This is a genomic window from Porphyromonas sp. COT-108 OH2963, from assembly GCF_000768895.1.
Lineage (GTDB): Bacteria > Bacteroidota > Bacteroidia > Bacteroidales > Porphyromonadaceae > Porphyromonas_A > Porphyromonas_A canoris.
The window spans coordinates 1-115,343 of the sequence record NZ_JRAP01000015.1 but is presented as its reverse complement, the minus strand read 5'-3'; the positions used below and the strand labels follow the sequence as shown (position 1 = coordinate 115,343).

The window sequence follows — 115,343 nt, the reverse complement described above, 5'->3', positions numbered from 1 at the left end:
TCTACCAGCTTTACCATAGCGCTAGTTTCGTTGCCCGCTACCCCCGAAACGTGCGATCTGGATATACATTGCTCTGCCTGTTTCGTTGTTTCCGAAAGCACCCAACTGTTGTATGCCACCATCTCCACTCCGGGTAGATCTTCGTACAATACCTTTGCAAGATCAAGAGATATACCCGTATTGATATCCGATCTCGGTTCTTTCTTATATGTTCTACCTGCATCTGAGAAAAGCATACGACTTCTATTGTTCTCTATCCCTATATCTCCCGTGCTGAAGAAATAGATCATGTAAACCACCATAGAGAAGGCTATCGAAATAGAAAAACTCGCTATGAGTATGCCGTAAAGCACTCTGTTCTGTTTGATGTTTCTTATCAGCTGCTTCATCTTCTTACTGTTTTAGAGAGAGTGAACTCCTGTTTTCGTACTGCTTCATATCGCTCACCACCACTTTGTCTCCCGGTTGAAGCCCGGAAACAACCTCTACATGACTGAAGTTGCTCTCTCCAAGCTTGACCTCCCGACGTACAAGAGTATTCTTGCCATCCAGCACGAAAAGATTGTATATACCTGCTCCGGCGTAGTAAGTACCGTTGGCGATGCGTACCACATCCTCTTTCTCGGAAGTGAGTACATGTACATCCGCTCTGAGACCGGAGCGCAAAACGGAGTGAGCATCCTCGTCCAGCTGAACCATGAAAGAGATTACACCGTTCTTGGACATCGGGGTAACACTGCCCACGATACCGGTCAGCGATGTCTTGCCGACACGTACTATCACTTTGGATCCCGTGCGTACTCTGTCGCTGTAAGCGTCTGCAATCTCGCACTCGACCTTGAAATGAGAAAGATCCGATATGATTGCCACCTGTGTTCCGGCAGGTACCTGTGTTCCCACTTGAGTGTTGATGAACGTGAGCACAGCCTTACGAGGCGAACGGATCTGGGCATCATCCAAGACGCGCTTCATCTCTGCCACGCTCTTCTGAAAGATTCGCAGCTCCAACATCTTCACTTTAAGCTCTGCTTCGGCTACGGTTCGGCTGTTGGCAAGTTGCTTTTGGAGCTGTTCCTGTTCGAGGGTAGAGACATTGTAGCTTAGCTCTATCTCTCTCACTCTATCCTGTGTGCCGGCTCCGATGCTGTCCAGATATTTTTCGTTCCGCATCTCTACCTGTTTGCGACGAGTCTGCATCTCTCCCACCTTTACACGCATCTCCAAGTCGCTCAGACTGCTGTGAGAGCGAGCCTTGAGCTGCTCGATCTCATACTTCTTCATCTCAAGCTGATCCAACATCTTGTTGTACTCCGTTTCCGTACTGGCAAGATCCAGTTTCAAGATAGGAGTACCCACATCCAGAGAATCTCCTCCTCGCTTGTAGACTTCCAATATCCGGCTCGAAATGGGAGTAACGATCACCTCCTCTATGGATGGCACCACTCTGCCCGAACCATTTACGGAGACCTCTATATTGCCTTTGTCTGCCGTAGCCATAAGGATATCTTTCATATCCACGGAGGGTTTCATCCAAATGCCCAGCAGCACAATGACCACAACCACAGGCACTGCAATGATGCCGTACTTCAACCACTTTTTTCTCTGCACCTTTTGGCGCTCTGTCTTTGATATTACACGATCCATATTCTGTTCGTTGTTTCTGTTTGTTTCACTTTGCCAAAATAGGAGCAATGGGTATGCCAAAACAGCTAACCAACTGATATACAAAACAAACAACAAATAGGGAGTGTCCATTATCGGACACTTTGCTCCGAAAACGGACACTCCGAACGGACAGTTGTCCGCTTGTGCTCCCGGTTTTGCCTCTCTTCTTTCGCTAAAAACAGGAAGCTGGAGAGCCAAAAATTTCTTGCGAAACAGCCCCTTCTCCGACACTCATTTTTATATATTCCATACCGAAAAATGCTCACTTTTTTAGCCTCTCTCTATTTGCTCCGGAGGGGTCGTTTTCAGAGCGCGACCAAACTGTTAAATCCACCCTGTCTTATTAACACAAATTCCGATACCTATTCATCCAAAACGCCAAAGCAGTATATTTGGTCGGCTTAAAGTATTAAGCGAAATCAATAAACGTATTTACCGATTTCATTTAATACGTTTACCGGATTCGATTAAAGTATTTAGCCAAAACAGCTTATATGCTGACTACCAACACTTTCCGAAAATATGCTGCTTTTTAAGGCATTTCAGCGGCAATTTAACATTAAGAAAACTTCACTCCCAACCTCCTTATTTTTCAACTTTATTAACGCGAAAACAGCCCCTAAAACCGACCGAGAGGAGAAAAAATCGCAAACTCACGATTTTGCATATTCATTTGACGCCCAAATCATTGAGCCATATTTTCGAGCCGAACGACAAAAAAGAGAAAGAAAAACCGCTCCTCCCTCAGCCCTTTTTTGTCCCTCCATTTTTATATAAAACCTCCAGACAACAGCTCGATCATTTTGAGGGAAAAATGGGGCAACAAAGAGGGAAAAAATCATTCCTTTTTATGATGTCCGAATGACCGTGAAAAACAAAAAATTTCCGTAACGGGCAGTCCGAAGAAATAGCCGTACAGACTCTTTTTTCTTTCCTCCCGAAAAAGGAGAAAACGCTCTCTACTCCGGAGAGAGTGGATCGTAAGAGAGAGGCGTTGGCTAATAGCGCGATTTTGACTAACTTTGGTTGTTCTCAACAAGAGTGCTCCCTCTCTATCCGAAACAAGAACGAGAGAGGGTCGGACTATAACACACAGATATGATCTATAAGCTCACATCATCATATATCACTACACTGCTCTTCGGGTTGCTCTGTTTCTTCGGAGCGGTCTCTCATTCTGCGGCACAAAGCGGTGCAATAATCACGGCGGAGGAGGCGGATAGCAGAATCTTTGCAAACCGTGCGGCTCTCCTGCTGAACGAGGAAGACCTTGGAGCTAAAATCAATCACCTGCACTGGGCAATAGAGCTGGACAGCACCAATCTTGCGGCATACGTGGAGCTTGGAAACATTGCACTCCGCACCAACAACATCAATCTTGCATCGGAATACCTGCTTAAAAGCTACGACTTGAGCAATAAAGATCCTTTCTTGGGACAGACACTCCTGAGGATTGCCATGGCTATGCAGAACGAGAAGCTGGTCTTGAAGGTGGGCGAAGAGCTGCTGCAAAATTCGCCGGAAGACTTGGAGGTGTTGGACTCAATGGCTCGGCTCTACGAACAGAAAAGGATGCCGGAAAAGAGTATCTTCTATCTCCGGAAGATGAACGGCATTCTGTCGGATGAGATAACCATTACCTTCCGCATCGCTCAAAACTTTGCCTTAAACAAGCAAGAAGATAAGGGACTCAAAGAGATAAGCCGGTACATTTCGGACCACCCTATGGAGCTGAGAGGTTATCTCTCCATGATGGCGTATCTGAACATGATAGGACGGGAGGAAGAGGCTGTAAAGTACATCGGACAGATCCCGAAAGAGCTGAAAAAGAGTCCGGAAATAATCCTCACAAGAGCGAGACTTGCGCTGAAAGATGGCAACTATAAGGAGGCAAAGAAAGAGTTCGGAGCACTGCTCAGAACGGATGGCATAGATCCTCAAGCCATTGACGAGCTTATCTCTATGCTCGCCCCTTATGTATCGAAAGAGAATGTCTCTTTTCTGCAGGAGTTTGTTCCGTTTTTTGAAGAGATAAAGCAGGAATACGAGCAGACCTCCTCCATCGCGCTCTTCCTTGCCGACATGTACATCGCTCAGGATAAGACGGAAAAGGCAGAGGCGATATATTCCGAACTCATCGAGCGCGGAGCATCTGACATGAAGCCTTACAGCTACATGATTCAGAAAGCAATGACCGCCTCGAATGCGGCGGAAATGATACGCATAGCGGAAAAGGGAAGAGCCGCACACCCTACAAGACCGGACTTCTACATCTACAACGTACTGGCTCTTGGCGAACAGGAGAAGCCGGATGAGGCTTTGGCAGTAGCCAACAAAGGGCTGGAAGTGGCAGACAAAGGCTCTTTCCTCTACGGGCATCTACTCTTTGTCTCCGCCGATCTGCTCAATGAGAAAGGCGAAACGGATGAAGCTCTGAAACGATACGAGCAGGCATTGGGCTATCTGCCCAAAGATGCATTGCTGCTGAACAACTATGCTTATGCGCTTGCCACATCCAACAGAAACATCGAACGGGCAGAGGCTCTCGCAAGTGAAGCTATACGGATAGACTCATCCAATGCCTCTTTCTTGGATACATACGCCTGGATACTCTACTTACGCGAAAATTATGGCTTGGCGAAGTACTACATCGAGAGTGCCATAAGGAACAGCAAGGAGGGAGTAAGCAGTGTGTTGCTGGATCATTACGGGGATATTTTATGGAAACTCAACGACAAGGGGAATGCCGTAAAAGCTTGGCAGGATGCGTTGAAAGCCGGGGCGGAAGATGGTGAGAAGATCAAGAAAAAGATAGAACAGGCTGCATTGTAATATTCTTAATAATAACATGAAGCAAAATAGCATAATACGCTGGAGCAGCGTACTGTTAGCAGTAACTCTTCTAAGCAGTTGCGGTATATTCCGGAAGTTGTCCGGAGATAAACCACTCACCTCTCCGTTCATCACGGACAGGCAGATGGCAATAGACGCAATCAATAATCAGCCCAAGATTGAAAAGCTGGAAGGGAGGGGCGGAATAGCCATCAAGACCGACAAAAACAATGTATCCTCTCGCTGTGTACTGCACGTCTCCAAAGATGAATATGCTTCCCTGTCGGTGAGACCTCTTGGACTGATTGAGGTGGGAAGGCTCACCATCACACCGAAAAAGCTTCTGGTGGTGGACAGATTCAATAAACAGGCATTCCGAACAAGTGTGGGAGTGGCTACCAATATCTTTTCCCAGATTTTTGCAGGTTGGGATCTTGCGGCTTTGCAGTGTATGCTCCTCGCCCAACCGTTTACGCCAAGCAAGCAGGGTGCGGAAGCAATAAACGGCATGGAGTATGTCCCAAACTCTTCAGGCTTTACCCTGACAAAGAAAGAGGGCAAGATCGTTGTCCGTTTGGACTATTCTCCTCTGCCGGCACCGAGATTGCGTGAAGCGCACATCTACTATGGCTCAAAAGTGGAACGGGTACTCTCCTGCTTCTATGAGCGTTACCAACCGGTGGGACAAAGCGATATCTTCTTCCCTAAAATCATCACACTGAAAACCTATCCGGATAGAGACACCAAAGAACAAACCCTGGTAACACTCACTTTAGACAAAACTTTGGAAAAACTTCCGTCTGAAGCTCCAAGCACGGATATTCCTAAAGGGTACAGAAGTGTGAGTTGGGCAGAAGTGATTTCCATGATAAAAGAACTCCAAAAATAGACCAGAGTATGTTTCGAGGGCTTTTCAAACTCTTTTTAGCTCTATTCATTGTGCTGTCTCCTATCGGTATGTCGGCACAAAATCAGAGGAAATCGGCTACGGTGCGAAAGTTGGAATCGCAGCGTAAGAAGATGCAGGAAGAGATCAATACACTAAATAAGGAGCTGAAGAAAGCATCGAAAGATACAAAGAGCAGTCAGAATCGTTTGGCTTTACTCAATCGGCAGATAGAGACAAGGAAACAAATGATAGAGACACTAACGCAAGAGATAGACGAAGCAGATAAAAACCTGATCCTCCTGACCGGTCAGATAGACACGCTGACCACCCAACACTCGCACAGGCAGCAGGCTTACGTCAAGAGTCTTCAGGCTATGAGCCGTCGGAGAGGGGCTAAAGACCAGCTGCTCTACCTGCTGTCTGCAAAGGATATAAGGCAGTCGTTCAGACGATTGAGATACTTGGCAACCTATGCCAACTGGCAGAAAGAGGAGGCAGAAAAGCTGAAATCCATACAGCTTTCGGTACAAAAGAAAAAAGAAGAGCTGGACACCCAACGGGCAGAAAAGGCTTCGTTGCTCTCCACACGCGAACAAGAAAAAGAACGTCTGCTTGCCAACCAGGAGGAGAGCAAGAAAGAGGTAAGTCGTCTCCAAAAGAAACAGAAAGATATTCAGGCTAATCTGAAAAAGAAGAAGCAGCAGGCTCAGACTTTAGACCGCCAGATTCAAAATCAGATAGCAAAAGAAGTTGCCGCTGCACAAGAAAAAGCGAGAAAAGCAGCAGAAGCAAAAAAGAGACAACAACAGTCTCCCAAGAAAGGGACTACCGCTACCGCTCCTGTGACAGAGGAACGCAAGGCAGAAGTATCGGGAGGATACGCGATGACAAAAGATGAACGTCTGCTCTCCAACTCCTTTGCCGGCAATAAAGGAAAACTACCGATGCCGGTTACAGGGCAGTATAAGATAGTGGGTCAGTTCGGTCAGCAAAATCACAGTGAACTCAAATCCATACAGATAAACAGCAACGGTATAGACATAGAATCGCCTCAAGGCGCAGAAGCTCGTGCTGTATTCAATGGAACGGTCTCTAAAGTTTTTGTGGTCGATGGCTATAACAACACCATCATAATACGGCATGGGAACTATCTCACTGTTTATAGTAACATCAAGAATGTCTATGTAAAAGCAGGAGATCATGTGACCACGGGACAGAAAATAGGTTCGGTATATTCTGATCCTGAGTTAGGAGGAGCCTGCCAACTCCATTTCCAGCTTTGGAAAGAGCGCAGCAAACAAAATCCTCTACACTGGTTGTCCAGATAGTTATTAGGAATGAAACAGATCAAAAATACAATAATAGCACAAAGCATAGAAGAACTATCGCAATGCTTGAAGGGAGCAAAAAGCGTTGCGACAGTGGGTTTCTTTGATGGTGTCCACTTAGGACATCAGGATCTTCTCCAAAGAGTTCGCACGGAAGCCGGAAAAATGGGAGCAAAGAGTGTGGTGATAACTTTTGCGGAGCATCCTCTCACGGTGGTCGGAGGCGCTTCCAGGAAAAAGCCGTTACTGTTATGCGACAGGAGAGATAAGGAAATGCTCCTCTCCCAACAAGGGATGGACTTTATTCTGATGCTCCATTTCACGCCCGAACTTGCAGCTATAACGGGTAAAGATTTCGCACAAACACTCCATGACAAATGCAATACGACAGCTTTGGTAATGGGTTATGACAATCATTTTGGCTCTAAACGTTTCAGCACTCAAGAGGAGACACAGGCTTATATAGACAGCTGGGCAATTCCGGTTATCCGGCATGAAGCTCTCTACAAAGACGATATAAAGGTATCTTCATCGGTGATTCGCTCTGCCGTTCAGTCGGGAGACTTTGCAAAAGCATGGAGTCTCTTGGGAAGACCATACAGCGTCAAAGGGATTGTACAACATGGCAGCAAGATAGGACGAAGCTTAGAATATCCCACCGCAAATATCGAAATAGATCCGGAGCATGAGCTTGTGCCGGCTCAAGGTATCTTTGTCTCCGAAGTGATTGTAGAGGGTACGAGATATGGCGGAATGTCTTACTACGGACAGCGACCCACGTTGGGGCACGACGAGAAAGCCCGTATGGAGGTTTTTCTATTCGACTTCTCCGGAAATCTTTACGGCAAAGAGGTAGAGATTTTATTCTATCACTACCTCAGAGCAGACATCAAATTTTACTCTTTGGACGCATTGGCGGAGCAGCTACGTAAAGATGAGATCGACTCTCGTGCATTTCTGAAAAATCTTCATGCCGAATAAATCCCATCATGAAGACGCCCCGAATAGAGATCAAAGACATAATAAGGAGTAAGTATAAAGGCTGGATCCCCAAATCGCTTATCTCTTTTCTCCGGAGGCTCATACACCAACAGGAGATCAATGAAATGCTCCAACTCCAAGGCCATATCGGGGGCGTGGAGTATGCCAACAGGCTCTTGAAAGCATTCGATATATCTCTCAACATTTCGGGAGAAGAGCAGATAACGGCACTTAAAGGGAGACAGCTGCTCTTTGTATCCAATCATCCGCTTGGCGGACTGGATGGAATCGCTCTGACTGCCTGGTTGGGCAAGCTGCTTGAAGGTAGATTATTCGTTCCGGTAAACGACCTTCTGATGTCCATTCCTCAGTTTGGAGACATCTTCCTTCCCGTAAACAAACATGGTGTTCAGAACAGAAAACTTGGAGAGATGATAGCTCAAGCTCTCGAAGAGAAAAGGCATGGGCTCACTTTTCCTGCCGGTTTCTGTTCGAGACAAAATGATAAAGGAGAGATTCGAGATACGGAATGGAAAAGCTCTTTCCTACGATTGGCGCAGCAGCACAACCTTACCATTGTTCCGCTATTCTTCGATGCCACCAACTCTCCACGCTTTTACAGGTATGCCCGATGGCGTCAAGGGCTGGGCATTAAGCTGAATATCGAAATGGTGTTGCTTCCCGATGAGATGTTCAAAGGGCGACACAAGACATTCAATATCTATGTAGCTCCTCCGATATTCCCCGAACAGATCCCTTCCGAAAAGAGCAAACATCAAGCCTTTTCGGAGCAGATCAAAGAGAGTATCTACCGCTTACCTTCTATCTCTAAATAAAGATGCAAACGATCATTCCCCCTATCGAAAAGTCCGTTCTCCGTTCGGAACTGAAGCCGGAGATGTTGCTCAGAAAGACCAACAGGGCAGACAACGAGATCTATATCTTTCAAGCTCACGAAGCTCCCAATCTGATGCGAGAAGTGGGCAGGTTAAGAGAGGAGGCTTTCCGGTATTACGGCGGAGGGAGCGGACTGGAAACGGATACAGACAGATTCGATTACGAAGGGGGATATAAGCAGATCATCGTCTGGGATCCGGAAGAAGAGAAGATACTCGGCGGGTACAGATTCATCTGTGGAGAGCATGTTCCGACAAACGATGGTGTTCCGGATCTTGCCAGTGCGCACATGTTCTCTTTCTCACAAGAGTTCATCACGGACTATCTGCCCTATACCATAGAGCTGGGACGCTCTTTCGTCTCCCTCTCATGCCAGAGCACTCTTCCCGACAGCTCTGTTTCCTCCTCAAAAGGAATATTTGCGTTGGACAACCTGTGGGACGGTGTGGGTGCTCTTCCACTGCTTTACCCCGAATACCGATACTTCTTCGGCAAGGTTACCATGTACAAAGGGTACAACAGATATTGCCGTGACATCATCATCTTCCTCCTGTCCAAATACTACTCCGATCCCAAACAGCTTGTCCGCCCGATAGAAGAAGTTCCTTACACGACACCGGTAGAGGCGTTGTCCGAGATACTTCACTACGACACTTTTGAAGAAAACTACAAAGCCGTGAACCGTCTCGTTCGAGAATATGGCATAAACATCCCTCCGCTCATCAACTCTTACGTACAGATTGCAAAGCAGCTGGTGTTTTACGGCACGGCTATCAACAGACACTTTTCAGATGTCGAAGAGAGTGCCATACTGCTCCCCTTCGCCGGCATAAATGAAGAAAAGCTCAGACGACACGTAGAAAGCTTCATCCGCGACTGCGCTTTACGCTACAAGAAGAGACTTCACCGCTCGGAGTCGGACGGGAATCTCTCCTAAATCAAAATATCTTCCCTTTTCATGGAAACCGCTCACCTACTCGTTGTGGACGATGACAGCGCCATTCGATCCTCTCTATCCCTGCTTCTCAAGCGAGCCGGCTACAATGTATCTGTGGCAGAGTCTCCACGTGCAGCTCTCTCTTGCATAGAAGAACAGCCTCCTCACCTTATCTTGATGGATATGAACTTCTCTCTCTCCACAACCGGAGACGAGGGGCTATTCCTTTTGAGTCAGGTCAAAAAGAGATGGGAAGAGATACCGGTCATACTGATGACCGCATGGGGATCCATAGAACTGGCAGTGAAAGGGATGCAAGCAGGAGCGTTCGACTTTGTAACGAAACCGTGGGACAACTATAAGCTCTTGGAGTCTGTACGTAACGCTTTGGAGCTGAACAGACCGGAAACGGGAGAGAAAGAGATTTCCTCCAGACAGCAGCTCGACAAAAACCACAGCTTCGACCATATCATCGGACACTCGCCTGCTATCATCGAACTGCTTCAGACCGTTGCACGCATAGCTCCTACCACTGCTTCTGTCCTCATAACGGGAGAAAGCGGCACGGGGAAAGAGCTGATAGCCGAAGCTATACACCTCAACAGCAAGCGACGCTCCGAATCTTTTGTCAAGGTAAACCTTGGCGGGATCTCGGCATCGCTCTTCGAGAGCGAAATGTTCGGACACAAGAAAGGCGCTTTTACGGATGCCGTGGCAAGCCGTACCGGCAGGTTTGCTCTTGCAGACAAGGGAACTATTTTTCTGGACGAGATCGGAGAGCTGGACTTAGCTTCTCAAGTGAAACTGCTGAGAGTGTTGCAAGACCAGACTTTTGAGGTTTTGGGCGAAAGCTCACCCACCAAAGTGGACATACGTGTAGTGAGTGCCACGAATGCCGATCTTGCTTCGATGGTTGCCGCCGGCACATTCAGAGAAGATCTCTACTACCGTATCAACCTCATCGTACTCCGTGTACCGCCTTTGAGAGAACGCAGAGAGGACATCCCTCTTCTGGCAAAACATTTTGCGCAGAAGCTATGCAAAGCCAATGGTCTGCCGGCTGTATCTTTTACTCCGGAAGCAGAAAGCTTTCTCTCCTCCCTGCACTACTCCGGCAATGTTCGGGAGTTGAAAAACCTCATCGAACGCTCCATCCTCATCTCCGGCAAGTCCGTTCTGGACAAAGGAGACATTCAGCACAGAGAAGAGCAGTATATGCCGGACACCCCACCGCTTTCCGAGCAGACACTCGAAGAGATAGAAGCCGAAACCATAAGACAGAAAATTACGGAATACAACGGCAATCTCTCCCGTGTGGCAAAGGCTCTCGGCATAAGCAGAGGCGCACTATACAGAAGGCTCGACCGCTACGGTATCAAGTACTAACCGAATCTTACCCTCTCCTTTCCTTATGAGTTACAGACTCTCTTACTATCTGTTGGTTCTGTTGGCAATGGGCACCATTCTCTTTACAGCCCTCTATGCCGAGACCCGAACACCATGGTCGCTCATTGCTCTCGGTATCAACGGTCTGCTCTTGCTGGTTCTGCTCATCTTCTTTTTCAGACGCATCGTGATGCCTCTGCACATTCTGGACAGCGGGATGAACCTTCTGCGCTCGCAAGACTTCTCCTCAAGACTTGCCACGGTGGGGCAAAACGATGCCGATAACCTTGTTGCGATATTCAATGAAATGATAGAGCAGCTGCGCAAAGAGCGGTTGCAAGTAAGAGAAGCCAATTCACTGCTCGATCTGCTCATCAACGCCTCTCCCATGGGGGTGATCATACTGGATCTGGATCACAATATCAAGAGTGTAAATCCGGCTTCGCTCTCCCTGCTCGGCATAGATCCCGAAACGGAGATACTGGGCAAGAAGCTGCAAGAAGCCGAACGGCTCTTCACGCTGACCCTGTCCGACATTCCGCAGGGATCTTCCATTACGGCACAGCCATCCGGCTCTGCCATCCTGCGATGCTCTCATCTTACCTTTCAGAATCAGGGATTCAAGCAGCCTTTCTTCCTCATAGAGAGTCTCACGGACGAGGTGAGAAAAGCGGAAAAAGAGGCTTACTCCAAAGTGATACGCATGATAGCCCATGAGGTAAACAATACCACTGCCGGACTCACATCCACTCTCCAAAGCCTGCATGACATTTTGCAGGAAGAGCCGAACAAGGCAGATCTCGTGGAGGTACTCGACAGCTGCAATCACCGCTCAAGGCAGATGAGCCGTTTCATCACGCAGTTTGCCGATGTTGTCCGCATTCCGCAACCACAGTTTGCCACTTCGGACATCAATCTTCTGCTGAAACGGTGTGCTCTATTCATGGAGCATCAGTTCAGCGAGAACCGCATTGCCCTCCATCTGGAGCTATCCCCCGAACCGCTCAACACCTCTTTCGACGACGGACTCATAGAGCAGGTCATCCTCAATATCCTCAAAAACAGCATGGAGAGCATAGGCACCGATGGCAATATCACGCTATCCTCCTCGCTCTCTCCTGCTCCGGAGATTGTCATTACCGACGATGGGCCGGGCATATCAAAGGAGCTTTCGGACAAGATATTCAACCCCTTCTTCTCCACCAAACCCAATGGGCAGGGCATCGGACTGCTCTTCATCATGGAGGTGTTGGACAGACACCACTTCACCTATTCGCTTCGGACGGAAGAGGATGGCAAGACACGCTTCCGAATCAGAATAAAAACGGTATAAATCGTCTCCGAAAACTGCTCCGAAACGACCCGAAAAAAGGGGCTTTTTGCCGGTATTTTTATATAAAAACGGAGTGCTCACATTCTGCTCCAAAACTACTCCGCTCCCTCTCTTTGGGGAGTGGAGATTTTTATTTATAGCCGTAAGAGATTGAAATAGAGCAGAATATAAATCAGCGCGAATTTGAAAAAAATTTTTCTTCAGTCCGTTTGATGGGGCTTTTTCGCGTTAATTAGTATAAATTTTAACACCCTTCTCTGTAAACGTTTCCTAATAGAGAAATTTGCCTTTTCAGGGGTATTTTAGGGCGAAAATACGTAGTCGGTTGATTGTTAGCACTTTAATGATTTTGGCTAAACACGTTAATCGAATCCGGTAAACGTGTTTAATGAAATCAGTAAACGTGTTCATTGAAAAATTAAACACGTTAAGCCGACAAAATATGCTCGTTTACCATTTTAGCTTAACAGCTATCGAAATTTGTGTTAATAAAACGGGCTGATTTAACAAATTCGGCACCCCTCTGAAAATGACCCCTCCGATCAAAATAGAGAGACCGAAAAAAGCGACCATTTTTCGGGATGGAATATATAAAAACAACCTCTCCCACTTTCCCCTTTTTCAAGAGTAAAATAGAAGCAAACAGGCTACTCCGGAAACCTTTCCGAAGTAGCCTGTTCTCTATTATCGGGCAAAAGGGATGTGCTTTATCAGAGCGGTATCTCCACTTTGCTCGGATATATTCTCTTGGGATCCCCGAAGAGAGCCATCGTTTCAGCCATAACGCCTCTTGAAGGTTTGAGCTTGGTCTCTTTGACCAATGCTCCATTCAGATAGACTTGCACCGGTAAGGCAAAGTTTATATCGTCTACATAGATGGAGAGTGTGCCCGTAACCTTTCCGGCAATCTCTTTGGTTTTCAGCTCTATCTTGTTTCCCTCTTTCACGAGATCGAATAGAATCCGGTCGGTATCGGACGAACGCTTGAGCGAACGAAAGTCCAAGTTGTAAACGGCATTGGCATAACCTCCCGTGCCGACCTTACCTCCGGGGAATATGTTGTAGTATTCGTAGGTAACGTGGCGAGGATTACTCCGGCGTCTCTGCTTGATAAACCAAGGAGCCATATCGAAATAGCGTGTACCCAGATGGTCTCTGCTGGGTTGGATGATCACCATCCCCTCATAGTCCGCAGGGTTTTCTTTCTGAAGCTCCTCGTGCCTGTCTTTCCACTTGTATGCGTAGAGGTTTCTGCTGAAACCGAAATCGTTGGCGCCCACTTCCATACGGAACGGGAGATTTCTAAGGTTTACAGCTTCCGTAGAGGGCTTCTCCGCTGCGGCAAGAACACCTGCGGCTGCGAAGTAGTCGGGCATGAACAGAGCCAGACGAAGCGTTCCGTATCCACCCTCAGAGATACCCGTCAGATAGACTCTATCGGGATCGGCTATTCCGCTCAACACTGCCAGCTGATAAGCTCTTAGGAATGCAGCTCTCTGCGGTTGGTAGTACCAGCGACCTTTACGGTCGTCCGACATACGAGGTACAAAGTAGAAAGATGGCGCATCGTCGTACTGACGGCTCAGCGAGAGTGCCGCATTCCACTCGTTTTCATTGATGGTAGAGCCCCACTCCGAAAGTGTTTGGGGATAAGAGCCACCGCCATGAAGATTGATGACCATAGGGTATCCTCCGCCGGGCATATCCCCTTTCGGGAAGCACTTGATCTTCATGCGCTCCTGCTGAGGGATACTCCAGATGATCTCTTTACTTGGAAGCTCGACCGCCAGACCGGACTTTTCGAGTCGCTCTTTATTGGCTTCTTTCCAAAGCATCCATATCTGATCTCTTTCGGATTTTAGTTCGTCCGGTGTGATGTACTCTCTGTACATCGCCACAGGAGCCAATGCAATATCCTCCTTATCGAGCTGCTGCTTGAGGAAAGATACAATGCGATCGTTGGAGATAAACTCCTCTCGTTTCGCTCCTTCGTCCTCTGCCTCCGGCTTGTCCGCCCTACAACCGGGAGATAAGAGCAGTGCTCCGAACAGCAGAAGAGCGAAACCGGCTTTTGACACACTGTTACTTCTCATCTTCTTGGAAGAAAACGATAAGCTCATCCTTCTTGAAGCCATTGAACGACTTAAGATAAGCTTGAGCCGATCCTTTAGGCACATAAAAACGGAAATACTGCTTGCCATCTTTTACAAATGGAACACCTTCAAAGGGGAAGCCTTCGTACGCAGGAGGAGTAGAAGTGAGAAATCTTATGGAACGAAGACTGGAACATCCGGAGAACGCATCGTACCCGATGGTTCTAATCTTACCGAGGAAAGTTACACTCTTCAAGTTTCTACAAGAAAGAAACATTCCCTCCGGTATTAGTTCCACTCCCGCAGGAATAATGATATGCTCCAATGCCATATCTGCCCAGAAAGCATTATTTTCGATACTCTCCACAGATGATGGAAGCTTAATATTCTTTAGTTTTTGAGAAGCACAGAAGGCTCCATCCCCTATTCGTTTGAGAGAAGTACCGGGGAAGACGATAGTCTCAAGATTGCAATAGCCAAACCAGCCCCTGCCGACACTCTCAAGATTGCGTGGAGCAATGAACTTCTTTACGGTCTTATTGTCTTTCAAAACAGAGTCGTCATAGTCCAAATCAAATGTTGCATCTGCCATGTCTATCTCTTCCAATGTTTTCATTTTATTCTTTATGAAAGAGAAGTCGACCTGCCTTATTGCCATATTCTTTACGACAAGATACTTTATCGTACCGGCTTCTTGCTCTGAAATCTTCTCAGAAAGACGACCCTCTCCGGTAACAACCTTCTCATTTTCACGTGGTACTATTTTCAGCTTGCTATTGTCTCCTTTATCTTTGATGAAGTCGTATCTGAAACGAACACTTTCTACTGCACCATCTTTACCCTTTGCCTCTATGAGCTGTAGCTTAACGTAGCGATTTTCTTTCGCTATACGAATAATGAATACTCGGTCAGACACTTTCAAAGCAGCACTTTCGGCATCCTTGGTGTACCATCCACCTTGGGCAAGAAGAGGATTGGTAGAGAGAACCACAGAGGGTGCCAGCTCGCGACGGATGTCTTCTTCCCAAAGACCCGGCTCTTTCAAAAACGGCTCTGCACTCTCTATTCCGTCAAAGTCATTCGTATTGGTCTTATAAACAGAGCCCTTTCCTTTTCCGCTCTCTCCGCTATTTGTACGACCCTCCAAACCGAGAAATGCAATATCCCATTCACTGCTCGATGCAACATCGGCAGCCTTTACCTCTACTGTTTTATTATTCACAAACGAGAAGTAAACGAACTCGCCTACGGTTCCTTCTTGCAAAGAGCTATTAGGAGTCTTTATCTCTACATTGAATGGACCTGTTTCCGGTCCATCCGGACCTTTTCCTTTTTTGTCGCAAGACTGCAAGCTCACAAGAGCAAGCAGCATGAAAATAAATTTGAGATTGTTTTTCATAAAGATTATGTTTTAGTGTACTGTTTACGGAATGCAAACTTAAAGATTTCGAATACATGCCGAACTCCCGAATTTTAGGTATTTGGGGCGGAAGAGATCGTACCTAATTGTTGGGAAATTGCAGCATCAGCACAAAAAAAGACCGGTATCTCAAAACAGATACCGGTCTTTATCTTTATCTCTTCTCGCTTACACGAGAGCAAATCATACCAATGCTTGAACGTCTTTTGCGATCATGAGCTCTTCGTCCGTAGGCACTACCATGATGGTTGCCTTTGATCCATCTTTGGAGATAACCATCTCCTTACCTCTCATGTTGGTATTGAGTTCTTTGTCTATCTCCAATCCGAGGAAGCCAAGACCCTCGCATACGGTTTCACGGGTAGTCCATTGATTCTCTCCCACACCGCCTGTAAAGATGAGAAGATCCACACCTCCCATTGCGGCAGCATAGGCTCCGATGTACTTCTTGATGCGATAGTCGTACATTTCCATAGCCAATATCGCTTTCTTATCACCTCTTTCGATACCGGCTTCTACCTCTCTCATGTCGGAAGAGATCTGCGTAACACCGAGAACACCGGACTTTTTGTTGATAAGGTTGCTAAGGCCTTCACCATCCAAGCCAAGCTTTTCGACCAAGAACGCAAGCGCACCCGGATCAACATCTCCACAGCGTGTTCCCATGATAAGACCCTCGGTAGGAGTAAGTCCCATAGAGGTATCCATCACTTTACCATCCTTTATGGCCGCGATAGAAGCTCCGTTACCAATGTGTGCGGTAATAATCTTTGTCTTGTTGATATCCAGCCCAAGCACCTCGCAAGCACGTTGGCTCACATATCTGTGGCTTGTCCCATGGAATCCGTAACGGCGAATACCGTACTTCTCATACAGTTCGTATGGCAGAGCATACATATATGCAAACGGCTCCATAGTCTGATGGAATGCTGTGTCGAACACACCTACCTGAGGAACTTTAGGCAGAAGAGCCTTTATTGCATCCACTCCTTTGATGTTGGGTGGATTATGAAGAGGAGCAAGCTCTATGCACTCTTCAACTTGCTTGATCACTTCGTCCGTTATGAGGACACTCTTGGAGAATTTCTCTCCTCCGTGAACAAGACGGTGTCCCACAGCTTCTATCTCATCATAGGAGGAGATACAACCGTGCTCCTTATCTTTAAGTACAGACAAAATAAACTCCACCGCGGCAGTATGCTCAGGGAGATCTTTTTCCAGAATTACCTTTTTGCCGTCTTTCCCAACGAACTTAAGGAATGATCCCGGCAGGCCGAGTTTTTCTACTCCACCCTCTGCCAATACCTCCTTAGAGGTCATGTTGAACAACTTGTACTTTACAGACGAGCTGCCACAATTTAATACGAGGATTTTCATATCGCTATTATTGTAATGTATTTCTTCTATTGCGAAACTGCTTACTTGGCACTCTTTAGGCCGATAGACTGCAATGCCGTAATAGCCACCATGTAATAGATGTCATCCACAGAGCATCCACGGCTCAGGTCGTTCACCGGTGCAGCGATACCTTGAAGTACCGGACCCACGGCCTCTGCGCCTGCAAGACGTTGAACCAACTTGTATGCAATATTTCCCACTTCAAGAGAAGGGAATACAAGAACATTGGCATGTCCTGCTATCTTGCTGTTTGGAGCTTTCATTTCACCCACTTTAGGCACAAGAGCAGCATCTGCCTGCAACTCTCCGTCAATATTCAACTGAGGAGCTATCTCGTTTGCAATGCGTGTTGCATCTATCACCTTGTCCACAAGTTCGTTCTTAGCACTTCCTTTGGTAGAAAAACTCAAGATAGCCACCTTGGCTTCCATGTCCAAAAGATCCTTTGCGGTGTGAGCAGAAGATACCGCAATCTGAGCCAACTGCTGTGCATCCGGATTTGGAGTTACGGCACAATCGGCAAAGAGGAGTACGCCTTCCTTACCATACTCTTTGGCTGGAGTGATCATGATGAATGCGCCCGATACGGTGTTTACACCCGGAACGGTCTTGATGATCTGCAGTGCAGGACGAAGCACATCGCCTGTAAAGTTTTTCGCTCCGGCTACTTCTCCATCGGCATCTCCGGCTTTGATCATCAAACAAGATAGATATAGCGGATCTTTAGCCTTCTTTTGAGCCTCTTCGATAGTCATTCCCTTGCTCTTTCTAAGCTCGAATAAGAGGTTGGTGTACTTCTCCATCTCTGCGTGAGTATCAGGATTAACGATTTCTGCTTGAGCAATATGGCTCAGAGACAGCTCCGCTGCTTTCGCAGCAATCTCCTTTTCATCTCCGATAAGAATAATATTTGCTACACCATCTTTTATTAGTCGGTCCGCTGCTTTTAGCGTTCTCTCTTCTGTTCCTTCAGGTAGCACTATACGTTGCTTATTACCGCTCGCACGCTGTACAAATGATTGTAAAAGTTCCATGATATGGTTTGTTTTCTTTAGTATTTACTGCAAATGTACAAAACCTTTCGGACTCTGCCTATATAATCTATGGCTTTGTGCCTTAATTCGTTCACTCATTCCGTGAAGGGAAAAGGCATAGCGAGAGCGTTGTGAAAAGCTCTGAAAAGCGTGCCGAATATTCCCCTTTTCGGAGGAAAAGGCTTTTATTCACCTCGTCATCTACCTGAAATGTTACCAAAATCCCTATTCTTAGCGATTGTAACTGCCCTATTATTGGGGTACATTTGTTCATATCGAACGACACTGACAGGCCTTTCCATGAAAATACTCATCTACGGACCGGGAGTTGTAGGTAGCACGTACGGCTGGCAACTCCATTTACAAGGGCACGACATCTCGGTCCTTGTTCGCAAAGAGAAGCATAAGCTCTACTCCAAACAGGGCATACACATCATCTGTGAAGACTTCAGACGAAGAGAGAAAAAGATTTCAGATGTCATCTTCAAGCCTCATGTGATAGACGAACTCTCTCCGGACAACGACTTTGATTACATCATCGTAGCCACCAACAAGCTACAAATCTCCAAAGTACTTCCCATACTGAAAGAGCGTTCGGGGAGAGCCAACATCGTCTTCTTTCTAAACCTGTGGGACTCTTTCGATGAGATTGCCTCCTATCTGCGTCCGGAGCAGTATTTCTTCAGCTTCCCGTTCATGGTCGGAGGAGGACGCAACAAAAATGAAATACGGACAACGATCTCCGGAATGACTTTCTCACACACACCGATAGGGGAAGCAGATGGCACGATAAGCGGTAGGGTCAGGCTCTTTGCAGAGATCCTCGAAAGAGCAAACCTGAAACCTCGCATCTACAAATGTATATCAGATTGGCTGATTTCCCATTATGCAGTAGCTGCCGGACTCTCTGCCGGTGTACTTTGTGCAGGAAGTGCAGAAAGGTTTGTACGGGACAGAGAGATCTTGAAAAAGACAATATTCTGCATTCGAGAAGGTTTTGAGATTTGTGTGAAAAGGGGCGTGGATCTTGGTGTGGAGCCTACTAACAGACTCCAAAAGCTACCTCTGCTTCTTCTCATCCCTCTTGCGCAGAAAGTTTATTCCGGCAAAGCTTTGCAGTCTATATTTGACGGACACATCAATCACTCTCCTGACGAAATTCAGCAAATGCTGGAAGATGTGATAGCAAGCGGAAAAAAGTATGGTGTCAAGATGCCTAATTTCATGGAGCTAAGAGCATTCATTCACAGCAAAGAACGGCAAAGAGGTTATCACGAACAGATATAATAACTCTCTTGACAGTGGACAATTCTTTTTTCCAACGGCATCAAAAAACCTTTACATCTCTACATATCAAAAGATTACCACATTAAAATTGACTGATATTTAGAAAAACGGAATGAGAAGAACGGACAAGTATAGAGATTTCACCTTTTCATGAGGTAAATCAAGGGAATGGAGAGAGCCATTTTAGACTGCTACGGACAGGATGTTTCCCCTCCGGACCATCCAAATGAATGTGGAGGATGTAAATGCCGGACGGCAGATGGTGTTTGTTTTCACCCTGCTTTATCTGTTCGACAAAAAGGAGCAATGCCTCCTTCCGGATATTCAAAACCGGTACGCCTCTAAGGCTGAAAACAGTGCCGGAAGCATTCTGCGGATAGGCTTGAACCAGACGCAAAATGTCTTCAAAAGGGATCACGTCCTCCTTGGGCCACGCTTGCTCCTTTCCGTCATCGGAATCGGCCGGCAGTCCCAATACGGAGTTCGGAAGACCCGGAGTGGCTTTCCCGGCAGAAAGAAGGGCAGCACGCCACGATGTCGGCTCCATTCCGGATGCATCCGGACTTGTTCTCTCCAAAGATGTTCCGGCTTGAGGCTTGGGCGAGACACCAAGGTACTGACGTCTGTAGAGCATCTCGTCTATGACTTGACCCGTTGCTTGAGAACGCAGATGCAGAGAGAAGATGGTATTGGGCAGTACAGGGAGATGTATCTTCTCGTACAATGTTTTCGGATCTGTCTGCGGATAGAAAGATGAAACAGACTTTTTATATCGGGTAAGGACAATGAAGCCGGAAGCCGGAAGGATATAAGAGGTATCGGAAAGCGCAAAGCTCTTGATGTTCTTAAGCTCTGTTCCGGTGCGTATCTCAAGTGCCAAATCTTTCAAATCTATCTCTTTATCGGAACGGTTGTGTAGCTCTATAAACTCATCCCCTCCCGACACGGGATGTGCCAATACTTCGTTAATTACAATGTCGGAAACGGCAATCTCTTCAAAAGGTTGCTGTACGGGAGGCATACCGGGTGTTCCTCCGGAAGGAGAGAGTGTCGGTCTCCACTGTGCCGATGTCTTGTGTGGACTGAGAATATCCAACCGCTCAACGCTCTGCCCATCTTTCCCGGCAATATGGTCTCCATAAACCACTCTATCCACTTCTTCCTCCAAGAATAAAGAGAGGGAGAAACGTGTGTTGGCGAGTGTCGGGAACCGCTTGAGAGAGATTGCTTCGTGTACAGGAGCAGGTAATCCCTCTCTATAAAGTACGACAAAGCTGCGAGCAGGCACTTTTACATCCGGCAGTTCATAGGCTGTGTTATTATAGTATAACGTGTAAGAGGAGAGAGGAAGCTCGGAATGAGAGCTATTAAAAAGCTCTATATACTCCGCCTTGCCGGGTAAAGGTTTTGTGAGAAACTCTGAAAGGAGAAGAGATGAAACGGCCTCCGTATCTTCCAAAGAGAATGTGAAACTGACATTAAAAACCTTTGAACTTTTTATTGTTCGAAGATTTTCGATACTTAAAGTATAGGTATGGCTAAGAAGTAGTGCTGGAGAAAAATGAAGCAGCAGCTCTTCCGGCTTTGCCCCTTCACGTAGAGATACGGCAACAGACTCATCGGAAATCTTTGCCATGGCGGAAGAGTGATCGACAGATTCGGTAAAAGTGAGTCTTGCGACACTCTCCTCCGGATCGTAACCCATATCCACGATTTTAGGATCTGCATCCAATACTTCGTCTCCTCCCGCTTCGATATTATCCCAAACAAGCATGGAGCGTTTTATCTTCGTATAAAAGGCTTCGAGTGTCATGGTAGAGACGATCTCCCAATCGGACACATCGGGTATTTCGACATCTTTCTGCTCGGCGACATTACCGCCGGAAAGGGAAAGGTTGAGGCGAGAGTCGGAATAGCGCACCACAATCTTCAGTTCCTGCCAAGCCATCTGTGCCGGCGAGAGAGATACTCGTAGCAGGCTTCGGACAGAGACATCGTTTTGATCCTCTTTTGACAGCGACCGACTCCTCTCTTGTAACAACAAAACAGATCCGTTCTCTTCCGGTGTGATGAGATAGGACAGCATCTTCCGGTTACTCTTCAAAGCAAACAGCGTCCAGCGAAAACCGTTTCTGCCGGTAGGCACACCTGTAAAAGCAGTCTGCATTACCCAGGTGGTTTCATTCCCTCTCCATGCGTAGTCGTGAGATATTGACGCCCGGCTCAAAGGCGTTTCGGGACTTATCGAAAGCCGTCCGCCCTGCCATAAAAATGCTTCGACATCTCCGCTCCATTGAGACTGCGGAGGAGTAGCTCCGTGAACTCTTTCACAAAAGAAAGGGAGCAACAGTATCAGAATAAATATGTGGTTTTTCATCTATTCTCTCATAGTTCGTCTAAACGGCAGGAAGACTCATTCCGGTCAATGTCCTGTAAAGATCCAGTGCATATATATCGGTCATACCGGAAATATAATCCAGAGCTGTCTGGATCTTGCCATAAAGTGTGGCGTGTTTGAGGTTGTACTGTTCAGGGACACGACCAAACCAAAGCTGAGAATAGGCTCTTTGAGGATATTTCTGAGCAATGATAAGCCGTTCGAGGAGGTCTGCAAAAATGGTAAAACCTGCCATCTCTATATCCTTAACCTCTCTGGCGCAGTAGACTTTTGTTTTTGCCGTTTCGGCACAATGCTTAAAGGCAGCCTGTACCTGGGTCGAAAGGTTGTCGGTAAGTGCTCCCTTGAATGTACCGCCAAGGATAGCTTCTTCATTTTCCGCAAATACGCGAGTACACTCCTCTACCAAAGTGCCTATCACAACCGATCTGATGTAAGCAATCTGCTCGTTCTTGTCCGTCACCCGGTCCATTGTTTTTTGCACGTTATCGGTTTTCTCCGGGCTGAGGAAGCGGGACATAATATCTTTGACCTCCTTTTCGTCTATCAGCTTCAGCTTAAAAGCATCCTCCATATCCATGATCTGGTAGCATATATCATCGGCAGCTTCCACCAGATAAACAAGAGGGTATCGGGCATGAAGCAGGATGCCGTTATCTTCCTCCACTATTGGGATGCCGAGCCGGTCGGCTATATTGGCATAAGTCTGCTCTTCTGTCTGAAAGTATCCGTACTTCTTCTTTCTCAACGCAAGGGCACAGTGCGAAGGGTAAGGATACTTGACGATGGATGCAAGTGTACTATACGTGAGAGCAAAACCGCCACTGCGACGCCCTTTGAAGCTGTGAGTGAGCAGGCGGAAAGCGTTGGCATTGCCTTCAAAATGTCCAAAGTCCGACCATCTGCCGCCTTCACTGATCACCTCCTCCTTGTACTTTGCCCCGTTACCCTCGTTGAAATAGGCGGATATAGCCCTCTCCCCGGAGTGTCCAAAGGGAGGATTTCCCATATCATGCGCCAGACAGGCAGCGGCGACAATGCTTCCGATCTCCTCGAATGTAGCTTCGCTTTGAGGATATTTCTCCCTCAGAATACGCCCGACATTGTTTCCCAGCGAACGTCCGACGCAAGCAACTTCAAGGCTGTGCGTAAGCCTGTTGTGAACAAACACTTTTCCCGGTAGAGGGAATACCTGTGTCTTGTTCTGCAAACGGCGAAAAGGAGCGGAAAAGATCAGTCTGTCATAGTCTCTCTGAAAGTCTGTCCGTCCTACAGACTTGACATGATAGTCCTCCATACCCAGACGTGTGTCTTGCAGGAGCTGTTCCCATCTCATCATATTACGAATGTTGTTTTAGTTGTTCCAGTTTGGCGGTTAGGAGTTGCATACCTTCACTGCTTCCGCAACGGAAATGAGTAAACTCCAATCCACTCATCGCAACCTCCTTAGGGTCTATCAGAAAGATAGGTGTATCCGGTTTGGCATAGTGTATAAGCCCTGCGGCAGGATAGACATTCAGGCTTGTTCCGACGATGACAAATATATCCGCTTCCGAAACATGACGAATACCCTCATCCAACATAGGCACAGATTCTCCAAAGAATACCACAAAAGGTCTGAGAGGAAGACCACGGGCATCCACATCATCGGCAGTGAGCGCAAGCCTTCCTTCCGGTAATGGAAGAGGAGTATGCGGATCGGAGAGAGAAGCGCACTTCATTGCTTCGCCATGCAAATGTACTATCTGCGTGGAGCCGGCACGTTCATGCAGGTCGTCTATATTCTGAGTAACCACCACAACATCGTACTCTTCTTCCAACGCAGCTATGGCAAGATGACCTCCGTTAGGTTTTACTTTCGCGATCTCTTCCCTTCTCATGTTATAAAACTCACGAACAAGATCGGGATTTCGGCGCAGTGCTTCCGGAGTACATACATCTTCTATTCTATACTTTGCCCAGAGTCCGTCGGCATCTCGAAATGTTTCAAGACCGCTCTCTACGCTCATTCCGGCTCCGGTTAAGAACACAATCTTCTTCTTTTTCATACAGCAGCTCTGTTTTTATGGTTGTTTAGACATCTTTTTCATCCTGATTTGGAATCCTCCTTGCAGGAATAGCATTTCATCTTTCTCCGGTTCAAAGATAACTCTTATTGCAGCCGGGACAAAGACAAATACCCCTTTGCCGGCACCTTTTAAAGGGAAAGAGGACTGTCCGAGTGCTTGTGCCATGAGCTTACCCTCTTGTACACCAATGAATATGGGCAGAGGGAAGTCGGACGAAACATATATCCCCTCGTAGCGATAGTAGGTAGAAGGATCGTCAGGCTGCGGCTTTTGCCACGGCATATCGTATATGGCACTCACCAGACCGGCAACAACGACCGAAAGATCCTCTTGCACGCCGTTGAATGTATAGGCATACGAATAGCCGGAGTCCGGGAAATAGAAGAGCGCAGAGGCATAACCATCTATCCCGCCCGTATGTCCGTAAGCCACTTTATCGTTAAAATAGAGCGGTAATATCCCCATGCCGTATTTCTCTTTCAGCTCCAACATCTTTACCAAAGAGGCTGAAGATAGAAGCTTGCCGCTCATCAAGGCAGAAATGAACTTGTTCAGCTCCGTTGGCGTGGAGATCACATCTCCGGCACCAAGCAGAATGGAGCTGTCGGTATAGCCGGCAAAGCTCCACTCCGAACTTCTACGGTAAGAGAGCGCTTCATTCTCTTTCGGCTCTATGTTTCCCTCTGCACGAGTAGCGGAAAGCCCCAGCGGATCAGTGATATACTCTCGCACCAGTGCGGAATAGCTCTTTCCGGAGACCTGCTCGGCTATCATCGCCAAAAGGGCATAGTTGCTGTTGGAATACTCCGCTTTTGAATCGGGAGTATCGAACGACAAGCCGGCAGTCTCAATACGGATCAGCAGCTGTTCTCTCGTGTGCACCTGCTGCTTCCAGTGGATATAGTCGGGCGTTTCAAGGAAATTTTTCAGACCGCTTCTGTGCCTCATCATCTGCTCTATGGAGATATTTTCGGAGCCTTGAACAGAAGGAAAGAAACGGCTCAGCCTGTCTTGCAGAGAGAGTTTGCCCTCTTCCACAAGGCGCAGTATCACCACCGCACAGAAGGTTTTGCTTACAGAGCCGACACGATAACGTGTTTCCAAATCTGCCCTTACCCCATGCTCCACATCTCTGAACCCCATTGCCTTGGAGCAGATCTCCTTTCCGGAATGGAAGACAGAAATATTTCCCATCACCATTTCCTCCTGCTCCACCATCTCCAAAAACCTGTTCAGGCGGAGGATAGTAGTATCCTGCGCCTGAACAGTAATGGAATAAAATGTGGCTGCGACAGCCACAACCATCATGATATATCTCATGCTTGTACCTTGCTATCCTTCTCTTTTCATCTCCAAAGTCTGTCCCATCTGTCTCAAAACGAGCTTCTTCTCTTTCGGGAAGAACTCTATCTCAAGCCCTAAAGCGGCATTCACGAACAGACGTTCGCTCTTACAGTCGAGAGCCACCGTGGGTTGCGATGTCACTTGAGCCGTAAGGTCGTTGCCGGTACGCTTTATCGTAATCTTTGCAGGGAAGTTCGGCGAACCATATACCCCTACATAAGTGTCGAGCACTTCGGGTTTCACCACCACCTTTGTAGCAGAACCGGCAGCGGATCGGGTCATTTCTATGCGCATACCACTCTGTTCCATGATGAGCTTATTCTCCTTTGTAACAAACTCTATCACGATCCCGGCCTGCCTGTTCTCGTATCGGGCAGGAGAGATATAGGTCAGCTCGAAAGAGGGTTGCCCCGTACCTTGAGCGGTGAGCTGCTCTCCTCGTACGGAGATATGGAGCTGTATCGGAATCTGAGGGGAAGAGTAGACCCCTTCATAGCTCTTCATCACTTCCATACTCTCTTGCGCAGACAAGCCTGCAACGGCAAGCAGAACGACCAATGCGGTCAAAAACAGCTTTTTCATAGTTTCTCTTTTTCTCTGTAAGGTTATACATACTCTTTTCCTTTCGACATCGCCGCCAAGTGAAGCTGCTTCAACTTCTGCTCTTCGCCTCGTTTGCAGATGAGCAGAACCTCATCTTTCTCCACGATGAACAGATCTTCCACACCTTGCATCACCACGAGACGACCCGGAGTATCGCTTACCACGAGATTGCGACGGCTCTCATTTTCCAGCACGGAAGCATGCAGCGTCATATTTTCCCGTGCATCCTTCTCCCCTATCTCGTAGACAGAACCCCATGTACCCAGGTCTGCCCATCCGAAGTCTGCCACCAAGACGTGTACGTTTTCCGCTTTCTCCAACACCGTATAGTCTATGGAGACATTGGGGCAGTAGGGATAGGTCTCTGCCACATGGGCATCTTCATCGGGAGTTCCATAAGGCGCCAGACTCTCTTTGTCCGGTCCTTCCAAACGCTCCATCAGTTCGGGCGCATACTCTCTAAGGGATTGGAGGAGGACTGTTCCGGTTGCGAAGAGCATCCCGGAGTTCCAGAAAAACTCCCCACTCTCGATAAAGATTCTCGCTATCTCTGCCTTGGGCTTCTCGGTAAATGTCTTTGCCTTGAAGACATGACCCAGTGGATCTTCCGGCATTCCCTTACCATCCACTTGGATATAGCCGTATCCGACATCCGGACGAGAGGGTGCAATGCCTATCGTAAGTAGTGCATTATCGTTTTCGTGAATGTATGCAGATGCCTGCCTCATCGTCTTTATGAACAGGTCGTGATCCAATACCAAGTGGTCCGATGGAGCAAAGCAGACCTTCGCATCTCTATCTCTACTCAACAGATGAAGAGTTGCCAGCGCACACGTGGCTGTGGTATTTCTGCGGCACGGCTCTACGATGATATTTTCGAGAGGCAGTTCGGGGAGCTGCTCCTGCACGATCTGCACATAGTTGATATTGGTAGAAACCAAAATCCGTTCCGTTGAAAAAGATTTTGAAACGCGACGATAAGTCATCTGAAGAAGTGTCTCACCCAAACCAAAGAAGTCCAAAAACTGTTTGGGCATACTCTTGCGACTATAAGGCCAGAATCGGTTTCCCTCTCCTCCCGCAAGTATGACGCAATAAGTTTGTTTATTATGCATAGCCATCAATATTAGAACGCAGGGTAACCCATCCCTGCGAAGGTCTACGCAAATTTAACAATAACGAAAGAAAGAAACAAGCCTGCCGGATGATTGTTTAGGGGCAGATTTTGCCCATTTCTATCTTCCAAAACAGACACTAAACAATTATAAATTAAAAGGTTACAAAAATATGCACAATATCGGACTTCTTTTGCTTCTGCCAAGTCCGACTAAAACTTAAACCCATTCACAAAATCGGTTTATCACTCTAAAAAATTGTCTTAAACCCGTATAATCTTGAAAACCAAGATCCGATTGCCAAAAACCGAACCTTGAACGGCACAATTCAAGTCTTGATTTGCAAATCCTAAAGCTTGATTTCCACAAATCAAACCCTGACTTTAACCTCTTAACCTGTTCGGATGAAACAATATAAGCGTTCAGTCTGCTTTTTTTACCTATTCATTTCATCCTTCTCTTACACTCTCCGAGTGGATAATAAGCAGAGACACTCCGGAGCAATGGGAATAAAAAAGAGCGGATATCGAAATATATATGCCCCATACATATCCGATCCCCGCTCCGATCCATTCCGAGAATGGTCTAAATCTCTATGCCTCCCTTACTGCTTGAATCTTACACTGAGAGAGAGGTAGTAAGTCCGTCCCGGAGTAATGGTCGCATAAGGAGACATCGTTGTGGCTCCTTTGCCTTTATCGTTAAGATAATGACGATAACCGGGACGATTGTCCACATAGTTGAAGATATTCTCTATACCTACCGTTGGCATCAGTATCAGCTTACCTAGTTCAAAAGTATGGGTTGTATTGATATTCCAAAGCGAATAACCCGGTGCATCCCCTATCCTTGGAGAATAAATAGAAGAGAAACGAGGTCCTCTCAACTCTCCCGTAAGGTTTACGTTCAGATGGTATCCACCCCAAGAGTGCGTCCATTGTGCGGAGACATTTCCGGCATGACGGATTGTTTTGTCCAGCCTGTCGTCTTCACCCTCTTTCGCAGACAGATTCTTGCCATCGACAAGAGAGTAGTCGCCTTGCAACATAAATCCGGCTCCGAGGTATGCTTTTGCTCCAACCTTGAGCCCCATAACCCTTGCACGGTCTATGTTACTGCGCTTTCGCACCACGTTTTGAGTAACTTCCGGTCCATACTTGGCTTGATATTGTGCCAACTCTTCCGGCGTTACTTCAAAAGCCACAAGCTCTATTTTATCTCTGAGATAGTTGGCATACGCTCCGAGAGATAGAGCAAGACGATTAGTTGCGTACTCCATCGAGGCAGAGAAAAACTGACTGCGTTCCGGGCGTAAAGACTCATCACCAATGGTCAGAGTACCATCCTTATTGACGTTAAAGGTATAGATTGCATTCAGAGAAGGTGTCTTATATCCGGATGCATACGATCCTCTGAACTTCAAATCCCCTAATGTGTACATCACTGCGGCATTCGGAGTAACATAGCTTCCGAGTACTTCATGGCGTGTAATCCTTGCTCCGACAATCGCTTGGAGGGCTCTTGAAAAACGCATTTCGTCTTGAGCGTAGAAGGAAAACGCTCCGGTACTTACGGGTTCTCTCAGTTTGTCCGAAGTGGAGAAGTAGTTGTCCAGCGCATCGAGGGTGTACTCCATGCCGGAGGATAGTTTGTGTTGGCGATTGAGATTGTATATCCCTTTTAAGGAAGTCTTGTGCCAACGAGTCTCTACACGCAGTTGACTGTCTCCCGGACGGATTGTTTTGCCCACAGGAAGGAAGTAGTTGTAAGAGCTGGTGTAGTGATCTCTGTAATAATCGGCAAAGAGAGAGAGTTTTGGAGATACTGCGTATCGTCCGCCAAAGGCATAAGAGTCGTTTTTATGCTCTAAATCGTAGTTGTATGACGTTTTAGTTCCGTTGATCATCTCCGGTCTGTTCTGGAGAAAATGAGAAATGGAGCCTTCGGCATACAGGGACATTCCTCTCATGAAATCATACGTAAAACGCTGAGAAAGCGTGTGAGTTGTGGATGCCATAACCACCATTCGGGTCGTGGGAACAAGCTTGCCCTCTTTGTCTTCTTCCATTGGATTAAGAATCCAACCATCTGTAAGCTGTTTATTGTAAGAAGTATAGCTTCCGAATTTTCCCTCTTTTGCATCCAAATTAACCGAATAGGTCTGACGTCCGTGATCTTTTAGCGAAGAGCTAAGAGCCAACTCCACTCCGGACTGAATATCGTTCGTGATAATGTTTACTACTCCTGCTATGGCATCCGATCCGTGAATCATCGAACCGGCTCCATCCAATACTTCTATCCGTTTAACGTTGGAAAGATTGACTCTGCTAAGGTCCGGAGCAGAAGATCCACTGCCTAAGAGTCTCTGCCCATTCACTAAGAAAAGGATGTATTTATCGTCCAAACCATTCAATGTCATGACGGATCCCATGCTTCCCAGAGGTGTTTCCGTCACGGATGGAATAAGTTTGAGCAAAGCTTCTTTCAGGTTGGTGATGTTTTGTCTCTTCAGATCTTTTTCGGTAAAGACAGTAACCGGGATGGGAACATCCTTGTTTCGTCTGTGTGTTCCGGTGCCTGTAACGGTTACTTGTTCTATATTCACCATGGAAGATGTTAGGGCTACGGTTTGATCTTTGGATAGCTTTGCCGCCGAGATTGTACGTGCCAGATAGCTGACATGACTAAACTTCAATACCGCATCCGAAGGGACTCGCTGTATCTCAAAATAGCCTTTGCTGTTGCTTGTTGCCCTGGCAAGTGTTCCGCTTACACGTATGACAACGCCTTCGACAGGCCTTTTCGTATCGGCATCTATTACGTATCCTTTTGCTGTGGTATCCTGTGCCAAAGCAGTGGCGGTACAGGAAAGAATAATGATTAGTGCTGTAATAATTTGTTTGAACATCATATTTGGTATTTCATGACAAAGCGGTAGCAGTGAGAGGTAACCCTCTTCACTGCGGCCGCTTTGCCTGTAAGTAATTTATATTACCGGTTGTGAGAAAAAGACCTTATTGCTCTTCTTCTGCGTCTTTGATGGCATCTTTAAGATGACCTATCCAGATAGCGTTGATGGATGGATAGTCTCCAAGTCCTTTTGTAACGGTCTTCACGGTCCAGCCAAGCTTCTTTTCTATCTGAACTTTCCAGCTCTGTTCGTCTTCCGGAGCATCTTTATCGTACTCGCCTTGCATATCATTGTTGGCATGATCACCGGCAATAGACATAAGAGGATGCAGGTAAACGGTCTTTGTTTTACAGCTCGACTCTTTCAGACCATCCATAACATAGTCCACAAGCATAGCCGGATAGTCCACCGTTCCAACGAAAACATTTTCATTGTTATAGGTCTTCTTGGCATACTCTTTCATCTTCTTTTCGATCTTGACATAAGAAGCATTGGCATGGTCATAGTCGGATACCGGATTACCGTGTCCCATGAAAGCCACCGCATGACCGGCTTTCAGCTCTTCGGCAAAAGCGTCTACAAGGATCTTTCCAACACTTTCAATATCTTCGTCCGATACCAGAAGAGCTTTACCGCAAACGGCAGGTTTTCTTTCCGGTTTAAGGTCTTGTACGATGAAGTTATAGTGGCTCTTCACATATCCATCCCTGAGAAGCATGTACTCTTCTCCCGGTATGACGTGAAGACTTTGCACGTAAACATTTTCGTAGTTCTTGTCAATGAAAGACTTCAAATAGAGATCCGGTGTGATGAACTGCTCTTTCTTTTCGGCATACCAACGGTTGATACAAGTCTTTGAAGTGAAAGAGAAGAAAATGTCTGTATTGGGAAACTCCTTCTTGAACTGGTTGATCTGAGCCTTGTAAGTTGTATGAGGATCGTCCCAAGTAGAGCCAAATGTTACAAGAAGAATGGCTGTGTTGTGCTTCTTCTCATACTTAACAGGAGATTGAGGCACATCGGGAGCATCTTGTTTACAGGAAAACAAGAGGGCTGTAGATAGCAAAAGCATCACTGCCCAAAGATTACGTAATGGTTTCATAACGATCTGTGTAAAAGTTAAATGTTAGTATTCCTATTTATTCTCGGTATAAAGTAATTGTGTTACTCTTCTTCCATCATACTGTTCAGGTTTCTCATCTTGCGTTGAGCCTTGCCCCATCTTATGGTCAGCCCGGCATAAAATGTTCGTCCGGGCGATGTAGTACCATAGTTATAGCCGTAAGGATGACGCTCGTAATGGTTCAATACATTATCTACACCTACGGATGCCTCGAAGAGCAGCCCTGTTCGGTCGTTTTTCCATGTATGCGTCGTGTTGAGCCTCCAAAGCATATAGCCGGGAGCATTGCCGTACTCACGATAGAAGCGTTCCGATTGTATTCTGCCATACAGACCCACTCCGAGAGCATAGTCTTCCCATTTCTTATCCCATGTGGCACGGATATTTGCACGATGCGTTGCCGTTCCATCTATTGTTCTATGCTCCAATACGGGTTTGCCTGCTTTCTCACTCTCTTCGTTGTTGATGAGATGCGCCCGTGCACTAAGCAGGTTATATCCTGCTCCTATGGCAAGTGAGCGGATGGGACGTACAGTGAAAGAGAGATCAAGATCCGTAATCACGGCACTCTCCATATTGATATACTGCATCGCGCCATCGTAGTCGGAGCCTTCATCGCTACTGTATTGAGGAGGAATCGGAACCCTTACAAGCGCGATCATATCCTTGACCCGATTATGACTAAGCGTTGCTCCTGCCGTGATTTTAGGTGTTCTGTACTCCAGCCCACCGGAGAAAAAGTGAGAGCGTTGAGGCTTCAACTCCTGATTTCCAAGATATACACGCAGCTTGCCCATCATGGCTCTCTCATAGAAGTAATAGAGCTCTTTCGGAGTGGGAGCCTTAAATCCGTTGGAATATGTCGCTCTAAGATTGACATTGCCAATCTTATACATGGTCGAAATCTTGGGTGTTACCGTCATCCCGAAAGCCTGATGCCCCACGAGCCGAACACCTGCGGTTACATTCAGATCCGGCATTGCATTCCACTCGTCTTGCGCATAAGCAGAGAGCGTATAGGTCCAAACCCGGTCCGTGATAAGTCTTCGGGGAGCTATCAGATGCTCTCCGATGTACTCCGCACCGGCAGAAAGTTTATGTTTGGAAGAGAGATCGAATACCCCCTTAAGGTGTGCAAGCCAACGGCGTTGATCGCTCTCGCGACTCTCCTGACCGGGATAGTAAAAGATGTGATGCGGTACATGCACCTCTTTGCCATCTATCATCTCTTTACGGAAATACTCATCTATCGTCCGCTCGTAGTAAGAATAGAAGTAGGCATGGCGGTTAAAAGAGGCATCCAAAGAGAGCATACTCTTGTCGTTCAACCTATACTGCGCTCCTGCCATTACCGCCATATCCCGATAGAATGGGTGGAACGTCCGCCAGCGTGGTGCGCCCGGTTTATGAAGCAGTTTCTTATAATAGTACATCCCGGAAGCATAGAGCAGAAGATCTTTCCCGGGTTGATACTCGAAATCCTGCTGGATGCGGTGATTGGAATACTCGCTTACCGTCTGCGTCGTAGAGCCTTCATAGAGTTTGTTACGGTAAAGCTCTTGAGAGCTGTTCTGCCATCCGTCGGTGTGTTGATAGGCATAGCGTGTGGCAGAAGTAAGGGCACCCACCTTGAAAGACAACATATTGCTCTGCCGTATATCGGCATAAGAGCCTGCTCTGGTGCTGTTTTCAAGCACCAGCGGAGCTGTTCGATAGTTCTTTTTGGTTATGATATTGATAACGCCTGCCATGGCATCAGAGCCATAGAGAGAAGAGCTTGCACCTTTGACCAACTCTATACGCTCTATGTCCGAAACAGAGATCATCGAAAGGTCGTTCTGCCCTCCGGTATCTCCGTGAATGCGTTTCCCGTCTATGAGGATCAGGATGTAAGCGTTGCCCAAACCGCCGAGAGAGATCCCCGAACCCATATCCGACGAAGAGAAGTCGAACGAAGCACTCAACCCCGAAAGCAAATCACTCAAACTCCTACCGGCGTATGCTTTCAGCATTCGAGAGGTCATTACCTCCGTCTGAACCGGTGCATTCTTGAGTCTGTGCTCTGTCCCTGTTCCGGTTACTACCACTTCCTCTATTTCGATATCCAGAGGTTCGAGAATGAAATCCTGTGTTACGGCGGACTCTCCGGAGATATTAACCAAACGTGTTTCCGGCTTGAACCCCACATAAGAGACCACAAAGGTGTAACGACCGACAGGGAGATCCATCTCGTACACCCCGTTGCCGTCGGTCATGGTTCGCAAAGAAGACCCCTTAATCACGAGTAAAGCTCTCTTGAGCGGAGCTTTTGTTCCTTCGCCACTTAATACCCTTCCCGTCACTTTTATGGCGAGAGCCGGCATGGAGATCGTGATTGTAAAGATTATAAAAAGCAGAAGTTTGGGAAGTGTATGCCCCAGCCTCATTCTCTTCCTACTTCCATAGTTTTTGTTCATACCAAATCTAAAAGCAGCACCCCTGTTAGTGTCTCTCCGTAAGGTGCTTCCCGAAGCAGGATTTTCTTCTATCCTCCTCCAAGAGATTATGGTACAAAGTTAATAATAGTTTTTTGATTCTCTGTTGGATAGCTCTTCTTTAAGAAGATCTTACACATCTGCGATACGGTTCCATCCGGTTCGGGCTATATCCGACCGGCACAAGGACAACTCCGCGACAATCTTTCTCTAATCTTCCTCCTCTATCCGCTCGCCCTCTTCATAGATATACTCCTCGAAAGATCCGTCTTTATTGTAAATACGGGATATGCCGTGACGCACACCATTTCTGAACTCAACCTCTTCCGAGAGCGTACCATCCTCTTCGTACCAACGTGCTGTGCCGTTCCTTTCACCATTATTGTAATAGCAGCTGTACTCTATCTGTCCGTGAGGCTGAGTACCGGACGGATCTTGATAGTAATAGATCAACTCTCCCTCCAACAGCCCGTTGAGATAGTATCCATCCATTTCCAGCTGTCCGTCCAGATAGAATCGTCTCACTTTTCCATGCCGCTCTCCATCTTTGAAGCTGCCTTCAAAAACCGGCACAAAACCCTCATCGGTATTGCAGTATATCCGAATATTGCCATTCAACATTCCATTTACCACAGCCCCTTTATAGTGCCTTGGGAAGAACATACCGGTCTCGACGACAGGCACCATATCCATCTCTCCGGAGAAAGGGTCATTGCTTCCTATCCGGCGTATCAAACCGATAGAATCTTTGTAAAGCTTATACGCTTTGGACTTTTTGGGCACACCTTTCTGGGAATAGCTCCGAACATCATCCGGCTCGCCATTCTCTCTGTAATAGTGCCACTTCCCTACTTCTATATGATCCCAATAGGTCCCTTTATCCACCGGTATTTTGTCCCCCTCTGCCCACAGCTGCCCATTGGGATGATAGTAACGACACATTCCATCCACCGTACCTTCTCTGTACGTTTCCACAGCTTCCAAAGAGCCGTCCGGTCTATACTGCTTTATCTTTCCGATTCTTTCGCCATAAAGACCTCTCTTCCTGCCCTCTTCTTTCAGGATACCGCTCTCATAATACTCCACATAAGGGGTACCCCGACTCTTTATAACCTCTCGAACAGTACCGACAAGCCAATAAATCAGAAGAATAATAAGCGGCGCGATGAAAGCGGGGACATAGCTGTCCAACCAGCGTTTGGAAAGCAGCAGACTCACGACAAACAGAACAAGAGAGAAGAGTATCGACAAGGATATTTGCAGAAAACCGCGCAACATACCCGCACTTGCGGTATCTGCACCCTGATCACGAGCCAACGAAGCTAAGAGATAAGCCAGTCCTCCTGCGAGTACGGGATAGAGAATGGCGGTAACGAGAGTGAATATCAACTTGGATTTCATGGGAAACAGTCTTGTAATGGTGGTGTGTATAAAGGCATCGGAAAGCACTTTTCCACTCTCTGCCCTAACATGGTGGCAAGATAAGAAAAAAAGGTAAAAGCAGGAGACTGTTTTTGGAAACAGAGTGGAGAAAAAATCCTCCCGTTTTATGCCGGCGGAAGAAAGTGATTTTTTATATATTCCATACCGAAAAATGCTCGCTTTTTTCTCGCTCTCTATTTTGATCGGAGGGGTCGTTTTCAGAGCACGACCGAACTGTTAAATCAGAGCCATTTTATTAACACGATTTTCGATACCTGTTAAGCAAAAACAGTAAACGAGCATATTGTTTCGGCTTAACGTGTTTAATTTTTCAACGAACACGTTTACCGATTTCATTAAACACGTTTACCGGATTCGATTAANTAAACGAGCATATTGTTTCGGCTTAACGTGTTTAATTTTTCAACGAACACGTTTACCGATTTCATTAAACACGTTTACCGGATTCGATTAACGTGTTTAGCCAAAACCATTAAAGCGCTAACAATCAACCAACTACGTATTTTCGACCTAAAATACCCCTGAAAAGGCAAATTTCTTTATTAGGAAACGTTTACAGAAAAGGGTGTTAAAATTCACACCAATTAACGCGAAAAAGCCCCATCAAACGGACTGAGAAAAAATTTTTTCCAAATTCGCGATTTTTCTTACTCGGCTGATATATAGCGTTTTGGACGAATAAAGAAATTTTCCCAATCTTAAATCGGTTCGGAGAAGAGGATTTCGGAATCGTTTTCAAGCTATCCGTTTTTATATAAAAGCTCTCACCAAAAAGGCTTTTTATTCATCCCCAAAAGAGCAAAAGAAAAGAGATTGTCCGGAGTATATTTCGGACAATCTCTTCCACTATTTAATCCTTATTTTCTTGCTTACCTCAGCATATCTACCGCACGCTTAAGAGCATGGACAAAAACATTTATCTCCTCTTTTGTGTTGTAGAATGAGAAGCTGGCTCGCATCGTTCCCTCTATGCCGAGATGGTGCATCAGAGGTTGTGCGCAATGGTGTCCGGTGCGGATGGCAATGCCTTGTCTGTCGAGAAGAGTCCCCACATCGAACGGGTGAAGATCCCCTATAAGGAATGAGAGTACCGCCTCTTTTTGAGGAGCTGTACCTATGAGACGAACATCGGAAATCTCGCTTATGAGTTGTGCCGTTGCATAGTCCAACAGCTCTTTTTCGTATGCTGCTATCTCCGCAAAACCTATCTCCTCGACATACCTGACCGCTTCGCTGAGAGCAACGCTGGAGATAAAGTCGGGCGTTCCGGCTTCATACTTGAAAGGGAGGTCGTTGTAAGTGGTGCCGTGATCCAGGGAGACGGTACGGATCATCTCGCCTCCTCCCTGATACGGAGGCATACTCTCCAATAAATCCGACCTGCCCCAAAGGACGCCGATACCGGTAGGAGCGTAAATCTTATGTCCGCTAAAGGCATAGAAGTCTGCACCTAAATCCTGTACATTAACTGCAGTATGCGCCACGGCTTGTGCGCCATCCACAACGAGAATAGCACCTGTGGCATGAACCATTTCCGCTATTCGGGAGATGGGGTTAATAGTACCCAGCACATTGGAAGCATGGCAAAGGGAGACCACTTTGGTGCGTTCGCAGAGAAGAGAAGCAAGGTGTTCCAAATCGAGTAAACCCTCCGGCGTAACGTTCACAGCCTTGACAACCGCTCCCGTTTTCTCCGCTGCCATCTGCCACGGAACGATATTGGAGTGATGCTCCATACGGGAAACGAGAATCTCATCACCCGGTTTACAAAACTTTTCGCAGTAGCAAGAGGCAACAAGGTTGATGCTTTCAGTCGTACCACGAGTAAAGAGCACTTCATCTTTTGAAGGTGCTGAGAGAAACGAAGCTATATGGGTACGAGCCGCCTCGTGCGCTTCTGTGGCATCCTGACTCAAGCGATGCACTCCCCGATGAATGTTGGCATTCCGGTGGGTATAAGAGTCCGTCAAGGCATCCAACACGCTCTTCGGTTTGTGTGTAGTGGCTGCATTGTCGAGATAGACAAGCGGCTTGTTGTAAATGGTTGTGTTAAGAGCAGGAAAGTCTGCTCTTATCTTTTCTATGTTCAGTTTCATGGTCTGTTGTTTCATCTGTTTAGTCGGGATCTTTCCAGTCTCCACAATCTTTAATGAGCTGTACAAGTCTTTCCACAGCCTCGTCTTGAGGGATGCCTTTAGCCACGCAGTTTTTCTCCTTATAGAGGTCTATCTTTCCGGGACCGGCTCCAACGTAGCCGTAATCGGCATCCGCCATCTCTCCGGGTCCGTTCACTATACAGCCCATCACCCCTATCTTCAGCCCTTTGAGGTGTTCGGTGGCAGCTTTTACACGCGCAACGGTGGACTGCAACGCAAACAGTGTCCGTCCGCACCCCGGACAGGAGATGTACTCGGTCTTTGTAATGCGGCGACGACTCGCTTGAAGAAGAGAGAAAGAGAGGTGCGTATGATCTTCTCCGGCTATATCCATCATCAAGCCGGCACCGTTACGCGAGAGCAACCAACCGCCAAGATAGAAGCCTGCTTCCGTATAGAGTTTGCCCCGATCCTGCTTAGGCATCACAAGACGAGCGATGAGAGGAGTGTTCGGAGCCAGTTCTTTCAGACGCGACTCTACTGCTTTAAGTGCTCTGACAACTGTCGGAGGATAGAAAGAAACGAGAAGTATATCCTTTGAAGAGAGTCGGGAGAGGGCTTCATCCGGCATATTCAAGAGTTCGTCCCAGTTCATCGCCCGGTATCCATCCTTATGGTTCAGGATTTTATCCTGCCAATCGGCAGGCACATCTGCCATGTCTTCTTCGGTTAAAATATAGTCGGGCTGCTCCGAAGCCGAAAGCGTCAAAAGAGAAGGGTGCCAACGGCTCACGACAACAGGATGTACCTTGCCTTGCAACAACGCTATGCGAGGGGAACTCATTGCATCCTCTCCATAGATATATATGGGTGTGCTATCCTCTTTCATCGCTTTGGCGCAAGCGACAAGCGTTTCCGCCACGGGGATTTCCTCTTCCGGCTCTTCGCTCAAAGATACCCGGATCGTATCGCCAATACCATCGGCAAGAAGAGAGCCTATACCTACGGCACTCTTTACCCTGCCATCTTCTCCGTCTCCGGCCTCTGTAACGCCAAGATGTAACGGGTAGTGCATATCTTCCGCATCCATTCTTTTTACCAGGAGACGCACTGTGGTGGTCATTTCTGCCGTATTGGACGACTTGATGGAGATAACCACGTCATGAAACGACTTCTTTCGACAGACACGAAGATACTCCATACAGCTCTCCACCATCCCTGCCGGTGTGTTTCCGAAGCGGGTCATGATACGGTCCGAAAGTGATCCGTGATTGACTCCCAAGCGGATAGCCGTTCCGTTGGCAATGCAGATGTCGAGAAATTTACCGAATACCTCTTCTATCTTAGCCAACTCCTGCGCATACTCTTCCTCGCTGTACTCGACGGAGATAAACTTTCGGGCAGGATCGACAAAGTTTCCGGGATTGATCCGAACCTTTTGAACCGTGGTGGCAGCAGCATAAGCGGCAGCCGGATTAAAGTGTATATCCGCCACCAAAGGCAGATCGTAACCACTCTCATGCAGTCTGTTACGGATGGCTTTCAGATTATTGGCTTCACGTACACCTTGTGCCGTAAAACGGACAAGCTGTCCGCCGGCATCCGCTATACGTTCGGCTTGTGCGACAGATGCCTCCGTGTCCATGGTGTCTACGCTTGCCATGGATTGGACAACAATATCGGCATCTCCGCCTATAATAATATCTCCCACTCTTACGGGAGATGAGACTCTTCTTTGATAGGTCAGTAATGTTTTACTCATAGTTTTGAATAAGATCGGGGTTAGAGTTTAACCTTAATCTTCAACCCTTTACCCTCGATGTGCATACGGGATACCGGAGTAACCACATAGGTAAACTTCTCTTTGCCATCCCTGTATGGCAGGATGTAGTAAGGGCTTCGGCAGACTGCCACAATATGTGCAGGATCGGAAGTATTGATTTTCTCCTTTCCGGCAAAGGCATAAACCACATAATAGTGAGGTGCAGAAGGAAGTCCCTCACAGCTTTCGTCCGGAAGCCAGGTAAGGGTATAGCCTTGCTCTGTCCACAGTGCTTTGATGCCTCGTATCTGTTTCGGAGCATCACCGGCAATGTGTGTGTAAGGCGGAATAAGTGCATAGTGGCTGTAATACTCCCTCTTGAGCAGATCTTGAACCCCTCCGGTATTCCAGAGTACCTCGTTGGCGGGCCACATTACATTGCCTTGCGCCACCTCCGCAGCCATCGAGAGCTTCGGGTGTAGCTGTTGCTTGTTCATGGTACGCTTTATATCTTGTCCCACGTAATAGTGAGCATGCTTGATGTTCTTGCCCCACCAGTAAACCAGTTCAGTATAGTCAGCCGCCGAATGACCCATTTCCCAATATATCTGCGGAACGATATAGTCCACCCAGCCTTCATGATCCCAGAGCAGAATATCCGCATAAAGGTCATCGTAGTTTTGCAGTCCGTTGGTTTCGCTACCCATTTTTGCCGTGCGCTTGTTTCGGAATATCCCGAAAGGACTGATACCGAATCTCACCCATGGTTTCCGTGTCCGAATGGTGGTGCTGATCTCTTCAACGAGTCTGTTCACATTATCCCTCCGCCAGTCTGCGATGTTCTCGAAACCTCTTGGGTCTGCTTGAAAAAAAGCTTCATCCCTTAAAGGAAGACCGGGCTTAGGGTATGGATAGAAATAGTCATCCATATGAATGGCATCCACATCGTATTCGGAGACAATGTCATCCACCACCGAACAGATGTGCCGACGGCACTGCTCAAGAGCCGGATTGTACAAAAGCTGATTGTCATACCTCACAAACCACTCCGGATTACGGGAATAGGGATGCTCCGGAGCAAGAGGAATAGATGCGTTGGCTGCGGCACGATAAGGATTGATCCACGCATGAAACTCCATCCCTCTCTTATGACACTCTGCGATAAGAAAGCGCATCGGATCCCATAGAGGCGAAGGCGCAACACCCTGAGTGCCGGTAAGGAAACGGCTCCAAGGCTCCAGACGGCTCCGGTACCACGCATCGCTCTCCGGACGAACCTGAAAGAAGACGGCATTGAAACGAAGTTCCTGCAGCTTATCCAGCTTTCGCAAGAAGTCTTGCTGCATCTCCTCCACGCTCATGCGTGCATACTCCCCCTGGTGAACGGTCTGAATCCATGCCGCACGCATCTCTCGCTTGGGAGAGTGATAGGTTTTCTTGTAATGCAGCTGCTCTTTCCGCTCCAACGCTTTCTTATGACTGACACACCCGGAAAGGATTATGGAGAAGAGAAAAACAGAGCCGAGGATTGCTCTGACTCCCATTCTGTTATACTCTGTTCTATATCTCATTGTCTTACGTAATGTTATATACAAAAGTAGTTATAATATACCGTTTCACAGAACGATGCTCTCCATCTCCAGAAGTATGGTATCAGGATAGTGCCGGGAAAGGTATTGCGAGAGCCATCTGAGTGTCTCTTCCGTGATCTCGCAATCTGTTGCGATGTGTCTGTTATAGACCAACAACGGCACGGCTATCCCTCTTTGTCTCAAAGCATCGAGGCTGAGAAGCGTATGGTTGATACTGCCCAACTTGGCGGTGGCAACCAGTATCGTGGGGATCTTCTGCTCTTCGATGTAGTCTATTGTAAGGCGATCTTCCGTGAGAGGAACCATGAGTCCGCCTGCTCCTTCAAGGAGAAGACAGTCGCAAAGAGCAGTCAGCTTCGCCGTTGCATCCGATATAAGAGCGGTATCTATCGGAGGTTTTCTGTCCCTCGAAGCAGCCATGTGCGGAGAGCAAGGGTAGCTGAACAGAAGCGGACAGGTACTCCCATTCCGGTCTTCATCCAGCAAGGGACGCCCCTCTATACGGCGATGGGTAACAATATCCTCTGCCACCGGAGCGGTTACACCGGTCTGCACCATCTTCTGAGTAAGGCTCCTGACGCCCTCCGAAAGCAGCTGCTTGGAAAGCAAACCGGTTGCCACACTTTTCCCGGCGTCTGTGTCTATGCCGGAAACGAAGTAAACGCTCTCTGTCAGGAGATCCGAAAGCCGGTCTATGCCGTTGCACTTAAAATATTTCATCTGGTCAGATTATATTTTTTCGGCTCTACCCCATATTGCATCATAGGTAAGGGGGAGCTTGAAGTTGTTTGTCTCATTGGCAAAAGCCTTTCTGTACGCCTCCTCCATCTCTCGCATCTTTCCCGGGGTAAGGTTCTCCTCCTGCCGGATACCGTTTACTCCTGTCTGCTTGAGGTGTTTCAAGAGCAGAAGAAAAGAGTCGAAGTAGAGCGTGGTCTGCTCCCGACGGATGGAGATATGCCTGAACCTTGCCTGCTCCATGGCTTCCTGCAAAACAGAAACGGTATCGTAAGAGAGTGTAGCCGGGGGAAAGATGGTTTTAAGCTCGTGCATCTGTTCCGGTCCGAAGGTCGAAAAGAGCAGCACACCGCCTCTCTTGAGCGCATCGTACGCTTTGGAGAAGAAGCCCAACGGCTTGTGCCACCACTGGATACACGATGACGATGCCACCATTGCAAGATCGCTGCGCCAGTTTAGAAGCTCCGCATCACCGGGGATAAACTCGCTGTACACCTCCAGACTCTCTTCCACTTCCGGACAGAGATCGTTGAGCAGAAGCGGATGCAGAGGATAACGCTCCGCCAATACCCGGCTCAAAAATCCCGTACCGCATCCCACTTCGAAGATAGCCCCGTCCGGAAGAGAGGCAGGAAGCAGTTCGGCAATGTGCCGGACAATCTGCTGCTGCACGGAAGCCTCTTTATCGTAGGTGTGCAGAGCATTGGTAAACCGCCTCTGCACAAGTTGTTTGTCTATGTTGCTGCTGCTATTCATCGGTCTGTATCCGCCAAGGGATAAATAAGTTCGCTCCAACTCCGGAAAGAGAGGAAAGGATAGTGCCCCACGCCCTCGATAATCTTGGCATCCACACCTACATGGCTCCAATATCTGACCTGATTGGGGGTGGGAACGATAAGATCTTTCTCGGCAATCCAAGCCTGATGGAACGGAGAGGGAGCTTTATCGGGAGCGTATCGAGAAGCTATGCCGGCAAGACGAGAGGATTGATGCTCGAAAACAGAGGTAAGCTCCTCTCTGAGATCTTCCGTAGAGCGAGAAGCAAAGCTGTTGTAAAGAGCCGTGAGAGAACGCCCTCCGCACATCCGTCTATTGAATCGCTCTCTGTTCATTTCGTCCAAGTTGGTCAGTGTGGCGCGGAATATCTCATCCGGGATGCCCCATTCGTCGTGCATCGGATAAGGCGTACCGCAAACGGCTATCAGCCTTGCTCTGTCGGGCAGATGCTCTCGCAGGACGGAGATAGCCCATACCCCCATGCTCCAACCCACTACGGCTATCTCTTCGTACCGCTCCAACGGAGGCAGCTCTTCGGGTGAGACCTCCCGATAGTCGTAAAATGCAAAATAATCCGTCCCGTCCGGCAGGGAAAGATGCCCGACCGATTCGGGCGTAGAACCCCATCCCCCGAAGTAGAGAAGGGCTTTGGCGGAGTGAGGAGTCGCGATCTGCTTTATCTTCATCTCTGTGATCTCTTGTTTCTATTCCTTTTATAAATTTCTTTGAACCCGTTCGGAAAAAGTGCCGAACGGCTCTGTTTTCTTCTCTGAACGGATTAAAAACTTGAAGTCGAACTTTGAAGAGTGGAAATCAAGCTTTGGTTGGCTCTTTTCAAAGCTTGATTTCCACCAACCGGTGCTTGGTTTACAACTCTGTTCGGCTTCATCGAAACTCTTTAAGGTGATTAAAATATTTTGTGATAGTGTCAAAAACATTTTCTCTAAAGCGATATATATCAGGCGGTCTGCATTACCCTTACAATAGTTTGCGCCAAAAGTTCCACTTCTTGCTCGGTAAGAGCTGCCGAGAGAGAGAGTCGGACACGCTCCCCACCGGGAGGAACAGTCGGTTTACGTATGGGTAAAGCAAAGAAACCAGAGGCTTTCAACTCCTCTGCCATCCGTACTGCACACTCCTCGCTTCCGGCATGAACCGGCACGATATAAGAGGAGAGAGGCAGACCGGTACGCTCTTTCAGCAGAGCAACAAGGCGGTGAAGATGCGCCCTCTGCGCATCCATACCGGAGAGATGACGCACCACATGAAGCGACCATGCCGTGCAGACGGGAGGAAGAGCCGTGGAGAAAATAAGCGGTCGGCAGGTAGAGACCAACAGCTCGCGCACCTCCGCACCGGAAAGTGCAAACGCTCCGACACTGCAGAGAGCCTTTCCCATGGTTCCGATGAGAATATCCACCTGCTCCAACAGTCCTAAATCCTCGACACAGCCAAGCCCTTTCTTACCTGTCGCACCCACGGCATGGGCTTCGTCCACATAGATACGGAGCTGAGGATAGTGCTGTTTGAGAGCCACAATATCGGTCAAGGGCGCAAAGTCTCCATCCATACTGTAAAGGCTCTCAACCACGACCCATATGGTCTCATACTCGGATGCAAAGCGTTGCAGAAGGGCTTCGAGGTCGGGCAGACTGTTGTGCTTGAAACGGCGGAACTCCCGTCCGGAGAGCCTTATACCGTCTATGATGCTGGCGTGTACCAGTTTGTCCGCAAGGATGAGCGTCTTATCATCGGAGAGTGCGGGCAGAATGCCGAGATTGGCATGGTATCCGCTGTCGAACAGCAGAGCGGATTTTCTGCCATAGAGCCGGGACAACTCCGCCTCTAAAGCCTCATGTTCGGGAGAGTTGCCCGTGAGCAGACGAGAAGATGAAGAGGAGAAAGGCAGCTCCAATGCCCGATTTCCGAACTTATCTCTAAGGTCTGTATCGGTGGAGATACCGAGATAGTCGTTCCCGGCAAGATTGATATACCTCTTACCATCTGCCCATACGTATTTCCCCTCCACTTTAAGTTGAGGAATTTTACGGTAAGTGCCTGCTGCTTTCAAGGCATCTATTCTATCGCTGTACTGCATTTTGCTTTACTATTTTAGAGAGTCCGGAGGTCAATTTGAACAGCTCCTCGTCCGTAACCGCCATGAATGGCGGCATGAGATAAACGAGCCTGCCGAACGGACGTACCCAGATCTTCTCTTCGATAAACTGCGGGATGAGCCGCTTCATATCTACCGGCTGTTTCATCTCTACCACTCCGATGGCACCGAGACAGCGTACCTCTTTCACGGTGAAGAGGTCGGCAAGGGAGGATAGCTCGCTTCGGAGTGTCAGCTCTATCTCTTTAACCCTCTTCCTCCATGGCTTGGAGAGAAGCAGCCGGGTAGATGCAAGAGCAACCGAACAGGCAAGAGGATTTGCCATAAAGGTGGGCCCGTGCATGAAACAACCCGCCTCTCCGGAACAGATAATATCCGCAATCTCTTTGGTGGTTGCCGTTGCGGAAAGCGTCATACACCCTCCCGTCAAGGCTTTGCCGATACAGATAATATCGGGCAACACATCTGCATGATAAGCGGCAAGCATCTCGCCCGTCCGCCCGAAGCCTGTGGCGATTTCGTCGAATATCAGCAGTACGCCGAAATGAGAGCAGAGTCTTCTTGCCTGTCTCAGGTATTCGGGATGGTAGAAGTACATCCCTCCTGCGCCCTGCACTATCGGCTCAAGGATAAGAGCGGCGATCTCTTCGCCTTTCTCTTCCAAGAGATTTTTCAGAGGGCGCATCGCTTCTTCGCTCCATGCTCCTCCGAAAGGGATAGAAGGTTGTGGAAGGAAATATTGAGGTGTAAGTGCTCCGGCAAAGAGCCCGTGCATGCCGGTGATCGGATCGCATACGGACATTGCGTGCCAGGTATCGCCATGATAAGCGGAAGAGAGTGCGGCAAATCGTGTACGCTGTCGCTCCCCTTTGGCATGCTGATACTGCAATGCCATCTTCATGGCAACCTCCACGGCTACGGAGCCTGAGTCGGCATAGAAAATGGTATCTACCCCTTTGGGCAATACCGACTCGCACAGGAGTTTGCCCAACTCCACAGCCGGCTCATGCGTCAATCCGCCAAACATGATATGGCTCAACGTCTCTGCCTGACCCTGAAGAGCCTGCACCAGTACCGGGTGAGAGTAGCCATGTATAGCCGCCCACCAGGAGCTCATACCGTCTGTAAGCTCTGTTCCATCCGCAAGCGTAATGGTAGCTCCTTTGGCTGAAACCACCGGATAAACCTCCAAAGGGTCTATGGTTGAGGTGTAAGGATGCCAAAGATGATCCCTGTCCCAGCGGAGTCTTTCCTGCCATAAATGGTTCATCGTTCCCATGTTGTCTCTGCTTTAGTATCGTACTTCATCTCCCGGAAGAGCAGCATATCTTCGTCCGTAACAGATGCAGTGGTTGTGAGTAAATCGCCTGTGATGGCGGAGTTAATACCGATATAGAGTGCTTTTTTCTGTGTCTCTCTATCCATCTGTGCACGTCCGCCGGAGAAGCGAAGGTAGGCTGTGGGATTGACCAAACGGAAAATCACCACCGCCAAAAGGAGTTCGTCGGCAGAGAGCAGTGCGGTATCTCCAAGCGGTGTTCCCGGTATCGGCTGGAGCATATTGATGGGTATGCTTTCCACTCCAAGCGTTTGAAGATAGAGCGCAAACTCTATGCGCTGTCGTCTGCTCTCGCCCATGCCGATGATTCCTCCGGAACAGACTTTCATCCCGACCTTTCGGGCTGCGGCAATGGTCTCCTCTTTCTGCTGCTGTGTATGCGTGGAACAGAGTGTGATAAAGTGGGACGGCGCACTCTCCATATTGCAATGATAAGTGGTAACACCGGCTTCATGAAGCACCTTTAGGGTATCTTCCGTAGCCAATCCGAGCGATGCGCAAAGATGCAAAGAGGGTTCGGCTTTTCGGATCTCCCTGTATATGGCGGCATACCGAAGTGTATCCACCATGCTCGGACGCCTGCCACTTGCTACGAGTGAATACCTTTTGATCCCCTTGCTTCTATTATGTACCGCCTGCTCCAAACACTCTTGGGAAGAGAGTATGGGGTATGTCTTGCATCCGGTATTGTAGTGCGCACTCTGGGCGCACCACTTGCAATCTTCGGGACATTTACCGCTCTTTACATTGATGATGCTGCAAGTGTCGAATCCGTCCCCATGCAGCGTCCGGGTTATGGTATGACACGCTTCATAAAGCTCCTCTATGGGATACTTTTCTATCGCTTTTTCTACTTCTTCCATACTCCGAAGACGCCTGCCGCCAATAATATCTTGTGCCAACTCGGAAGCGGTCTCCGGTAAGTCTCTATACTCTCGCTTTGTCATTGTGAAACATAGGATAAGAAAATACCCACCTTTCGACAAAAGCCGAAAAGTGGGTATGGATATGATGAGACGGTAGCAGTGCTACAATCCGATTCGTTTATGGAAGATGCTGTGCAGAGTATCTCCATGCTCTTTTCCTGTTCCTCTTCTTCGCAGAAAGGCTCTTTGATGGCGGGAAGGAACTCTTGAACAGCTACAGAAATGGTGTTCTGTGATTTTTGCAACAGCCTTTCGGCAACAGACAAATGGAGAGTTCCTATGGTTACAACCCTGCCGACACTCATAAAAACGGCGTAAGCCTTACGGCTCCACCTACGGAACCGTAAGGCTTTACTGCCTCTGTTATGTGTCAGGATAAGCATCTATCCGGATGATCAATTATTTCTTTTGAGAAGTTACTCGGTTCAACCAACCTACCATAGAGAACATAATCACCATGGAGATCAGACATACTACAACGAATACCGACCATGTGAGCCATAGAGGAACGTTCTTGTAGAGGATTGCACCAATGAACAGGAGTTGGTTTCCAAGTCCTGTCGCAAGAAGCCACATACCTTGCATCAAACCTTGAAGCTTTGGAGGAGCCACTTGAGATACGAACGACAAACCAAGCGGAGAGATAAACAACTCTGCAACAGTAAGAACAAAGTATGTACCGATAAGCAACCAAGGAGTAACCTTAACCAAGTTTTGTTGTTCGGTGCTCATCTCTTTCATCTCTGACAACAATGGAAGATCGAAAGATCCCATGGTCATAAGTATGAAACCGATAGCGGCAAGTCCCATACCGATGGCAATCTTCATCGGGGTGCTTACGTTGTAACCACTGTTTGCCAACAAGCCAAAGAACGCCAAGACCATAGGTGCAAGAGTAACCACAAAGAATGGATTCGCACTCTGGAACATTTCAGGCTCTAAGGCAAAGCCGAACAGATCGAGCTTCGTAAAGTCACGAGCAAAGAATGTAAGCGTCAAACCGTTTTGGTGGAATGAGAACCAGAAGAAGATAACAACGAGCATAACAGCACCAAGAGCCATTATACGCTGACGTACTTCTGCAGGATCCATCTCTTGAACAAGCTCTGCAGGTTTTCCGTCATGCTTAACCGCAGCAGTTCCCGGATCCGGAAATTTTTTCTTGTTAAGCATAAAGATGGCAAATGAAATAAGCATCGCCACGATGGCAACACCGAAAGAGTAGTGGAATCCGGTATTGAAAACGTGCAAGTATTCCGCTGCAAAAGAACCAAGATCGGTAGGTGCACCGTTCAAAGACACCTCTCCCGCCAATGTTGTAAAGTTGGCAGCAGCAGTGTCCGAAAGCGTTTCACCGTTGAGATACTTGTGGCAAAGCTCAGGAAGCTGACCGTTATAAGTGAATCCGTGAATCTTCAACCACCAGGAGCGAACGGCAGGAGCCACCCAAGGAGCAAAGATAGAACCGATGTTGATAAACATGTAGAAGATGGTGTAACCCGCATCACGTGTTTTGCTATCCACGCCGGACTTGTCGTACATCTGTCCTACAAGAGCCTGCAAGTTACCTTTGAAGAAACCGTTACCAAGGGCTATCACGAAAAGAGCCACGCAGGTAAAGACGAGCATAATGGTCTTCGAGTCCTGTGTGATTGTGGTAGGAATAGAGAGCATACCGTATCCGACAGTCATCATGACAAGTCCCATGATGATCGTTCTCTTGTAGTTACGAGTACGGTCTGCTACAAGTCCTCCGATTATAGCCAATGCGTAGATTCCGAAATAGAAGAAAGAGTAGATAAGTCCTGCCTCATCTTCAGCCAAGCCAAACTTTGCACTCAAGAAGAGTACAAGGATAGCCATCATCGTGTAGAAACCAAAGCGCTCTCCCATGTTCGCCAGAGCTGCCGCTATAAGCCCATTAGGGTGCTTCGTCTTTTGCTTTACGTTCTGTCCCATTGAAATTTAGTGATTGGATTATAAGTTTATAAATATTGATTTTTTCATTTATGAAAGAGAAAGAAAGAGGGCATCACTGCTCGTAGATCCTTTCCAGTGCTCCCGTTGCAGGGAAGAAAGTGAGGCGGATAACGGCAGGAGCGTGCTTTTTGTTATTGAAAAGAGCCGGAGCCAAAGCCTCTTTCGTTCCGAGCTGAGCGATATATACCTTCTCTTGCAACAGTATCTTACCATCTCTCCTAAGGGTAATCTCCACACGTCCGGGACGATTATAGACAATCCCTTTGAGTGATTTTTCTGCCTTTTCTGCCTCTTTCGGAGTGAGTGCCGGGGCTTGATCTTCTATCTTAACACCCATATAGATCGGTTCGCCGGAAAGATCTTCCTTATCCAGTACACCCTCCATTTCGGAAAATCTGAAAGCCACACTGTTGGATATAGAGTCGGCAGAGAGGTTATCTATGGTGATCCGTTCGAGCGTCGAAGTAGTATAGCCGGTAAACAGCTCGGATAACGCTCTCTCTTGAGCATTGATATTGTCCAATGCCAACTTCAATGCCTGCCCATCGGGAAAAGACTGTTCCGCTTCGCCACTAACGATAGAAGTGCGCGCTTCTCTCAGTGTGTGTATCTCACGAGCGACAATCTCTGCTCGCTTTTGAGGGGATGTGGCTTGCAGATATTCCGGAGAGAACGATGGCTCGGAGCGACGAACATTTGCCTCTTCCGCCTTGCGAATCTCTTCTGCAAACGGTTGTATCTCATTGGGAGTGTACTCCGTGTTGATGGCACAAAGCAATCCGTCCTCCGTCAGCATCACAAAAGGAGCCACACTGCCCTCTTTGAACTGAACATGATACACCTTGTCTCTATCGGGGATGCCGTAGGTTTCAAGTCTGATACCCTTTAGTTCGTACAGAGTACGCGCTACCGAAATAGCCTCTAATCCTAAATGTTGTCTGGAGAAACGTGCGTAGATTCCGGGAGTAGAGACTTTCTTCTCCACCAGCAGATGCAGGCGAATCTTAGTCTCAGGCAGTGAATAGACGACTCCCGGCGACTTTTTTCCGCCTGTGTCTGTATGTTTTTCCACTTTTGTCTGTGCTTCCACGCCCCAAAAAGATAGCGCAAGCATTAAGAAAAGAGTGTAAAAGATCTTATGCATATGCAAATGGCATTTTTAGACGGTTTATGTGCAAAGCTAACAAAAATTCTTGTTTTCCGTAGTGTTTGCTATATAAAGTGAAAATCCGTGACAGCAAAAAGAATAAAGGGAAGCATAAAAAGGGGGCATTTTTCGGGAGCTTTTATATAAAAACGGAGTTCCAAAATTTTGCGTCGGAAGCACTCAAAATTTCTCTTGCTCACACTCTCCTTTCAGACGAAAACCCATAACTTACTACAAACAAGATACTTACAAACCATTGCGAATTCGCAAAAAATTTTTTCTCAGTCCGTTTGATGGGGCTTTTTCGCGTTAATAGGTGTAAATTTTAACATCCATTCCTGTAAACGTTTCCTAATAAAGAAATTTGCCTTTTCAGGGGCATTTTAGGGCAAAAATACGTAGACGATTGATTGTTAGTGTTTTAATCGTTTTAGCTAAACACTTTAATCGAATCCGGTAAACGTATTAAATGAAATCACTAAACGTGTTCGTTGAAAAATTAAACACGTTAAGCCGAAAGAATATGCTCGTTTAGCGTTTTGGCTTAACAGACATCGAAATTTGTGTTAATAAAACGAGCTGATTTAACAAATCCGGTACACCTCTGAAAACGACCCCTCCGATCAAAATAGATAAGGGCAAAAATAAGCCGGAGACATCGGTATGGAATATATAAAAATCACCATTCGGAGAGGAGATTTTCGGGTTCGTTTTTTCCTTTTTCCCCCGAAACACAAAAAATAGTACACAACAAACCGTGAAACAGAGTACAAAAACAGAAATAATGATACCGATACATGGTGGAGACCAAATATTTAGCTACATTTGTACGATAATTCAGCGGATAAAAGATTAAATAAACAAATCAAGTATGATTCAACCTATTTCAAAAACCATCACGCTGGCTGATGGTAGAGAGATTGTCATTGAAACCGGCAAACTCGCCAAGCAAGCAGATGGTTCGGTAACGGTGCGCATGGGCAACACCGTATTGTTGGCCACCGTGACAGCTGCAAAAGACGCCAATCCGGGCGTTGATTTTATGCCCCTTTCAGTAGATTACAAAGAGAAGTTTTCTGCTTTCGGTCGTTTTCCAGGAGGATTTACCAAACGTGAAGGTAAGGCTTCAGACTACGAAATCTTAACTTCCAGACTCATCGACCGTGCCCTTCGGCCTCTATTCCCGGACGATTACCACGCAGAAGTCTTCGTTAATGTTATACTCTTCTCAGCCGATGGCGTAGATATGCCGGACGCACTTGCAGGATTGGCTGCATCTGCTGCTCTTGCCGTTTCAGACATACCATTCAACGGCCCGATCTCCGAAGTGAGAGTAGCACGAATAGATGGAAAGTTTGTCATCAACCCGACCTTTGAACAGCTCGAAAGCGCAGACATCGACATGGTAGTGGCTGCAACGCTAGACAATATCATGATGGTCGAAGGCGAAATGAACGAAGTATCCGAAGCAGAAATGCTGGATGCCATAAAGGTTGCACACGAAGCGATCAAAGCGCAATGCCAGGCACAGATAGAGCTTATGCAGGCTTGCGGCACAACCGAAAAGCGTACATACTGCCACGAAGAGCATGATGAGGAGTTGCGCTCAAAGGTACGAACAGATCTTTACGACAAAGTTTATGCCGTGGCTGTAAGCGGATCGTCCAAGCACGAACGCGCAGCAGCATTTGAAGCGATAGTGGAAGAGTTCAAGGCTCAATACACAGAAGAAGAGCTCGAAACAAAGGCTCCCCTCATCGCTCGTTACTATCACGATGTAGAGAAAGAGGCTATGCGCCGTGCAATACTTGACGAAGGCAAACGTCTCGATGGTAGAGACACGCGCACCATTCGCCCTATATGGTCGGAGGTAGACTGCCTTCCCGGACCTCATGGCAGCTCTATCTTCACACGTGGAGAGACCCAATCGCTTACAACGGTAACGCTCGGAACAAAGAGTGATGAGAAACTGGTGGACGATGTACTCTTCCACGGCAAGGAAAGATTCTTGCTACACTACAACTTCCCTCCGTTCTCCACAGGAGAGGCTCGCCCTCAACGCGGAGTGGGACGTAGAGAGATCGGACACGGAAACCTTGCTCACCGTGCACTCAAACGCATGATACCAAAAGAGTATCCTTATGTCGTGCGTGTGATGAGCGATATTCTTGAAAGTAACGGATCCAGCTCCATGGCTACCGTATGTGCCGGAACGCTTGCTCTTATGGATGCAGGGGTAAACATTACCCGCCCTGTCAGTGGTATTGCCATGGGACTTATCTCCGAGAACAAGGGTCAAAACTATGCGATACTCTCGGATATCCTTGGCGATGAAGACCACTTGGGAGACATGGACTTCAAGGTAACCGGTACGGAGAAAGGTATCACTGCAACACAGATGGACATCAAGGTGGACGGTCTATCCTATGAGATCCTCGAAAATGCGCTGGCACAGGCACGTGAGGGACGTATGCACATTTTGGGTAAGATCATGGAGACGATCACCGAACCGAGAGAAGATCTCAAGCCACACGCTCCACGCATCGTCAATCTACGCATACCGAAAGAGCTTATCGGTGCTGTGATAGGCCCCGGAGGCAAGATCATCCAAGGCATACAAGAGAAATCCGGAGCCAATGTCAATATTGAAGAGGTGGATGGAATGGGTCTCATCGAAGTGAGCGGTACAAACAAAGAGAGCATCGACAAGGCTTTGGCGATGATCAACTCTATTGCTGCCGTTCCGGAAGTGGATAAAGTCTACACCGGAAAGATAAGCTCGCTGATGCCTTACGGTGCATTCGTAGAGTTCTTGCCGGGTAAAGACGGACTTCTTCACATCTCCGAAATAGACTGGAAACGCTTTGAAACAATCGAAGAAACCGGTTTGCAACAAGGAGCGGAAATAGAAGTGAAGTTGATCGAAATAGATCCAAAGACCGGAAAGTTCAAGCTTTCGAGAAAGGCATTGTTGGAGAAACCCGAAGGTTATAAAGCACCTGAAGGCAACAACAGACCTCCTCGTCAAGAGAGACCGGAACGACAAGAGCGATTCGTACACAGACCTCGCAGAAACAATAACGAGTAACATTCGGAACATCCGATACATAAGAGAAAAGGCACGCACCTGTCCGGTACGTGCCTTTTTCATATTCTTGCCGTCACTTTACCCCTGTCAGGCTTTCTCTTTCAGCAGATAACGAGAGGAGAAGAGCAGGGAGAGCTGCAACCTCAACCATATCAGCGAAGGGAAGAGAGCCTTTATGGCATAAGGAAGGAGTATCTCATTTTTAAGCGTTTTCGGCATCAGATCGCTGGTGGTAAAGCTGAAAATCATCGCTCCCGTAAGCAGTACGGCATCCCATATATGGTACGGGCTGTTTCGGTCTCTGTCTATCCACCACAGCGCAATGCCGATATAGGCTATGATATAAGTGTTGGACTCCGTTCCGGAGCTGAACAGCACAATAAACAGCAGCAGTGATGCCAAGACCGAGCGCCTGAACAGCGCACTCTCATAAGCCTTGAAGCGAAGAAGCGGAAGGAGGAAAAGCAACATCCCCGGCACTATCACCAGCAGGTCGCTATACTGTTCGGCTCCCGACAGCTTGCGAATCATTCCCACCAGACCCATGTTCTGCATCAGAGCAAACATATTCTGCGTATTCTTTCCACCCAAAGCCGCCAACCAGTTTCGGTACTGCTCCACGGCATAATCCCATCCGCCAAGCATCGGAAGCAGTCCGAGTAGAAGCGTCCAAAAGAAGAAGGAGAGCAGGAAGCTCTTTTTCTTCTTGGAGAAGAGCCAGAAGCATAGCCCCGCAATGCCATATATCTTGGTCAGAAAGCCCAAAGCGATGAAAAACGTAGCAGCCCAAGGCTTCTCCTTGACGGTGAAAACATAGGAGAAAATCAGCAGTGCGGCAATGAGGACATTGTACTGCTCCATCAGAAGACCCAGCAACAGCTCATTGGCTGTAACCCAAAAGATCACCGCCCTGCCGGACATGGAGAGACCGGGAATGCTCTTGATGGCATAGAAAAGCATGGCTGTACTCACGATGAGCCACAGCACGACACCCGCAACAGGCGGTAACATGGAGAAAGGAGCTATAACCAGCGTGAAGAGCGGACCATACAAGAAGCGGTCGTGATACTCTGCCGGATAGTAGGCATACAGGTCTTGATGTTGCAGGAAGTGATCCCAACTCCTCTCGAAAATCCGATAGTTGTTAAACTTCCCCCTTGCCATTTTCTTAAAGCAGGCAAACAGCAAGACGGCTCCCCACACCACCAAAGGAGTACGAGAGCTTCTGCCCAATGCTCCCAACACAGATACTACACTTTTTTTCTCCATCTACTCGGTTTTTCGGATAGTGCCGACAAACAGCCACACAAAGATAAGAAAAGCCATCGCAAAGCAACAGCTCTGCGATGGCTTCGGATAGCTATAAAACTATCTTTACTTCTTCTTGCCCTGATTTGCTACGGCATCCATCAGTTTCTTGATCTCTTCCGGATCGCCGATGAAATAATCTTTTACCAGATTGTAGTTGTCGTCAAACTCGAATACGTAAGGCACAGCCGTTGGCAGGTTAAGGCTTACGATGTCTTCGTCCGAAATGTTCTTCAACACCTTGATAATACCACGAAGGCTATTGCCATGCGCTGCCACAAGGACATCGTCATGCTCTTTAAGGGTTGGGAAGATAGTACCCTCCCAGTATGGCAATATACGAGCCACGGTGTCTTTAAGCGACTCTGTAAGCGGAAGCAGCTTTCTGTCTACCCCTGCATAGCGAGGATCGTTATGCGGTGCACGCTCATCTCTTTCGTCAAGAGGTGTGGGAGGAATATCGTAGCTGCGACGCCAGATATGTACTTGCTCATCGCCGTACTTCTCTGCAGTCTCCGCCTTATTAAGCCCTTGCAACATACCGTAGTGCTTTTCGTTCAGCACCCAATGCTTCTCTACCGGGATCCAGTCCAGATCCATCTGATCCAATACATTGTTAAGGGTCTTCACCGCTCTCTTCAAGTATGAAGTGTAAGCCTTACCGAAACGGAATCCGGCAGCTTTCATCTCCTTACCTGCTTTGATTGCTTCTTCTATGCCTTTCTCGGAAAGATCAACGTCTGTCCAGCCTGTAAATCTGTTCTCTTTGTTCCACTGGCTTTCCCCGTGGCGAATAAGGACAAGTCTTTTCATGTCTGATATCTTCTATGGATTATGTATGTGAATTAAATTCTATCCTGCAAGGCTTTAGCTCTTCTGCCATTGCCTTTCACAAAGATAACGAATATTTATCACAAGCAAAGAGCCATACTCACACTCTCACCCCTCCCCCTTTTTCTCTTCTGTGCGGACATAAAAGAGGATAAATGCGTACAAAAGTTCTCTTTATCGTATTCATTTTCTCCGCTCAACGCATTCACATCTCCAAACCGAAGCACGATTGCCATTATTCAAGCCCCGATTTCCACTCCTCGAACCCTGACTTTCACAAACCATGCCCTGAAACAAAACTTCCAATAGCTTTAAAGAAAACTCTAAACGCTTTCAAGCGAGAATACAAATATGTTCAAAATATACCCTAAAAAGGGGACGTCAAGGCCTAACCTCTATCTGCCCAATTTTAACAAAAAAATGATTTAACTAAATTCAAAATTCCTCCTTGGTCTAAAACAGGGTAATATTTAAAACGGATACTTTCCTTTGAATAAATTCCAATTAAAACCCTTATTATAAAGGATTTTCACAATCGCATTAAGAATTCTCTAAGAATCTCAAATAAAGATCTTTTCATAAATCCGGCTATTTTTGTTTAGTAGAAAAATAGTCTATCTTTACCCACCGTATGAGCTCAACAAAAAACACAATCAAGTTTCACAAAAAAATTAAAAACAATAAAAAGAATTATTCTCCTATTATTTGTTCTAACAACTATTGCATCTACATCTTGCAAAAAGAACCTTGACTACCAAGATCCTTCAGACAAAAGCATTGATCAAAAAATAGTCTCACTAAACAAGCAGTTTAAAGATCTTTTAGAGAGAGTCAACCCCACAATTCGCAAAACTCCAATCACACCGAAAGAAATGGAGAATATTGATGATTTTGAATCTAATGTTTATTCTTTTGTAAGAAAACACACAGGTAATAGTCGCAAAACAAGAAGTACCGAAGACTTTCACCCTGAAGAGTACCTGGACAATCCAGAAAAACTCCTCGTGGATATTAAAGAGAGAGGAGTTACAGAAGAATTTTATACGATTCTAAATAAAATTCTTGTAGATAACTCTAGTCAAATTATCTCGGAAGGTAGTATCATGAATAATCAACTTCTAGCACATGATGAATTGGTAAGTTCTCTCATTTTAATTCCTGTATCAGGAGGGGCAAGTGCGGCTGTGGGTGTTTCTGCCTCTATAGCTTATCATGTAGCATGCTACAAAGATGCAGATCAAGATTATCTAGATTGCATAAAATAATAAGTCATGTGAGAGTCGTTTTTGGAGATAATGATAAAATAGGGAAAGAAGAGAACTTTAGCAGAAAGACACACAACATTATTTTCCCATTGCTACTTATAGCTCAATTGCTTTTCGACTATCCGGGGAATGCGGTTAATTCTTTCTTTTTCTCTCTAGAGATATTCCCTATCCTCATCCTTTTATACATGCTATACAAAAAGCTTAAAAAGGGAATCTTGGATATCTTTATTGTTATCTTCACCATATTAATTTCATCTATATTTATTCTTCGTATCATCTAATGATCTAAGACAAAAATTTAATGCATAATTTCTTCACTTGCGATTTGCACTAAGAATTGCCACAGAATAAAGACTTATGCATGAAGCCAAAGAGGCCTTCAAGGGCGATAGGATATACACAATCTTCTCCTTAGTGGTCTCTTTTATATTGCTATATACGCAATAAAGACAGAACAATTTAAAAGTCAAAATATATAACTTCAAAAAAATGATAACCAATATCTTTAGCAACTGAAAAAGAAGAGTGATATGAAACTAAAAATTCCGCCGGTGGGAGTATTTGCACTATTTGCCGCGCTGATGTGGATCATAGAACGCCATGTTTCGGTCATAAGATTTCGGTCGCTGTTAATGGCAGGCGCACTTATTCTTATTGGAGGAGGTGTTGCTCTTGCCGGTGTAGTAGCTTTTAGAAAAGCTCGAACAACGGTCAATCCCTATAAGATTGAAGATTGTAATGAGCTTGTAACCTCCGGGATCTATGCGTTAAGCCGTAACCCGATGTATTTGGGCATGGCAATAATACTGGGAGGATGGGGCTTTTGGCTGGGTGAAATGCTTACCTTGCTCGGTGTAGCCGGCTTTATGGTGTGTATGACCTACTTTCAGATCCGTCCCGAAGAAGAGGTACTGACGGCCAAATTCGGGAAGTCGTTCGAGGAGTATTGTCAAAAGACCGGACGATGGATATAGGCAAAGTAGTCTCTTTTAATCTTCGGGGTATATGCAACCAAGAGAGGTATTCAGCTGAAATCTTCAATAAATTATATTCTTGAGGGGAGACAGATATTCAAGAGAGGAGATAAAAAAGAATCGGGATCGTAAAGATTACAATCCCGATTCTCTGTTTTATTTTCTCGTAAAATATCCGGCTATTATCCCTTCTTATATGCGACATAAGCCGTATAGCCACCATTCAGATTATAAATGGTAAAGTTTTTTGCAGAAAGCATCTTTGCAGCTCTGAGCGAACGACCTCCGGATCTGCAGTAAACAAGAACGGGCTTTTTCGGATCAAGAACCTTCAATGCTCTCTCCAGGAAGTCGTTCTGAGTAACATCTATCAGAATGGCTCCCGATATAAAGCCGGCATCATACTCGGCTTTAGTCCGAACATCGACAATCTGCATATTGGGATTTGCTTCCAATAGTTTGTCCAGCTGTGATACTTCCACATTTGTAATTGTTTGGACTGTCTCTTGCGGAGAGGAACTCTTGCAACCGACGAACAAGGCAGCAACAGCAAGAGCGGATACCACAAATAGTGCTGCTATAACTCTCTTATAATTCATGACTCCTCTACTTTATGGTTTAAGCGAAAGTGATAAGGAAGTAGTTTTTCTTGCCTTTCTGTGCAAGGATATACTTTCCGGCAAGAAGATCCGAAGAGGTCAATACCATCCCCTCACTCTCTACTTTCTCTTTGTTTATACTCACTCCTCCACTCTTTAGAAGCTTACGAAGCTCTCCACGAGAGGGGAACATTGCAACCTCATCGGCTAATAGATCCAATATGTTGATACCCTCCCCGTTGATCTTATCCATGGGCAGTGTAGCAGATGGGACACCTTCAAAGAGTGCAAGAAGTGTATCTTCGTCCAGCTTGGTAAGTGCTTCTCTGGTTGCATTTCCAAAAAGGATGGCAGACGCTTCCACGGCGGACTCGTAGGCTTCTCTCGAATGTACCATACAGGTAACCTCTTCCGCAAGTCTCTTTTGCAAAGGACGCAGATGAGGTGCAGCAGCTTGCTCTTCTTCCAATGCCGCAATCTCCTCTTTGGTAAGGGATGTAAAGATCTTAATGTACTTGGCTGCGTCTGCATCCGAGACATTGAGCCAGAACTGATAAAACTTATACGGAGAGGTGTATTTCGGATCCAGCCAGATGTTTCCACTCTCTGTTTTCCCGAATTTACCACCATCAGCCTTGGTGATAAGCGGACAAGTGAGAGCGTATGCTTCGCCTCCCAATGTCCGGCGAATGAGTTCCGTACCGGTGGTAATATTACCCCACTGGTCGGATCCTCCCATCTGCAAACGGCAACCTTCATGTTGGTAGAGATAGGTAAAGTCGTAGCCTTGTATCAGCTGGTAAGAAAACTCGGTAAATGAAAGCCCTTCTCCACTCTCTCCGGAAATTCTCTTCTTTACAGAGTCCTTTGCCATCATGTAGTTTACAGTGATATGCTTGCCGACATCCCGGATAAAGTCCAAGAAGCTGAACTCTTTCATCCAGTCGTAGTTGTTCACCAACTTGGCTGCATTAGGGGCATCGCTCTCAAAATCGAGGAATTTTGCCAGCTGTTTGCGTATTGCCTCCTGGTTATGACGCAAGGTATCCTCGTCTATCAACTTCCTTTCGGCACTTTTCATGGATGGGTCTCCAATCATCCCGGTAGCTCCTCCAACAAGAGCTATGGGGCGGTGTCCCGCTCTCTGAAAGTGACGAAGCATCATGACACCCACAAGGTGTCCTATGTGTAGAGAGTCCGCCGTAGGGTCTATACCCACATAAGCAGAAGTCATCTCCTTCATCAGGAGTTCTTCCGTACCGGGCATCATGTCATGGATCATACCTCTCCAGCGGAGTTCTTCAACAAAATTTATCATCTTGGTATATATGGCTTAATGTATATGTATGCTTAAATTTCAATCTTCATGATCTCGAATGTTACAGTACCGCTCGGCACTTTTATCTCAACCACATCCCCGACCTTCTTTCCTACAAGACCTTGAGCAATGGGAGTGGATATGGAGATCTTACCGGCACGTAAGTCGCTCTCTGTGTCCGAAACCAGAGTATAAGTCATGACAGCATTGTTGGCTTTGTTCTTTATGGTTACCTTATTCAGCATGTGCACTATGTCCGTACCAATCTTAGATGTATCCACAATGCGTGCATTCATCAACTTGGAGCGCAACTGAGCTATACGTGCTTCCAATAGCCCTTGAGCCTCTTTCGCAGCAGAGTATTCTGCATTTTCGGAAAGGTCTCCCTTGTCTCTCGCTTCTGCAATCTGGTTAATCACATCAAGCCTGTCCACCGATTCGAGCTTCTTTATCTCCTCTACAAGCTTGTTGTATCCTTCTTCCGTAAGGAGTGTATATCCTGCCATAATATAAAGTTTGTTTCAAAATATTGAGACCTCACGCCACAGGGATGAGGTATAAAAAATATTTAGACCAAGACTTTCGCCTCGATCTAAAAACATGAAAATATTCACAATAAGGTATTTACTCGGACAAAGTTAAGGTTAAATATGGATATTAGCAAGGAATGCTTTATAAATGTGCACCTTAAGATCCTCTATCGAGATGCCCAAAGCCTCGGCAAATACACTATAAACATCCGCTATGTCCTGACTGCTCTCATCGCTTTCCAAGAGAAACGGCTTCTCTTTCAGCCATGATAGAAGGTCGGTATCACTCGGAACAATTCGGAGAGAGACCATAATGCCTGCCCGATAAAGCTGTTCCAAAAGCATCTGCTTCCCTCTGAACCCATGCACAATCCAAGCAGGAGGATCGGGCAAGAGCCCTCTCACGGATGCAAGAGACAACAGCCTGTCCCAACCACCTACCATGTGAAAGAAGCAGGGCAGGCAATACTCGGATGCTATACGCAGCTGCATTTCGACCCATGCGGTCTGCTCGTCAAGAGAGATGGATGAACGTCTGTCCCAACCAATCTCTCCAATCGCCACAACACTGTTTCCCTTAGGATTCTGCAAGTATTCACGCAGAATGGATTCTCCCTCTTCTATGGTCAAATCGTGCCTAAGAGACATCGGATGTATGCCTATGGTAAGGAAATTGGAGCCGGAAGGCAGCTCTTCTTGTATGGGATCTACTACAAAAAGAGCCATACAATCCGGTCGGTCTGCATATTGTCGCAGATGCGATAGATGTGTATGGCTGTCTATGTATTGCATTATCTTTATCGCCTGAAAAGACTATGGTACGGGGTCGTATCCGCTTCCGCCCCACGGATGACACCTTAAGATGCGTCGAACGGTAAGATATAAACCCTTGAACGGACCATGCTTCCGAAGAGCCTGAACGGCATAGGTGCTGCAAGTTGGCGAGAATCTACAACTCGGAGGAGTATATGGAGAAATGCACTTCCGATAGAAGTAGATCGGTAAAAGCAGTATCTGCACCAATAGTTTCTTTATCATTCTGTTTCCTCCTTTCGTTCCAAAGAGCGACAAACCTCAGTGAGTTTCCGCAGAGCCTTCTTCACTCCCTGCTCTATCGCAGAATAGGAGGAAATGCCATCTCCTATATAAAGAAAAGCAACAAGAAGGCCGAAACTCTTTTCGGCTTGAGCCAGCAACTCGTTCTTGTGAAGACGATAAGCTTCTTTGGTTCTTCTTTTTACAAGATTCCTGTCTACCGCATGCTTGAGCCGCTTTTTCGGAACACTTACCAACAGTTCCACGGGAGCAAGCATGTCTATCTCTTTTCCACAGGCATAAACAACCTTGAAAGGATAAGCTACAAATCCGGTACGAGAAGAGAATACCCTTTCTTTATGAGAATTAAGATAAAGACGTTGCGACTTTGGGAATGTAGCTTTGGACACCTGTTTTACTTATGCTTCTTAATGTAGTGCTCAAGAGCAGCAGTCATTGAAGGGAACTCTGGAGACGGAGCTTCAATGTTCACTTCAAGTCCATTTTCTCTAAGAGCCGAAGCAGTAGCTTCCCCGAAACAAGCAAGAAGCTGTTTGTTTTGCTTATACTCAGGATAGTTGCTCCTTAGAGAGGTTACGCCATTGGGGCTGAAGAATATGAGAAGATCATACCCATCTATCTCTTCTTTTGTAAAGCCATTAGGAACAGAGCGGTATATCGCACTGGTAGAATAAGGAATCTTTTTACTATCCAATACTGCAACAATATCTTCCTTTAGTCCTTCTATTCCGGGAATGAAGTAAGTCTCCTTATTGTGCTTAAGCAAGAGAGCATGAAACTGAGCCGCCTGCCCGCTTTCGTGATAAAACACTTTGCGCTTGCGATACACAATATACTTCTGCAAATAAGATGCAATAGCCGCACTATGGCAAAAATACTTCATATCTTCCGGCATTGTCAAACGCAACTCTTGAGTAAGCTTGAAGAAATGGTCTATCGCTGTTCTGGAGGTAAAAATGATAGCTGTATGATCTAAGATATTAACTTTCTGATCACGAAACTCCCTTGTTCCAAGCGTTTGGATAGAGAAAAACGGCTTAAAGTCCACCTCAAAACCATACTGCTCAGACAATGTTATATATGGGGACTTTCCTGTTACCGGTGCCGGCTGAGACACCAATATTCTTTTTATTTTTGCGCTCATTAAAGTCGTATCCTGTTCTTCTAAGATTAGGATTATCACACACTCATACTACGAATAAATTGCCACACAGCAACAAAGGGTAGTATTTCCAAGGCGCAAAGGTACAAAATTAGATGTAATGAATAACGAAGATTAAACTCTATTAACTTCCAAGACTTATAAAAGGAGGTTAGTCGGTAAAGAAGAAATAGAGCTAAAAAGAGCCATATAGCACTGCTTTTGTTGCTACTCCAGCTCAAGAATAAGGCAAAAGGCAAATATAGAAATGCTCCCCATGTTGTAAACAGAACAAACTCCTGGAACTGCCATAGTCTCTTTGTCTCTGCTGTCATAAAGATAGCCCCTATAACAGACCTGATAATCCAATGAAAAACTATAAAAATAAGGACAGCCCCTGCGGCTATCAATAAGAACCGAGACGTAGAGAAGAAAGGATCGGAAAGATAAGACTCTACGGAGAGAAACAGGACTAAAGAAGCCAGCAGAAAACCTTGCAAGCCCAAAAAGAATTTCATCCCAAAGGAGAAGCCATATATATTTTCCCCCAGCGCATCTTGCGGCTTAAGTCTTAAAGCTCCTTTGATACTTCCAAGAGAGTAGTTGGGATGAAGCGCATACATCACGGCGAAAAGAAGCAATAGAAAGACAAGAGAAAACACAAAAAATGTGCTGTCATATCCGGGAGGTTCAGGAGCCTCTCCTTGAAATTGAATCGGGAAAGAGGGAAAGTTCACGAAAACGTGCAACGTTTTAATATCAAGAACGCCTAGTCCAGATCTCTTCGTATTTTTCCGGAAGAAGGGCAAGAGCCGCATCTTCTTCCTGTCTCATAGTTTGTTGTTCTTCCTCTGTGGCATCTCTATATCCGCAAAGATGCAATACGCCATGAATCATCACACGAAGAAGTTCTCGGTAAGACGGTTCGCCAAAGATTGAGGCATTACTATCAATCGTTTCAAGACTGATGACAATATCAGCAAAGAGAAGATCGTCTACACAGTTGTCAAATGTTAGAATATCTGTCTCATAGTCATGGTTGAGACTTTTTTTGTTGAGTCTTCTTATGAAGCGATCATCACAAAAAACGTAAGTGATCTCCCCTACACGCTTACCTTTCAACTCCGCAACTTCTCTAATCCAATTTGTAATGACACGGCGCCTGAATCCCGGAACTTTTATATTGTCATTTTCTGTTGTAAATATAATATCTGCAGATCTACTCATGGCTCAATAGGAATTAAAGAATAATAACACCAACCATTGCAAAGGTAAGAAATCTATCTTATATGCTTAGCTTCTAACGCCATCCCTAAATATATACCACGCATGTAGCGCAGAACCGATACAGAATAAAAGCATCCACAAATTCGATGCAGTGTAAACAAAGTACGCAGCCACAGCCATTGCCACAGCCCCCAAAAAACCTATACGATGCAAACGTCGTTTAGTCGGAGAGACATCTTTATCTCTCTTAGGAATGGACAGAAAATAGTACAACAATAGTAACAGCACCCCAAAAGTGTAAATAAAAAAACCGCTTTGAGATCCAAGAAAAACAAGGAACGTTCCTCCCATTGTAATGAACGTCCCTAAAAGTACGGCAATATAGCCTTTGGGCATTCTTTTTTCCGATGACATGAATATCTCTATTATTTATATTGTTATCTACGAGCCTGATAAGTTCTTCACTTTCTCTCTGTCTATGATGTAAAGATCTTCATTGGGGGCCTTCATTAAAAATGTCTCACGAGCAAATCTCTCCAACTCAGACTTATCGAACTGCAGCTCCTCCAACATCTCTTTCTCTGTTGCAATCTGCTTTTGTAACTCTGCTTTCTCTCTCTCCAACTCATTGATTTGGTCATAGTACTTCATCTGATTGTACAAATTATCATCACTGGGCCAAAGTAAGAATAGTGCAATCAGTATGGCAAAGAGTCGTCCGGGAGTAATTTTTCCGGAAATCTTCCGAACAATTTTTGTTGCTCGTTGAATATCTATTTCTGGCATAATCTAAAATGTTCAATCTCAGGAATAACATAAGCCTCCACCTCTTCATAAGAAAGCTGATGCATGGCTTCTATGTAAATCTTGTTTCTGTAATACTTATCAAACAGATCGTCTTGCTTTATAACTTCATCCTGCAAGGAAAATATTCCGAAAGTTGCTTCTATATCCTTTTCGGAAATTCTTTTCCACTGCTCAGACTCAACCTCTACGTACGAGAGCAATAAATCTTCTGTTACCTCAAAATCTTCCTCATCCGGATCAAACCTCTCGTGATAAAATCTCAAGCGAAGTCCTTTATAACGCCCCATCACTTCAGATGTTGTAAACGCAGGATTGATAAGGATCTTCTTCTTTGCCGGAAGTTGATGAGCAAAAAAACCTCCCATTGAACTTCCTATAATCACATCCGGTTCCTCTCGATTCACAATATCCGAAAGGAAATGCAGAGCTTCATGAGCATCAAGAGGGATGTCCGGTGTAAGGATGTGATCTTTAGGAAGAAGATCCCTCAAGAATCGACCACAAGAACTCATATATGAAGAAGTTAAACCGTGCAGATAAAGGATAGTAAGAGTATTCATCTAAGCTCTATCTCACCAACACAAGCTTCCACAATTCCTCTATTTCCGAAAAGCGCGAGTCGATATTTCTAAAATACTCCAACTTATCTTCTATCTTCGTCGGGATAGCATCCTTATGACCATCCAATAGCAGCGTGGAAAGAGTGATATAGTCATTGGACAACTCTTCCCGTAAAAATATGAGAAGCTCATCTTTTACTCGCTCTATTTCTATTTTGCTTTGAAGATTATACGTTAGAGCACAGACATCTTTGGTAGTACTTCCGATACTCGGTCTACAATCCATAAGAGTTCTCTTAAGGATTATACGTCCATCCTGCATTCCTGCGAACTTCTGCCAAGCCTTAATAAGCTGTTCCTCTGTAAAAGTGTTGTCTCTCAGATCCGTTTCCGATGTACTTTCCTGCTCCTTTTCTTCATTATGATTGGCATGAGAAATAGAGAAGCTAAACTTGCTCTTATAGGCTTCCCTCTGAAGCTTTTGCGGAGGAGTTACGGGAGTATTATATGTAAGAGAAGGAGACTCCCTCAATATGGAAGTTGACAGTGCAGGATTTGGTTCTACATTACTCCTCGAGGTATCTCGTCCGGAAGGTTCTCTCTGATCTGTCTGAGGAGGTGTGTTTGTAGAAGAATTTAGTTCCGAACTATTCTGTGCACACATATTGATGAGAGCAACTTCCGCAGAAAGTCTTTTACTGGAAAGCTGTCTATACTTCTCCTCATAGCCGACAGAGATTTTCAGACAATTCCAAATCATGGCTTTGGAGCAAGTCTGTGCAGCTTTTATATAGCGTCCTCTTACACTATCTATTACTTCAAGCATGGAGGCCGTTCTAGGGTCTTGAGTCAATAATACATTGCGGAAGAACGCCGAGAGTCCTGTCATAACCTGAAGAGGATCAAAACCTTTGACAAGAACCTCCTCCAATAAAAGCAGGCATTGATGATAGTCCCCTCTTAAGACATAGGCCAAGAATCTAAAGTAAAGAGCCTCGTCCAGCTTCCTAAGATTTTCCAGAACAGATTGGTACGTGATATTTCCTTGTGTAAAGCCCGCTATTTGGTCAAATATGCTAAGAGCATCTCTCATCCCACCATCGGCATGTACGGCTATTGTCTGTAATGCTTCGGGCTCTGCAGATACTCCCTCTTGTGAGGCGACATAAGCAAGATGGTTAGCAATATCCGGAACAGAAATACGATTAAAGTCAAAAGTCTGGCAACGCGAAAGTATCGTAGGCAGGACTTTGTGTTTTTCTGTTGTAGCAAGAACAAATATTGCATGAGCCGGTGGCTCCTCCAAGGTCTTAAGAAAAGCATTAAATGCCGATGAAGAAAGCATATGCACCTCATCAATGATATAGACCTTATATCTTCCGGTCATGGGGCGGACTTGTACTTGATCTATAAGATTTCGCATCTCATCCACAGAGTTATTGGACGCAGCATCCAATTCTATAACGTTGTAAGAACTCTGTTCATTGAACATCTTACAGCTCTCACAAGCATTACAAGCCTCACCCTCTGAAGTCCTATTAGTACAGTTTATTGTTTTCGCAAATATCCGAGCACAAGAAGTCTTTCCCACTCCACGAGGACCACAGAATAGATAAGCATGTGCAAGCTTATCTTCCGTAATGGCATTCTTCAAAGTGGTTGATAAGGCATCCTGTCCTACCACACTTCTAAATGTAGCAGGTCTATATTTTCTTGCCGATACAATATACTGACTCATTGCTTCCGCATATATCATTAGAGGAACGTTAAAACGGATTTCCCCTTAAATTCCCTCTGTAAAAATTTTATGCCTTGCGAGCATACAGGCTCCTACGACTCCTGCCATATCTCCGAGTTGTGAATTCCGGAGCGTGGTATCCTGGTTGACCATATTAAGAGAGTACTTCCGAATAGCCGTCCTAAGCGGCTGTATAATGTAGTCTCCTGTCTTGCAAAGTAGCCCCCCAAGAACTACAACGTTGGGATTAAAGAGATTGATCAATCCGGAAATATGTTTGCCTAACTCCTGTCCAATCTCTTCAAGAATCTCTATACAGAGAATATCCTCTTTTATGGTAGCTTCCAAGATTTCTTCGAGCGATACATTTTCTATTGTCTCAGGAGAATAGTTCTTTTCTGCAAGTAGAATAGAGCTACTTCCATTCTGAATTCTGTTTATAAACTTCCGATGTATGGCACTCCCGGAAGCCTCCGTTTCAAGACAACCTTTCTTTCCACAACGACAAATGATTTCATTATCATAGGCGTGGATGTGTCCAAACTCTCCGGCAAATCCGCTCTTACCATTGTAGGGCCTACCATTGACGATAACTCCGAGACCCAATCCCCAAGCAGCATTTACGAAAAGCATATTAGACTCCATCGGAGCATAATGAGTGATGTATTCACCATAAGCACACGCCCTTGAGTCATTATCAATATAGGTCTCTATGCCAAGGTGCTCATTAAAATAGTTAGTCAAAGGCTCATTGAAGAAGTTAAAGTAGCTATAACTATATCCGGTCTCCGGATTTACCCGACCAAACATATTGATCTCGACACTGAATATCTTATCTCGATCCACAGTCGGGCGAGCCAAAAATATCTTTATCTCCGCAACAATATTCTGGAGACACTCCATTGTATTCTCAAAGCGAAAAGGCATCTCCATGGATGTCTCCACAATCTCTCCGGCAAAGTTCATCAAAGCAATGTTGATGGTATTGACTCCGAAATCAATCCCCAAAAAATGCGCACAATCCGCGTTCACGCCATATAGGAACGGGTGTCTTCCTCCTCCACCAGCTTCAAGTTTTCCACAATCCCCAATCCAGCCGGATTTGCAAAGCTCCATAACAATCTTGTTGGTAGTGGGCAGACTCAATCCTAAATTCTTTGCGATACTGGTCAAGGTAGAGTTTCCTACCCGTAACAGGTATGCCAATATTTCTCTTTTCTGCAAAAGATTCTTTCCACTTGACTGTAAGGAATGTTCTAACTTCTTATTCATTGCTGCATTGCGAGGATTTATCTATTGATGATGCTTCTGTGCAAATATAGATAAAACTATTTGTTTAAGAGACTTTCAAAAGAGACGATTCTTAAATTTTTGACAGATAGAAAACAACGGATATAAAGAAGCTGCAAATCCCCAAAATCATAAGTAAAATTATCACCAAACAACAGAAAAAGCTCTTTTCCATAACATGAAAAGAGCTTTACATCACATTCGTTTCAAACAAGAAGCTCCACAACTTGAAGCTAAGGATTGTCTATTCTACAATATCCTATCCGGGACAAAAACTGACGAATACGAGAATAAACAACCGGAGTACAAGGGACAAGAGGTAAACGAAGGATATTCTCAATAAGCCCCATACAGTGTAAGGCACTCTTGATACCACTGGGGTTGCCTTCCACGAACAGGAGTTCATAAAGCTCTACCAAAGACCTTTGCATATGGGCAGCTTCAGCAAACTTTCCCTGACGACAGAGAGAGACCAATCCTCCGAACTCTTTAGGAAGCGCATTTCCAATGACAGATATCACGCCATCTCCCCCCATAGAGATATAGCTGAGGGTAGAGCTGTCATCCCCACTAAAAAGAGCAAAGTTTGACGGTCTCTGTTTAAGTATTCTTTCTATCTGGGTAATAGATCCCGAAGCCTCTTTTATTCCAATGACTTTGTCAGGAAATGCTTGTGAGAGTCGTAAGACAGTTTCCACCTGCATATTGACACCTGTACGACCGGGGATATTATACAGAATCACAGGTTTAGAAGATGCTTCTACTACCTCCGAGAAGTGTGCATACAGCCCCTCTTGAGACGGTTTGTTATAGTAGGGTGCCACTGAGAGTATTGCAGAAATGCCCTCCATAGGAAAACGACGTATTTTCTTGCAAAGCTCTCTTGTGGCATTCCCTCCCATACCGACAACGATAGGGACTCTCTTGTCCACTACCTTCTGTACAAATGCAACTATCTTGATCTGCTCTTCTTCTGTAAGAGTGGGTGTCTCAGCCGTTGTTCCCAACGTCACCAAAAAGTCTACTCCTCCTGCAATCTGAAACTCTATCAATTTCTCAAGAGCTGAATAGTCCACCTCATAGTCAGAAGTAAATGGAGTAACAAGAGCCACCCCAAAGCCTCCTAAAGTATTCGTCTTGCAGGTCATAGTAATAATAGAAAAGCTATTTAATAATCAAGATAGCATGAGCTATGCTTTAACGACGATCACCTCTATTTCCACAAGTCCGTTCTTTGGCAATGTCTTCACTGCCACAGCCGAGCGTGCAGGGTACGGAACTTGGAAGTACTTGCCATAGACTTCATTCATCTCTGCGAAATAAGCCATATCGGCAAGGAAAACGGTCGTCTTAACCACATCAGAAAATGTGCAACCCACTTCTGTCAGAAGAGCTTGAATATTCTTGAATATCTGTTCGCACTGAGCTGTTACGTCGGTCTCTGAAACGAAAGCTCCCGTAGCCGGATCAAGACCAAGCTGACCTGAAAAATAAAATGTCTGTCCGGCTTGAATACCTTGGCTATAAGGACCAATGGCTGCAGGGGCATTGGTGGTGTCGATTACTTTTTTCATCTTAATTCTGTTATGTATTAGGTTAGATTATAAATATTGTCTTGTTTTTATCGCTGCTTCACTGCCTCGTACATTATAATACCGCCCGCAACGGAAACATTGAGAGAACCGATCTCTCCTAATAGAGGAATGGAAACCAATTCATCTGCCAATTCCATCGTCAAAGGAGAAAGCCCTGTATCTTCTGCTCCCAAAACCAAAGCAAGAGGACCGGTGTAGTTACCCTTTGTATAGGTAAGATCACTCTTTTCGGTAGCTCCAACGATACGCACACCACTATCTTTCAAGTAGTGAAGAATATCTCCCATGGTTCGTTCTCGACAAACGGCTATACGACTGAGTGCTCCGGCAGAAGTTTTAATGGCATCTCCATTTACAGAGACGGCATTCTGCTCCGCTATCACAATAGCATCTACCGCAGCACACTCGCAAGTCCGGGCAATTGCACCAAAGTTCCGAACATCCGTTATTCCGTCCAAAACTACAATAAAAGGATCCAATCCCTCTTCATAAAGGACCGGAATCACTTCGTGCAAACGATAATATGTTGTAGAGGCCTTAAATGCTATAACCCCTTGGTGATTTTTACGAGTAAGACGATCGAGCTTCTCAACCGGCACTTTCCGTATAGGAATACTGCGCTCACCGACTGCTGTAAGAAGAGTATGCATCAGATCGCTTCTACTCTCTCTACGTACAAATATCTTATCCAACTCCTGCCCGGCTTCAAGAGCCTCTATCACGGCACGAAGTCCAAATATCATTTCGCTATCTTTTACTGCCATACGAATCTGTTTTATCATTTATACTGTTTGAGAAGCACCTTTGCATTATGGATAGCTTCGTCCGTCAGGACACTTCCACTAAGCATTGAAGCGATCTCTTTTTCTCTCTCTTCGTAGGAGAGATGATCTATATGAGTATTATACTCTCCTTGTTCATCCTGCCTCTTAAATACTCGAAGCTGCTCTTGTGCCAATGCCGCAATCTGAGGCAAATGTGTTATGGTAACGACCTGTACTCGATGCCCCAGGTCCTTCATCATCAAACCCATTCTTTCCGCGATCTGCCCACTGACTCCGGTATCAATCTCATCGAATATGATTGTAGGAAGAGTGGAGTGTAGTGCTATTATGGCTTTCAGAGCAAGCATAAAGCGAGAAATCTCTCCGCCGGAAGCTATTTCATTGATCGGACGAAGCTCGGAACGATTATTTGCAGAAAATAAAAAGCGAACCTTGTCCATCCCATTTTCAGAGAGACTACCCTCTTCCCAATCCACCTCTATCCGGAATAATGCTCCTGCAACACCAAGTTGTTTAAGTTCTCTTTCAAGAGGTTCTGAGAGACTTTTTGCCGCCTCGACTCTGGACAGATGAAGCTCTCTTGCAGTAGCCAATACCTCGGCATAAGCTACATTCATAGCCTGAGCCATATCTTCAAGTTCACTTGAGCCGTTTTCTATTGCACCGAGAGACTTCCTGTAACTCTCTTGCAATTCAAGCAACTCTTTTGTATTCTCTTTCTTATGCTTGTGAAGGAGTGTCTGTATGAGATCCATTCTTTGAGTCAGCTCTTCAATTTGAGCAGGATTTGCACCAAAAGCATCTATCTTTTGGGCGCACTCTCTGGACAACTCCTTCAATTCTATCTTGACACTCTCCAATCGCTCTGCATACCCCTCTGCATCTGTCCAGTAAGAGAGAACACCCTGCATAGCTTTGGCAGCATCCTCTATCTGAGAAAGAGCAGAAGGGACTTCGTCTGCATCGGATAGATATGCAACCTTTCCGATTGCTTCCGTTATCTCCTGTGAGTGCTGCGCCTGCGACAGTATGCTCTGCATCTGCTCCTCTTCCAGCGGTTTAAGGGAAGCCTCGGCAAGTTGGCGATACTGATACTCTATGTACTCACGTTCGCTACTTTGCCTTTGCAACTCTTGCGTTCTTCTCTCCAAAGCTTTTTTTAGAGATTTGTAGAGTTGGAGCTGTTCCCTGTAACGAGAAAGTATCTCTCTGTTTTGCCCGACAACATCAAGCACGGAGATCTGAAAGGAAGACTCTCCTATCAGCATATTGTTGTGCTGAGAATGGATATCTATCAATCGCTCTCCGAGAGTTCTCATCTGTTGAGCGGTTACCGGTGTATCATTTATGAAAGCCCTGCTCTTACCGGAAGCCAAGATCTCTCGACGGAAAGTGCAGGTATCGTCCTCTGCATCCAAATCTTCCTTATTCAATATCTCCTTGATATCGGAAAGGAATGAAATATCAAACGTTGCTTCGACAACACTTTTTGTCTCTCCTTCTCGAATGGTCTTAACATCTGCCCGACCTCCAAGTATCAAGGCGATAGCTCCCAAAAGAACAGATTTTCCAGCTCCGGTTTCCCCTGTGATGGAGGTCATTCCGGAAGTAAAATCAATCCTTGTTTCCTTAATGAGAATAAAGTTCTTAATGTAGAGAGACGTTATCATAATACTTGTCTACAAATGTAGCGTTTTTGTCGGGAACAATCTCTTTATGAGAGCCACAACTTTAGGATCTTTGCCCACAAGACGGAGCACTTCATCCACTTTGGCATCTTCCCATATCCAAAGCCATGATCCCTTTTCGGGAAAAGTCTCAAAAGTCTCCAAACTTTTTCTTATCTCATCTTTTGCCTGCTCCGAATGCTCCATAAGACGATCCAATCCCTTACGATGATAAAGATACCAGACAGTCAATAGCTGTTCCGAAAGATCTGCAACCAACGTAAATCTACTTTTGGAAAGAGCATTGGCACCCCATCCGCTCCACTCTCCACGAGAGGCAGCACTCTTGGCAAGAGTGGTAGCTTGTCTTAAGTAAGACACTCCTCCGTTCTCTTCAAAACTTGAGAGCCAAAGTCCCAAAGCGACCCCTCTGTAAAAAGACAGGAGTGCTTCAAGTTGGGATGTAGGTTCTTGCTGATAAGCTATAAGTGTTCGAGAAGACTGATAATCAAAAACGACCTCTTTATCGTACCACTTGAAAAGAGTGCTGTATGCGGAAGAGTGATACACCGGACGCCTCACGTCTATGGTTATATCCGCCACTATACGAGAAAAAGCAACCTGCCTGGGGTAGATTGTCAGCAAAGCCATAGGGATCGGTACCTCTATCTGCCTCTCCCCGGCATTAAGATAAGAAAGGCTCTCTCTTTCCAAGCTGTTCATCGCCTGCCTTTGGTGAGACGGCAAAGCGGAGGCATCGATACGCACGGAAAAGAACTGTGCCGAACTTTGTGCCTCTATCTCTTTGATGGAAAAAGAGACAAGCAAAGAGAAAAAGAGCAAGAGCCTTGAGAGTCTCATCAGAACAGGATTCGCACTATTTCTTTTGCCACATCGGCTTTAGACATAAGAAGAAGATCGTGTCGCTTTCCGTCTGCTTCCAAGACGGATACCTTATTGGTATCCACACCGAACCCGGCACCTTCGTGAGCCATAGAGTTGAGGATGATGGCATCAAGATTTTTACGCTTCATCTTATCCAAAGCGTATGATGTTCCCTCTTCTGTCTCCAAGGCAAATCCGATCATCTTTTGATGCGATTGCTTTATGGCTCCGATTCCTGCCGCAATATCCGGATTGGCAATGAGTTCCAAGTTCCACACCTCTTTCTTCTCTCTTTTGACCTTATCCCCTTCCGGAGAAGCCACTCTATAATCTGCAACCGCTGCACAGAATATGGCAGCATCCGTCTCTGCATCGAAACAAGAACGCACCGCAGCCTCCATTTCCAAAGCGGAGGTTACTTTAATCAGCTTACTCACCTCTTTATCGGATGGCATCACAGACGCAGGACCGGTAACGAATATCACCTCTGCTCCCTCTTCATGCAATGCTTGAGCAAGAGCCGTTCCCATCTTTCCGCTGGAGTAGTTACCGATAAATCGTACCGGGTCTATCTTCTCATGAGTAGGTCCGGACGTTACTATCACTCTTTTTCCTAAGAGTCTTTTCTCTCCGGAAAGGGATTCCGACACCCTGCGGAAGATCTCTTCCGGCTCCTCCATACGCCCTTTGCCGATAAGTTTGGAGGCAAGAAAACCCTCTTGAGGAGAAATAATGGTGCAACCTCTCTCTTGAAGTCTTTGGAGATTTTCCTGAGTGGTAGGGTGTGCAAACATATCCAAATCCATTGCCGGAGCGATATAGACCTTTGCTCTTGTAGACAGATATGATGTGATGAGCATATTGTCCGCCACGCCGTAAGAGCACTTCGCAATGGTGGAAGCCGAGGCAGGAGCTATGATAAAAGCATCCGCCCACAATCCCAAGTCCACATGGCTGTGCCACTGACCGTCTGCCTTGTCGAAAAACTCGGATATGACCGGTGCTTGAGACAGCGTAGCAAGCGTAAGCGGAGAGATAAACTCCTTTGCTGCAGGCGTCATGATCACCCGCACTTCCGCGCCGGCTTTCACAAACAGCCTTACAAGAGTGGCGGCTTTATAGGCTGCGATACTTCCTGTTATCCCTATGACGATATGTTTACCCTGCATCATTTTTTATTTCTTTGGTGCGTGTATTTCGGCATACACTTTCATGAACTCCAACTTTGTGTTACGAGGGAAGTCCGAAGACAATATCCAGTCGTAATATCCGGGATCTCTTTTCAACACTTCGGCAGCAACCTGATTGCGATACTTGCCAAAAGCGATCACCTTTTCATCCTTATCGTTCCACTGCAAACGCCCTGCGTAATCCACCACACGGCGTTGCTTGGTGTACTCATCCAAGAAATCCACATCTCCTTGCAGGTCATCATATCTGTCGAGCTGCCCTAAAAGAACCTCATACGTAGCTATCGTATCTGCCTCTGCAGAGTGTGCGTCCACCAGCTCTTTATTGCAGTAAAACTCATAAGCCGCAGCAAGAGTACGCTGTTCTTTCTTATGGAATATCACCTGAACATCTATCACTTTTCTGTCGGAGAAGTCCACGGGAATTTCTGCCCTTAGAAACCCCTCAACAAGCATGGGTAGATCGAATCTGTTGCAGTTGTATCCGCCAAAGTCGCAATTCTCTAAGATACGAGCCAGATCCTTTGCTATGCTTTTGAATGGGGGTTCATCTTTGACATCCTCATCCGATATGCCGTGTACCGCTGTCGCTTCTGCCGGAATGGGTATTTCGGGGTTAATCCGTCGGGTTTTCGTCTCTGTGTCTCCATTTGGATAGACTTTATGGAGAGAGATCTCCACTATTCGGTCTTTGGTAATATCCGTACCGGTAGTTTCAAGATCGAAAAAAACCAACGGTCTTTGAAGTTGAAGCTTCATTTCTCAGTCTGTATAAGTATATCAAAAAGCAGATACGGAACAGTCCCGAAAGAGCGCTCCGCATCTGCTTCTATTGTTCTGTTCATTACCTCATCAGAGGCATAACCATCGCTTTCAGCTCTACATTTTCCGGAAGAGAGGCAGGCATTACCAGACCGGGAGCGGTCTTGTCTCCGAGTTTGAACTGAAGAGTATCGGAAAGGTCGAATGTAGAGAATATGTCAAGAAGATGATTGATCTTAAAGCTTATGATCATATCCTCTCCCGAATAGGATACATCCATATACTCATCCGCAGAAGTGGAGTAGTCTATGTCTCGACAGCACATTCTAAGAGCATTTGCCTTGAGATCCAGCTCTACCATTCCCAATGTTTTATCCGAAAACATCGACACACGTCTAAGGGCTGCCACCGTCTTTTGACGATCCACTTCCAACACGTTAGCCTGTTCTTTCGGAAAGACACTGCGGTAGTTGGGATACTTTCCGGCTATCAGACTGCAACGCAAAGTAAACTCATCGCAGCTCATGATCGTATGTTTGTCTCCCACATGAATATTGATAAGGCTTTCCGGGTCCAGCTTCTGTAACAGAAGACGAATAAGCAACGACGGCTTTCGCGAGAGAATAAACTCCACCGGAGCAGCAACCTTCACATCGCTGTTTGAGTAGAGCGCAAGAAGAAATCCGTCCGTTCCTACAAAAGAGAGCCTGTCTTCTCTGGCATCCACACAGATACCGGTTGTGATAGGGCGTGCTTTGTCCTGACTTGTGGCAAATAACGTATAAGCAATTCCCTCGTCCAACACTTTTGCTGGTACGGCATAGCTCGGAGCATCTTCCCTTAAAGGAGCCATAACAGGATATTGATCTGCCGCCTCTGCCCTGTAAACAAACTGCCCGTTAAGGTAAGAAACCACAGTATTAAGATCGGCTTCGTTGATATCGAAAGTGATAATCTGCTCCGGTATCTCTCTTAAAGGCTCCAGCAAGAAAGCACTCTTGACTGCAAAAGAGAAGTCATTCCCCTCTTGTTCATCCAGATCCATCCATGTTTCAAGTCTGTTTTCCCCGTCGGAAGAAGCCAAAAAGAGCTTTCCGGCACGCACTTCAAACAGAACGCTTTCTAAGATTGGCACACTGTTCCGTGATGCAATAAGGCGGCTGAGTATCTGAAGCTGCGCATGAAGCTTTGTGTTTGAGACCTTAAATTTCATATATGTAGATATTTAGTTTAATTCTTCACGACCATTTCTCCCGTCTGTTTTCAGGAGTCTTTACCCGGAGATCTCTTGCCCTCGGTTGCCGTACAACTCTTCCAAAATCAAGGATATAAGAGGCAGAAACAGAGGAGACATCACGTTGTTTTCGTACAAGGATCTCAAAGAACAAATATACATAAATTGGTCGGATGGGCAATTATTGTAAGTGAGGATGTCCTTAACTCCAATACAAAAGAGGAACTTGTATGGTTTGAATATTTTTCACTCTTGTGTACCACTAATCTCTCAAGCAGCCAAGAGGAATTACTTTGACACCATCTGTGCGAGTATATGCCATTTGTCCTCCGGTCAGAATTATCAATAAATCGGGTTCTCGTATAGGCATCTGCCGCTCTTGTTTGTTGTGTTCTCGGATGAGTCGTTTAAGTTCCAGCAGATGCTCAGCTCCCATATCTATTTCTTTGCTTCCAAGCTTACATTCTATAAGCGCATATCTACCATCCTCAAGATGAAGTACTATATCGGCTTCAAGCCCATAACGATCATTATAGTATGAGACATGACTGTTTACATCCATGGTGTAAGCCCTGAGATCTCGTACGCACATCTGTTCAAATATGAAGCCGAATGTTTTTAGCTGAACCGACAACGCCTCCGGAGACATCCCGAGCAGTGCGACAGCAATTGACGGATCGCAAAAACTTCGTTTGGGAGAGCTTCTAATAGCGGTTTTACTCCGGATCGCCGGGCTCCATGCGTCTATATTCTGTATGACAAAAAGGTTCTCCAAGGCTCTTTCATAATCATTGAACGTATCCATGGACAAACAGACTTCTCCGGAAGCCGTAATATCAGACAAAAGTGTAGTTTTCTTTGCGAGAGTGGATATATTACGAGCATACGAACGTAACAGGAAATCTGCGGTCTTTGTATCTCTCTGCCGTCCATCTATGCGTGAAATATCCTCACTGCAAACCGTGCGTACATAATTTTTTGCAATAAGCAGCTGTGCCTTATGTGAGCGGGCAAAAAGAGAGGCAGGCCAACCTCCCCGAGAAGCGGCGAATATAAGATCTTCTATACTCATTTTTGATGTTTTACCATCGATATCGTAGTTCGGATCATTGAATAGATTTCGCAGGGAGACTTCCCCTGCTGAGTCCCCGGACTCCCATAAACTCATTGGAAGCATCTTCATACGAGCTATTCGTCCTGTGCCGGAGTGTAGGATTTTGCTTTTTTCTATCGCATTAGACCCGGTGAGGATAAACTGACCGGGCAATCCACGCTCATCGACTTGAGTACGAACCGCATCCCATAAAACCGGAGCATCCTGCCATTCGTCTATAAGCCGAGGCACATCTCCTTTGAGCAATAATGAGGGCTTGGAAGTCGCAGTAGCAAGATACTCTTCTCTCATATCAGTATCCTGCATTTTGATAATGCTTTTGGCAAACTGCGCTGCCGTGGTTGTTTTACCGCACCATTTCGGACCTTCTATCAGCACCGCACCAAAGGCATCGAGAAGATCTTGAAGCATTGCATCGGCTGTTCTTTGAAAGTATTCCATATACTGAATATTATAAAGGCAAATGTACGAAAAGAGTTTCTTTCAGCAAATTCATTCGGTTTTTTTGTGGCATTTCATTCGGTGTTTTTGTGGCATTTCATTCGGTATTTTTGCGGTTTGTCCGCTATCTTTTCTCAAGGGATAATCTTCTTCCCTCTATGCAAGTTTTCTAAAATTGAAATACTCTATGTTCATTTGGAGGAGGTTGTTCGGATCAATGCTGTCGGGAAAGCTTTGCCCGTCTGCCAAACAACTGTTTATCGAACCCACCCGCTATATTTACTTCGATACTATTAGTAGCGTCAATATGGTGTTTCTACAGACAGGTTTGTTATTGAACCTATCGGGTGCTTTTGAAGCCCTCATAAGGAGTTTTTCCGAAGCTCTATTTTTATATATTCCATCCCGAAAAATACTCCCTTTTTTCTTGCTCTCTATTTTGATCGGAGGGGTCATTTTCAGAGCACGACCAAACTGTTAAATCAGGGCTGTTTTATTAACACAATTTCTGATACCTATTAAGCAAAAACGCTAAACGAGCATATTGTTTCGGCTTAACGTGTTTAATTTTTCAACGAACACGTTTAGTGATTTCATTAAACACGTTTACCGGATTCGATAAACGTGTTTAGCCAAAACCAATAAAATGCTAACAATCAGCCATCTACGTATTTTCGTTCCCAAATATACCTGAAAAAGCAGATTTCTTTATTAGGAAACATTTACAGAAAAGGGCGTTAAAATTTACACCTATTAACGCGAAAAAGCCCCATGAAATGGACTGAGAAAAAATTTTTTCCAAATTCGCGATTTTCAGTAAAACCCTGATTAAAAATCCATTACAACGATTGATTGATTTGATCTTCAAGAAGAGAGAGACGGAAGAGGTACCTGAGAGGAGAAAATTAACAGCTCCGTTTTTATATAAAAGCTCCCTGAAAATGCTGCTTTTTTGCCCTCGTCAAAGCAGTTGAAAAGTGATAAAAACAGCCTCGTTTTGGAACAAAAAAGAAGCTGCGCCTTATCTGCTCCGAAAATGGCAGACAAGGCGCAGCTTGTTTATCCTTTTATACCTTCCCGAAGATCGGGAACGGCTCTTTTGGGGATATTACTTGATGTATTCGGCGATAACCGTGCTGAGTTCGCTTGGATTGATACCGCGCTTTAGGATCACGCCATCAGGGCTGATAAGCATAAGGTGAGGAATACCGTTTACGCCGTAAGCAGTAGCACCTGCACTCTCTTTATCGAAAAGGTTTTCCCACACGATACCGTGCTCTTCTTTAGCCTTTTCGTTTGCTTCAAACTTGTCCCAAGTAGCAACGCCAAGTACGCGAAGACCTTTGTCTTTATAAGCATCGTAGGCTTTGCGGATATGTGGCATGGCTGCCTTGCAAGGACCGCACCAAGAAGCCCAGAAGTCTACAAGAAGATAGCTCTTGCCGTCCATGAAAGAAGAGAACAACACTTCTGTTCCATCTTCTTGAGCAGCTGTGAAGTCTACGTAATTAACACCTTCTTTTGTGGCTTCAAAATTCTTTACAGCCTCATAACCTTTGAGAAGTCTTGGGCTCTTCTTTACCATATCGGAAGCTGCTTCATACATTTGTACGAACTCTGCATCTTCCAAGAATGGTCTTGCAAACTCGAAAGATACACGACCAAGAACATTTTCTTTATTGGCTTCATAGATGGCAAGAGCTTCTTTCTTCAAGCCTGCAATAACTTCCTCTTCCTTAACGCCGTAGAGAGAGTCTTTTTGCTCTTCTTGCAAAGTAGAGTCTGCCATCAAAGTGTTGCCGTATTCCCTTAGATCCTTTATAGCAACTCTGCGTGTCTTGATCAAAGAGCTCCAAGAGTCTGCAAGAGGAGTACCGGCAAAGTCTACCTTAGGGGCAGTGCCTTCTGCCACCGGATTTACTGTAACGGTAAGGTTACCCGGCTCAGCGATAAAAGAACCTGCAATGTCTTCTACCTTGAACACCAAATAAGCGATAGTGTCTGCTGTAATAGGAGCAAAAGTAAACTTACCTGCTTCCACCAATACTGAGTCCACCACTTTTTCGTCTTCCGAATAGATGTAGGCATACTTGCCGTCAAGAGAACCATCCGATACGGTACCGGAAATAAGTGCCTCGTTTTTTGAAGTGTTACAAGCAGTGAGCAACAGCGCTGCACTCATAACACCGAAAATAAACTTCTTCATAATAAAAATAAATGTTTGTGATAATCTTCTTGTCTTAAAGTCTCTGAAAGAACATCCAAAGATGGAGCAAAGGTACAAATATTTAGTCGGTTAGCTCATATTTAGAGAAAAACTTTTGTGCCGACAGTGATATTTTGGAGAATTTTATACAAGAGAGGAAAACAAGAGTATCTCTCAAAGTGCAATCCTCACACCCTTTTCTGCAAATGCAAACGGCTCTTCTGTCTCAATGAGATAGTATCTTTTCAGCATTTACACATTGCACACTTCCCTATTTTTTGTTCAATTATTTATATCTTTGCCCAATAAAGATACTTGGAGGTCTGTTTACGACTGCAGGACAGCGGCAGTCCGATCTCTCTAAAACGAAGCAGATAAGAATGCAACTCCTACAAAACAAACTCAGAAAGTTTGATGCCGACAAAAAAGCAATAGCTGCCGGCATATATCCATACTTCCGAACTATTCAGAGTGAACAGGGTAATGAAGTGATCATAAACGGGAAGAAAGTGCTGATGTTCGGATCGAACTCCTATCTCGGACTCACCAATCATCCCAAAGTAAAAGAAGCAGCCGAACAGGCAACCAAGAAATATGGTACGGGCTGTGCAGGATCAAGATTCTTGAATGGTACACTCGATATACACCTCGAACTGGAAGATGAGTTGGCAGATTTCCTTGGGAAAGAAGCCGTACAGCTCTACTCCACCGGATTTCAAGCAAATGTCGGAGCGGTCTCATGCGTTACCGGTCGGGAAGATTACATTCTCTGGGATGAGAGAGACCACGCATCCATCATAGAAGGACACCGTTTGTCGTTCTCGACAAAGCTGAAGTTCCGCCACAACGATATGGATTCGCTCGAACAGATGTTGCAGAAATGCGAACCGGACAGAGTGAAGCTGATTGTCGTGGATGGCGTATTCAGCATGGAAGGAGACCTTGCTCCTCTTCCGGAGATAACCCAGTTGGCAAAGAAGTACAACGCAGCCGTCATGGTGGACGAAGCGCATGGCATCGGAGTGATGGGCGATATGGGACGAGGAACATGCGATCATTTCGGAGTGGTCGATGACGTCGATCTCATCATGGGAACATTCTCCAAGTCTTTTGCATCCCTCGGTGGCTTCATCGCCGGAGACAAGGACACCATAAATTATCTTAAACATCATGCCCGTTCTTATATCTTCAGCGCAAGCTGTACACCTGCTGCCACCGCAGCTGCTCGTGCTGCTCTGGAGATCATGAAGACAGAACCATACTATATAGATAACCTTTGGAGGCTTACGCACAAAGCTCTTAGAGGTTTCAAGGAACGCAATTTCGAGATCGGCGCAACCTCTACACCTATCATTCCACTCTTTGTCAGAAACAATGAAAAGACATTCATGATTACCAAAGAGCTGTTTGAGAGAGGGCTGTTTGTCAATCCGGTTGTTGCTCCTGCCGTAGCATCGGGAGATACGTTAATACGCTTCTCGCTCATGGCATCCCATACCGACGAGCAGCTGGATTTCGCTTTAGACCAGCTCCAAGAGGTGTTCATAAAATATGGTGTCATAGAACAATAAAACAGAAGAAGCTCGATCGTCATCGAGCTTCTTCTGTTTTATCACTGTGATAGGAGCTATCGCTTGTACTGTCTAAACCAATTGTCTTCTTCAAAGATCTCTCCCCAGACGGAGCGGAACTTCTCTATCTCTTTCTCCCGATCCCTTACGGCAGATAGAGAAAACAAAGACACAGCACCAAATAGATCTCTCTTCTTTCCGGCAAGAGCCGGCTCCGTCTCTCGAAAATCCTTTCTCCAAAGAGACAAAAAAGTAATTGAGTCGTTCTCCGATTTGGCTAACTGTTCGATATAAAAGTAAGCACGAGACTCCTCTGACCGGTCTGAGACATAAGGCGGACACAGTCGCTTCTTTTTCCCATGCTGTTGGTACCCGGCAATTGCTCTGATCTCCCACGAAAAGGGAATGAAAGAGAGCTTTTTCAAGAAGTACTTTTCTGTGGTACGATCGCCTGTCCTGTTGGCAACATCCCAGCCTATGAGCGAGGCTCTCCACTTTAGAGAGGGGAAAGAGTCGCTTCTGACAAGTTGTTGAAGAAGCATTGAAGCCCGGTTGTAATCCGCACTATCCAACGCATTTTGAGCGTTGGCCACGAGAGCCGAATAGCTTCTGCCGGTGTACAAATCATACTCCCGGCGCAGCTTTGAAGAGGGTGCTTCTCTATCTATCTCTTCTGAAAGAGGGTAAATCAACTGATGAGACGGGATCAAAAACAGGTTTCTCTCATGCTCTTGCAGCAGTTCTTCAAACCTTTCGGAGCTTTTCACTCTTGCGTTGTACTCCTTCCCTTTGTTCCAAATACGGCATCCGGAAAGAGTTAGAAGCAGAATAAAGAAGAGAAGAACCCTAACGCACCTTCTGTGTTGCCCATTTTGCCAGCCAAGTGAAGCCATAAGAGATACAAAGAAGAACTATAATGGTAGCCCCCGTAGGCAGATTCAAGAGATAACTGCCGGCTAATCCGACCAGCGCTGCCAGCATGGAGATGGAGATAGAGAGCAGTATGATTTTCTTCAGATCATGAACATACAAAGAAGCAATCATCTGCGGAATGGTAAGCATACTCATCAACATCATCACTCCCATCGTTCTTATCGTAAGGACAATTCCTATGGAAAGAAATCCTATCATAAAGAAGCGCACAACCCCAACACCTTTTGCACGTGTGGAAGCGTACTCAGAGTCGAACATGATAAAGAGCAACGTCTTATAATAGTAGAGCACCAAAGGTATCAGGATAGCAAGAAAGCCGATCAACATCCAGAGATCGGCTTTTGAGACCAACAGGATATTCCCGAAAAGGTAAGCGGAAAGGTTGGGAGCATATCCGGGCGTAAAATGACTGAAAAGAATACCCACCGCCATACCTAAAGACCAGACAGCAGCAATAGCAGAGTCTTCTCTCACTCTCCCTTTACTGCTTAAGCCCTCCACCAAAAAGCCACTGCCCAATGCAAAAAGAGCAGCCGTATATATCGGATTTACGCCTAAAAAGAAGCCCAGACCAAGTCCGCCGAAAGAGGCATGCGTGATACCTCCGCCGACAAATACCATTCTACGAACCACCATAAAGGAGCCGATAATCCCCGTGAGTACGGAGATCAGCAGTGCCACAGCTATCGTATGCAGCAGAATATCGGTCATACGCTATCGGTTATGCTCAGGCAGAGGGATGGGTATAGCTGTTTTCTAGAGTGGAATAGTCTCTCATTTCGTTCACGATCAAGAATAGTTCGTCCTTGATAACAGCAGGGAGCGGGATGTTTCTAAGCTGAATGCTCCTCGCCCATCCGGGAACATCTTCTTGCTTGAGCGTGTAAAGGACATCCCGGAAACTATCTTCATCTTCCGCTGTATAGAGTGCCGGATCCATTCCGGCATATCTATCCAGCTCTTCATCATCATAATACTCTATCTTGGTACTCACTCCGGAGTGAAGGCTATCCTTGATGCACGTCAGGTGCATACCGCAACAGCCTTCCGGGCGTTCCTTCTGTTCCTGTTCCCGTTCCTCTTCAGACAGAGGTTTACTCCTGAGCAGTATTCCTACCAGAACAGCCGTAATCACCGCTATACCTAAGAGTATCATCCATGTTTCCATATACAGTAGATTACAGAGTCTTTTCCTGTTATTTTCTATACGGACGTATGACGAAGCCGAAAGCGGTCTCTTCCACCGGCACTAAGAACTCTTTTCTCACACCGGGTCCGCATGTTGCAGTACCTATACCCATTTGGCGATGATCCAAGTGTACTGTTACATCCTCTCCATCGGGCAGATGATGTTGGTGAGTGGCTTTACGGATAGAGCTGTCGCTGTACGGATAAGCACTGAACTGGAACAGCTCCTCACCGAGTGCTTTTACGTACAACCCCTTACCGCTTCCATCTGCAATCTCCATCCAACGAGTGCCTGTTCTGTTACCGGTAGCTTGCGGACGCACATAGTTGTGGAACATCTCATCAACGCTTCGAGAGTCTATCCGAACGATACCGGCATCTGCTCTATCCACGTATGTTTCGTACGGAGCACGTCCCAAATATTTCACGTTGCGGAACTCCTTGGACATCGTAAAGGCGAGTCCCAAACGAGCCACAGCCTTCAACACTTCTTGGTTAGGCTTCCAAACGATGGATATTTTCACCTCTCCTTGAGCACCCTTACTGATCTTTTGTTCGGCAAAACCGAGTTTCTGACCGCTTCTGCCCAGTAGTTCCAGATTCACTATGGTAGATCCGTCTTTCTGTGCAATAACGGAAACCACCTTTTGTTGCAGGCTATCTATTCCGGAAGATTGCCATGCACGGTTGCCATGAGCATCTCTAATGTCGTTATCCGTAGGCGGTCTCCAGAGCGATATGGCTATCGGTGAGGTCAGCATTTCCTCTCCATCCAATGTCAAGGAAGAGATTGCACCGGTTGTTTTATCTATGCGATACTCCACTTTCTCCTTACCAAAAGTGCGAACAGAGGGCTTTGCCGGAGCAATAGGAAGTGCAAACTGATCGTAAGCAACCCTCTTTCCGTCCGGAGCACACCACTCTATGTAGAAAAATCTTTCACCTACACCTTCGAGTTCTTTATCGAAAGCGATACGCATTTCGCCTTTTGAATCGGGAGCGAGATCCAGATTCTCTTTGCCATGAACAAGCATATTTCCTTCGCTATCGAGCACATTCCACTCGGCGTGGAAGGCATTCGTATTGGTGAAAGCGTACCAGTTGCGTACCTCCAAGCGGACTTCTTTCGGAGAAGCAGAGAGCAGACTGCTCTTTATATTCTGATACACCTTCTGTACTTCTGCCAAATGAGGGTGAGGAGTACGGTCTGCGGCAACCAATCCGTTGGTACAGAAGTTCCCGAAGCTGGGAACATTCTTCGGGCCATAGTCGCCACCGTATGTCCAGTAACTCTTACCGCTCTTCGGATCGACCTCTCTGAACGACTGATCCACCCAGTCCCACACGCAACCTCCTTGTGCTTTCGGATACTTCTCAATGACATCCCAGTAAGTTCTGAAGCCACCCAAGCTGTTACCCATAGCGTGAGCGTACTCACACAAAATGAATGGACGGTAGATGTCTTCCCTTGTTACATACTCCTCGATATGCTCCGGTGAGCGATACATTCGGCAGTATATGTCTGTGTTGTACGCCTCTTCGGATCTTTCGTACTGTACCGGACGAGAAGTATCTTGCTTCTTGAGCCAGTTGTATGTTGCTTCAAAGTTCACCCCGTTTCCTGCTTCATTACCGAGCGACCAGATGATAACCGATGGAGTATTCTTGGTTCTGTGATACATTCTCTCGGTCCGCGCCATGTGGTGAGCCATCCAGCGTTCATCCTTAGCGAGCGACTCTTTTCCGTAGCCCATACCATGGCTTTCGATGTTCGCTTCATCTATCACATACAGTCCGTACTGATTGCAAAGATGATACCAGTAAAGATCGGTAGGATAGTGCGAGTTTCTTACCGTATTGATGTTATGCTCTTTCATAAGGAGTATATCCTGAAGCATCTCTTCACGAGATATTGTGCGACCGCGTTGCGAGTGCTCATGACGATTGACCCCCTTTATAAGTATCGGTTTCCCGTTTACTTTTAACAGCCCATCGGCAACCTCTACGGAACGGAAACCTATCTCCATTCCTGTCTGATAGATCGGAGTACCTTTCTTATCCTTGAGTTCTAAACGGAGTGTATAGAGATTGGGATGCTCCGCACTCCATGCTTTCACATCCGGAAGTACGACCTGCGGGAACTGTACAGCCTTAGATCCTTTGCCCTTGATACTCGCGGAAGAAGAAGCGACCGTAGCCCCACTATCATCAAGAAGCATATAAGAGAGTTCGAGAGCACTTCTGTTGTTATTGAACAGCTCGGCACTCACATCAAGGATACCGTTCTTGTACTGCTCTTTGTCCAATGAAGCATTCAGAGAGAGGTCTTTGATGTAGCTTTTAGGCGTGGAATAGAGAAAAACATCACGCTCTATCCCGCTGATACGCCACATATCCTGACACTCCAGATAAGAACCGGTGCTCCATCTGTACACCTCTATCGCTATGGTATTGCTCTTATCGTCTCCAATGCGAACATACTCGGTAAGATCCCATTCGGTGGCAGTCTTCGAGTCCATCGCATATCCCAACTTCTTTCCATTGACCCAGAGGTAGTAGAAAGAGGATACACCTTCGAGCCTCAACAGTACTCTCCGGCCTTTCCATGCAGACGGAACGGAAAAAGAGCGACGATAAGAGCCCACCTCGTTTGCCTCAGTCGGGACATAGGGCGGATTCTTCTTGAATGAGAAGAGCGGAGAGTCGAACTCGTATGTCTCGTTCACATAAATGGGAAGCCCGTAGCCCTGTCTCTCCCAGTTGCCCGGGACATTGATAAGATCCCATTTGGAGACATCATAATCCTCCTTATAAAATTCTCTCGGTGCTTTCTCCGGGTTACGCACCCAAGAGAAATGCCACTTGCCATTCAGGCTCATGAACGAGGGCGAAGCCTCTCGATCATATCTCTTTATCTGCTCTGCCGTAGCAAATGGCAGCAGTCCGGCATGAGGTTTAACACCTCCTTCTCCGGTCTTAAAATTCGCCTGCCATTCGGGCAGATTCTTGTCGGTTGATTCTTGCGCAACAGCTACACTACCCAGCAAAGGCAGAGCCATGATGAGCGCCATAAGGATATACATAGTAGAACATCGTTTCATAGTATTACAAAGTTACATTATTCGGTGCAATAGAACAAGAACAGAGTGTTTCTTGATGATATTCTCCCTGCTCGGTGTGGTGCTTTTATATAAAAACGGATGGCAAAAAATCCGGTAAAGAGGCGGCATGAGGCTTCCTCGCATTTCCCTTCCGGGCAAGAGACAAATCCGCAAAAATATGACATACAACGAGATACAAAAGATCGCGAATTTGGGAAAAATTTTTTCTCAGTCCGTTTGATGGGGCTTTTTTGCGTTAATTCGTGTGAATTTCAACATCTACTTCTGTAAATAAGCCTTAATAGGATTTTGCCTCCAAAAACAGCAAAAAAGAGGGCAAAATAGATAAACCACTATCTTTCAACGCCATAAGCAAAAATTCTAAACACGTTAATTGAATCCGGTAAACGTATTAAATGAAATCGGTAAATACGTTTACCGATTTCGGTTAATACTTTAAGCCGACAAAATATACTGCTTTATCGTTTTGAGTGAATCTGCATCAAAAATCGTGTTAATAAAACAGCCCGAATTTAACAGTTCGATCATGCTCTGAAAACACTTCCTCCGATCAAAATAGAAGCAGGAATTTTCGGGGCATTTCACTCGGTATGGAATATATAAAAATCTCTTCGGCAGATGGTCTCAAAAAGTTTTTTGAAAAGGCAAAAGTATTATACATTAAGACACAACTTATAACAAACCAACTTGCATCAAAATAAAAATAAGTTTCGTAGCTTTGTATCCGGTGGCTTTACGTTAATACAAAGCCTTATGAATTAGAATGTTATTAACACATATTCCGCAATGAAAATAGCACAAAGCATTAAAAATATTTTCCGGATAGCACTGCTATGTATCTTGTCCGGTACCATCCAAACCCCCAATGCCTTTTCCGGCATCCGCCCGACATCATCGGCTCTCTTCTCGAACACTCCCGATGGAGACGACGAGGACGACAAAGATGATGATGATCTTGATGGAGTGGATGGCCCTTATATAGTGGGAGAAACACTGTACAGAGTAGATGCACGGGACAACCTGCTCAAAGAAAAAGTGGACAGAAGCAGACCGATACGGGTAGAGGTAAAAAATGAGGATCGAGACCACTTCAACCTCTTTCTTCGTTCCGGTTTCAAGATGTCTCCCGGAACCATACCGATGCCGGACAAGCTGGTTGCAATCTCAGACATCGAGGGGAACTTCGACGGATTTGTCTCTTTCCTCCAAAGCAACGGAGTGATAGACCGAGAGTTCGGATGGAGCTTCGGGAACGGACATCTTGTACTCGTGGGAGACTTTGTAGACAGAGGCGACAATGTAACAGCGGTACTCTGGCTGATCTACAAACTGGAACAGGAGGCAGCACAAGCAGGTGGAGCGGTACACTTCATACTGGGCAACCATGAGCTGATGAATATGCAGGGGAAGTTCCGGTACAATCGCGAAAGGTATGTTGCCGTAGCCCGGAAGATAAGCAGATACGACGATCCGAAAAAGGCAGTGCGGTACATCTTTTCCGAGACAGAGCTGGGCAGATGGCTTCAAACCAAAAACGGCATCATGAAGATAGGTTCGACCCTCTTTGTACACGCCGGTCTTTCACCCGAAATATTGGACCACAACCTCTCGATAGAGGATATAAACCGAATATCAAGAGCCAATCAGACAAAAGATCTCTACGGACACCCCGGAGAAGATCCGAAAGCCAACTTTCTGTTAGGAGCTAAAGGTGTGTTCTGGTATAGAGGCTTTGTATCGGCATACAAGGACAGATACACCAAGATAGAGCAGCACCGGCTGGATGAAATACTGAACCGCTACGGAGCAGACAGGGTGGTGTTCGGACACTCTGTCGTTGAGGATATTGTTCCGACGTTCAACGGCAAAGCGATCAACATAGACCTCAAACATGGTCAAAAGAAACAGACCGGCAAAACCAAAGGTCTCCTTGTGGAAAGGGGCGTATTTTACAGCATCGACGACCTCGGCAATCGCAGAAAGTTATACTAAGACTAAAAGCGTGTAGGAGCCATCCTCTCTCACGGAAACATACTCAACAGCACCTTTCCTACCACATCTCTCGTGGCGCGATAGGTGCTGTTGTGGTTATTGACCATAATGCAGACCGCATAAGTCTTCCCTTTATAAGGAATATATCCGGCATAAGTAACCACTTGTCTCATGGATCCGCTTTTCAGTTGAGCCTTTCCGGCAAGAGAAGTATTCTTGAGAAAGTTCTTTACACTACCGTCCTGCCCAACGAATGGCAGCGTACTGCGAAACAGCGCACCGCGAGGAGAGCGATGCTCTTTGGCAAGCAGCTCGGAGAGGAATGCCGGAGATAGTCTGCCGTATGGCGATAGTCCGCTGCCGTCCATCAAGTCTGCCTCTTTCAGCGACAAACCTCTACCTGCCCAATAAGCTTCAAGATCAGCTAAAGCTTTCTGGAAAATATTTTGCCCGGCAAGGTGTTTTCCTTGGGGAGAAGCTATTGCGAGCAGAAGCTGTTCGGCAAAGAGGTTGTGGCTATGTACATTGGTGATCTTCGCTATTTCGAGAAGTGTTGGGGAGAGGTGCCTGTACAAGAGTGTTGCTTCCGAGGGGAAGCCCATCGTTTGATCTGCAGGAAGAGCAATGGAAACACCATTTTGCCGAAGGACGGATGTGAGTCTTCGGGCAGCAAAAAGTGCCGGAGAAGGGATGCTGCCACGTATGGTTACACTCTCTTTATCTGCCGGAAAAAGTCCGTAAACGGTTCTTTCGTAAGAGTTCAAAGCCCCCGTGATATGCAGACTGTCGGTACTCTTTCTGCCGGACACTTCAAAACTTTGGCGGATATTCAGTTCAGGAACATTCGGAAAGACTCTCACATCCCGTCTGTCTCGGTACACGGTAACGGAATAAGCATTATCATAGAGGCAAAGACGAGAAACGTGAGGAGCATAATGGTTGCCAAGATCGGTGTGAAGCCAGTACGGATTTATGGAGAACAGGTCTGCTTCGGATACCGGAGCCAATACTCGTCCGACAATCTGACGTATGCCGAGTGCTTTAAGCTCTTTCAGCACAGCAGAGAAAAGCGTATCTTGAGGTGTATTGGTGAGAAAACGAGAGCCGAGAGAGGGATCTCCTCCCCCGATGATGTAGAGATCTCCATTCAAGATGCCGCCTTTCTCTATGGTTCCGGTATATCTGATCTCTGTGGAAAAGCGGTAATCCGCACCCAAAACTTCGAGTGCGGTAGCTGTGGTTATCACTTTCATCACACTTGCGGCAGTGAACAGCACATGGCTGTTTTGAGATAAAATCTCTTTCCCGGTATCGGCATCCCTTACGCTTATACCCAATAAAGCATTCTTTAGGGGTGCAACAGAAGATGAGGCAGGCATCCTCTGAGAGTAAGCAGAAGCATATCCGAATGAGATAAGAATAAGTGTAAAGAGGTGTCGAAATCCAATCATACAAGTCTAAATCTTTTTTACGCATTTCTTCAAAGATAGCTATCTTTTGCTCGCGACCCGATATTTCGAGCGTGAATCTTGTTAAGACAGCTCAGTAAAAAAGGCAACAAAATTTAACGCAGCTGAAAGAATAGTAGCACAAAAGGTATCATTCTAAATTTTTTATCTTTGTAAACATCAAGTTTTACACAGACACAAGACCGAAAAATATATGATTAAAGACTTTTTCGACAGGCCATTTACCTTAGACAGACTATCTAAAATCTTCTTTTCCGTACTGTTTGCGGCGTTGGGAATATTTCTGTTCCAAAAGTTATCGGGCATATTGATCCCTTTTATACTGGCATGGATCATCGCACATCTGCTTATGCCGTTGGTTTACTTCTTCGAGAAGAAACTCAAAATACGCTCACGGGCTCTCTCGGTACTTACGGTTCTGATCCTTGTTGGGGGAACAATTTCGGGAATAATCATAGCTATATGGCCCTCTTTAACGGCAGAAGCGAATAAAGCATGGGAGTTACTCCAGACGTATGCTTCGTTTGAAGCCTTAAAGAGCATCCTTCCACCGAGTGTGGTAGAGCAGCTGGAGCAGTATCCCGATGTGGCTTCGGTGATGAACGAGTTCAATATGGAGAACCTGATAAAGACCCTCCAACAGTTCTTGAGCAAGTCCGTCTCTATCCTTGCAAGCACATTCTCCATCATCATGAGTACGACAGTGGTCTTCCTGTTCCTGCTCTACCTCATCTTTATCATGCTGGACTACGAAAGGCTAAATGCCGGATTCATGAAGCTGATACCGGATCATCTGAAGCCGTTCGTGGTAGAAATGGGACACAACGTGGAATACTACCTGACCAACTACTTCAAAGGACAATCCCTTATAGCTCTTTGCGTGGGCGTGTTGCTATCCATAGGCTACTCCATACAAGGGCTTCCTCTCGGTATTTTACTGGGTATGCTGATCGGATTGCTGAATCTGGTTCCATATCTGCAAATATTGGGACTGCTTCCTATCGTCTTTCTTTCAATGCTGCATAGCGCAGAGACGGGTCAGCATCTGGGCATAGTCCTCGCAATATCTTTGGGCATACTTCTTCTGGTACAGATTATCCAGGATACGTTCCTCACTCCGCGCATCATGGGAAAGACCATGGGAATGAAACCTGCCGTTATTCTCCTTTCACTATCCATATTCGGCTACCTGTTCGGACTGCTTGGAATGGTGATCGCTCTCCCTGCAACAATGATTCTGTACACCTTCCACATGAAATATATCGTGGGCAAACCGGTGGAAAATCTTGAACTTGAACAGAAGAAAGCCGATCCGCTCTGGAGTAAGATAGTAAAGAAAACAAGGCGAAAGAAATAGATTTTTAAGCAGAGGTATTGGAGAATTAAAAATTTCTCTCTACCTTTGCGCTGCAATGAAGTGATTCATGCGCTAGTTTTTCATTTGATTTTCATAATTGACAGGTGGGATTCGCTAGCTCAGTAGGTAGAGCACATCCCTTTTAAGGATGGGGTCCTGGGTTCGAGCCCCAGGCGAATCACCAAGAGAGGTGGAATTCGGGAGAATTCTGCCTCTCTTTGGTTTTTATAAGCACCTAACGCTTGCCAGATGAAGAGAGAAAGCGCCAGAATCAGAAAGCAATAGACTTTTTTCGTAACTTTGGACTCTTCTTTTTTGATTCCTTACATATATCTTCCACAACATGATTCCAAAAGAAAAGCATCCGCATATCTCTACCATGATTCCACACTTGTGGGAATTATTGGCTCAGAATGAGAAAGAATTTTTTCAGATCTACTCTGCTTTTGAACAGGTAGCCCCGAAAGAGATACTACTCGAAGAGGGGATGATACCGGAGTATTGCTATATCCTTATTCAAGGACAGGTAAAAGTAACAATGGAATCTTACGGGGGGAGAAGGCATATCGTCAACCTTATCTGTCCGGGGAAGCTTTTCGGGTATCGCACTTTCTTTATGGGAAAGCCGAGTGCAGTCCGCATCTCTGCTGTGGGTGCAAGCCTTGTTTATAAATTTCCTTTGACCGTCTTGGAGGATATTGCAAGAGAAAATCCCAAAGTAAGCTACTGGCTGATGCTGGAAAGCTATCGGGACATATTCTTAAGCGACAGAAGATCGGTAGGGTTGCTGGTCAAGCAATCCCGCGCACGCATGGCAGAAGGACTGCTGTTACTGAAAGAGATGTACGGACTCAAGCCGAACGGTTCTTTGAATATCAATCCGACCAGAAAGGATATGGGCGAACTTTCCAACATGACCATCAGCAATGCAATACGTACTCTCAATGCATTTGAAGAAGAAGGTCTCATAAAAATGGAAGGTCGGGAGATTACAATACTCAACGAAAAAAGCATCGATGAGATAGCACGAAAGGGTTAAATCAACGCATCAAGAGCCGTTCCCGAACAGAAAGGATAAAAGTGATGGACAAAAGAAGCGAAGCATTGGAGCATCTTCCGGTAGGACGACTACTAAGGCAGTTTGCCGTTCCGGCTGTGGTTGGAACGATGGTAAACTCGCTTTACAATGTCGTGGATAGAATGTTTATCGGAAATGGTGTCGGCAGCTTGGCAATATCCGGACTGGCTGTAACATTTCCCATCATCATATTCCTTCAGGCTATGGGAATGCTCATCGGTTCGGGAGCATCTGCAAGGGTCTCCATTTTGCTCGGAGCAAAAAAAAGAGAGACAGCGGAAGAGCTTTTGGGCAATGCTTTTCTCCTCACGCTCCTGATCAGTCTTCCGGCCACACTGCTCTGTCTCATCTATCTGGACGATCTCCTTTTGGCTTTCGGCGCAAGCTATCAGACCTTGAAGTATGCTCGCGAATATCTCATAATAGCACTGCCCGGCAATATCTTTGCAAACATTGCTTTCAGCTACAATGCGGTAATGAGAGCGGCAGGCTATCCCTCCAAAGCCATGACGACAATGCTTATCGGAGCCATATCGAATATTATTCTGGATCCGATCTTTATCTTTGTCTTCGACATGGGAATAGCAGGAGCTGCCTGGGCTACCGTTATATCCATGTTTATCAGTATGTGCTTCGTCGTTACTCACTTCCTGAGTAAAAATAGCAACATACAGCTTCGCATAAAAAACTTCAAACTCAAAAAGAGACACATCATCGCCATCCTCTCCATCGGTATGGCACCTTTCTCCATGCAGCTGACCGGCAGTCTCATCACCGTGATTCTCAATAAAAGTTTGGCGCAGTACGGAGGAGACTATGCGGTGGGGGCGTATGGCATACTGAGCAGCTTCGCTATGCTTATCCTGATGCTGTGCTTGGGTGTTTCTCAAGGTATGCAGCCGATTGTCGGTTATAACTATGGTGCCGAACTCTACCACAGAGTAAAAGAGGCTTCGTGGCGATCTTTCGGTTTGAATATGAGCATTGGTCTTGTTGGCGGACTATTGGGTGTCTTCGCTCCGAATCTCATCGTTCGAGGCTTTACATCCGATCCCAAACTCATGGATCTCACTATATATGCTGTCCGGGTATGTACTTTTCACTTTGCCGTTGTCGGTTTTCAGATCACCACAACGCAGTACTTCCAGAGCATTGGCAGGGCAAAAGTCTCCATGCTTCTCTCTCTTACCCGTCAGATTATCTATTTAATTCCGCTGTTATTGCTGCTCCCTCCCATTTTGGGACTCAAAGGAATATGGTTTTCACTCCCCATATCCGACATACTGGCAGCGATGACAGCTTTTTTTGTGTACTTGTACCACTATAACAAACGCATCAAACCGGCTTTATGAAAGTATTCCTCATGTCCATTGTAGGGCAGACTCTCATCATGTTATACCTGCTCTACAAAGTGAATCAGACCTCTCTCAAAAAAACAAAATGGGGAAAGGTGATCATGGCACTTCTTATCCTGATGTATCTTTTCTTCCTCGGAGTATATATTGCTCGTAAATCCATACCATGGGAGAGCTTCGGGCAGATCATGTATTTCCTTAACAACTACTACGTTATCATTCTCATATACAGCTTCATCATTGCTCTGATAGGCTTGGGAACGCGCATTGCGCTTCTGCTGTTCCGCAAGAGGTGGAACGTCTCCGCTGAAAACAAACAGCGGTGGTACGGCTACATGATGCTCCTGTCTCTTCTGCTCCTCGTACTGGCGTGCAACAAAGGCTACCGTAATACGATGGAGCCGATTGTCTCACGATATGAAGTGAAGATTGCAAAGCCCTCCCCCGGACAAGAGAAGCTCCGCATAGCTTTGGTGACAGACCCTCACATCGGAGAGATCATGGGCTTAAGCAGCATAGAACGTATGGCTAAAATGGTCGAAGCAGAGAAGCCCGATATTTTTCTCATCGGCGGAGACATCTTCGATTATGACCTGAGATATGGAGAGAAAGAGGGCGTAAAAGAGACCCTGAAATCCATCAACAGCAAGTACGGCACCTATATCGTAATGGGAAATCACGAATACAGAGGCGATGTCGAGGGCAAAAAGGCTTGGCTTCGAGATGCAGGAACGCTTCTGATAGACTCTCTCATCACTCTTCCCGGTACGGATATACAGCTGCTCGGAAGGGATGATCACAACAACCCCGACGGGCGTGCCTCTTTCTCCGATCTGGCAATGCGCTATCGCATAGACCGCAATAAACCCCTGCTGCTACTCGATCATCAGCCCCGTCAAATAGACGAAGCTCAGAGTTTGGGCATAGATCTTGCAATGTTCGGACACACTCATGGCGGACAGTTTATACCTTTCCGCTTTCTCGTACAGCTTGCTTTCAAGCAGATCGAAGGCATTTCACGGTACGGCAATACCACGGTGGTGGTCTCTTCCGGATATGGAGTAGCCGGCTCTCCATTCCGTGTCGGCACACGTAGCGAATTGGTTATTATAGATGTCGAGTTTCAAAAATAACTTATCCCGTCCTGCCATTTTTGGTCGGATGAAATAATAGCACTAATTTTGTAAGCTTCAATAAAGTAGGATATTAAAACACATCATATAAGAGTATGAACATAACAATAAAAGAGAAGAGCGGTATCAAAGCCATCTTTGAAGTGGTTATCACTCCGGAAGACTACAAACCGGGAGTAGAAAAAGCCCTTAAGCAGATCAAGAACAACGGTAACTTCCAAGGTTTCCGCAAGGGTAAAGTGCCTATGGCAATGGTACAAAAGCTCTATGGTATGTCTGCCAAAGTAGAAGAAGTTCAACGTCAAATCAGCGAAGGAGTAGATAAAGCCTTGAGAGAAAACGAGCTTAAAGTGCTCGGACAACCCATGGTTACGGACAGCACTCCTGCTATCGACTTTGAGAAGCAAGAGACTTTCGCACTCGACTTTGAAGTGGCTCTTCGTCCGGAAGTAACCAATCTTCCCACAAAAGAAGACAAGCTGCCATACTACAACATAGAGCTTACAGATGCAGATATAGATGCTCGCATCCAAGAGATACTTAAGTCCAACCCTCGCTACGTAGATGCAGAAGTGGTGGAAGTAAACGACATCATTCGCGGAACAGTATGCGAGCTTGACGCAGACGGTAAGCCTCTCGAAGGCGGATTGCGCAAGGAAGAGAATGCCATGCTTCTTGTCTCCATGATCAAGAATGAAGAACAGCAAAAACTCTTCATCGGCTCATCTCTCAACAGTGTCATAGTATTCGACCCTACGGTTGCTTTCGGTAGCACAGTAGAGTTTGCTTCACTTCTCGGTCTTAAGAAAGAAGAGGTGGAAGGCAACCAATCCAAGTTCAGCTTCGAGATCCAAAAGATTACTCGCAGTGAAGCGGCAGAACTCAACCAAGACTTCTTCGATGCTCTATTCGGAGAGGGTGAAGTGAAGAGCGAAGACGAAATGCGTGCAAAGCTGAAAGAGATCTACGGCAGACAAAACGAGAACGACTCCATGTATAAGTTCCAACTCGATACAGAGTCTTACATCAAAGAGCACAAGGCAAACACCATCGCACTGGATGAAGAACTCCTCAAGAAGTGGTACAAGACTACCGAGCAGGGAGCAAAGATGACGGACGAAGAGTTTGAAAAGTCTATGCCTCGCTTCTTTGAAGACATCAAGAGCTACATTTACAGAGATGCAATCCTTACGGCAAATAATATCGTAGCCACAGAGGAAGACACTCTCAACTCTGCAAAACAGATGGCAGCGATGCAGTTTGCACAGTATGGCATGAACAACATCCCCGAAGATGTGCTTGCCAACTACGCCAAGACGCTTATCGAAAAGCCTGAAAGCCGCAACCAGATCAACGATCAGATCGAGAGAAGCAAGTTTGCCGCTTGGATGAAAGACCAGGTAACACTTGAAGAAAAGAACGTTACGGCAGAAGAGTTCAAGAAAATGTTCGAACCGGCAGAAGCATAATCTTCTCCCGCCACAGATAACAATACCGGACTCCGGTAACCAAGCTGCACCCCGAAAGTTAGGAACAAAACTTTCGGGGTGCAGTTTCTTTTGAGCCGTCAGCCCGGAAATCCTCCGTCTGAAATACAGATTAACGCACACCATAAAGAGACCTTTGAAGCAGATAAGCTGCTATGCAAAGGTCTTCTTACGGCTATTTGGGGTATATTTGCACCAAGATCAACAAGACCACACAGATCATGACACAAAAAACAAAGTACGTAATCGCCTACCTGATGGTAACAATACTGATAGCTGTAATAATAAGGTTTATCATCGAAATGGGTTGGCTCTCCCGCACTTCAGGAGTTATCGTTTTCATTATGATTGTCGCATCGGATCTCATAGGCAGATACACTCGCAAAAGAGTGGAGAAGAAAAAAACGTGCGAAGAGCAATCCGATCTTCCGAGATAGTTTTCAGCCCCCGAAACCGCCCTTCATTTTTATATATTCCATCCCGAAAAATACTCACTTTTTTCGGTCTCTCTATTTTGATCGGAGGTAGTGTTTTCAGAGCATGACCGAACTGTTAAATTCGGGCTGTTTTATTAACACGATTTTTGATGCAGGTTTACTCAAAACGCTAAAGCAGTATATTTTGTCNTGACCGAACTGTTAAATTCGGGCTGTTTTATTAACACGATTTTTGATGCAGGTTTACTCAAAACGCTAAAGCAGTATATTTTGTCGGCTTAAAGTATTTAACGAAGTCGGTAAACGTATTTACCGATTTCATTTAATACGTTTACCGGATTCGATTAAAGTGTTTAGCCAAAATAATCAAGACACTAAATATCAGCAGATTACCTGTTTTTACCCTAAAATGCCTCTGAAAAGGCAAATTTCTTTATTAGGAAACGTTCACAGACAAAGGTGTTAAAATTTACACCTATTAACGCGAAAAAGCCCCATCAAACGGACTGAGAAAAAATTTTTTCCAAATTCGAGAAAATCCGTATCACTTTGGGATAAAAGAGCTTACGACATTACGGCTTTTCTTCCATAATGAAAAAAGAGAAAAAAGAAGAGATTTTCAGGAGCTTCGGAGGAGGTCATTTTTATATATTCCATCCCATCAGAAGCTCTTTTCAGCCGAGCCTCTGTACCCGCTTTTCCACAAGAAAAATGGTGCAAATCTTGTGAGCAAATATCGCCGAGCCAATCAGCGCACGACGATTTCGTCCGTAAAGATCCACTCACCCCTGCTTCCTGCCTTGCCAATAATACGCAGGTAACGAGCTTTAACCTTCCCCTCCCACCTCCAATGCTCTATGAAAGAGATTGTTCGAGGCTCTTTCGGATGCTCTTTTCGGAAGATTTCCACAAAGTTTTTCCCATCTGTCGAAGCCATGATACAGAGTTCTTTTGGCAGATAGATCCCTGCGACATCCGCTTGGAGGAAGTCCATTCCGATGGATTGTAGTGTAGATGTTTTCCCAAGATCAAGAGTAAGGTCGAGACAATTCTCTCCCAGGAAACCCTGCCAACGTCCATCGCCGTGCTGCCAGTTACCGCGAAGTCCGTCTACCAAAGCCTGTTCGCCGCCGGCATTATAGGAAGGATAGAAAGGTTTGTGATAGATGACCTTCGCCCCCGAGGCCTTGTGGACGACAGGCTGAAGAGTCTCCGGACGATCGCCTTGCTCATGTTTCAGGTCGAATGTATTCACGTTGTTTCGGCGCAGATGCTCTGTTTGTTCCAACGCCCAAGCTCTGAACACCTCATACGGCGGACGCTTATCTCCCAGACGTCCGACCTCTGCAATCGCGAGCATACGAGGGTAGAGCATATACTCCAGATGCTGAGGTGTAGCTACGTATTCCGTCCAAAGGTTTCCCTGCACGCCGAGTATTCCTTTCGGCAGCTCCATTTCCCAGACACGTTTCAAGGGGAGATAGCCTCCGAAAGATCGGGGTTGAGACTGTGGTGCATCTTGTGCATAGTCCAGATAACAATATTGCGACGGGGAGAAAATAACGTCATAACCTTTTTCCAATGCACGCTGTACCTGCTTGACATCGCGCCAAACCATGACGATACTGCCATCGGGGAGAGAGTCGCACAGGGCATCGTCCCAGCAGACAGGCTTACGACCGTGAGCCGTGACACGACGCATGGCATAGCTTACGATATGGTCTTGGAGTTCGTCGGTGCTTTTCAGCCCCAGCCGTGAAGCCATCTCCCGGCAACGGGAGCAGGTGCGCCAGTGTGTCTTGCCCGCTTCATCGCCTCCGATGTGGATATAATCCGAAGGAAAGATCCTCACGACCTCGTCTATGAGATGGTCTATGAACTTGTAACAGGCAGGATTGGAGGCACAGAAGTCTGCCTGCGCCCCATCGTTCCCAACGCACTTCAGCTCCGGATAAGCCGCCATCACCTCTTCGCTATGCCCCGGTATCTCCACTTCGGGAACGATCATGATGCCTCGTTCATTGGCATAAGCGATGAGGGCTTTCAGTTCGGCCTCGGTGTAATATCCGCCATAGGCGCCGGGTGTTCCTTCCGGGAGGTATCGGCGATCCCCTTCTCCCCACCACTTGTCCCAGTCGCTTTCGGTACGCCATGCCGACAGCTCGGTCAGACGAGGATATCCGGACAATACAAAACGCCAGCCTCCGGCATCGGTCAGATGCAGATGCAGGCGGTTGATGCCGTAGTAGGAGAGGATGTCTATCTGCTTTTTCAGCACATCCACACCGAAGAAATGACGCGAAACATCTATCATGCAGCCACGCCATTCGTAGGCATTCGGGGAGCTTTGATGCAATACTTGTGCGGATACGGTGTGCCATTTTGCCAAGAAGAGCCATAGCAAAACTGCGGGAACAAGGAGAGTAATACGAGATTTCATGATGAAAAATTGGGGTAACGATATAATGTTTATAAACGGAAGCAATGTAGCATTTATTTTGGAGATAATTATCAACTTGAAAAACGATAATTACTAAATTGGAGAACGGTAATTACTAAACCGAGAAATGGTAATTACTAAATTGAAGAACGGTAATTACTAAACCGAGAAATGGTAATTACTAAATTGGAGAACGGTAATTACTAAACCGAGAAATGGTAANCGGTAATTACTAAACCGAGAAATGGTAATTACTAAATTGGAGAACGGTAATTACTAAACCGAGAAATGGTAATTACTAAATTGGAGAACGGTAATTACCATTCCGAAGAACGATAAAAAGCACCTAAGCTTTCGTTTGAAAGCTTAGGTGCTTTTTCAGATAAGTAATGACCGAAAGTATTACTTCTTATTCAATTGCTCTTGGAGAGTCTTCACTGCTGCACGCAGCTGTTGATCGTCATCGACAAGGTATTGTTCCGGTGTATTATAAACCAAAACATCCGGTTCGAGCTGTACGTTTTCCAGCGGTTTGCCATCCAAATCGGAGCATGTTACCTGCGGAATACCGAAGACCAAAGTAGGATCTATCTGGCTTTCCCACCATACGGCAGTCATGGTTCCCGGTACGGGCGCACCGATCAGCTTACCCAATCCGAGCGTCTTATAGACATAAGGGAAGCCGTGAGCGTTGGAGTAGTTGCCCTCGCTCATGAGTACGGCAGACGGCTTGGTCCACTGAGCGAAAGGATCGGAGCCGATATATGTGCCACGAGGCGTGAATCGGGAATAAACCTTTCCGCTCAAAAGGATAGCCAAATCTTCATGCAGCCAGCCGCCACCATTGAAGCGGGTGTCCACGATAACGGCATCGCAATGACGATATTTACCCAAAAGCTCCTTGTACATCTTGCGGAACGACGGGCTGTTCATCCCCTGAATATGGATGTAAGCGATGCGTCCATCGGACCATTTATTGACCATTTCGGCACGCTTCTCTACCCAGCGTCTGTATAGAAGTCCGTTCTCTGCCGATTGTGAGATGAGACGGACGTACTCTTCCGTTACCTTTCCGCTCTTTGTATCCTCGATGGTGAGAAGTACGTGCTTTCCGACTTTGACCTTTCCGCTACTTGGATTCTTGATGGTAAGAAGTACGCGCTTTCCGACTTTGCCGTTGAAGTAGTGCTCTATCGGAACATTGCGTAGGATCTTTTCGCCATCTATGCTTTCGATGATAGCTCCGGGCTTGGCATTGCTTGCTGCATTCTTGAGAGGACTGCCCGGCATTACCTCTGCAATCTTGAGCCCGTCGCCTGTATAAGATTCGTCATAGAACAGACCAAGACTTGCCGTAATCTGTGCAGAGACGGGAGCTCCGTATCTTGCACCGGTGTGAGAAGCATTGAGCTCGCCAAGAATTTCGGACATCAGCTCGGCAAAGTCGTAGTTGTTGTTGATGTAAGGCAAGAACTTTCCATAGTTCGCAGAGTACATTGCCCAATCCACGCCATGAAGATTGACGTCGTAGAACTTATCCTGTACCTGCTGTACCATGTGGCGGTAAATATACTCACGCTCCTGTGTCTTACGAAGTTCGTATGGCGCAGAGAATGTTACAGGAGTCTGCTTGGTTCCGTCGATCTTCTTGATACCGGAAGAAGTAGCCACAAAGAGAGTGGTACCATTCTTACCCATGAACAGAGAACCGGATCCGATGTTGGGGATAAGTACTTTGGTAGAACCTTCGACAAGATTGATTTCGTACAGATTGAACGCATTGTCTACAAGACCAATATAGTAAAGGATTTCTCCCTTTGGCTCTATAACATAATCTGTCTGCATTCCGGACGTTCTGGTAAGACGAACAGTGAGATAATCTCTGTCTTCAAGCTGGAATACCAAAGGCTTTTCGGTCTTCTTCTCTTTATCGTCTTTCTTGGCTTTGGACTTTTTGTTCTTATCCGCACTCTTTTCGTCTTCTTTCTTCTTATCGACATCAGAAATCTCTGTCTTTGCCAATTCGCGCTCTTCTTTAGAACGGATAAACTGATCGTACGCTTCTCTATCCAAGAACATCAAATAGATGTCTCGCTCTGCTCCCCAGCTACCATGGCTTCTATAACCGGATCTGTCCGAAGAGAAAAGAACCGCTTTACCTCCAAGTACAAATCGTCCTCTGATATCAGAGTAACCACTCTCAGTAAGGTTGTGTACCGTTCCACTACCATCTGCTTTGAAGATAGCAACGTCTTTATTGTTCCAACCACCAACGCCGATATAGTTCGTTATAATCCACTTGGAATCCGGACTCCACTCAAACCACTGATCACCGTCCGAATAGGAATAGTCGAACACTTTGTCCTTTATCAATCGCTCTTTATTTGTGGCAAGATTAAGCACCACAATAGCAGAACGATCTCTCAAAAACGCAATCTCTTTTCCATCCGGACTGAACTTTGGATCAAAAGAGGGATACGGACTATCTGTCAACTGAGTCTCTTTCAACTCCCTGGCATAAGTAAAGCTCTTGTCATCTTTACGGACCAGTTCTGTCATGAAAAGATCCCACTTGCCGTTGCGTTCGGAAGCATAAACAATCTTTCTGCCATCGGGACTGAATGTAATGTTTCTTTCTTGTTGAGGAGTATTGGTGATACGCTTTGTGGTTTTGTAGTCTACAGATGTTACGTAAACCTCTCCACGAACAACCATTGCGATCTCTTTATTATCCGGAGAAAGTGCCATACTGCTGAGACCGGATGAGAGATTAAAATGCTGCACTTCCGGAGTTGTATAGTCCGCTACGATCTCAATATCAACCTTTCGAGGCTGCCCACCCACAGGCATATAATAGAGTTCGCCATTCCAGGAGAAAGAGAGATTGCCCAAGCGGTCTGCAGACATATAGCGCACAGGATGATGCTTAAACGTGGTAAGCTGAACATCCTTTCCTCCGGCGAGTGCACGCTTGTAGATATTGAGTGTTCCATCCTGCTCGGATGTATAGTAGAAAGCATCTTCATTTGCCACCCACTGTGCATTACGGTCTTCTCCCGCAAAAGATGTGATCTTCTTATACCCTCCGTCTTTGCTGTAAAGCCAAATATCTCTCGTTACAGATGAGGTGTGATGCTTGCGGAATGGATCTTCATACCCTTTTCTATCTGTATAGAGGATTTTTCCATCTCTGATAGATGGTTCTTCCATAGTAATGGCACTGAACATCTTGGCTCTACCTCCTGTAACAGGAATAGTATAAAGCTGAGAAAAGACTCCCGTTGGGAACAGTCCGACCTCTTTTGCAGGACGGATATTGGCACGATAAATAACGTTATGATTGCCGTCAAAAGCAACAGGAATTTCCGAAGAAGAGTTAAACGTAAGGCGTTTGGCCTGTCCTCCTTGCGAAGTAGTAAGATAGACATTCATCGCGCCCTCACGATCCGAAGCAAATGCAAGGTTCTTGCTGTCCGGAGACCATACCGGAGCTGTATCGTAAGAGGGATTGGAGGTAATCTGTGTGGCGCGTCCTCCGGAAACAGGGACAGTGAAAATATCCCCCTTGTAAGTAAATGCAATGGTCCGACCATCGGGAGAAAGTGCCGTTTGACGCACCCACATCGGAGCCTCTTGAGCAGAAGCAAAAGCACTCAAGCCTAAACCGGCGAGTAGAGATAATGCAATCTTTCTTTTCATAAGAGTGTTATTGTTAAAGTATAAGTATGTGTTAATGCCTTGTTTAGAACAGGGCAACAAAAAAGTCTACAATCTGCTGCCAAACCAGATAACGCACAAGTTTTCCGGCAAGCATAAACAGCGCAACGCTCCAAACATTGGCACGAAGAAGACCAAGAGCTATTGCAAAAAAGTCTCCCACTCCGGGTAGAAATGCCCAAAAGCCCATCCAACTGCCTCGACCTTGAAGCCATGTAGTTATCTTCTCCAGACGTTGCGGATTTACTCGAAGATACTTAATAATCCACTCCTTCTTCCCTTGCGCTCCAAGCCAATAGCAACTCATACCTCCAAGCCAATTACCCAGGGTTGCAGCAACAATGCACATCCAATAGTCCGAACCGGCAAGCAATACTCCGGAGAGTACCACCTCGCTCGAAAAGGGCAGGATAGTAGCTGCAAGAAATGCAGCAATGAATACTCCCAAGTATCCGTATTCTATGAGAAAGTCCATGTTGTATTCAATAAATTTTGTACGCTCGAATAAAGCAAAAAGAGATATGGCAGCAGTATCAAACTGCGTAAGATCACACCCTTCGCTTGGGTCAGACAATATCCCGAAAGTATAGAGATATAGAAGGCACAGCAAAGGTATAGAGATGCCCCCTCAGGCTCATAAAGGAGATGAGCGATATAGAGAAGGATAACCAAACGAATGTGTATATCAATGGTAAACCGCTGTCTCTCCAAAGATCTTGGCAGCATTCCGGTTGTTTGCACCACTATCATAATGATAAGCGCAATCAGAGGAAGCTCCCTCAAGAGAAACTGTTGAGAAAATATCCGGTAGGATTGGAGATTCTTCACTAAATCGCCCGGTAAAAGAAGGTAATGAACTACACTATCCTTTAGAACCTCTATACCGGAGAAGATATATATAATCAGAGCAGAACACCAAAATATGGAGAAGATCCCCAAAATAAGTGCCCCTATCTGTTTTTTATGCAGAAGTTCCAATCGCCTAAGTACCCTAAAAATAATAGGAAGCAGGATAAAGAAGACCGGATGGATATGAGCAAGCAGGGCAATGAAGATTCCCGTGTCAAACATCGCAACTACTCTCTGCTTGCGGCCATAACTATTCAGACCTATCTCTACAAAGAAGAGTAGAAGATATGTACTCAATAAAGAGAGAGTCCAGACCGAAATATCCCTAAAAACAGCACCGGCAAGGAGTGTAAACAACAGAGGAACGACAAATGCCTGAGAGCGTCCTCCGTAGTATATCAGTCCGTGCCGGCGCACAAAAAACAGGGTCAAAACAAACACAATACCAAGCACCCACGGAGTAAGAAACTCGTAAGTAGAAAAGCAAAAACGAATCTGTTCTAAAGCTTTTTGTGCCGGTAAAGCGATGTTTGTTATGTCCAAGGTATCAAATCTTTTCCTATATCGGATCTATTATACTTGTCTGTAAAAGAGATTAACGATGTGGCTCGATAGCTCTTATCCAATGCCTTCTGAAGCGTAGGGGCTATGCCGGTACATGCCAACACTCGTCCTCCTGAAGATAGAAGTTTACCGTCTGCTCCTTTAGTACCGGCATGGAAGACAACCACTCCGTCTCCATTTTCTGCCGACTCTATTCCGGCAATCTCGTATCCTGTTTTATATTCTTCCGGATACCCCCCGCTGGTCATGACAACAGTGGTGGCATACTCCGCAATCTCTTCCAATGATCCGGAAGACAACGTTTGGTCTTTCAGTTTGATAAGATGTGGCAGAAGATCTTCTCCAATTCTCGGCATTACCACTTCCGTTTCGGGATCTCCCATTCTGCAGTTGTACTCTATCACATAAGGGTCTTTCCCCTCACAGATCATCAAGCCGATAAAAACAAAGCCCTTATAGTCCAACCCCTCTCGGTTGAGTCCCTCTATGGTAGGGCATACCACCTGTTCCTCTATACGCTTTTTGAGTTCCGAAGAGAGGAATGGAACGGGAGACACAGCACCCATCCCTCCGGTATTGAGGCCTTTATCTCCATCGCCGATACGCTTGTAATCTTTGGCATAAGGCAGCAACATATAGCCTTTGCCATCGGTCAAGACAAAGCAGGAACACTCTATACCGGAAAGATACTGCTCTATCACAACCTTATTTCCGGCGTTCCCAAACTTTCCGGTAAGCATCTCCCGAAGTTCTTTAAGAGCTTCTTCTAAGGAAGATAAGATCAATACCCCTTTACCGGCAGCCAGTCCATCTGCTTTTAGTACATAGGGAGCAGAAAGAGATGCTAAAAATGCTTCTCCCTGCGCTATGTTTTCAGAAGTTACGGTAAGATACTTTGCCGTTGGGATTCCATATTTCTGCATGAACTCTTTTGCAAAATCTTTGCTCCCTTCAAGCATTGCACCTTTAGCGGATGGTCCTACGATATGAAGCCCTTCAAGCTCTTTTTTCCCCTTGAGAAAGTCAACCAGACCATCCACAAGAGGTTGCTCTGGACCTATGACCACAACATCAATATCCTTCTCTTGTATAGCAGAGCAGATGGCATTAAAGTCGGAAAGCTTTATGCCCAACTTCTCTATACCGTTTCTTTCCGTTCCATTTCCGGGAGCAAGGTAGAGATGATCTGCCAAAGAGCTTTGTCTCAGCTTCCATGCAAGAGCATCTTCTCTTCCTCCACTACCGAGAACAAGTATGTTATGCTTTGTTTTTGCCTGACTCATTTCCGTATATTTTTAAGATGATCGTCAAAATATCTGGAGATCGTAAAGTACAAGTGTACTCTTTGAGAACCTCGAACATTGTGTTCATGTCCCGGATAGACCATGTAGTCCGGATATGTTCCGGCATCTACTGCTGCTCGTACAAATTGTATGCTGTGTTGCCAAACCACGGTAGGATCAAGGTCTCCATGTATAAGGAGTAGCCTGCCTTTAAGATCGCCGGCTCTTTTAAGAAGATTGTTGGCATTGTATCCTTCCGGATTGCTTTGAGGTGTATCCATATAACGCTCCCCATACATCACTTCGTACATAGACCAATCCATGACCGGTCCACCGGCAACACCCACCTTAAAGATATCCGAGTGTGTCAGCATAAGATTTGTAGTCATAAACCCTCCATAGCTCCAGCCGTGTACTCCAATCCTATCCGGATCGACGAAAGGAAGAGAAAGAAGATACTCCACACCTTTCATCTGATCTGCCATCTCTACTTCTCCAAGTCGTCTGAACGTAACGTTTTCAAACTCCAATCCTCTATTGGCTGAACCTCTACTATCCACCGTAAATACAACATATCCATTTTGTGCCATGAATATATCCCATCCACGATTCAGGCTATTCCATGAATTTGTTACAAGTTGGGCGTGAGGACCTCCATATACATAAACAATTGTAGGAAGCTTCTCCCCTGGTTTGATGTCTTTAGGATAAGTGATCTTATAGTGAAGGTCATACTTCCCCGAAGCATCTTTTATGATACCTCTTTCTACATTGGGCAAGCGAAAATCTGCGATAGGGTTCTCACTCTTGAAGAATGTCTCTTTTTTCCACTTGTTACCTTTGAGTGTATAAATATCTTCCTGACCGGGAATAGTTTGAGAAGAGAATCGGTCGAAGATTGCCGTAAGTCCCGGATTGAATAGAGCAGTATGATATGCAGGAACGGAAGTGATCAGCTCCATCTTTCCACTCGGGATGGCTACACGAGCAACTTGTCTTTCCGTCGGATTATTGATATTGCAGGTAAAGTAGGCATACTTATGATCTGCGGACAATCCGTGAAAATCGGTAATCTCCCACTCTCCTTTAGTAAGTTGTTTGCTCTTAGCTCCATTCTTGGTAAACAGGATAAGATGCTTAAATCCGTTGTTTCGGGAAAGTCTAAGAAAGCTGTCCTGTTTCTTGCTATTCAGAGGGATAATAGGATCTGAAGGCTCTATATACTTTGGATGAGTCTCCTGAAGGATTTCTCTCACCTTTTCTCCAGTACGGACATCATACATCACCAAAGAGCAGTGGTTCTGTTCCCTGTTCACCTCATCTATATAAAGGTATCTGTCATCCGGGCTCCAGGCAAGATTGGTAAAATATCTGTCCTCCGGTGCACCGGTCTTTAAGTAGATGGTCTTTTGGCTTTCAAGGTCATATATTCCTACCGTAACATGATGGCTTGCCATCCCTGCCATGGGATACTTTATGGGAGTATGTTCCGATATTCTTGCTGCCGTATTTACCAACGGATAGTCTGTAACCATACTCTGATCCATTCTGTAAAAAGCAAGAAGACGTCCGTCGTGAGACCAGAACATACCATCATTTATTCCGAACTCGTTACGATGAGGCACCTCACCATAGACCACTTCTCGCGATCCATCCGGGGTGATCTCTTGTGGTTCGGCATCGGGGTGGATGATATACACTTTATGGTTGGCACTCTGAGATATTGCGCCCTTCTCTGTTGAGTGATAGAGCTTATCCCCTCCCGGCACACTCTTGTACTTTGCCAGTATCTGTTTCCCGTCATTGGAGATATGATAAACGAAAGAGGGGTGATATGCTATGAGATAAGAGCCTTTTGCCCCTGGGGAGATGGCATACGGCATCTCCTCTTCCCCAGTCAAAGATTTCCAGCTGTCGGGGGTCAGGAATGGTCGATGTTTGCTCACATCAGAAAGTGGAGCAGCTACCCATATACTATCTTTCTCGTAGATAAAATGAGTATTGGTAAGCAGGGGACGTGCTGTACTTTCCGGCACTATCGTGTGAGACTCTTTTCCTCCCGGAATAAGTTGATCCAACGTAAACGTTTTCATCTGTGCTGTGGCTTTTCCGCCTAAAAGCAGTATCAAAAGTAGAGATACGCTCAGGGTCTTTTTCATCTTCTCTTAAAATGTTTGGATATATGACTTGTCTGTTATTCTTTCTCTTCCTGTATATGTTTTCGGCGAGGACGGAAGCGCACTTCGTTCTCTCTCTTGGGTGCTCTGCGTCTCTCGTCATCGAAATGAGCTATCCTACGAGGTCTGAACTCTCTGCGAAACTCTTCTATCTCTCTTTCGGAGCGAGACAGTTCCGGTTCTTCTCTCTTCTTCTCTGTTTTGGCAGCAAAAGTACGAGGCTTAAATGCTCTCTTCTCTCCCTCTTCCCGCTTCTTGAAATCGCCTTTTCTTCTTCCGCTTTTCTCACCATCTCCGGAAGACTTTCCTCTTGAAACGGAATAGCCTCTGGTTTTGAACTCCGACTCCTTAGAAGATTTTCGAGATGGTTTTTCGGGAGACTTTTCCAAAAACTCGCTTCTCTTTCCCGAAAATGTCTCATAGCCTCTCAGCTCGCACTCCAAAGAACCGTTGAAAAGCACCTCTTTGAAAAATGGTTTAAGACCGATCTTCCACAACCCCTCCTTGGATGAAGAGATAACCCACGCACGATACCCTGTAAAGATATGCTTGAGTTTAGAGCCGAGTACACTGTATGTCTGTTCGAGATCTTCCGGACGAAGCCGCTCTCCATACGGAGGGTTTGTCATAAGCATCGGCGGCTCTTCTCCCGGAGATACAGCCGGAACCTGCTCCGGTAAGACGTCAGATATATCGGATACAACAAAAGAAATATCCTTCAAAACACCTGCATATTCTGCATTTTTCTTGGCTGCAACTATCGCCTTTGGGGATATATCCATCCCCACAACGGGATGATCGAATGGTTTTTCTTCCCATTCGTCCAGGATGGAACTCAACAGCTCTTGATCGAAATCTTTCCATCTCTCGAAAGCAAAAGAGGGGCGGAAGATACCGGGAGGTATCCCCTTGGCCATAAGAAGTGCTTCTATAAGGATGGTACCGCTACCGCACATCGGATCCACAAAGGCACTCTTGCCTTCCCAACCGGCAAGAAGCAGCATCCCGGCAGCCAAAACCTCCGATATGGGAGCATCTGTCTGAACTTTCCTATACCCTCGGATATGAAGGCTTTCACCACTGGAATCGAGAGCGAGTGTTACGGTTGTATGCGAGATATGGAGATGGAATAAAATATCAGGGTTACTCACCGAAACATTGGGTCTGCGTCCCTGCAGATCCGAGAAGTAGTCGGCAATGGCATCTTTCGTTCTGTAAGCAACAAACTTACTGTGTGTAAAGTGATCCGAATAGACCACGCTGTCCACCGCGAAGGTGGATTTGGGATCCAGATAGTTGTCCCAAGCGACATGTTCATTGAGATAGTCGTAAACCTCATCCGCATTTGTCGCCTCAAATGTGGCAATCGGGACAAGGACTCTCAATGCTGTACGAAGATGAATATTGGCTTTGTACAGCAGCCTTTTATCTCCCTTAAAATAGACCACGCGTCTACCTTTTTCTATCTCTTCGGCTCCAAGTTCCTGCAACTCTTTGCAGAGTACTTCTTCCAGACCGTGCAAGGTCTTTGCCATCATCCTGAATTGTTCTCTTTCTTCTATCTCCATCTATCTATTTCTATTAAGCAGGCTATCGTTCCGATAGTTTGACAACAGTTGTATAAAATCACAGAAATCCTCCTCTAAGCCAGACAAACAAAAGCCCCCATCTTGACGCCGATATATTTGGCGAGGGATATGTACTTCTCCATTATCTCTGCCGGCACATCTGGAGTACGCGAAAGGATCATCGCTTCCGCTGCGGTGCGTCCTATTATAAGAGCCACGCTGTAAGCTTCATCTACCGCAACAACATTGTATCCACGATAAAACGGTCCACAAAAAGAGACTCTGAGTGCACCGCGAGAGGAAGAACCGCGAAAGAGCACATGCCCTACCGAGCGATGCCAACGCTCTTTGCCCACCTCGCAGTAGCTCTTCAAAACTTGCATGGAGCCATCCGGAAGGATAGAGAAGTCGTAGCTCAGGTTTTCTTTACAAGAGGAAACCCACTGGGGTGTACCTGCCACCACAAGCCACGAGCCGACAAACTTTTCCGGCTCGAAAGAGTCTATCGGATACGCTCTTGCCGGTTTTACTCTACCCCACTCCCTGTATGCCATATAGCCCAATGCTCCAACGGCAAGAGTTATGGCTGCTTTAGTTCTTGTTTTCATGGACTAAGACTCTATTATTTACCTCTAAAGGTAGTCATTATTCTATACTTACACTTGTACGGATAGGATCATCGTAGAGCTCTTGCAGGCGTTTAAGCTCCTGCTTAAGCTCTTGTGTTACCGCTTCGTAGCCGGGATCACCATAGAGGTTGTTCATTTCGGAAGGATCGGTCTTAAGATCGTACAGCTCCCAGGCATCTATATCCTTGTAGAACCGGATCAGCTTGTACCGCTCCGTACGAACACCGAAGTGGCGACGAACAGCATGCTCTCCGGGGAACTCATAGAAGTGATAGTACAACGATTTCCGCCAATCTTTGGGGGCTTTCTTGCTTGAAAGCAACGGCATCAGCGATACTCCCTGTATATCTTCAGGTATCTCCACTCCGGCAATATCCAGCATCGTTGGGGCAAAGTCTATGTTCTGTACCAACTCAGATATCTCTCCTCTCTTACCATATCCCTTCGGAAGTCTTACCAATAGAGGGGTAGAGAAAGACTCTTCGTACATGAATCGTTTATCGAACCAGCCATGCTCACCCATGTAGAACCCTTGATCCGATGTGTAGATCACGACTGTATTTTCAAGCAGTCCGCTCTGTTCCAGATAGTCCAGCACTCTACCCACGTTGTCGTCCAGGGACTTCACCGTCTTGGCATAGTCTCTCATGTAGCGTTGGTACTTCCACTCCGCAAGCTCTTTTCCTTGAAGATTGGCAGAAGAAAACTGTTGGAGAATCGGGGTGTAATGTTTGTCCCACACCTCTCTCTGTTCCGGTGTCATTCTCTTCATGATTCCCGGATACCAGCCACTAAGTCTCGATGGCTTTCCCTCCCTGTACATCTTAAGGTCATAAGCCAAGTCCATATCCTTATCGCTCGCAATACTCATCTCTTGCTTTGCTGCAGCTGCTCTTCCTTCGTAGTTATCGTAGAAGTTGGCAGGCAATTCAAAAACCTTATCCTCGTATAGAGCAAGATCGGCAGTATCTGCCATCCAATTTCTGTGTACGGCTTTGTGATGCAGGAAGAGACAGAACGGCTTACTCTTATCGCGCTTGCTATCAAGCCACTCCAATCCCAAGTCGGTTGTAACTGTGGTTACGTACCCCTCATATTTGGTCTTTCCGGCAGCAGTGATGAAGTCCGGATTGTAATAGTCTCCTTGTCCCGGCAATATCTCCCAGTGGTCGAAGTGACGAGGCTGGCTATCCAAGTGCCACTTACCGATCATCGCCGTCTGGTATCCTGCCTTTTGCAAAAGTTCCTGCACCGTCTGCTGATTGCCGTCAAAAGTGGTATGGTTATCCTTCTTACCATTCTTATGGCTGTGCTTCCCGGTAAGAAGACATGCTCGACTCGGTCCGGAAATAGAGTTTGCCACGTAAGCATTGGAAAATAAGACCCCTTGCTCCGCTATCCTATCCAGATTGGGCGTACTGATATGACGCCCATCATAACAGCTCATCATCTGTCTGGTATGATCATCGGTCATGATATACACAATGTTCAGAGGCTTTTTCGATTCTCCCTTCCCCTCTGCAAACAGCTTTGCCGGAGCCACCATCGCAACTCCCGAAAGAGGCAGCAACACCACTTTATAGATACTCTTCATCTACGGATCCTTTGAAAAACATTAAACTTATACCACAAAGATAACCTTAATCGCCCTAATGGTAATACATCTGATACCGGAACAAAAAAATTTTCTGTATACAAATGTAAGAGAATGAGTCTGAAAGGAAGAAAGCAGAGACCTCCTTCTTTCTTCTTTTAGATATACTGACAACTTATTCTAAACCTATTTGCAACCAAGACTTAACACGTTCAAAAGCGAAAATCAAGGTTTGACTTCTGCAAATCAAAGTGCGAATTGGAGCAATCGTGGCTTGACATCCACAAATCAAGATTCGGTTTGTAGATTTATACCGCTTTAGCACAACTTTTGACCCTGTTTATAAACACTTTTAAGAGTTTATATTCGGAAAAAACAGGTGCAATTCGGCTTCGTTTATAAGAGTTCATATCGTAAATTAGACTATCTTTAGGTGTCGTAGAAAGAGGTAAAACTTCCTCTCACAATACAGAGCAAAGACACTTTTCCTAATGAATGAAAGCACGATAGAGAAGCTGAAAACGCTTGCAGAAGCTGCAAAGTATGATGTATCCTGTGCATCCAGCGGTTCTTCTCGCAAGAATACAAAGGGCGGAATAGGTAACGCTTCGGGGTGGGGTATTTGTCACAGCTTCACTCCGGACGGACGTTGCATCTCTCTATTCAAAGTATTGCTGACCAATCACTGCATATACGACTGTGCCTACTGCTCCAACAGAAGAAGCAATGACGTGCAGCGAGCCATGTTCACGCCCGAAGAGCTGGCAGAGCTGACTATTGAGTTTTACCGCAGAAACTATATCGAAGGGCTCTTCCTAAGCTCCGGAGTGATACGCAATCCGGACTATACGATGGAGCAGATGCTGCGGACTGTGAAGCTACTAAGAGAGGTGTACGGATTCAACGGCTACATTCACATGAAGAGCATACCGGGAGCGAGCCGGGAATTGGTAGCGAAAGCAGGAACGTATGTGGATCGGATGAGTGTAAATCTGGAGATCCCGTCCGAAGAGAACCTGAAAATCCTCGCCCCGGAAAAGGATTATGCCGGGGTGTTCGGACCTATGCGTTTTATCCAACAAGGAATGTTGGAAAGTGTCGAAGAGAGAAAGAAGTTTCGCTCTGCACCGAAGTTTGTTCCTGCCGGGCAGAGTACACAGATGATTATAGGTGCCACTCCGGACAGCGACAAGCAGATACTGACCCTCGCATCCGCCCTCTACAAACGTCCTTCATTCAAACGGGTTTATTACTCCGGCTATATCCCGGTCAATACGAATGACAGCCGTCTTCCGGCTCTGCTCTCTCCGCCACTGGTACGAGAGAACAGACTCTATCAGGCAGACTGGTTGATGAGGTTCTATAACTTCAGTGCGGATGAGATTGTGAACGACCGGCATCCGGACTTGGACTTGGATATAGATCCGAAGATGAGCTGGGCGCTTCGGCATCCGGAGTACTTTCCGGTGGACTTGAATACGGCTTCTTATGAATTGATACTGAGGATACCGGGAATAGGAGTGAAGTCCGCAAAGCTGATTATCGCTTCAAGAAGATTCGGGACACTCTACTCTTTTCAGCTGAAACGAATGGGAGTGGTGATGAAAAGAGCACAATACTTTATCGTTTGCCGAGATCTCCCGATGCGCACCATCAACGAACTTTCTCCCGAATACGTTCGCAAGCAGGTCGCAGAGAAAAAAGAGAAGCAGGCATTGGCTGCAGCAATGCAGATTCCTATAAACTTCGGAGAGTGATAACAGCCTGAAAACAGACAGAAGAAGGATGGCGATATTTCTTTACGACAAAACACTCGACGGGTTGCTCTCCTGCATCTTTTTCTCCTATGAGCAGAAGATTGTACCGGAAGCCATCCTTTCGCAAGACGCACAAAGGTCTTTTCTCATAGACGAGGTGTACATCATAAATGCAGACACAAAAAAAGCCGGACGTGTATGGTCCGGCTTGGAAAAGAAGATCTCCAAAATTGCTCAAAACATGCTTCTCTTGGTGTGGTTGTCGGAGCTGCCTGAAGTGGAAATGCTTTTATTCAAATACATCTGTAAGATGATAGATTTCCCGAAAGGCTATGAAATGAACTTCGGAGACGAAGACGTAATACGGGTAAAAGAGATTGCAAGAAAGGTTGCAGGAGAATCGAGAAAATTCATCCAGTTCGTCCGATTTCAACGAACGGCAGACAACATCTATTTTGCCCCCATAGCTCCCCGTTTCAATATACTCTCTCTTATCGTTTCTCACTTTGAGGCAAGATATGCAGACCAGCAGTGGATCATATATGACACGAACAGAAACTCCGGCATCTACTACGACAAAGCAACAACGCGCTATATCTCATTCTCCGAGAAAGATCTTACTGCTCTCAAAAGCGGAATAATAGAAGAAGAAAAGCTGTCCGATGAGGAGATTTTATTCCAAAAAATGTGGAAAGAATATTTCCAAAGCATCACGGTAAAAGAGCGCATCAATCTCAAACTTCAACGCCAAAATATGCCGAAACGATACTGGAAGTATCTGACGGAGATGCAGTAAAGGCTACAAAATCTGCCTCTTCAAGGATATTGAATAGGGAAGTATCGGCTATTTGCTTTTACTTCCTCATTTAACTTATTTAGTTAGGTATTATCTTTGGCTCAACTGCACAATTGGATGTTCCGATAACCCCAACAACACTATTCCATACCCATCTGGATCTTAAAACCAGACCTCCAATAGTCGCACCCACTCGTTAAAGAATGGAGCTTTGTTCAGAGGTATTTGATTTGCACTTAATCGTTCTACTGCCTCTGTATTGCTTACGATAATAAGTGTCAGTTGTGGATTTTTCTTCTTTATCTCAGATAGAGATATATTCTTAGTATTCAAATTAACTATCAAGGGTCTCTGTCCAAAACTTTCATACTAAAGGTATTATCACCTTTTCTTTGTCACAAGCTTATAGGTAAATAAAACCAATGGATCGGATAGGTCCCAACTCTTTAATTCTTCAAGTAGTAAATCTTGATGCTTTTTTCCTATATCTCTCAAAGCATTTCCTACAGATTTTCTCAGGTATTTGCTTGGATGAGCCTTATGTTTGCTGATAAGTTCGATAGCTAATAATGGTCTATCCTTGAAGAAAGGGCGGCTTGTCCATATTCTCAATCCCTCTGTTACAGCTCGAATAATATTAGGATTTCCTGCATTCATCCACTCTTCAATAAGGGGTAGAGATGCTTCATAACCTCTTTTTCTACATATCTCATCAAAAGCTTTTGCAAGCATCTCTTGGACTCGCCAGTTCGTATCCATACTGACTATGTCTTTCAGATACAGAAGAGCTGCCTTATTGCTCACGGCTAAATGCCCTAAGATAACAGTAGCCAACATTCGAACTTGATAGCTATCTTTCTTAAATAGATCAAGAGCTATATCGAAACAACGCTCATCTCCATACAGCAATATGATTTCTTCTGCTCCTTCATTCACATGTTTGAAGCCGTGTTCTATCTGTACTATTCTATTCAAAATAGTATCAATCTCTCTACTATTAGCATCCTTACTCATTACCATAATCGTCACAATCAATCCCTTAAAAGTACAACAAAGGCTTTATTATCGCAAAAACAATTTTTTCTTTAATGATAAATCCCTCTTTCTCGTATCATAAGGACGACATGTTAAGTGAAGTAATTATTTCAATTGGGAAGGAAACAAATTTATTCAATACCGATAAAGCTGAGCCGAAAAGATTTTTTCTTATAGTTGAAGCACACCGAAGAAGATAGAAACTGAAACAGCAAACCTATAAAAACAAAGGAGAGAAACAATCCCCGTCATACGGTTCATACCTCTCTCCTTCTAGCTAAGTGGCGACTACCTACTTCTCCTATTTGTGTATTCCAGAAGTATGGAAAAAGAAAAAGGGATTAAAGAGAATGGAGAATATACGCCCCATACTCAAGAACAACCAATATGGAAAGAGAAAAAGGATTGAGGAAGAGGAAAAGTAGCTATTCCATCTCTATTTTCATACAGGGAAGGATAAGAAGAAAGAGGATTAAAGAGGAGAAAGAAGGAAGCTCGTATGTATCTTAATGCAGAGGAGGAACGGAGTGAAAAAGATTAAGGAGAAGATCGCAAGGAGCTCCATTGGTATTTTCATACGGAGTGGGGAAAAAGCAATAAGGATTGAGGAGGAGAAAAGAAAGAAGAAGCAAACCGGCAAACCTATAAAAACAAAGGAGAGAGCCACGTTCCTGTTACGGTTCATGTCTCTCTCCTTCTCTCTAAGTGGCGGCTACCTACTCTCCCATTTGCATAGTACCATCGGCGTGATCGGGCTTAACTGCT

92 protein-coding genes and 1 tRNA gene (1 of these 93 running past the window's edge) are annotated in these 115,343 nt (G+C 45.9%); 24 read left to right on the top strand and 69 right to left on the bottom strand.

Annotated features, from left to right (window positions below):
* Together HQ39_RS08300 and HQ39_RS08295 are read right to left on the bottom strand one after the other, a co-directional pair.
* On the bottom strand, window positions 1-389 hold the start of the coding sequence (locus HQ39_RS08300; protein WP_036865373.1) for an ABC transporter permease. Its footprint begins 886 nt before the window's first position; 389 of the gene's 1,275 nt are visible here — the first part of the coding sequence; it begins with the start codon at window positions 387-389; the stop codon falls past the left edge of the window.
* A gap of 4 nt (window positions 390-393) precedes the next feature.
* Window positions 394-1,644, bottom strand: coding sequence for an efflux RND transporter periplasmic adaptor subunit (locus tag HQ39_RS08295; RefSeq protein WP_036865434.1), 1,251 nt, complete (start codon window positions 1,642-1,644; stop codon window positions 394-396).
* A 1,119-nt stretch (window positions 1,645-2,763) separates the two neighbouring features.
* On the opposite strand from HQ39_RS08295, the gene HQ39_RS08285 reads away from it, so the two are divergent.
* Genes HQ39_RS08285 through HQ39_RS08250 form a run of 8 tightly spaced genes read left to right on the top strand, consistent with a single transcriptional unit; the run spans window position 2,764 to window position 12,248 of the window.
* Entirely contained in the window at window positions 2,764-4,497 is a 1,734-nt protein-coding gene (locus HQ39_RS08285; protein ID WP_036865370.1) for a tetratricopeptide repeat protein, read from the top strand.
* Window positions 4,498-4,513: 16 nt separating this feature from the next.
* The gene (locus tag HQ39_RS08280; RefSeq protein ID WP_036865368.1) at window positions 4,514-5,386 is read left to right on the top strand and encodes a DUF4292 domain-containing protein; all 873 of its coding nucleotides are present in this window, start codon (window positions 4,514-4,516) and stop codon (window positions 5,384-5,386) included.
* Window positions 5,387-5,394: 8 nt separating this feature from the next.
* Entirely contained in the window at window positions 5,395-6,714 is a 1,320-nt protein-coding gene (locus HQ39_RS08275) for a murein hydrolase activator EnvC family protein (RefSeq protein ID WP_036865366.1), read from the top strand.
* Window positions 6,715-6,723: 9 nt separating this feature from the next.
* Window positions 6,724-7,695, top strand: coding sequence for a riboflavin biosynthesis protein RibF (gene ribF / locus HQ39_RS08270; RefSeq protein ID WP_052079559.1), 972 nt, complete (start codon window positions 6,724-6,726; stop codon window positions 7,693-7,695).
* Window positions 7,696-7,703: 8 nt separating this feature from the next.
* On the top strand, window positions 7,704-8,531 hold the full coding sequence (locus HQ39_RS08265) for a 1-acyl-sn-glycerol-3-phosphate acyltransferase (protein WP_036865364.1): 828 nt from the start codon (window positions 7,704-7,706) through the stop codon (window positions 8,529-8,531).
* 2 nt (window positions 8,532-8,533) lie between these two features.
* A complete protein-coding gene (locus tag HQ39_RS08260; protein WP_036865362.1) occupies window positions 8,534-9,529 on the top strand; it encodes a GNAT family N-acyltransferase in 996 nt (331 codons plus the stop codon).
* 21 nt (window positions 9,530-9,550) lie between these two features.
* Window positions 9,551-10,915: a sigma-54-dependent transcriptional regulator gene (locus HQ39_RS08255; RefSeq protein WP_036865361.1), complete on the top strand. Its 1,365-nt coding sequence runs from the start codon at window positions 9,551-9,553 to the stop codon at window positions 10,913-10,915.
* A 25-nt stretch (window positions 10,916-10,940) separates the two neighbouring features.
* Window positions 10,941-12,248 (top strand): sensor histidine kinase, encoded by a 1,308-nt coding sequence (locus HQ39_RS08250; RefSeq protein WP_036865359.1) that lies wholly within the window; start codon window positions 10,941-10,943, stop codon window positions 12,246-12,248.
* Between the two features lie 710 nt (window positions 12,249-12,958).
* Here the strand turns inward: HQ39_RS08250 and HQ39_RS08245 are convergent.
* The 4 genes from HQ39_RS08245 to pta all read right to left on the bottom strand — a co-directional run bounded on the left by HQ39_RS08245 (window position 12,959) and on the right by pta (window position 18,193).
* A complete protein-coding gene (locus HQ39_RS08245; protein WP_036865429.1) occupies window positions 12,959-14,341 on the bottom strand; it encodes an alpha/beta hydrolase-fold protein in 1,383 nt (460 codons plus the stop codon).
* Window positions 14,331-15,740, bottom strand: coding sequence for a leucine-rich repeat protein (locus HQ39_RS08240; protein WP_036865357.1), 1,410 nt, complete (start codon window positions 15,738-15,740; stop codon window positions 14,331-14,333). Before HQ39_RS08240 ends, HQ39_RS08245 begins: the two co-directional genes overlap by 11 nt.
* A 204-nt stretch (window positions 15,741-15,944) precedes the next feature.
* Window positions 15,945-17,138, bottom strand: coding sequence for an acetate/propionate family kinase (locus HQ39_RS08235; RefSeq protein ID WP_036847589.1), 1,194 nt, complete (start codon window positions 17,136-17,138; stop codon window positions 15,945-15,947).
* A 41-nt stretch (window positions 17,139-17,179) separates the two neighbouring features.
* Complete coding sequence (gene pta, locus HQ39_RS08230; protein WP_036865355.1) at window positions 17,180-18,193, bottom strand: phosphate acetyltransferase; 1,014 nt, start codon at window positions 18,191-18,193, stop codon at window positions 17,180-17,182.
* A 300-nt stretch (window positions 18,194-18,493) separates the two neighbouring features.
* On the opposite strand from pta, the gene HQ39_RS08225 reads away from it, so the two are divergent.
* Window positions 18,494-19,480 carry a ketopantoate reductase family protein gene (locus HQ39_RS08225; protein WP_036788225.1) on the top strand — a complete coding sequence of 329 codons (987 nt, stop codon included), beginning with the start codon at window positions 18,494-18,496 and terminating at the stop codon, window positions 19,478-19,480.
* A 160-nt stretch (window positions 19,481-19,640) separates the two neighbouring features.
* Here the strand turns inward: HQ39_RS08225 and HQ39_RS08220 are convergent, their stop codons facing one another.
* The 22 genes from HQ39_RS08220 to HQ39_RS08110 all read right to left on the bottom strand — a co-directional run bounded on the left by HQ39_RS08220 (window position 19,641) and on the right by HQ39_RS08110 (window position 49,430).
* Complete coding sequence (locus HQ39_RS08220) at window positions 19,641-21,857, bottom strand: lamin tail domain-containing protein (protein ID WP_036865353.1); 2,217 nt, start codon at window positions 21,855-21,857, stop codon at window positions 19,641-19,643.
* Between the two features lie 19 nt (window positions 21,858-21,876).
* Window positions 21,877-23,214 (bottom strand): dGTP triphosphohydrolase, encoded by a 1,338-nt coding sequence (gene dgt / locus HQ39_RS08215; protein ID WP_036865428.1) that lies wholly within the window; start codon window positions 23,212-23,214, stop codon window positions 21,877-21,879.
* Window positions 23,215-23,218: 4 nt separating this feature from the next.
* The gene (locus HQ39_RS08210) at window positions 23,219-23,926 is read right to left on the bottom strand and encodes an SIR2 family NAD-dependent protein deacylase (protein ID WP_036865351.1); all 708 of its coding nucleotides are present in this window, start codon (window positions 23,924-23,926) and stop codon (window positions 23,219-23,221) included.
* Window positions 23,927-23,941: 15 nt separating this feature from the next.
* On the bottom strand, window positions 23,942-25,267 hold the full coding sequence (locus HQ39_RS08205) for a serine hydrolase domain-containing protein (RefSeq protein WP_036865349.1): 1,326 nt from the start codon (window positions 25,265-25,267) through the stop codon (window positions 23,942-23,944).
* Window positions 25,268-25,279: 12 nt separating this feature from the next.
* A complete protein-coding gene (locus tag HQ39_RS08200; RefSeq protein ID WP_036865348.1) occupies window positions 25,280-25,873 on the bottom strand; it encodes a hypothetical protein in 594 nt (197 codons plus the stop codon).
* Between the two features lie 23 nt (window positions 25,874-25,896).
* Window positions 25,897-27,009 (bottom strand): mannose-1-phosphate guanylyltransferase, encoded by a 1,113-nt coding sequence (locus tag HQ39_RS08195; RefSeq protein WP_036847769.1) that lies wholly within the window; start codon window positions 27,007-27,009, stop codon window positions 25,897-25,899.
* Between the two features lie 604 nt (window positions 27,010-27,613).
* Window positions 27,614-29,920, bottom strand: a complete 2,307-nt coding sequence (locus HQ39_RS08190; protein ID WP_036865347.1) for a TonB-dependent receptor — start codon at window positions 29,918-29,920, stop codon at window positions 27,614-27,616.
* 103 nt (window positions 29,921-30,023) lie between these two features.
* Window positions 30,024-31,022: a sirohydrochlorin cobaltochelatase gene (locus HQ39_RS08185; RefSeq protein WP_036865345.1), complete on the bottom strand. Its 999-nt coding sequence runs from the start codon at window positions 31,020-31,022 to the stop codon at window positions 30,024-30,026.
* Window positions 31,023-31,084: 62 nt separating this feature from the next.
* Window positions 31,085-33,499 carry a TonB-dependent receptor gene (locus tag HQ39_RS08180; protein WP_081965422.1) on the bottom strand — a complete coding sequence of 805 codons (2,415 nt, stop codon included), beginning with the start codon at window positions 33,497-33,499 and terminating at the stop codon, window positions 31,085-31,087.
* Between the two features lie 228 nt (window positions 33,500-33,727).
* Complete coding sequence (locus HQ39_RS08175) at window positions 33,728-34,918, bottom strand: toxin-antitoxin system YwqK family antitoxin (RefSeq protein ID WP_152565545.1); 1,191 nt, start codon at window positions 34,916-34,918, stop codon at window positions 33,728-33,730.
* Between the two features lie 911 nt (window positions 34,919-35,829).
* The gene (locus HQ39_RS08170) at window positions 35,830-37,071 is read right to left on the bottom strand and encodes an aminotransferase class V-fold PLP-dependent enzyme (protein ID WP_235317657.1); all 1,242 of its coding nucleotides are present in this window, start codon (window positions 37,069-37,071) and stop codon (window positions 35,830-35,832) included.
* A 4-nt stretch (window positions 37,072-37,075) separates the two neighbouring features.
* A complete protein-coding gene (ispG, locus tag HQ39_RS08165; RefSeq protein WP_036865339.1) occupies window positions 37,076-38,818 on the bottom strand; it encodes a (E)-4-hydroxy-3-methylbut-2-enyl-diphosphate synthase in 1,743 nt (580 codons plus the stop codon).
* Window positions 38,819-38,838: 20 nt separating this feature from the next.
* Window positions 38,839-40,389: a glycoside hydrolase family 10 protein gene (locus HQ39_RS08160; protein WP_235317656.1), complete on the bottom strand. Its 1,551-nt coding sequence runs from the start codon at window positions 40,387-40,389 to the stop codon at window positions 38,839-38,841.
* Window positions 40,390-40,434: 45 nt separating this feature from the next.
* Window positions 40,435-41,130, bottom strand: coding sequence for a dethiobiotin synthase (bioD, locus tag HQ39_RS08155; protein ID WP_052079554.1), 696 nt, complete (start codon window positions 41,128-41,130; stop codon window positions 40,435-40,437).
* A gap of 9 nt (window positions 41,131-41,139) precedes the next feature.
* The gene (locus tag HQ39_RS08150; RefSeq protein ID WP_036865331.1) at window positions 41,140-41,904 is read right to left on the bottom strand and encodes a methyltransferase domain-containing protein; all 765 of its coding nucleotides are present in this window, start codon (window positions 41,902-41,904) and stop codon (window positions 41,140-41,142) included.
* On the bottom strand, window positions 41,901-42,611 hold the full coding sequence (locus HQ39_RS08145) for a DUF452 family protein (protein ID WP_036865329.1): 711 nt from the start codon (window positions 42,609-42,611) through the stop codon (window positions 41,901-41,903). The genes HQ39_RS08150 and HQ39_RS08145 overlap by 4 nt, the downstream gene beginning before the upstream one ends.
* A gap of 272 nt (window positions 42,612-42,883) precedes the next feature.
* The gene (locus HQ39_RS08135) at window positions 42,884-44,023 is read right to left on the bottom strand and encodes an aminotransferase class I/II-fold pyridoxal phosphate-dependent enzyme (protein WP_036865327.1); all 1,140 of its coding nucleotides are present in this window, start codon (window positions 44,021-44,023) and stop codon (window positions 42,884-42,886) included.
* The gene (gene bioA, locus HQ39_RS08130) at window positions 44,007-45,311 is read right to left on the bottom strand and encodes an adenosylmethionine--8-amino-7-oxononanoate transaminase (RefSeq protein WP_036865326.1); all 1,305 of its coding nucleotides are present in this window, start codon (window positions 45,309-45,311) and stop codon (window positions 44,007-44,009) included. Before bioA ends, HQ39_RS08135 begins: the two co-directional genes overlap by 17 nt.
* A complete protein-coding gene (gene bioB, locus HQ39_RS08125; protein WP_081965421.1) occupies window positions 45,308-46,327 on the bottom strand; it encodes a biotin synthase BioB in 1,020 nt (339 codons plus the stop codon). Before bioB ends, bioA begins: the two co-directional genes overlap by 4 nt.
* Complete coding sequence (locus tag HQ39_RS08120; RefSeq protein WP_036865324.1) at window positions 46,324-46,689, bottom strand: hypothetical protein; 366 nt, start codon at window positions 46,687-46,689, stop codon at window positions 46,324-46,326. Before HQ39_RS08120 ends, bioB begins: the two co-directional genes overlap by 4 nt.
* A 16-nt stretch (window positions 46,690-46,705) precedes the next feature.
* Window positions 46,706-48,265 (bottom strand): peptide MFS transporter, encoded by a 1,560-nt coding sequence (locus HQ39_RS08115; protein ID WP_036865322.1) that lies wholly within the window; start codon window positions 48,263-48,265, stop codon window positions 46,706-46,708.
* A 73-nt stretch (window positions 48,266-48,338) separates the two neighbouring features.
* Window positions 48,339-49,430, bottom strand: coding sequence for a DUF4831 family protein (locus tag HQ39_RS08110; RefSeq protein ID WP_036865319.1), 1,092 nt, complete (start codon window positions 49,428-49,430; stop codon window positions 48,339-48,341).
* Window positions 49,431-50,304: 874 nt separating this feature from the next.
* On the opposite strand from HQ39_RS08110, the gene pnp reads away from it, so the two are divergent.
* Window positions 50,305-52,521 (top strand): polyribonucleotide nucleotidyltransferase, encoded by a 2,217-nt coding sequence (gene pnp, locus HQ39_RS08105; RefSeq protein WP_036865317.1) that lies wholly within the window; start codon window positions 50,305-50,307, stop codon window positions 52,519-52,521.
* Between the two features lie 87 nt (window positions 52,522-52,608).
* On the opposite strand, the gene HQ39_RS08100 is transcribed toward pnp, so the two are convergent.
* The gene (locus tag HQ39_RS08100; protein WP_052079553.1) at window positions 52,609-53,790 is read right to left on the bottom strand and encodes a glycosyltransferase family 87 protein; all 1,182 of its coding nucleotides are present in this window, start codon (window positions 53,788-53,790) and stop codon (window positions 52,609-52,611) included.
* A 105-nt stretch (window positions 53,791-53,895) separates the two neighbouring features.
* Window positions 53,896-54,642 carry a 2,3-diphosphoglycerate-dependent phosphoglycerate mutase gene (gpmA, locus tag HQ39_RS08095; protein WP_036788258.1) on the bottom strand — a complete coding sequence of 249 codons (747 nt, stop codon included), beginning with the start codon at window positions 54,640-54,642 and terminating at the stop codon, window positions 53,896-53,898.
* A gap of 890 nt (window positions 54,643-55,532) precedes the next feature.
* Between gpmA and HQ39_RS08090 the strand changes: the two genes are divergently transcribed.
* A complete protein-coding gene (locus tag HQ39_RS08090) occupies window positions 55,533-55,925 on the top strand; it encodes a hypothetical protein (protein ID WP_036865315.1) in 393 nt (130 codons plus the stop codon).
* Window positions 55,926-56,458: 533 nt separating this feature from the next.
* Window positions 56,459-56,902, top strand: coding sequence for a methyltransferase family protein (locus HQ39_RS08080; protein WP_036865310.1), 444 nt, complete (start codon window positions 56,459-56,461; stop codon window positions 56,900-56,902).
* A 182-nt stretch (window positions 56,903-57,084) separates the two neighbouring features.
* On the opposite strand, the gene HQ39_RS08075 is transcribed toward HQ39_RS08080, so the two are convergent.
* From HQ39_RS08075 to HQ39_RS07960, 24 genes are all read right to left on the bottom strand, one after another.
* Window positions 57,085-57,501, bottom strand: a complete 417-nt coding sequence (locus HQ39_RS08075; RefSeq protein WP_036865309.1) for a rhodanese-like domain-containing protein — start codon at window positions 57,499-57,501, stop codon at window positions 57,085-57,087.
* A 19-nt stretch (window positions 57,502-57,520) separates the two neighbouring features.
* On the bottom strand, window positions 57,521-58,816 hold the full coding sequence (tyrS, locus tag HQ39_RS08070) for a tyrosine--tRNA ligase (protein ID WP_036865421.1): 1,296 nt from the start codon (window positions 58,814-58,816) through the stop codon (window positions 57,521-57,523).
* A 35-nt stretch (window positions 58,817-58,851) separates the two neighbouring features.
* Window positions 58,852-59,325 carry a transcription elongation factor GreA gene (gene greA / locus HQ39_RS08065; RefSeq protein WP_036788268.1) on the bottom strand — a complete coding sequence of 158 codons (474 nt, stop codon included), beginning with the start codon at window positions 59,323-59,325 and terminating at the stop codon, window positions 58,852-58,854.
* Between the two features lie 138 nt (window positions 59,326-59,463).
* Window positions 59,464-60,141 carry a TatD family hydrolase gene (locus HQ39_RS08060; protein WP_081965420.1) on the bottom strand — a complete coding sequence of 226 codons (678 nt, stop codon included), beginning with the start codon at window positions 60,139-60,141 and terminating at the stop codon, window positions 59,464-59,466.
* A 21-nt stretch (window positions 60,142-60,162) separates the two neighbouring features.
* A complete protein-coding gene (yidD, locus tag HQ39_RS09480; protein ID WP_081964498.1) occupies window positions 60,163-60,384 on the bottom strand; it encodes a membrane protein insertion efficiency factor YidD in 222 nt (73 codons plus the stop codon).
* Window positions 60,384-60,794 carry a ribonuclease P protein component gene (locus tag HQ39_RS08055; protein ID WP_052079552.1) on the bottom strand — a complete coding sequence of 137 codons (411 nt, stop codon included), beginning with the start codon at window positions 60,792-60,794 and terminating at the stop codon, window positions 60,384-60,386. Before HQ39_RS08055 ends, yidD begins: the two co-directional genes overlap by 1 nt.
* 5 nt (window positions 60,795-60,799) lie before the next feature.
* On the bottom strand, window positions 60,800-61,549 hold the full coding sequence (locus tag HQ39_RS08050) for a uroporphyrinogen-III synthase (protein ID WP_036865306.1): 750 nt from the start codon (window positions 61,547-61,549) through the stop codon (window positions 60,800-60,802).
* 35 nt (window positions 61,550-61,584) lie between these two features.
* The gene (locus HQ39_RS08045) at window positions 61,585-62,283 is read right to left on the bottom strand and encodes a DUF4271 domain-containing protein (protein WP_160216119.1); all 699 of its coding nucleotides are present in this window, start codon (window positions 62,281-62,283) and stop codon (window positions 61,585-61,587) included.
* 22 nt (window positions 62,284-62,305) lie between these two features.
* Entirely contained in the window at window positions 62,306-62,773 is a 468-nt protein-coding gene (ybeY, locus tag HQ39_RS08040) for an rRNA maturation RNase YbeY (protein ID WP_052079551.1), read from the bottom strand.
* Between the two features lie 66 nt (window positions 62,774-62,839).
* Window positions 62,840-63,187, bottom strand: coding sequence for a hypothetical protein (locus HQ39_RS08035; RefSeq protein ID WP_152565544.1), 348 nt, complete (start codon window positions 63,185-63,187; stop codon window positions 62,840-62,842).
* Window positions 63,188-63,214: 27 nt separating this feature from the next.
* Complete coding sequence (locus tag HQ39_RS08030; protein WP_052079550.1) at window positions 63,215-63,559, bottom strand: FtsB family cell division protein; 345 nt, start codon at window positions 63,557-63,559, stop codon at window positions 63,215-63,217.
* Window positions 63,547-64,140, bottom strand: coding sequence for a YqiA/YcfP family alpha/beta fold hydrolase (locus tag HQ39_RS08025; RefSeq protein WP_036865302.1), 594 nt, complete (start codon window positions 64,138-64,140; stop codon window positions 63,547-63,549). Before HQ39_RS08025 ends, HQ39_RS08030 begins: the two co-directional genes overlap by 13 nt.
* A gap of 7 nt (window positions 64,141-64,147) precedes the next feature.
* Window positions 64,148-65,878: a DNA polymerase III subunit gamma/tau gene (gene dnaX, locus HQ39_RS08020; protein ID WP_036865415.1), complete on the bottom strand. Its 1,731-nt coding sequence runs from the start codon at window positions 65,876-65,878 to the stop codon at window positions 64,148-64,150.
* Window positions 65,879-65,923: 45 nt separating this feature from the next.
* On the bottom strand, window positions 65,924-67,150 hold the full coding sequence (locus tag HQ39_RS08015; RefSeq protein ID WP_036865300.1) for an ROK family transcriptional regulator: 1,227 nt from the start codon (window positions 67,148-67,150) through the stop codon (window positions 65,924-65,926).
* A 251-nt stretch (window positions 67,151-67,401) separates the two neighbouring features.
* Window positions 67,402-68,316, bottom strand: coding sequence for a 4-hydroxy-tetrahydrodipicolinate synthase (dapA, locus tag HQ39_RS08010; RefSeq protein ID WP_036865297.1), 915 nt, complete (start codon window positions 68,314-68,316; stop codon window positions 67,402-67,404).
* A gap of 42 nt (window positions 68,317-68,358) precedes the next feature.
* A complete protein-coding gene (locus HQ39_RS08005) occupies window positions 68,359-68,742 on the bottom strand; it encodes a RidA family protein (RefSeq protein WP_036865295.1) in 384 nt (127 codons plus the stop codon).
* 47 nt (window positions 68,743-68,789) lie between these two features.
* Window positions 68,790-69,527, bottom strand: a complete 738-nt coding sequence (rlmB, locus tag HQ39_RS08000) for a 23S rRNA (guanosine(2251)-2'-O)-methyltransferase RlmB (RefSeq protein ID WP_036865414.1) — start codon at window positions 69,525-69,527, stop codon at window positions 68,790-68,792.
* Between the two features lie 14 nt (window positions 69,528-69,541).
* On the bottom strand, window positions 69,542-71,218 hold the full coding sequence (gene recN / locus HQ39_RS07995; protein ID WP_036865294.1) for a DNA repair protein RecN: 1,677 nt from the start codon (window positions 71,216-71,218) through the stop codon (window positions 69,542-69,544).
* A gap of 9 nt (window positions 71,219-71,227) precedes the next feature.
* A complete protein-coding gene (locus tag HQ39_RS07990; protein WP_036865293.1) occupies window positions 71,228-72,076 on the bottom strand; it encodes a DUF4835 family protein in 849 nt (282 codons plus the stop codon).
* Window positions 72,076-73,272: a bifunctional phosphopantothenoylcysteine decarboxylase/phosphopantothenate--cysteine ligase CoaBC gene (gene coaBC, locus HQ39_RS07985; protein ID WP_036865291.1), complete on the bottom strand. Its 1,197-nt coding sequence runs from the start codon at window positions 73,270-73,272 to the stop codon at window positions 72,076-72,078. The genes HQ39_RS07990 and coaBC overlap by 1 nt, the downstream gene beginning before the upstream one ends.
* A gap of 3 nt (window positions 73,273-73,275) precedes the next feature.
* Window positions 73,276-74,049: a 3'-5' exonuclease gene (locus tag HQ39_RS07980; RefSeq protein WP_036865289.1), complete on the bottom strand. Its 774-nt coding sequence runs from the start codon at window positions 74,047-74,049 to the stop codon at window positions 73,276-73,278.
* An 85-nt stretch (window positions 74,050-74,134) separates the two neighbouring features.
* The gene (gene dnaN / locus HQ39_RS07975) at window positions 74,135-75,265 is read right to left on the bottom strand and encodes a DNA polymerase III subunit beta (RefSeq protein WP_036865287.1); all 1,131 of its coding nucleotides are present in this window, start codon (window positions 75,263-75,265) and stop codon (window positions 74,135-74,137) included.
* 283 nt (window positions 75,266-75,548) lie between these two features.
* The gene (locus HQ39_RS07970; RefSeq protein ID WP_036865285.1) at window positions 75,549-76,841 is read right to left on the bottom strand and encodes an ATP-binding protein; all 1,293 of its coding nucleotides are present in this window, start codon (window positions 76,839-76,841) and stop codon (window positions 75,549-75,551) included.
* 1,108 nt (window positions 76,842-77,949) lie between these two features.
* Window positions 77,950-79,047 carry a TlpA disulfide reductase family protein gene (locus HQ39_RS07960; protein WP_036865282.1) on the bottom strand — a complete coding sequence of 366 codons (1,098 nt, stop codon included), beginning with the start codon at window positions 79,045-79,047 and terminating at the stop codon, window positions 77,950-77,952.
* 380 nt (window positions 79,048-79,427) lie between these two features.
* Here HQ39_RS07960 and spt point away from each other — a divergent pair, with 380 nt between their 5' ends.
* Entirely contained in the window at window positions 79,428-80,618 is a 1,191-nt protein-coding gene (spt, locus tag HQ39_RS07955; protein ID WP_036788325.1) for a serine palmitoyltransferase, read from the top strand.
* Between the two features lie 56 nt (window positions 80,619-80,674).
* Here the strand turns inward: spt and HQ39_RS07950 are convergent, their stop codons facing one another.
* Genes HQ39_RS07950 through HQ39_RS07935 form a run of 4 tightly spaced genes read right to left on the bottom strand, consistent with a single transcriptional unit; the run spans window position 80,675 to window position 85,840 of the window.
* Window positions 80,675-81,511: a hypothetical protein gene (locus HQ39_RS07950; RefSeq protein ID WP_152565543.1), complete on the bottom strand. Its 837-nt coding sequence runs from the start codon at window positions 81,509-81,511 to the stop codon at window positions 80,675-80,677.
* Window positions 81,465-82,262, bottom strand: a complete 798-nt coding sequence (locus HQ39_RS07945) for a metal ABC transporter permease (protein ID WP_036865280.1) — start codon at window positions 82,260-82,262, stop codon at window positions 81,465-81,467. The genes HQ39_RS07950 and HQ39_RS07945 overlap by 47 nt, the downstream gene beginning before the upstream one ends.
* 16 nt (window positions 82,263-82,278) lie before the next feature.
* The gene (locus tag HQ39_RS07940; protein WP_200879171.1) at window positions 82,279-82,707 is read right to left on the bottom strand and encodes a phospholipase; all 429 of its coding nucleotides are present in this window, start codon (window positions 82,705-82,707) and stop codon (window positions 82,279-82,281) included.
* A 40-nt stretch (window positions 82,708-82,747) separates the two neighbouring features.
* The gene (locus tag HQ39_RS07935; protein WP_036865278.1) at window positions 82,748-85,840 is read right to left on the bottom strand and encodes a glycoside hydrolase family 2 TIM barrel-domain containing protein; all 3,093 of its coding nucleotides are present in this window, start codon (window positions 85,838-85,840) and stop codon (window positions 82,748-82,750) included.
* 807 nt (window positions 85,841-86,647) lie between these two features.
* Here HQ39_RS07935 and HQ39_RS07930 point away from each other — a divergent pair.
* Window positions 86,648-87,853, top strand: a complete 1,206-nt coding sequence (locus HQ39_RS07930; RefSeq protein ID WP_036865276.1) for a metallophosphoesterase — start codon at window positions 86,648-86,650, stop codon at window positions 87,851-87,853.
* 29 nt (window positions 87,854-87,882) lie between these two features.
* On the opposite strand, the gene dacB is transcribed toward HQ39_RS07930, so the two are convergent.
* Window positions 87,883-89,304 carry a D-alanyl-D-alanine carboxypeptidase/D-alanyl-D-alanine-endopeptidase gene (gene dacB / locus HQ39_RS07925; protein ID WP_036865274.1) on the bottom strand — a complete coding sequence of 474 codons (1,422 nt, stop codon included), beginning with the start codon at window positions 89,302-89,304 and terminating at the stop codon, window positions 87,883-87,885.
* 211 nt (window positions 89,305-89,515) lie between these two features.
* On the opposite strand from dacB, the gene HQ39_RS07920 reads away from it, so the two are divergent.
* The 7 genes from HQ39_RS07920 (at window position 89,516) to HQ39_RS07890 (ending at window position 96,169) form a co-directional block, all read left to right on the top strand.
* A complete protein-coding gene (locus HQ39_RS07920; protein WP_036865272.1) occupies window positions 89,516-90,679 on the top strand; it encodes an AI-2E family transporter in 1,164 nt (387 codons plus the stop codon).
* A gap of 108 nt (window positions 90,680-90,787) precedes the next feature.
* Window positions 90,788-90,863: transfer RNA gene (locus tag HQ39_RS07915), tRNA-Lys, on the top strand.
* Window positions 90,864-91,022: 159 nt separating this feature from the next.
* On the top strand, window positions 91,023-91,718 hold the full coding sequence (locus HQ39_RS07910; protein WP_052110400.1) for a Crp/Fnr family transcriptional regulator: 696 nt from the start codon (window positions 91,023-91,025) through the stop codon (window positions 91,716-91,718).
* A 44-nt stretch (window positions 91,719-91,762) separates the two neighbouring features.
* Window positions 91,763-93,109 carry an MATE family efflux transporter gene (locus HQ39_RS07905; protein ID WP_410524599.1) on the top strand — a complete coding sequence of 449 codons (1,347 nt, stop codon included), beginning with the start codon at window positions 91,763-91,765 and terminating at the stop codon, window positions 93,107-93,109.
* Complete coding sequence (locus HQ39_RS09300) at window positions 93,106-94,245, top strand: metallophosphoesterase (RefSeq protein ID WP_052079546.1); 1,140 nt, start codon at window positions 93,106-93,108, stop codon at window positions 94,243-94,245. The genes HQ39_RS07905 and HQ39_RS09300 overlap by 4 nt, the downstream gene beginning before the upstream one ends.
* Before the next feature lie 95 nt (window positions 94,246-94,340).
* Window positions 94,341-95,714: a trigger factor gene (gene tig / locus HQ39_RS07895; RefSeq protein WP_036865269.1), complete on the top strand. Its 1,374-nt coding sequence runs from the start codon at window positions 94,341-94,343 to the stop codon at window positions 95,712-95,714.
* 173 nt (window positions 95,715-95,887) lie between these two features.
* Window positions 95,888-96,169 carry a hypothetical protein gene (locus HQ39_RS07890; RefSeq protein ID WP_036788357.1) on the top strand — a complete coding sequence of 94 codons (282 nt, stop codon included), beginning with the start codon at window positions 95,888-95,890 and terminating at the stop codon, window positions 96,167-96,169.
* A 748-nt stretch (window positions 96,170-96,917) separates the two neighbouring features.
* Here HQ39_RS07890 and HQ39_RS07885 read toward each other — a convergent pair.
* The 9 genes from HQ39_RS07885 to HQ39_RS07845 form a co-directional block, all read right to left on the bottom strand.
* Window positions 96,918-98,609, bottom strand: a complete 1,692-nt coding sequence (locus tag HQ39_RS07885; RefSeq protein ID WP_036865268.1) for a family 20 glycosylhydrolase — start codon at window positions 98,607-98,609, stop codon at window positions 96,918-96,920.
* Window positions 98,610-99,011: 402 nt separating this feature from the next.
* Window positions 99,012-102,308, bottom strand: coding sequence for a S41 family peptidase (locus HQ39_RS07880; RefSeq protein ID WP_036865266.1), 3,297 nt, complete (start codon window positions 102,306-102,308; stop codon window positions 99,012-99,014).
* 43 nt (window positions 102,309-102,351) lie between these two features.
* Entirely contained in the window at window positions 102,352-102,801 is a 450-nt protein-coding gene (locus HQ39_RS07875) for a YqaA family protein (RefSeq protein WP_036788366.1), read from the bottom strand.
* Entirely contained in the window at window positions 102,786-103,718 is a 933-nt protein-coding gene (locus tag HQ39_RS07870) for a hypothetical protein (RefSeq protein ID WP_036865264.1), read from the bottom strand. Before HQ39_RS07870 ends, HQ39_RS07875 begins: the two co-directional genes overlap by 16 nt.
* Window positions 103,709-105,022 (bottom strand): phosphoribosylamine--glycine ligase, encoded by a 1,314-nt coding sequence (gene purD, locus HQ39_RS07865; protein WP_036865263.1) that lies wholly within the window; start codon window positions 105,020-105,022, stop codon window positions 103,709-103,711. The genes HQ39_RS07870 and purD overlap by 10 nt, the downstream gene beginning before the upstream one ends.
* Entirely contained in the window at window positions 105,019-107,181 is a 2,163-nt protein-coding gene (locus HQ39_RS07860) for a S9 family peptidase (protein WP_036865262.1), read from the bottom strand. Before HQ39_RS07860 ends, purD begins: the two co-directional genes overlap by 4 nt.
* Window positions 107,182-107,216: 35 nt before the next feature.
* Window positions 107,217-108,767: a class I SAM-dependent RNA methyltransferase gene (locus HQ39_RS07855; protein ID WP_036865260.1), complete on the bottom strand. Its 1,551-nt coding sequence runs from the start codon at window positions 108,765-108,767 to the stop codon at window positions 107,217-107,219.
* A gap of 74 nt (window positions 108,768-108,841) precedes the next feature.
* On the bottom strand, window positions 108,842-109,375 hold the full coding sequence (locus tag HQ39_RS09295; protein ID WP_052079545.1) for a lipocalin family protein: 534 nt from the start codon (window positions 109,373-109,375) through the stop codon (window positions 108,842-108,844).
* A 37-nt stretch (window positions 109,376-109,412) separates the two neighbouring features.
* Complete coding sequence (locus tag HQ39_RS07845) at window positions 109,413-110,990, bottom strand: sulfatase (RefSeq protein WP_036865258.1); 1,578 nt, start codon at window positions 110,988-110,990, stop codon at window positions 109,413-109,415.
* Between the two features lie 491 nt (window positions 110,991-111,481).
* On the opposite strand from HQ39_RS07845, the gene HQ39_RS07840 reads away from it, so the two are divergent.
* Together HQ39_RS07840 and HQ39_RS07835 are read left to right on the top strand one after the other, a co-directional pair.
* Window positions 111,482-112,747, top strand: a complete 1,266-nt coding sequence (locus HQ39_RS07840) for a putative DNA modification/repair radical SAM protein (RefSeq protein WP_036865256.1) — start codon at window positions 111,482-111,484, stop codon at window positions 112,745-112,747.
* Between the two features lie 28 nt (window positions 112,748-112,775).
* Window positions 112,776-113,543 carry a TIGR03915 family putative DNA repair protein gene (locus tag HQ39_RS07835; protein WP_036865255.1) on the top strand — a complete coding sequence of 256 codons (768 nt, stop codon included), beginning with the start codon at window positions 112,776-112,778 and terminating at the stop codon, window positions 113,541-113,543.
* A gap of 381 nt (window positions 113,544-113,924) precedes the next feature.
* Here HQ39_RS07835 and HQ39_RS07830 read toward each other — a convergent pair whose 3' ends face one another.
* Window positions 113,925-114,563, bottom strand: a complete 639-nt coding sequence (locus HQ39_RS07830) for a DNA alkylation repair protein (RefSeq protein ID WP_235317655.1) — start codon at window positions 114,561-114,563, stop codon at window positions 113,925-113,927.
* Window positions 114,564-115,105: 542 nt separating this feature from the next.
* Here HQ39_RS07830 and HQ39_RS07825 point away from each other — a divergent pair.
* A partial coding sequence (locus HQ39_RS07825; RefSeq protein ID WP_152565541.1) for a hypothetical protein occupies window positions 115,106-115,343 on the top strand: 238 nt, incomplete at its 3' end.

Coding starts and splice junctions, on each gene's coding strand:
- HQ39_RS08295 (WP_036865434.1), bottom strand. CDS start 1,644: ATGGATCGTGTAATATCAAAGACAGAGCGCCAAAAGGTGCAGAGAAAA.
- HQ39_RS08285 (WP_036865370.1), top strand. CDS start 2,764: ATGATCTATAAGCTCACATCATCATATATCACTACACTGCTCTTCGGG.
- HQ39_RS08280 (WP_036865368.1), top strand. CDS start 4,514: ATGAAGCAAAATAGCATAATACGCTGGAGCAGCGTACTGTTAGCAGTA.
- HQ39_RS08275 (WP_036865366.1), top strand. CDS start 5,395: ATGTTTCGAGGGCTTTTCAAACTCTTTTTAGCTCTATTCATTGTGCTG.
- ribF (WP_052079559.1), top strand. CDS start 6,724: ATGAAACAGATCAAAAATACAATAATAGCACAAAGCATAGAAGAACTA.
- HQ39_RS08265 (WP_036865364.1), top strand. CDS start 7,704: ATGAAGACGCCCCGAATAGAGATCAAAGACATAATAAGGAGTAAGTAT.
- HQ39_RS08260 (WP_036865362.1), top strand. CDS start 8,534: ATGCAAACGATCATTCCCCCTATCGAAAAGTCCGTTCTCCGTTCGGAA.
- HQ39_RS08255 (WP_036865361.1), top strand. CDS start 9,551: ATGGAAACCGCTCACCTACTCGTTGTGGACGATGACAGCGCCATTCGA.
- HQ39_RS08250 (WP_036865359.1), top strand. CDS start 10,941: ATGAGTTACAGACTCTCTTACTATCTGTTGGTTCTGTTGGCAATGGGC.
- HQ39_RS08245 (WP_036865429.1), bottom strand. CDS start 14,341: ATGAGAAGTAACAGTGTGTCAAAAGCCGGTTTCGCTCTTCTGCTGTTC.
- HQ39_RS08240 (WP_036865357.1), bottom strand. CDS start 15,740: ATGAAAAACAATCTCAAATTTATTTTCATGCTGCTTGCTCTTGTGAGC.
- HQ39_RS08235 (WP_036847589.1), bottom strand. CDS start 17,138: ATGAAAATCCTCGTATTAAATTGTGGCAGCTCGTCTGTAAAGTACAAG.
- pta (WP_036865355.1), bottom strand. CDS start 18,193: ATGGAACTTTTACAATCATTTGTACAGCGTGCGAGCGGTAATAAGCAA.
- HQ39_RS08225 (WP_036788225.1), top strand. CDS start 18,494: ATGAAAATACTCATCTACGGACCGGGAGTTGTAGGTAGCACGTACGGC.
- HQ39_RS08220 (WP_036865353.1), bottom strand. CDS start 21,857: ATGAAAAACCACATATTTATTCTGATACTGTTGCTCCCTTTCTTTTGT.
- dgt (WP_036865428.1), bottom strand. CDS start 23,214: ATGAGATGGGAACAGCTCCTGCAAGACACACGTCTGGGTATGGAGGAC.
- HQ39_RS08210 (WP_036865351.1), bottom strand. CDS start 23,926: ATGAAAAAGAAGAAGATTGTGTTCTTAACCGGAGCCGGAATGAGCGTA.
- HQ39_RS08205 (WP_036865349.1), bottom strand. CDS start 25,267: ATGAGATATATCATGATGGTTGTGGCTGTCGCAGCCACATTTTATTCC.
- HQ39_RS08200 (WP_036865348.1), bottom strand. CDS start 25,873: ATGAAAAAGCTGTTTTTGACCGCATTGGTCGTTCTGCTTGCCGTTGCA.
- HQ39_RS08195 (WP_036847769.1), bottom strand. CDS start 27,009: ATGCATAATAAACAAACTTATTGCGTCATACTTGCGGGAGGAGAGGGA.
- HQ39_RS08190 (WP_036865347.1), bottom strand. CDS start 29,920: ATGATGTTCAAACAAATTATTACAGCACTAATCATTATTCTTTCCTGT.
- HQ39_RS08185 (WP_036865345.1), bottom strand. CDS start 31,022: ATGAAACCATTACGTAATCTTTGGGCAGTGATGCTTTTGCTATCTACA.
- HQ39_RS08180 (WP_081965422.1), bottom strand. CDS start 33,499: ATGAACAAAAACTATGGAAGTAGGAAGAGAATGAGGCTGGGGCATACA.
- HQ39_RS08175 (WP_152565545.1), bottom strand. CDS start 34,918: ATGAAATCCAAGTTGATATTCACTCTCGTTACCGCCATTCTCTATCCC.
- HQ39_RS08170 (WP_235317657.1), bottom strand. CDS start 37,071: ATGAAACAACAGACCATGAAACTGAACATAGAAAAGATAAGAGCAGAC.
- ispG (WP_036865339.1), bottom strand. CDS start 38,818: ATGAGTAAAACATTACTGACCTATCAAAGAAGAGTCTCATCTCCCGTA.
- HQ39_RS08160 (WP_235317656.1), bottom strand. CDS start 40,389: ATGAGATATAGAACAGAGTATAACAGAATGGGAGTCAGAGCAATCCTC.
- bioD (WP_052079554.1), bottom strand. CDS start 41,130: ATGAAATATTTTAAGTGCAACGGCATAGACCGGCTTTCGGATCTCCTG.
- HQ39_RS08150 (WP_036865331.1), bottom strand. CDS start 41,904: ATGAATAGCAGCAGCAACATAGACAAACAACTTGTGCAGAGGCGGTTT.
- HQ39_RS08145 (WP_036865329.1), bottom strand. CDS start 42,611: ATGAAGATAAAGCAGATCGCGACTCCTCACTCCGCCAAAGCCCTTCTC.
- HQ39_RS08135 (WP_036865327.1), bottom strand. CDS start 44,023: ATGCAGTACAGCGATAGAATAGATGCCTTGAAAGCAGCAGGCACTTAC.
- bioA (WP_036865326.1), bottom strand. CDS start 45,311: ATGAACCATTTATGGCAGGAAAGACTCCGCTGGGACAGGGATCATCTT.
- bioB (WP_081965421.1), bottom strand. CDS start 46,327: ATGACAAAGCGAGAGTATAGAGACTTACCGGAGACCGCTTCCGAGTTG.
- HQ39_RS08120 (WP_036865324.1), bottom strand. CDS start 46,689: ATGCTTATCCTGACACATAACAGAGGCAGTAAAGCCTTACGGTTCCGT.
- HQ39_RS08115 (WP_036865322.1), bottom strand. CDS start 48,265: ATGGGACAGAACGTAAAGCAAAAGACGAAGCACCCTAATGGGCTTATA.
- HQ39_RS08110 (WP_036865319.1), bottom strand. CDS start 49,430: ATGCATAAGATCTTTTACACTCTTTTCTTAATGCTTGCGCTATCTTTT.
- pnp (WP_036865317.1), top strand. CDS start 50,305: ATGATTCAACCTATTTCAAAAACCATCACGCTGGCTGATGGTAGAGAG.
- HQ39_RS08100 (WP_052079553.1), bottom strand. CDS start 53,790: ATGGAGAAAAAAAGTGTAGTATCTGTGTTGGGAGCATTGGGCAGAAGC.
- gpmA (WP_036788258.1), bottom strand. CDS start 54,642: ATGAAAAGACTTGTCCTTATTCGCCACGGGGAAAGCCAGTGGAACAAA.
- HQ39_RS08090 (WP_036865315.1), top strand. CDS start 55,533: ATGGAGAATATTGATGATTTTGAATCTAATGTTTATTCTTTTGTAAGA.
- HQ39_RS08080 (WP_036865310.1), top strand. CDS start 56,459: ATGAAACTAAAAATTCCGCCGGTGGGAGTATTTGCACTATTTGCCGCG.
- HQ39_RS08075 (WP_036865309.1), bottom strand. CDS start 57,501: ATGAATTATAAGAGAGTTATAGCAGCACTATTTGTGGTATCCGCTCTT.
- greA (WP_036788268.1), bottom strand. CDS start 59,325: ATGGCAGGATATACACTCCTTACGGAAGAAGGATACAACAAGCTTGTA.
- HQ39_RS08060 (WP_081965420.1), bottom strand. CDS start 60,141: ATGCAATACATAGACAGCCATACACATCTATCGCATCTGCGACAATAT.
- HQ39_RS08050 (WP_036865306.1), bottom strand. CDS start 61,549: ATGAGCGCAAAAATAAAAAGAATATTGGTGTCTCAGCCGGCACCGGTA.
- ybeY (WP_052079551.1), bottom strand. CDS start 62,773: ATGAGTAGATCTGCAGATATTATATTTACAACAGAAAATGACAATATA.
- HQ39_RS08035 (WP_152565544.1), bottom strand. CDS start 63,187: ATGTCATCGGAAAAAAGAATGCCCAAAGGCTATATTGCCGTACTTTTA.
- HQ39_RS08030 (WP_052079550.1), bottom strand. CDS start 63,559: ATGCCAGAAATAGATATTCAACGAGCAACAAAAATTGTTCGGAAGATT.
- HQ39_RS08025 (WP_036865302.1), bottom strand. CDS start 64,140: ATGAATACTCTTACTATCCTTTATCTGCACGGTTTAACTTCTTCATAT.
- dnaX (WP_036865415.1), bottom strand. CDS start 65,878: ATGAGTCAGTATATTGTATCGGCAAGAAAATATAGACCTGCTACATTT.
- HQ39_RS08015 (WP_036865300.1), bottom strand. CDS start 67,150: ATGAATAAGAAGTTAGAACATTCCTTACAGTCAAGTGGAAAGAATCTT.
- dapA (WP_036865297.1), bottom strand. CDS start 68,316: ATGACCTGCAAGACGAATACTTTAGGAGGCTTTGGGGTGGCTCTTGTT.
- HQ39_RS08005 (WP_036865295.1), bottom strand. CDS start 68,742: ATGAAAAAAGTAATCGACACCACCAATGCCCCTGCAGCCATTGGTCCT.
- rlmB (WP_036865414.1), bottom strand. CDS start 69,527: ATGGCAGTAAAAGATAGCGAAATGATATTTGGACTTCGTGCCGTGATA.
- recN (WP_036865294.1), bottom strand. CDS start 71,218: ATGATAACGTCTCTCTACATTAAGAACTTTATTCTCATTAAGGAAACA.
- HQ39_RS07990 (WP_036865293.1), bottom strand. CDS start 72,076: ATGAGACTCTCAAGGCTCTTGCTCTTTTTCTCTTTGCTTGTCTCTTTT.
- coaBC (WP_036865291.1), bottom strand. CDS start 73,272: ATGATGCAGGGTAAACATATCGTCATAGGGATAACAGGAAGTATCGCA.
- HQ39_RS07980 (WP_036865289.1), bottom strand. CDS start 74,049: ATGAAGCTTCAACTTCAAAGACCGTTGGTTTTTTTCGATCTTGAAACT.
- dnaN (WP_036865287.1), bottom strand. CDS start 75,265: ATGAAATTTAAGGTCTCAAACACAAAGCTTCATGCGCAGCTTCAGATA.
- HQ39_RS07970 (WP_036865285.1), bottom strand. CDS start 76,841: ATGGAATACTTTCAAAGAACAGCCGATGCAATGCTTCAAGATCTTCTC.
- HQ39_RS07960 (WP_036865282.1), bottom strand. CDS start 79,047: ATGAAGAAGTTTATTTTCGGTGTTATGAGTGCAGCGCTGTTGCTCACT.
- spt (WP_036788325.1), top strand. CDS start 79,428: ATGCAACTCCTACAAAACAAACTCAGAAAGTTTGATGCCGACAAAAAA.
- HQ39_RS07950 (WP_152565543.1), bottom strand. CDS start 81,511: ATGGCTTCACTTGGCTGGCAAAATGGGCAACACAGAAGGTGCGTTAGG.
- HQ39_RS07945 (WP_036865280.1), bottom strand. CDS start 82,262: ATGACCGATATTCTGCTGCATACGATAGCTGTGGCACTGCTGATCTCC.
- HQ39_RS07940 (WP_200879171.1), bottom strand. CDS start 82,707: ATGATACTCTTAGGTATAGCGGTGATTACGGCTGTTCTGGTAGGAATA.
- HQ39_RS07935 (WP_036865278.1), bottom strand. CDS start 85,840: ATGAAACGATGTTCTACTATGTATATCCTTATGGCGCTCATCATGGCT.
- HQ39_RS07930 (WP_036865276.1), top strand. CDS start 86,648: ATGAAAATAGCACAAAGCATTAAAAATATTTTCCGGATAGCACTGCTA.
- dacB (WP_036865274.1), bottom strand. CDS start 89,304: ATGATTGGATTTCGACACCTCTTTACACTTATTCTTATCTCATTCGGA.
- HQ39_RS07920 (WP_036865272.1), top strand. CDS start 89,516: ATGATTAAAGACTTTTTCGACAGGCCATTTACCTTAGACAGACTATCT.
- HQ39_RS07910 (WP_052110400.1), top strand. CDS start 91,023: ATGATTCCAAAAGAAAAGCATCCGCATATCTCTACCATGATTCCACAC.
- HQ39_RS07905 (WP_410524599.1), top strand. CDS start 91,763: ATGGACAAAAGAAGCGAAGCATTGGAGCATCTTCCGGTAGGACGACTA.
- HQ39_RS09300 (WP_052079546.1), top strand. CDS start 93,106: ATGAAAGTATTCCTCATGTCCATTGTAGGGCAGACTCTCATCATGTTA.
- tig (WP_036865269.1), top strand. CDS start 94,341: ATGAACATAACAATAAAAGAGAAGAGCGGTATCAAAGCCATCTTTGAA.
- HQ39_RS07890 (WP_036788357.1), top strand. CDS start 95,888: ATGCAAAGGTCTTCTTACGGCTATTTGGGGTATATTTGCACCAAGATC.
- HQ39_RS07885 (WP_036865268.1), bottom strand. CDS start 98,609: ATGAAATCTCGTATTACTCTCCTTGTTCCCGCAGTTTTGCTATGGCTC.
- HQ39_RS07880 (WP_036865266.1), bottom strand. CDS start 102,308: ATGAAAAGAAAGATTGCATTATCTCTACTCGCCGGTTTAGGCTTGAGT.
- HQ39_RS07875 (WP_036788366.1), bottom strand. CDS start 102,801: ATGGACTTTCTCATAGAATACGGATACTTGGGAGTATTCATTGCTGCA.
- purD (WP_036865263.1), bottom strand. CDS start 105,022: ATGAGTCAGGCAAAAACAAAGCATAACATACTTGTTCTCGGTAGTGGA.
- HQ39_RS07860 (WP_036865262.1), bottom strand. CDS start 107,181: ATGAAAAAGACCCTGAGCGTATCTCTACTTTTGATACTGCTTTTAGGC.
- HQ39_RS07855 (WP_036865260.1), bottom strand. CDS start 108,767: ATGGAGATAGAAGAAAGAGAACAATTCAGGATGATGGCAAAGACCTTG.
- HQ39_RS09295 (WP_052079545.1), bottom strand. CDS start 109,375: ATGAAAACAAGAACTAAAGCAGCCATAACTCTTGCCGTTGGAGCATTG.
- HQ39_RS07845 (WP_036865258.1), bottom strand. CDS start 110,990: ATGAAGAGTATCTATAAAGTGGTGTTGCTGCCTCTTTCGGGAGTTGCG.
- HQ39_RS07840 (WP_036865256.1), top strand. CDS start 111,482: ATGAATGAAAGCACGATAGAGAAGCTGAAAACGCTTGCAGAAGCTGCA.
- HQ39_RS07835 (WP_036865255.1), top strand. CDS start 112,776: ATGGCGATATTTCTTTACGACAAAACACTCGACGGGTTGCTCTCCTGC.
- HQ39_RS07830 (WP_235317655.1), bottom strand. CDS start 114,563: ATGGTAATGAGTAAGGATGCTAATAGTAGAGAGATTGATACTATTTTG.